Origin of the sequence: Luoshenia tenuis (assembly GCF_014384745.1) — a bacterium.
GTDB lineage: Bacteria > Bacillota > Clostridia > Christensenellales.
The window spans coordinates 57,672-173,014 of record NZ_JACRSO010000001.1 but is presented as its reverse complement, the minus strand read 5'-3'; the positions used below and the strand labels follow the sequence as shown (position 1 = coordinate 173,014).

Here is a 115,343-nt window from a genome sequence, read left to right as displayed (position 1 = left end):
TTCCGGTTCCCGGCTGACCATGGTCAACGTCTGGGCAACCTATTGCGGCCCCTGCCTGCGCGAGATGCCAGATCTGGGCGAATTGGCAGGCAGCTATCAGGCGGCGGATTTTCAGGTGGTGGGCGTGGTGAGCGATACTGTAAAGGCGGACGGCACGTATGATGACGCGCAAGTAGCTGTAGCCGAACAGATCATCCAAAGGACGGGGGCGGATTACCGCCACATCCTTCCCTCGCAAAGCCTGCTGAGCCGGTTAGGCCAAATATCAGCCGTGCCCACGACGCTGTTCGTCGATGCGCAGGGCCGCCAGGTGGGACAGGCGTATCTTGGGGCGCGCACAAAGGCGCAGTGGCAAAGTATTGTAGAAGGTCTGCTGGCCCAGCTGCCCGGTCAGGATGCGCAAAGCGGCGCCGGGACGGAAACGGGGTCCGACGCGCCTGTGACCCAGGGCACGGAAAACATGGGCTTTACGCGGTTTGAAACGACCGATCTATTGGGCAGGCCGGTGGACCAAAGCGTGATGACGGAAAGCGCGCAAGAATTGATCCTGGCCCTGATATGGAACCCGGAATGGACTGGCAGTACCGAGGCGCTCGGGCAGTTGGCACAGCTAGCGGCGCAGGACAGCCGTATTCAGCCGCTGGGGTTGGTCGTAGGCGATCCCACCCAGGCGCAGGCATTGGCCCAAAAGGCGGGGGTGGATTTTACCAACATTATTCTGACGCCGGAATTGGAAACGCTTCTAGAGGCAAAGGCGCCGCAGGTGCTGGCCTTTTCGCCCTGGGGTACGGTAGCCTCCCAAGGGCTGGACGCTGACGCCCCGCCGGAAAAATGGACGCAGTTGATCGATGAAGCCGTGTATAACCTCTATGAAACCTGTTGCAGCTAATAAGGGGTGCAGATGATTTAAAAGATAGGCGTATATTGGCGTTAGACGCCTGCGCTGCCAGCGAGAAGAGTGGCTTTGTCAGGTTTGCCGGATGAATACTTGCATCCGGCATCTGTTTTCGCTATAATAACAGTTAAAGAGCTGAAAGCTTATCTTGAATTTGGAGGGACTCCTTATGACGGGGGAATTTGCCATCGCAGTGCATGCGCTGGTCTTTTTAAATCGCCGGGGGGAGACGGTAAACAGCGAAACGCTGGCTGATAATGTCTGCACCCACCCTGCAAGGCTGCGGGGCGTGATGGCAAAGCTTAAAAATGCGGGCCTGGTGGATACCAAAGAGGGGATGGAGGGCGGCTATGCCTTCCGCAAGGACCCGGCACAGGTGACCCTGCGACAGATCTGCGATGCGCTGAATGTAAAACTGGTTTCGGCTTCCTGGCGCTCGGGCAGTGTGGATAAGCCCTGCATGATCTCCTCGGGTATGGCGGACGTGATGGATGATCTCTATAGCCAGATGGACGCGCTGGGGCGCGAGTACCTTTCCCATATCACCATCGCAGATATCGACAGGCAGATTTTCAGCGGCAAAGAAAAGGGCGCTTCTGCCTAAGGAAAGACGCGAAAAAGGCGCACGGATTTACCGTGCGCCTTTATTTTATACCTCACTGCGGGCCATTTAGCAGCAGCGCAAAGATGGCGGCTTCATCTTGGCAGCGGTCATAATCGCCTGCGAGCGTGCCGGGATCGTGATAGACCACGCCCAGCGCCTCGTTGCGCGCCAGGCAGTCCATCAACTTTTCTACCCCGTACTGGCGCACAAATGCGGCAAAGGCGCGGGGTTTAAGCTTGGCGAGTATGGGATTATCCGCGCAGGGAAAGCTTGCGCACATCCAGCAGCCGTCATGGTCCTTTTCCCGGGAGCATTTGAGAGACTTGCACCACGCAGCGTCAGGGCAGCCATCATTTTTGCAGCCCGCGCAGCCCTCCCTGGCACACAGGCAGCAGGCCAATCCACAGCAACCGATTCCCAGTTCCCTTTTCATCTGAATTCCCCCTCTTTTGTTTTCTATTAAGCGCCCTCGGACAGGCGCATAAATACCCGTTCAATAAATAGGGAAGCCGCGCCCAAAGCGGCCGCATCGCTGCCTACCTGGGCGATGCGCAGCGGCAGCGCCCCGCCAAAAGCGCGCCGGGCCAGGCTGCGCTGCAGCGGTTCTACGTACAGATCGCCGTATTCGGCCAGCTCTCCGCCCAGCACCACCGCACCGGGATCGATCAGATTGGCGGCGTTGGCGATGGCCAGCCCCGCATAGCCCGCCGCGCGGGAAAAGATGCGCCTGACGTCGCGGTCGCCCTCTTGGGCGGCGCTGGCGGCCTCCTCCAGCGTCAGGGTTTCGTAATGGCCGCGCAGCCTGCGGACCAGCCCCTTGGCCCGCCCCTGTTGCAGGGCAAGGTGACATTGCTCCAAAATCGCCCGGGAGGAGGAGAGGGTTTCCAAGCAGCCCCGGTTGCCACAAAGGCATTTTTTGCCCTGTGGCACCAGAGTCATGTGCCCCAGCTCTCCGGTCACCCCGCGCTTGCCGCGGTAGATCTCTCCCTGGGCCATCATCCCCATGCTGATGCCCAGGGAGAGGCGCACGAAGATAAAATTGTCGATATCCTGCGCCGCGCCCAGCAGGTGCTCGGAATAGGCCATGCAGTCCGGATCGTGCTCTAAAATCACCTCCATCCCAAATGCATCCTGCAAATACTGGCGGATGTTGACGGAGGAAAAGGTGCCGAATTGATGCGTCCAGATGGAAATGCCCCGGGCCGCGTCCACCTGGCCGGGAAAGGCCACGGCGATGCCGCGTACCGAGCCGGCGGGCACCTGTGCTAAAAGCTGGCAGATCAGCGCCTTCATCTGCGCCAGCACTTCGCCGGAACGGTGGGAGACGATGGGCTGGCGCGTGCGGGTGACTACGCGGCTGCGCAGGTCGATCACCACCCCGGTCATGCCGATGAGGTTGACATCGATGCCGATGATGAGGTTATCCTCAACATTGATATCAAAACCGCTGGGGGTGCGCCCCGGCCCGGCGCTTTGCGCCTTTTGCTCGGTGATCACGCCGCGCTCAAGCAAAATGCCGCATAAATTGCTGACGCTGCCCCAGCTCAAAAGGGTCAGGTCCTGTATCTGCCGCTTGGTCACCGGCCCATGTGCGCGGATACAATTAAAGATGCTGCGCATGTTGGCGGCGCGCATGGCATCGTGGTTGACGGTCTCCAAAGGTAAGCTGCCCCCTTCTTTCAACTAAATATAGTATAACATAAAATAGGGGATTGACAATATATCATATCATGATAAAATTGAACTAACAAAGCAAGTTAGGGGTGGTGTCCATGGAAAACATCAATCAGTTGGCGGCGGGTTTGCTGCGGGACTATGCGGCCGACGTGGCCGCGCGGGTGGTACGCACCGATTTTGAGACGCTGGGGCAGATCGCGGCGGATCTGATCGCCGCTAAAGAGCGGGGGGCCACGGTTTTTACGGCCGGGAACGGCGGCAGCGGCGCTACGGCCTCGCACATGTGCAACGATCTGGTCAAGGGTTGCCGGGTGCACGGCCGCGAGGGGTTCAGGGCCCAGTGCTTGGTGGACTCTTCGCCCATTATGACCTGCCTGGCCAACGATTTTTCCTATGACGACGTATTTGCCATCCAGCTGCGCACCTTCGCGCGGCGGGGAGATATCTTTATCGGCTTTAGCGGCAGCGGCAATTCCGAAAACGTGCTGCGCGCGGCAAAGGCCGCCAAAGAGCTGGGGATGCTTGTGATCGGCTTCTCCGGCCGGGATGGGGGCAAACTGGCCCCGCTTTGCGACCGGGTGGTGATCGCCCCCACCGATTCCATGGAGCAGCTGGAAGACATGCATATGCTCTATGAGCACGCGCTGGTCTGCATCATGCACGGCATTTTGCAGGACTGCTGGGGCGTAGAATACATCAACTATCCGGACCCGGAGCGGCACTTTACCGCCGCGCTGTTCGATTTCGACGGGACAGTTAGCCTGATCCGCGAGGGATGGCGGGAGATCATGATCCCCTACTTTACCGAGGTGCTCTCCGCGCTCCATACCGGGGAGAGCCCGGAGGCGCTGCACGCGCTGGTGGCGGATTTTGTGGATAAGCTCACCGGCAAGCAAACCATCTTCCAGTGTATGCGGCTGGATGAAGAGGTACAAAAACGGGGCGGGGCGGCCTGTGACCCGCTGGTGTATAAACAGGAATACCTGCGCCGGTTGGGGATCCATATTGCCGATCGGGTCAAGGGGTTAGAAAACGGAAGCATTGCGCCCGAGGCGCTATTGGTGCCCGGTGCCAAGGACTTCCTCAAGGCCCTGCGGGCGGCAGGCATCCGCTGTTACCTGGCCAGTGGGACCGACGAGGTGGATGTGCTGCGCGAGGCGCGCTTGCTGGGGGTAGATCAGTACTTTGACGGCGGCGTGCACGGCGCGCGGGACGAGATACTGGAATGCTCCAAGGAGCTGGTGATCCGCGACCTGCTGGAAAACGGGGACATTAAACCGCATCAGCTGCTCAGCTTTGGGGATGGCTATGTGGAGATCGAACTGGTGAAGAACGTAGGCGGGTATTCCTTCGGCGTGGCCAGCGATGAGGCGCGCAAAAAGGGAATTAACGAGTGGAAGCGCCAGCGGCTGACCGCCGCCGGGGCGGACGCCATCATTCCGGATTTTACGGGTTATGCCCGCATCATACACGACGTGAAGGAGGGGATTTAAATGCCTTTTGCTCAGTTTGACCGGTCCAAACTCAATATCCTGCCGCTGAACGAGCGCATCCACGATATCGATATCAGCGTTATCAAATCGCTGGACGACCCGATCCCGGATTATGAGCACCCGGCCCTGGACCCCATCGCCCGCGATGTGGTGGCCGCCCGCAGGCAGCACGACGCTACGGTGCTGATGATGTACGGGGCGCACGTGATCCGCACCGGCAACGGCCTGCATATGATCGAGCTGATGAAAAAGGGCCTGGTCACCCATTTTGCCACCAACGGCGCGGGCTCCATCCACGACTTTGAGTTTTCCCTCATCGGCGCCACCTGCGAGAGCGTGGCCAAATACATCAGCGAGGGGCAATTCGGCCTTTGGACGGAATCCGGCCGGATCAACGACATTATCCGCGAGGGCGTGCAAGATGGCCTTGGCTGGGGCGAGGCGCTGGGCCGCTATATCTGGGAGCAGAAACTGCCCAACCGGGAAAAGAGCGTGCTGGGCATGGGCTACCACCTGGGCGTGCCCTGTACGGTGCATATCGGCGTGGGCAACGATATCATCCATGAGCATCCCAACTGCGACGGGGCGGCCATGGGGCAGGCCTCGTATACCGACTTTTTAATTTATACCCAGAGCGTAACGGGCTTAGAAAACGGCGTGTTCCTCAACTTTGGCTCCGCCGTTGCGGGACCGGAGGTGTACTTAAAGGCGCTGGCCATGGCGCGCAACGTGGCCCATCAGGAGGGCAAAAAGATCGCTCACTTTACCACGGCGGTATTCGACCTGCTGGCCATCGAGCAGGATGCGGACTTCTCCGCCGCGCCGCCCAAGACCGACCCGCGCTATTATTTCCGCCCCTGGAAGACCATCTTGGCCCGTACGGTGGCCGATGGCGGCAAGAGCTATTACATCCAGGGCGAGCATCAGAAGACCGTGCCGCACTTGGCGCGCAAGATTTTGGCGCTGGATAAGTAAAGGGGGCTTTATCAAGTGGATATGGACCGGATCATCGCGGCCCTTGGCCGCACGCAGGATGCCCGCATCATCGTCTTTGGGGATTATTGCCTGGATAAATATTTGTATATCGACCCCAAGCGGGATGAGCCCTCGGTAGAGACCGGCCTTACGGCCTATCAGGTACACCGCAAGCAAATGTACGCAGGCGTTGGCGGCACCATTACCAACAACCTGCGCGCGCTGGGCGCCCAGGTGCGCTGCATCGGCGCTATCGGCTGTGATGGCGAAGGGTTCGAACTCAAGCAGGCGCTGACAAAGGTGGGGGCGGATATCCGCTACATGGTAGAGATGCCCGACCGGTGCACCAACACCTATACCAAGCCCATGCGCAAGCAGCCCGACGGCAGCTATCAGGAGATGGAGCGGCTGGATTTTCGGGATTTTTCCCCCATGCCGCAAAAGTATAAAGATGCGCTGGTACAGGCCCTGCGCGAGGCCATCGATTGGGCGGACGGCGTGATCATTACCGATCAGTTCGTGCAGGAGGACAGCGGCGTGCTCACCCCATTTGTGCGCGAGGCGGTCTGCGCCCTGGCCAAGGAGCGGCCGCGGCAGTTCTTCTATGCCGATTCCCGCGCGTTTATCGATGCGTACCGTAATGTAATGGTCAAATGCAACAACCACGAGTTGCTCAAGGCCATGCGCCCGGGGCAGGCGCTGGAACCCACGCAGGCGGTTTTGGAGGCCTGCGGGCGGGAGCTTTGCGCGCGCAATGGCAAAACGGCCTTCGTTACCTTGGGCGATAAGGGTTCTATGATCTTTGATGAGGGACAGGTGACCGCCGTGCCGGCCTTCCGCGTTTCCGGGGCAATCGATATCGTGGGCGCGGGGGACGCGACCAACGCCGGGATCATGCTGGGGCTGTGCCTGGGCCTAAAGGTAGAGGAGGCGGCCCTGCTGGGCAACTGTGTTTCCTCCATCACCATCCAGCAGATCGGCACCACCGGTACAGCCAGCCCGCAGCAGGTGGCGAGGCGGCTAGAGGGAAACCTGTAAAACAGAGTTTAAAGCGAGCAGCAGGGGGCGCGGAATTTCCGCGCCCTTATTTGTTTGTGGTATAATGGCAGCAGATGAGGCAAAATAAATCGTCAGGCGCCGGGGCATCCCGGCGATGAGCGCGGCGGAAAGGGCGGTAGACAAACCGTATGCAACAGACGAAGGTCAATTACCAAAGGGAGATGGAGAAGATCATATCCGCGATCCCGCAGGGCGCGCGGCCGCGGTTGCTGCTGCACAGTTGCTGCGCCCCCTGTTCCAGCGCGGTTTTGGAGGCCCTGATCCCGCATTTTGATGTCACGGTTTTTTATGATAACCCCAATATCGCTCCGGAGGCGGAATACCAAAAGCGGCTGGAAGAACAGCGCCGCCTGCTAAGGCAGATGCCCATTGCCCGAGAGGTGCATCTGCTCTGTGGCGTTTACGCTCCGCAGCGTTTTGATGCGGCCGCCAAAGGGCTGGAGGGCGAGCCGGAGGGCGGCGCGCGCTGCACGGCCTGTTTCCGCCTGCGGCTGGAGGCCACGGCGAAAGCCGCCGCCCAGGGCGGATTTGACTATTTTACCACCACCCTATCGGTCAGCCCGCATAAGGATGCGCAGCGTATCAACCGTCTGGGTGGGGAGATCGCACAGGAATATGGGGTAGCCTATCTCTATGCGGATTTTAAAAAGAAAGAGGGCTATAAACGCTCCATCGCCCTTTCAAGGGAATACGACCTTTACCGGCAGGATTATTGCGGCTGCGTCTATTCTTTAGCAGCGGCAAAAAGCGGCGCGCAAGGCAGGGCCTAAATTTTTACGGAGCGCTAAAGCCTTTCTTAAGATTTGATGAAAGCCGCGTCAAAGCGTTGACAGGGCTTTCCAGTGGCGTGTATAGTATTTTTGTCCCATCTGGACAGAATTCGCGCATTCGGGCGCAGAGGATAGAGGCAGTAATGGATAAACCACAACAGGAAGAGTTCCGGCAGGACGCGCCGGAGGCTGTGGATGCAGCCTATATCAAAAAAAGAAAGATCGTTTCTATCGTATCGCTGGCTATTTTTATTGCGCTGTTTGCCTGGCTGACCTTTGCCGTAGGCGGGCCGCTGGTGCAGCTGGCGCAGGAGCCCGAGAAGTTCCGCGCCTGGATCGATGAAAAGGGCATGCTGGGGCAGCTGCTGTTTATCGGCATGCAGGTGCTGCAGGTGGTTATCGCCATGATACCCGGCGAGGTGCTGGAGGTGGGCGCGGGCTATGCCTTTGGCGCCTGGGAGGGCACGCTGCTTTGTATGGTGGGGGTAGCCATCGGGTCAACGCTGATCTTTTTGCTGACCAAGCGCTTTGGGCTTAAACTGGTGGAGGCCTTTGTGCCGCGCGAAAAGTTGCAGGAGCTGAAATTCTTTAAAAAGGAAAAGCGGCTGGAATTGCTGATCTTTCTGGTATTCTTCATCCCCGGCACGCCCAAGGATCTGTTGACCTATTTCGCGGGGCTGACCCCCATCAAGCTCTCGCGTTTTTTGATCCTGACGTCCATTGCGCGCATCCCCTCAATCGTTTCTTCTACCTTTGGCGGGCACGCGCTGGGGGAGCAAAACTATACCTTTGCCATTATCGTTTTTGCCGTAACGGGGCTGGTCAGCCTCTTGGGGCTGGGGGCCTATGGGCTTTTGATGAAGCACAAAAACAAACAGGCGCAGATCGAGGAAGCGCATGGCGCACAAGAAAATGAAGAGCAATAAAAAAAGCGGCCGTTAAAGGCCGCTTTTTTCGCGCGGATCGCCCACAATTCGCTTGTGTACAGGCGGATAAACGCCCTTTACGGCCTGTAAAATTCTGCTATAATGGAAGCATAACATCAATCGGCAATGCAACCACATCTAAAGCCGAGAAACGCGAAAGGAAAAGGGAATATGAAAAAGGTATTGGTCTTAGGCGATTATGAAAAGGCGATCTATCATCCCCTGCGCGGCGTAGACGAGCAATTAAAAAGCATCTTGAGCGATTGTGAAGTGACCGTGTGCGTCGCGTACACGGAACTTAAACTGGAAGATTTGAACCACTACGATATGGTCATCAACTATATCGATGCCTGGAAGGAGACCGGGTGCCCGGCGCTTTCGGCCCTGCTATTGGGCTTTGTTGCGGCGGGGGGCAAGCTTATGACCATCCACAACGGCATCATCACCCACCAAAGTCCCGATATCGAACAGATGCAGGGCGGGGCCTTTTTGCGTCATCCTGAGCGGTGCGACCTGACCTATAGCCCGGTAGGCGAGCATCCCATCGTAAAGGACTTTAAGCCCTTTACCGTCAACGAGGAGCCCTATCAGTTCGTGATCGACGAGGGCGCCAAGGCGGAGCTGATCTTAAACTATGCCTATCAGGGCGGCGTTTACCCTGCGGCCTGGGTGCGTCCCTTTGGTCTGGGGCAGGTGGTCTACCTCTCTCCAGGGCATGAAGCCGCCTCGTTTATGTGCGAAGGGTTTAGAGAGCTGATCCGCCGCAGCGCAGCCTGGCTGATGCAATAAGGCGGTGAGGAAAATGAAAACCGCTGTCATTTCCGGGGCCGACCGGGGACTGGGGCTGTCCATGGCCACCGCACTGCTGGCGCAGGGCTGGCGGGTATTTGCCGGCCGCTTTTTAGAGGAATATGCGCTGCTGGATGAATTGCAGGCGCAGTACCCCGAGCTGTACCCTGTGCAGATGGATGTATCCTCACGCGAATCCATCTTGGAAGCGTATGCTGAAGTTTGCCGGCATACGGATCATGTCGATATGGTCATCAGCAACGCGGCGTACATGGGTGGGCCCAATTCCAGCACTTTTAAAGGCGAACTGCCCATCGATTTTGCGCTTTTGGAATATTCCTTCAGAGTCAATGCTTTGGGCGCGCTGCAACTGGTGGAGATCTTTTTACCGCTGTTGGAAAAGGGGGATATGAAGCGGATCTGTTTTATATCCTCGGAGGTTTCCAGCGTGACCATGATGCACCGGGACGCAGGGTTCCGGTATACCATGACCAAGACGGCGGTAAATGTAGCCTGCCGCATCTTATATAACGACCTGTTTCCCCAGGGGTATACCTTCCGCCTGTTTCAGCCGGGATGGATGCGCCGCGTCCTGCCCGACGGCAGCCGGGCCGCCACCGGCACGGTGGATAGCGATGAATCCGCCGCGGTTGCCGTGGCGCAGTTTGTGGCCGACCGGGAGGATGAACAACGCCTGGTACTGACCGATTACCTGGGCAACGAGTGGGCGTATTAAGGGGGCAGGAGAGATGAAAATATTGTTGACCGGCATACGCCGGGATTTTGACCGGGAACTGGCATGCTTTTTCGTAGAGAAGGGGCATACGGTTTATGCGCTTGGCGGAACGGATGGCACATTGCCGGCGGTGATCTTCCTGCCGTACCAGCCTTTTCAGGAGGGCAGCGCCCGGCAGATGGCGCGGGTGCTGGCCGAAAAAGCGGGCTGGATCGATGTGTTTATCGATACCAGCGCGGCACATTTTGAAGCGGAGGGGCAGACCATCCGCCAGGGGATCGATCCCGAGGCGGTGATGCGCAGCTTCCGCTATAACGCGCTGGCGCCGCTGGAGGCTTTTGAGGCGGTGCTGCCGCTGATGGACAAGGGCGAATGCAAACGAGCCTGCTTTATCAGCGACCATCGGGCCAGCGTGAACTGGAACGATCAGAAGGCGGGCTTTGGCCCGGCCATGAGCAAGGCCGCCCTGCATAATATTTTGCAGATCGCCAAAAACCGGCTCTCACCCATGGGATATACCTTCCGGGTGTACGATCCGCTGACGCGGGAAGCAGACATATCGCCCCGGCAGGCCGCTGCCGGCGCCTATTCGTATATTTGCCGCCGCCGGGCTATCGACCCGGATACCCCGGGGCGGGATGACGAACGCCGTTTGGTCCTTCGGGATGCGCTGGGGCGGGAGTGGGCCTGGTAAGGGTCTATTAGATATTCTGTTTGCCAAAAGCAGGCGGCTACCGGCCGCCTGCTTTTTTGCATGGCACGATGGTTGACAGCGGCGGGAATGCTATGCTATATTTTGGTAGATGGGGTTAGCGATTGCTAACTATGGAGACGTTAGCAATCGCTGCTTTTTTACCAAAGAGTTAGTATAATCTAACCAATTGGCACTTGGAGAGGTTCTCGTTCCAAAGATTAAATGGGGGTCTGCACATGATGATCAACAAACGGCTGATCGGCACGGTCAGCCAGAGCAAAAAGTACATTGCAGGCAATGTGGCGCTGCAATGGTGCTCGCTTTGCGCGAACATCGCCATGATGGGGAGCATTACTTTTCTATTGGGGCGCCTGTTTGCCCGCACGATGGATGCCGCAGCCTTTTGGGCCGCGGCTGGAATCGCCCTTGGCGCTATCCTGGTTCGCTTTTTTTGCACGACGGGGGCCAGCCGCATGGGGTATCTTTCCTCAAAAACGGTAAAAAAGACGCTTCGGGAGCTGATCTATCAAAAGCTGCTGCGCCTGGGGGCCTCTTACAGCGAGCAGGTTAAGACCTCGGAAGTTGTGCAGGTGGCCGTAGAGGGTGTCGATCAGCTGGAAACTTATTTTGGCGCCTACCTGCCTCAGTTCTTTTACAGTATGCTGGCGCCTATAACGCTCTTTATCGTATTGAGTTTTATCAATTTCCCTTCGGCTATCGTACTGTTGATCTGCGTGCCGCTGATCCCCATTGCGATCGCGGCGGTGCAGACCTGGGCCAAAAAGCTGCTCTCCCGGTATTGGGGGCAGTATACAGCCCTGGGCGATACCTTTCTAGAAAATCTCCAGGGGCTGACTACCCTCAAGATTTATCAGGCGGATGGATATAAAAACGAGGAAATGAACCGGGAGTCCGAAAAGTTTCGCAAGATCACCATGAAGGTGCTGACCATGCAGCTGAATTCCATCACGATTATGGATCTGGTGGCCTATGGCGGCGCCGCGTTGGGCGCGATCATAGCGATCACCCAGTTCGGCGCAGGGCATATCACCCTTTCGGGATGCCTGCTTATCGTGCTGCTTTCGGCAGACTTTTTCATACCCATGCGCCAGTTGGGCAGCTTTTTTCATATCGCCATGAATGGTATGGCCGCCAGCGACAAGATATTCCGCCTGCTGGATCTGGAGGAACCGCCGCGGAGAGGCGAGGCCGTGCCGCAAGGTTATGATATCGCGTGCCAGGGGCTGCGCTTTGGCTATCAGGCCGGGCGGGAGATCCTGCACGGGATCGATCTTGACTTTCCGCAAAACAGCTTTACCGCCCTGGTAGGGGAGAGCGGATGCGGTAAATCCACCATTGCCGCCATCCTGATGGGGCGAAACAGGGGCTATACCGGCTCTGTCACGCTGGGCGGGGCGGCGCTTGAGCAGATCGCCGAACAGGAACTGATGCGCAAGATCACCTATGTCAGCCATAATAGCTATCTCTTTAAGGGGACCGTGCGGGAAAACCTGCGTATGGGAAACCCTGAGGCCACAGATGCCCAGATGTGGGCCGCGTTGGAGCAAACCCGCCTGGCCGGTTTCCTGCATGCTGAAGCGGGCCTGGATACGCCGCTGGCCGAGCGGGCCGCAAACCTTTCCGGCGGGCAATGCCAGCGCTTGGCCTTGGCGCGGGCGCTGCTGCACGACAGCCCCATATATATTTTTGACGAGGCCACCTCCAATATCGATGTGGAGAGCGAAAATGATATCATGGCACAGATCCATACCCTGGCCAGGCGTAAGACCGTGATCCTGATCTCTCATCGCTTGGCCAATGTGGTGGAGGCCGACCGTATCTATGCGTTAGAAGATGGCTGCGTTGCCCAGAGCGGCACCCATGAGGAGCTGCTGGCCCAGGGGGGATACTATGCCCGGCTATGGCGGGCTCAGCAGGAGCTGGAAAACTACGGGAAAGAAGGTGAACCGGCATGAAAAAGCGCGGCAACATAGCCGTGATGGCGCGGCTGGTAGGGCTGGTCAAGCCGCTGGCAGGTTTCATGGCGCTGGCGATCTTTATGGGGTTAGTTGGCCATCTGTGCGCCAGCTTTATTACGATTTTCGGCGGGTTTGCGCTGCTGGACATACTGGATTACTCCTTGCCGGTGACGATGATGGCTGCCTTTATCGGGATGGGCGCATGCGCCCTGCTGCGCGGCGTACTGCGCTATGCCGAACAGGCCTGCAACCACTTTATCGCTTTTAAACTGCTGGCGCTGATACGGGATAAAGTCTTTCAAGCGCTGCGCAGGCTATGCCCGGCCAAACTGGAGGGGCGGGATCGGGGCGACCTGATTGCCATCATCACCTCGGACATTGAACTTTTAGAGGTGTTTTACGCCCACACCATTTCGCCTGCGGCCATTGCGGTATTATATACGCTGGCGCTGTGCCTGTTCATCGGCAGTTTTCACTGGGCGTTGGGGCTGTTGGCGCTGGCCGCTTATCTGGCGGTGGGCCTGCTTGTCCCTACCGTGACTTCTAAGATGAGCGGTGAGGACGGGATGCGCTTTCGCGCCGCATCCGGCGCGCTGGCGGGCTTTGTGCTCGATAGCCTGCGCGGCCTTTCCGAAACGCTGCAGTATGGCGCCGGGGCTGAGCGGCTAAAGCAGATGAACCAAAGGACGGAAGCGCTAGCGCAAGACGAAGAGCGGATGAAAAAGACAGCGGGACGCAATATGGCGCTTACCCATACCGTGATTTTGATCTTTGACCTAAGCATGCTGCTGGCGGCAGCGCTGCTATACCAAAAGGGCATCGTAGGGTTTGACGGGGTCGTGCTCCCTTTCATCGCGTTGATGAGCTCTTTTGGGCCGGTGACCGCCCTGGCCAACCTGGGCAGCACCCTGCAAAACACCTTTGCCGCCGGCAACCGCGTACTGGATATTCTGGACGAACAGCCGGCCGTGCAGGAGATCTGTGACCAGGAGGAGATCGCCTTCACCGGGGCCAGCGCGCGGGAGGTGAGCTTTTCTTACGGGGAGGAGTCCATTCTTTCCGATATTTCACTGCAGGTGCCCGAACATGCGGTGGTGGGTATTACCGGCAAGAGCGGCAGCGGGAAATCCACGCTGCTCAAGCTGATGATGCGGTTTTGGAAGGTGCAAAAGGGCAGCGTGCAGCTTTCCGGCCGTTCTGTCGAACGGATCAATACGGCTAACCTACGGAATATGGAGAGCTTTGTCACCCAGCAGACCCATCTGTTTCACGATAGCATTGCCAATAACCTGCGCGTAGCCAAGTTGGACGCGACGCAGGCGGAACTGGAGGCGGCCTGCAAAAAAGCGGCGGTGCACGATTTTATCATGACGCTGCCCGAGGGCTACGATACGCCCGTGGGGGAGCTGGGCGACAGCCTCTCGGGCGGCGAACGCCAGCGCATCGGCCTTGCGCGCGCTTTTTTGCATCAAGCCCCCTTTCTTTTGCTGGATGAGCCCACCAGTAACCTGGACAGCCTGAACGAAGCGGTGATTCTTAAATCCCTGCGGGAGCAACGCCAGGGGAGGACGGTGGTGCTGGTCTCTCACCGGCACTCTACCCTGCGCATTGCGGATGCCGTTTACTCGGTAGAAAATGGGAGGGTGAGTTGATGCGGGATGTTGCAGACAAACGGGAAAGGGAAAAACGCCTAGTCTCGCAGATGATTACCTTGTACTGCCGGAAGGTGCATGGGGGCAGGGATGGGCTTTGCCCGGACTGCGCGCAGCTCAAAGCCTATGCCATCGCGCGCAGCGACCGGTGCCCGTTTATGGAAAGCAAGACCTTTTGCTCAAACTGCAAGGTGCACTGCTATAAGCCGGATATGCGCGAAAAAATACGGACGGTGATGCGCTTTGCCGGCCCGAGAATGGTTTTTCACCACCCGGTGGCCGCGCTGCGGCATGTGGCCGAAAGCAAAAAAGAGCAAAGAAGACTGGAGGCGAAACATGAAAATTCGTAAAGTGATCTATGTAGCATTGGGCTGTATCGGCCTCGGGCTGGGCGCTGTGGGCGCGGTGCTGCCGCTGCTGCCAGCCTTCCCCTTTTTGCTGCTGGCCGCCTTTTGCTTTGCAAAAAGCTCACAGCGCCTGCACGATTGGTTCCTCGCCACAAAACTGTATAAAAATAACCTGGAAAGCTATGTTAAAGGCCGGGGTATGACCTGGAAGACAAAACTGCGCATCATGGCCATCGTAACGGCAACGATGGCGGTAGGCTTTATCATGATGGAGCGGGTCCCCGTGGGACGCATCATCCTGGCGGGGGTATGGGTGTTCCACATCCTCTACTTTATCTTTGGCGTCAAGACCCTTTCGCCCCAGGGCATGCAGGGCGCCTGCCGGGTCATCAAGGTAGGGGGGATGCACTGTGAAGATTGCGCTAAAAAACTGGAGTGCGCTTTTAACGAAACCGGGCATATGACCGCTCAGGCCGACTGGACGCGGGAAACCATAACCGTACACCTGCGCGAGCCGCTGCCCAATACTTCGCTGATCCAAATCGTAAACCGTGCGGGTTATCGGGCCGAAGCGGTGTGGGAAATGGAGAGTTGAAAACCCTCGGCTAGATGGCCGCCTTTTAACTCCTTTCTTTACGAAAGGAGGCTTTGGGGTTATACTAAATATAGCGGTATGACCGAAAACCCAAGAGTATAGAAGGGCGGAAAAACGATTATGGCGGAGGTAATCCTCTTTGGCGAACCATTGACCCTGTTCGCCTCGGAACATGTGAGCGACCTGCAGCATGCGGACCTGTTCCGCAAGTTTTTGGCCGGGGCCGAGGTGAATGTTTCCATTGGCCTTACGCGTTTAGGGCATCCGGTATCCTACGTGACAAAGCTGGGGAATGATCCCTTTGGGCATTTTATTGCGGATAAGTTGGCCAAAGAGGGGATCGGGACCCAAAACGCCACCTTTGACGATGCGCATTTGACCGGCTTCCAGATCAAAAGCCGGGTAGAAAACGGCGACCCGGATATCTTTTATTTCCGCAAAAACAGCGCCGCATCTACCCTGTCGCCAGAGGATATCGACCAGGTAGACTTTGCCGGCGTGCGGCATGTACATTTAACGGGCATCGCCCCGGCGCTTTCGGATAGTTGCCGTGCGGCGGCGCAGCGGCTGATTGTCCGCGCTCGGGAAAACGGCGCCACGGTATCCTTTGATCCAAATCTTCGTCCCTCGCTGTGGAAGGATGAGGCGACCATGGTGCGCACCCTCAATGCCTTTGCCGCCCAGAGCGATATCGTGCTGCCCGGCATTGGCGAGGGAAAGATTTTGACCGGGTTTGAGGACCCGGCGCAGATCGCGGCGTTTTACCGGTCCGCCGGCGCCAAGTGCGTCATCATCAAAATGGGTGGCCAGGGTGCGTATGTGTCCGAAGGGACGCGTGCGTTTACCGTGCCGGGCTTTAAGGTGGAAAGGATCGTCGATACCGTTGGCGCGGGCGACGGTTTTTCTGTCGGGGTGATCAGCGCCCGGCTGGAAGGCAAAAGTTTTGAAGAGGCCGTTGGGCGGGGCAATGCGATCGGCGCTATGCAGATCGCCGTGCAGGGGGACAACGAGGGTCTACCGACCCCGGCGCAGCTGGAGGCGTTTTACGCGGCCCACCAGGGTCAATAGGTTATCGACAAAAGGAGTGGATCACAATGGACGATTGTATCTTTTGCAAAATCGCCTCGCACGAGGTGCCCAGCAATATCGTGTATGAGGACGAGTACGCCGTAGCTTTTAACGATTTGAACCCCCAAACCCCGGTGCATGTGCTGGTGGTGCCTAAAAAGCATATCGCCTCTATTGCCGCTGCGCAAGCGGAGGATGAACAGCTTTTAGGGCATTTGCTGCTTACGGTACAGCGGGTAGCAAAGGCGCTTGGGGTGGAGGAAAGCGGCTATCGTGTGATCACGAACTGCGGTAAAGATGCCTGCCAAAGCGTGCAGCATTTGCACCTGCACATCCTGGGCGGCAAGCCCATGCAAGAGCGGATGGGTTAAATTGCGACAAATTTGCTCAAGGTTTTCTCGCCGTGTGCATTGACATGGGAAAAATCAATAGAGTATAATATTCGTATGCCGTTTCCCATAGCGGCGACCGATGCAGGGTCGGCTAGCATACGCAGTGTGTGTGCGAAGGGAGGGTTAAGAGATTATGTCTGAAATTCGAGTAGGCGAAAACGAATCGTTGGAAAGTGCATTGAAGCGCTTCAAACGGAAATGCCAGCGCGCTGGAATCATGAGTGAAATTCGCAAACGCGAGCATTATGAGAAACCCAGCGTGAAACGTAAAAAGAAGGCAGAGGCAGCGCGCAAGCGCAAGTATTAATCGGTTTTCCCTGCACTTTTTAGGCGGGGAACGCATGATGGGGCAATAATGATTTTGCCCGTTTAAATGCAAAAGAGCAACAAGCCCGGGCGATGATTTCCGGGCGAGGTGAATCGGCAGGCTCATGGCCGGCTGGAAACATCCGTTTCCGGCCGGCTTTTGCTTTGCCCGTGAGGATGTCTATTCCCAAGGGGCCGCGCATAAGGTTAGTCTAGGGAAGTTTATGTAAAGGAGGCCTTTGCGCCCATGAAGGATAAACACTTGAGACGGGTCAAGGCAGAGCTGAGCGAATGGTTCGAACTGCCTGAAGAGATCATGCTGGACCTGCCCCATATCGAGATTTTGGGCAATGACCGCATCCATATCGAAAACCATCGGGGGATCATCGAGTATACGCAAACCTGTGTGCGAGTCAATACCAATGCCGGGGTGATCCGCATCACGGGCAGCGAACTTAACGTGCGCAATATCGGCAGCGAGGAGATCATCGTGCTGGGCAGTATCGAGGCGATCGAGTATCAAAAGTAACGCTGCCTTTGCGCGCTGGAATAAACTGATGGATAAGGAGCGGCCCGCATGCTGATCGCGAGAATTTGGTATTTTTTGACGGGGTATGTCTATATTCGGGTAGAGGGCCTGTCCCTGGAAAAACTGCTTAACCTGTGCGCCCGTCAGGGGGTGCGCTTTTGGGGCGTAGAGCGGCCCACCTATACGCTGATGTATGCCCGGGTGGGGATGCGCGGCTATCTAAAGATGCGCAGGCTGCTAGAGCAGGTGCGCTGTACGGTCAGCGTGGTACGCAAGTGCGGCCTGCCCGCGCAGCTTTTAAGGCTCAAAGGGCGGGTCGGCTTTGCGCTGGGCACGCTTTGCTGCCTGGCGGCGCTGTTTTTTTTAACGTCTTTTGTCTGGAGCATCGATATTACCGGCCTTGAAAAGGTGCCTGTAGAGCAGGTCACACAGCTGTTGGACGAGTATGGGGTCAAGGTTGGCGTGCCCTCCAGCAGTATCGATCTGCACGCCTGCCAGGCGCGGCTGCAGCTGGATTGTCCAGGCATCTCCTTTGTTTCGATGCGGCTAAAAGGGGTGCGGCTGCATATCGAGGTGGTGGAGGCGGTGGACCCGCCCGGCATGCTGGCCAAAGACCAGCCCTGCGACCTGGTAGCCGATAAGGCGGGAGTGGTGGCGGAGATCACGCCGCTGGATGGGGTGGCCAAAGTGCAGGTGGGCCAGCGGGTAAATGCGGGAGATGTGCTGATCTCGGGCTGGATCCCCCATGATGAAGCGCTGGGCACCGGGCGTAGTGTGCATGCCAACGGCAGCGTCAAGGCCTATATCTGGTATGATAAGACCGTGATGATGGACCGGGAGGCGGCCTCCATCAAGCCCACCGGCCAAATGCATGAGCGGCGCTTTTTGCGCCTGGGCAACTGGCAGATCCAGCTATCCGGGGGCGAGGTGCCCTATACGCTGGTGGATACCCGCTGGCGGCGCCTGCCGCTGCTGGGCGCGGGGCGGCTTTTCCCAGCGGAGGTGCTGGTGGCCGCGGATTATGAGCTGGCCGCACAGAGCGGCGCAGTGGATGAGGAGGCGCTTAAAGCTGCGGCGGAGGCGCTGGCCTGGCAGCAGCTGGAGGGAGAGATTCCGCTGGATGCGGAGGTGCTGGACCGTACTATAGAACTAAAAGATAGGGGCGACGGCACGGTAGAGGTGCGCTTGCAGGTCAAGACCATCGAGGAGATTTCCCAGACCGCCCCAATCGTCTGATGGTAAGGGAAACAAAAAAGTTCACCAAAAGGGTGTTGACAAAACGGAAGGGATTTGCTATATTTTTCTCAATCAAACGCGATGATAGGGCAAAAAGATCATCGGTCCGTTCAAGAGAGCTGTTGGTTGGTGCGAAACAGTGCGGATGGTGGTTCACACTCCCCCTGGAGCGGCTGCACTGAAAGGGATTCAATTAGGTGCGGACGGGGTTGCGCCCGTTAACCATGCAGGGCATTGATAGTGATGCCGCAAAGAGGGTATAGCATGCTATGCCAATAAGAGTGGTACCGCGGAAGTTTACGCTTTCGTCTCTTGCCTGGAGCAGGAGGCGAAAGCGTTTTTTATTTAGCCTCCTGCCCTAAAAAGTAAGGAGGAAGAAAATATGAAACTGGCATTTTCAACGTTGGGCTGTCCGGATTTTGATTGGTCGGACATCTACTCCATGGCAAAGGACTTTGGCTTTGCAGGCATCGAGCTGCGCGGCCTGGGGGATGATATCTTCTCCGTGCACGCGCGCCCTTTCCGGGAAAAGCACCTGCCCCATACGATCGAGCGGCTTAAAAAGATGCGCCTGGAGATCCCCTGTCTGTCTTCCGCCTGCTGTATGAACCAAAGCGGGGAAGACGCGTGTGAAACCCAAAAAGAACTGAAAGAGTATATCGACCTGGCGGCCAAGCTGGGTTCCAAATACATCCGCATCCTGTGCGAGGAGCATGTGCAGCCTACCGAAGAGGTGGACGATCTGGTCGTGGTACAGAACCTGCGCGCCGTGTTGCCCTATGCCGAGCAAAACGATGTGGTGCTGCTGCTGGAGACCAACGGCGCGTATGTAGACACCGCACGGCTGCGGGAGGTGCTGCAGGCCGCTGCCAGCGATTATGTGGCGGCGCTTTGGGATGTGCACCACCCCTACCGCTTTGCGGGCGAAACGCCGGAGCAGACCGTACAGAACCTGGGTGCCTATATCAAGTATGTGCATGTAAAGGATTCCGTAGTGGAGGATGGCAAGGTGGTCTATAAAATGATGGGGGAGGGCGATCTGCCCATTGACTCCATCATGCGCGCGCTGCGCTCTATCAACTACGAGGGCTTTATTTCTCTGGAGTGGGTAAAGGCTTATGCGCCGGATTTGAGCGACCCGGGTGTGGTATTCCCGCACTACGCCAATTTTATGAGCCGGTATATGGATACGCCCGCCGAATCCCGCAGGCTGTATGATAACCACGCGGGAACAGGCAAGTATATCTGGCCCAAGGAGCATTTGATCGATCTGACCTTCCCCCAGGTGTTGGACCGGGTGGTGGAGGAATTCCCGGATCAGTATGCTTTCCGCTACACGACGCTGGACTACACCCGCACCTATTCCGAGTTCCGGGACGATGTGGACGCCTTCGCCCGCTCGCTCATCGCCATGGGCGTGCGCGCCGGGGATCACGTAGCCATCTGGGCCACCAATGTGCCGGCCTGGTATATCACCTTCTGGGCCACCACCAAGATCGGCGCGGTACTGGTCACGGTCAACACGGCCTACAAGATCCACGAGGCCGAGTACCTGCTGCGCCAGAGCGATACCCATACCCTGGTGATGGTGGATGGCTATAAGGACAGCGACTATGTAGGCATCATCAAAGAGCTTTGCCCCGAGCTGGCCACGGCCCCCAAAGGCAAGCCCCTGCACTTGGAGCGGCTGCCCTTCCTGCGCAACATCGTCACGGTGGATTCCCAGCAGGATGGCTGCTATACCTGGGATGAGGCCATGGCTTTGGGCGAGCGGGTTCCGGTAGAGGAGGTCTACCGCCGCGCCGCCGCCATCAATAAGCACGATGTTTGCAATATGCAGTACACCTCCGGCACCACGGGCTTCCCCAAAGGCGTAATGCTGACCCATTACAACGTGGTGAATAACGGCAAGGCCATAGGCGATTGCATGGACTTGTCCACGGCAGACCGGATGATGATCCAGGTGCCGATGTTCCACTGCTTTGGCATGGTACTGGCGATGACGGCGTCCATGACCCATGGCACCACCATGAGCCCGATCCCGGCCTTCTCGCCCAAAAAGGGTCTGGCTTGCATCAACCAGGAAAAGATCACGGCTTTCCACGGCGTGCCCACCATGTTTATCGCCATGTTAGGGCATGAGGACTTTGATAAGACCGACTTTAGCCACATGCGCACCGGCATCATGGCCGGCAGCCCCTGCCCGATCAAGGTCATGCAGGAGGTCATTGAAAAGATGCATATGCCCGAGATCTGCATCACCTACGGGCAGACCGAGGCCTCCCCAGGCTGCACGATGAGCAAGACCACCGATTCCATCGATGTGCGCGTCAACACCGTTGGCGGCGCCATGTATGGGGTGGAGTGCAAGATCGTGGACCCGGAGACCGGGGAAGACCTGCCCGATAATGTGGACGGCGAGTTCGTCGCCCGCGGCTATAACATTATGAAGGGCTACTACAAGATGCCTGAAGCCACCGCCGCAGCCATTGATGAAGAAGGCTGGCTGCACTCTGGTGACCTGGCCCGCCGGGATGAGAACGGCAACTACAAGATCACCGGCCGTATCAAGGATATGATCATCCGCGGCGGCGAGAACATCTATCCAAAGGAGATCGAGGACTTTATCTATACCCATCCCAAGGTATCGGATGTGCAGGTGATTGGCGTACCCGATAAACAGTACGGCGAGGAGATCATGGCCTGCGTGATCTTAAAGCCGGGCGAGACCTCCAGCGAGGCGGAGATCAAGGAGTTCGTCTCTTCTCACATGGCCAAGCACAAAACGCCGCGCTATGTGACCTTTGTGGACGCCTTCCCCATGAATGCGGCGGGTAAGATTTTGAAGTACAAAATGCGGGAGGACGCGGTGAAGCTGTTGCAGCTGCAGGCGGATAACGCCATCGAGACCGCTTAACGTTTACCGTATTTCTAAGCGAAATAATGAGCCGGGGCTTTCCGGCGGTGTCCATAAAACAGTTAATGGAGCGTATCGCATCGATACGCTCCATTCTATATATACTGGGTTTGGGGCAAGCACTCCCCAACAAGATAATAGTGACAAATTTGGCACCATGGTAGAATCTTGCTTTTGCTTCTGCTTCGCTGATAATTCGTATGTTCATATGGTGTACGGGCATTTTTATCAATTAATTGGTATCCTAAATTGTGATTTCTATCTGATTCTCCTCAATTCCAACGATGCAACTTTCGTAGTAGCCATCACCCGTCGTTCTTGGTCCCGATAACACTTCATATCCATCTTTCTCCAATCTTTGTGTGAGTTCATCAACTTTTTCTTTTGAGCCAATGCTAAATGCTAAATGAATCATGCCAGTTCGTCTTATACCTTTTTCACCATCTTGCATGTTTGGATGATTCATAATTTCAAGTCTCGCACCATCTCCGAATTCTAAAAAGTAAGAACGGAAATTCGTATTTGGATTATGATATTCATCATTAGCAATTGCATCAAAGTATTTCACAAAAAAATCTCTTGCTCCTGCCAAATCATTTACATACATTGCAATATGTTCAATTTTCACGATCTATTTCCTCCGTAAACTTCAATTATTTTCTTGCTCTCATTATACAGCATCTGATTTTATAGTGCTAGTAAGCATTATTACTTGCTGCCCGAGAATGATTGCTCCTGCATTCGTTCCTGTGTAGCAAGTCCACAAAGAGGCAGCCGGTAAAGCCAGCGCAGGGGAAAGTGTAGCTTTCTCTGGATGATTGGAGCGAAAAAGCAGACACGCTTCCCTTACTGATGGAAAGCGTACCTATGATTATAACTGTTTTACGACCACCGAGCTTTTGCCCCGGCTTTTTTCTGCCCATAAATATAGAAGCATGTCAATCTCGGTAGATCACATCTGCAAGAAATAACCCCTTAGCCGGGGCTAGCGGCCCGGCCTGCGCGCGCTGTTTGGCCTCCAGGGCAGAGCATACCTGTTCGGGCGAAAAGCGCCCGTACCCCGCCTCCACCAGCGTGCCGGTCAGGATGCGGGCCATGTGCCATAAAAATCCGTCGCCGGTAAAAGAGAGGGTGATAAGCCCATCATCGCATCGGACGATCTCTACCGCGCTTAAAGTGCGCACGGTGGATTTTTTACCGGGCTTTGCGCGGGTAAAACTTTGAAAGTCGTGCCGCCCTAAAAGCGGCTGCGCGCTTAGACGCATACTTTCCACATCCAGAGGATCCGGCAGGTGCCAGCTATAGCGCCGGGCAAACACATCGTGACGGGGCCGGTTGTCGATGCGGTACAGATAGGTTTTGGCGCGGACGTGGAAGCGGGCATGGAAGTCCTGGGGGACCTCCTCGACTGCCTGTACCACGATATCTTCGGGGAGATAATGGTAGCAGTAATTCAGCATATCCGCTACAGGCAAATCGCTATGGGTATTAAAGTTGGCCACATAGCGCAGCGCGTGCACGCCCGCATCCGTACGCCCGCAGCCGGTTAGGGCGATCTTCTCGCCCGTCATGCGGCCAAGCACCGCCTCTAGCCGGCCCTGGATGGTATTGGCGTCATCCCCCAGGCGCTGCCAGCCACGGTAACGGCTCCCGTCAAAGGCCAGTGTCAGTTTAATATTGCGCATTACGCCACCTCGTTATGATCTATTTCCAAATCATAGCACATTTTTTCTGTTGGGGAAAGGGCGCCTAGCACCCTACTGAGGGCGAACAGAAAACCTGCCGGCGGCATAAATTGGGAATATCAATATGATGGTTATTGGGAGCGATAGATGTGCGTGATTCAAATATATTATTAGATCAGTTTAAAAGGACGCCGCGGTTTTATGAATACCATTATGACCGGACCTGCCCCAGCCTGTCGGCGCGGCCGGACAGCTGGCAGGTGCGCGCCGTACACGCCAACAACCGCATTGCCGACCAGCCCCAGATCGACGTGCTGCGCTACAAGCGCCTGCGCCAGATATGGACGTTCACCTGTTGCGGCGGGGTCGGGGTCAAGCCCATCGTCAATGGCGAGCGGGTATACTTTTTGTCGGGCGGCGGATATGCCTATTGCGTCAATAAACGCAGCGGCCGTTTGCTGTGGAAGCGGATGATCGCCCTTGGCAGGGAGGCTGAGCTGAAGGACTTTGCCGGCCCGGGCATCACCCTGGGGGATTGCTGGTATGTAGCCCGGCGCGGCTTGGGTGGCGGGGGGCTGCTGGCCTGCCTGAACCTGCATACGGGCTGCCTGCACTGGCAGATTACCCTGCCCGATGGCGTGGACCCGGTGGGCGTGCAGGCAGATGGCGAAAACGTATATCTGTTAGCCAACGGCCTGGATAGCGCCCAGCAGACCGGCATTTACGCCTATACCCAGGCGCAGGGGCAGGCCCTGTGGTCCCTGGCGGTGGCGGGCAGCGGCAATCTGCACGAGGCCACGCTGGGCGCTACGGCCGCCCTGCTGTTGAAGGAGCGCAGGCTTTACGTGTCCGTACACAAGCGCCGGGGTTGGCGGCGCAGTGAGGAGGTCGTCGCGGCGGACCTGAGCAGCGGAAGCCTGTTATGGAAATACGGCACCCGCGTTTGCGAGAGCGAACCGGTGTTGGCGGGGGGCGTGCCGGCACTATTTAAGATCAGCGGCAAGGTTATGGTGGGCGCGCCATTGCAGGATGGGTTTTACTATTGCTTTGAGGCGGATACCGGCAAGATCCGCTGGCACACGCGGCTGGAGCTGGGCCCGTTCCCGGCGGGCAACGGCTGGCAGGCCGATGCGGCCAGCATCGGCGGGGGCAAGATCATTATAACGGCCCGCCAGCTCAGCGGACGGGAGGTGATCCAGCAGAAAATGCTGGCGCTGGAGATCCACAGCGGCCGCCAACTGTGGCGCACGCGCTCGCCCTTTGCGGGCTACTCCAGCGGCGTGCTGTGTAACGATCTTTTCGTCTGGGCAGATCAAAAGGGCATGCTGCGGGGCTGCGACAGTCAAAATGGCGGAGCGCTCAAGCGCAGCTTTGTGAACGGCGGCGAGGTAGCGGCGGATATTACCGCCCAGGGGGATTGCCTGTACGTGGGCGCGTTGGACCCCGCAGCCTCGGGAACGCCGGGGCTGACGGCCTGGCAGGTGGAATAGAAAGGCGGATGATCGCTATGGAAAATGGACGCAGGGATGGCGGTATGCGCATTTTAGCATTGGCGGCCGCCGTTTGGGTGGTGCTGGCCGCGGCCGCGGGGTATATGACGGGCAGCCTGGGGCTGGTGGGGCTGGCCCTTGTGGGCGTTCAGGGCGTGCTCGCGCCGCTTGCCTGCGTCTATTGGCAGGCAAGAGCGGAGAAAGAGGCCCGCAGGCGTACGGAATACGGCGCGCTGGGGGCCCTGGTCATCGGTGCGCTGGGGGTGCTGTTTTGTACGCTGCTCATGATCGCGGCGATCCGGCGGCTGGGCGCGGCGCACACGCCAGTCCCTTTGGCGTTCAGCGTCCCGCTGGCTTTGCTGATGCTGGCGGGGATAGAATGCGGATACCGCTGCCTGCGCTGCGCGGCAAGGCGAAGGCAAAGCGCGGTGCTGCGGGGCGAGGCGCTGGATAGAAGGGCCCGTCTGCCGCTGGCGGTATTTGCGTTGGCGGGGACGATAGGCGGGCAGTATGGCCTGGCATGGGCGGATTTGATTGCCGGCCTGGCTTTAAGCCTTTACGCCGCCGGGCGGCTGCTGTTGGCGATGCGGGCGATCCTGAAACGGGAGAGTACCGGATGGATAAAAGAGGTGGTTCAGCTGGCGCGCGCTTGCGATATATCCCAGCCCCCGCGCGGGATATGCATCCGCTGGGATGGGCGATATGCCGATATAGATCTTTCAGGCCTGGCAGGCCCGTCCGGTTCACACATGGTAAAAGCAAATTTTATGGGAAGATGCGCGCTCTTTTCGCTCCGGAGGAGAGGTTAAAAAGAAATATTTGAGTGAATTGAAGCGGTGCGCTTAAATGCGCGCCGCTTTTGATATCTATCGTGTATAATAAAGAAAAAAGAACGGGGGAAAACAGGATGCAAGCAGCCCTTGAACGGTTTTTAAAGTACGTAACCTATGATACGGCCTCTGCCTATGAAGCGCAGGATTATCCCAGCACCCCAAACCAGAAGTCCTTCGCCCAAATGCTGGCGCAGGAGTGCCGGCAGCTGGGGCTGAGGGATGTAAAAGTGGATGACTACGGATATCTAACCGCTACGCTGCACGCAACACCGGGGTACGAGGGTGCGCCTGCCATCGGTTTTCTGGCGCATATGGATACCAGCCCCGATCTTTCCGGGGCCAATGTGCGGCCCCGGGTGGTGGCAAATTACGATGGCGGGGATATCACGCTTGACCCGGAGCAGGGGATCGTGCTCTCGCCGGGGCGCTACCCCTCGCTTACGGCATATGTAGGGCAAACCTTGGTGGTAACCGATGGCAAAACCCTGCTGGGCGCGGATGATAAAGCGGGCATCGCCGCGATTATGGAGGCGATGGCGCATCTGCTGGCCCATCCGGAGATCGCACACGGCAAGATCCGCATCGGCTTTACGCCGGATGAGGAGGTGGGCAACGGCGTAAAGTATTTTGACGCCCAGGGCTTTGGCGTGGATTTTGGGTACACGTTAGATGGCGGCGCGCTGGGCGAGTTTGAGTACGAGAATTTTAACGCGGCGCAGGCGAGGGTTTCGGTCAAAGGGGTGAGCAGCCACCCGGGCTCCGCCAAGGATGTGATGGTGAATGCGGCCCTGATCGCGGCGGAATATGCCATGGCCCTGCCGCAGGGGGAGACGCCCGCCAATACCCAGGGGTATGAGGGATTTTATCACCTCCGGGCGCAAAGCGGCACAGTGGAGCGGGCGCAGCTGACCTATATTCTGCGCGATTTTGAACAGGACGGCCTGCAGCGGCGCAAGGCGATGATGCTGGAGGTGGCCAAGCGGCTTAACGCGCGCTATGGCGAAGGCACCGTAGCGGTAGAATTGCAGGACCAATATGCCAACATGGCCCAGCGCCTGGAAGAGCATCCGCAGGTTAAACATCTGGCGCTGGAGGCCATGGCGCAACTGGGCGTTACGCCGGTGGTCATGCCCATACGCGGCGGCACGGATGGCGCCATGCTTTCCACCCGGCCGGATGGCTTCCCCTGCCCCAACCTCTTTACCGGCGGGCACAACGCCCATGGAAGGTATGAATACCTGGTGGCAGAGTCCCTGGAGATGGCTGCCAAAGTCATTTGCCGCATCGTTCATTTGGCGGCGCAGGCGGATTGAGTGTTTAAAAGCATGCGGGTACGGGCGGGCGCATTTTTGCGTCCGTCCGTTTTCTTTACCCGCCACGCAGGCATACCGTCACAGGCTTTTACGTAGAGTAGATAAGAGCTTGTATGATGGGAGAAAAAGTAGAATGTGGTGGATCATCTTACTCTTTGCGGTGGGGCTGTTTTTAATCATCAAAGGTGGGGACCTGTTCGTGGATGCGGCGGTATGGATCGCAGAGGTCACGGGCATCCCCAAATTCATTATTGGGGCGACCATCGTAAGCCTGGCCACCACGCTGCCGGAGCTTTGCGTATCGCTCATCTCGGTGGCCTCGGGCTCGGTAGGGATGGGGATCGGCAATGCGGTAGGGTCGGTGATCTGCAATATCGGGCTAATCATGGCCCTGTCGCTGCTGTTTATGCCGGGGGCGATCAGCCGCCGGGAACTGCTGGAAAAGGGGTTTATGATGATCAGCTCCGGCGCGGTACTGCTTTTTACCGCCGCCAATGGGCTGCTCACCAATCCGGAGGCCATCATCCTGCTGGCGCTGGTCGTGCTTTATATCATTTTAAACGTCAACTCTGTTGCGCGCAATAACCGCGCTGCCCACATCCCGCGGCGCAGGTTCGTAGCCCGGGAGGCGGGCGGCAATGCCGTTAAGTTCGCCCTGGGGTTAGGAGGGATCCTGTGGGGCGCGCAGCTTTTGGTGGATAACGGCGCGCTTTTGGCGCGCATGGCCGGCATTTCGGAAGATATCATCGGCCTTACGCTGATCGCGCTGGGGACGTCCTTGCCGGAGCTGGTAACGACCCTGACCGCCCTGGCGAAAAAGGAACACAACCTGTCGGTAGGCAATATCATCGGCGCCAATATTATCGACCTGACACTGATCCTGAGCGCGTGTACCTTTATTTCCCCGGAGGGGCTGATGGTCAGCCATCAGACCCTGGTGATGGATATCCCGGTCATGATGATTCTAATGGGGATCGCGACCGTGCCGGCGCTGCTGTATGGGCGGTTTCGTCGCTGGCAGGGCGTCGCGCTGGTGGCGGTATATGGGGGATATATTGCCAAGCTGATGATTGGTTAGTCCGCTAACCGTTAAAGAGCGGCCATAAGGCCGCTTTTTAATTTTAACAAATATGAAATAATTTGGCGGTTTATTTTACGTTTCTGTCATATCTATTTTTCTGCGCCGCAATATGGAAAGGGTAATCTACAAAGGTGCTTTTGACTATTGCATTGCAGAAAGGGACGTTGTACGATATGCGAACCACCGAGGCCGTAAGCAGAGATACCCTGGAAGAGTATGAGGCATTCGTTTCCGCCAGCCCGTTTGGGCACTTTATGCAGTCATCACATTGGGCGGATGTAAAGGATAACTGGCGCTGGGATGCGCTTATCTGCCGTGACGGGGACGGCCGCATACGGGGGAGCATGGCGCTGCTTTGCAAAAAGGTGCCGCTGGACGGGGGCTGCTTTATCTATTCCCCCCGGGGGCCGGTGTGTGATATGATGGATGAAGATACGGTGCTGGCGCTGTTGGGCGGGGCGCGTGCATATGCCCGCAGGCACCGGGCCGTGGCATTGAAGGTGGACCCGGATGTGGAGGACAGCAGCGGTTATGTGGCCGCGCTTTTTCAAAAGGCGGGGCTCAGGCACGGCAAACCGCTGAGCCATTCGGGCTGCATCCAGCCCCGAGGCGTTTTCCGGGTGGACTTATACGGTCAAACGCAGGAAAGGCTGCTGGCACAGTGCCGGCCCAAAACGCGGTACAATATCCGCCTGGCGGGCCGCCGCGGCGTGACGGTGCGCCAGGGTACGGTGGAGGATCTGGGCGAATTCACCCGTTTGATGCGCCAAACCGGCCTGCGGGACGGTTTTCCGACCCGGAACGAGCGCTATTTTGAAAAGATCATGCTCTCCTTTGGCGAAAAGGTGCATCTGTATATGGCGGATTATGAGGGCGTACCCATTGCCGGTACGTTGGCTTTGACGTATGGGGATAAATCGTGGTATCTTTATGGTGCGTCCGGTAACGAGCACCGGGAGGTCATGCCCAACTACCGCCTGCAGTGGGAGATGATGCAGGCTGCCCTGCAAGATGGGTGCGTTTGCTATGATATGCGCGGCGTGCCGGGGGACAAGCCCAGCGCCCCCGGCCAGAGCACATATGGCTTATACCGCTACAAAAAGGGCTTTGGCGGGCGATGGATGACCTTTTGCGGAGAGTGGGATGACGTGCTGCGTCCAGCCGCTTACGGCTTGATGGCGCTGGGGCTGCGGCTGCGCCAGGGGCGTGCGCAGGCGGCGCTGCGGGTTAAACGCGTGCGCATCCGGTTGCACCGCTCGGGCGGCGGGGGCGCAAAAAAGGAAAAAGGATTTGGGAAAAATTATGGCGAGGAATTTGTATAGATGGTGTGCTGCGGCGCTTTGCGCCAGCCTGCTGGTTACGGCGGCCTGCGCCCCGCAGGAAGAAGAACTGCTGCCGGAGGACGAGTATCAGGTAAACGAGGTCATCCCCGGTGCGCAGCAGGATGAGCCGGAGCCTGTGGTAGTCCCGGAGCAGGAGGACAAGCTGACCCCGGCCGGGTACGATATGTACAAGTTGGGCTATTTTGCCAAAGAACACATTGGCCCGGATGAAGCGCTGTATAAAGCCGTGTTTGACGCGGTGCAAGAGCAAAAGACCGAGCTGGACATTTCGGCGTTTGGCGCTGATCGTGAGGCAGTGGAAAAGGTAGCCCAGGCGCTGGAGGACTGCTATGAATTCGGCTACTTTGCAGGGCTGGAGTTGGGCGAGGATGGCAAGACGCTTTCTATCCTTTATGAGGGAGATCTGGAGCAAGGGAAGCAGGACCGGGATGCCTTCCGGGCAAGGGTCAGCGAGATTCTTCAGGTAGTAGCGGGGCAGGAGCGCCCGGCCGCCAGCGCCGTGATGGAGCTGTACCAGTACCTTTGCGCCAATATTACGCTGGATACCGAGAGCGGGGAAACCTACAGCGGCGCGCTGCACGGTCTGCTGGATGGGCGTACCGATGCGTTGGGGTTTGCGCAGCTGATGCGCTACCTGCTCGACCAGATGGGGGTCGAGGTGCATATCACCTTTGGCGAGGATATAAAGGATGTGTGGAATACCGTAAAGATCGATGGGGAGTACTTCCACCTGGATGCCGCGCGGGAGGCGGAGGCGGACGCCGGGCAGGCGTATAAGTATTTTGGCCTGTCGGATAAAGAGTTTTTAAAGCGCGCGGCCGCGGCCAGCTGGAGCAGCGGCAAAGCCGAGGGGGTCACTTACGAAACCCCTGCGGCAACGGGTAACCGCTTTACCCCCTTGCAGGGCTATAATATCATCGCGGTGGATTTTGCCGGGGAACGGTATTACACCATCGATACCAGCGGCGAGGGCACGCCTATTGCGGCGTATGACCTGCGCACCCATGAAAAGGGCACGGTCTATACGGCGCAGGCAGCTAACCTGGCCTTTTATAAGGGGCTGCTTTACTTTTCCGATACGGCGGACGGGTTAAAGCTCAAATCACTGGAGCCGGAAAGCGAAACAGTCGCCGCGGTGGCCGACTTGGAAGTGACGCGGTTATTGTGTAAGGCGGACGGCGTTTATGCCTATGACGATGTGAGGGGCGAAGAAACGATCATCAAACCGGAATAAGCGGAGCGTGTGAACGGTAATTGTGTAATAAAGCACAATTTGCGCGCCTGTATTTTGGTAAAATTGCGCATTTTATTTAGTCCTACAGCTGTGCTACAATGAAGCTGATCTTCATTGGTATCAGAAGTATGGACATGTGTTGGACGCATAACCGTACTTTTTACTTCTCTCTGCTTGATAACCGGATGTATAATCGCGCGCCCTATTGGCGCGCGATTATGCTTTATTACGGAATTTTTATTGGCTAAGTTTCTTAAAATCGTAAGAAACTGGCAGTGAAATTGAGATAAGTTTGTAACAACTATCTGTTACAATTCATCTCATACCATATGCGGGAGGGGTGCACAGATGGAAAGTAAGCGGATTTTGATTGTGGAAGATGAGGTGCCGATCGCCGAGCTGCTGGCGTACGGCTTAAATAAAGAGGGGTTTGAGGTGGCCGTCGCCCATGATGGCGCGCAGGCCCTGCAAAAGATCAAGGATTTTTCACCCGCGCTGATGCTGCTGGACTGGATGCTGCCGGATATGAGCGGGCTGCAGATCTGCCGCACGGTGACCGAGGACCAGAATATCCCGATCATCATGCTGACGGCGCGCTCTTACGTAGAGGATAAGGTGTTAGGGCTGGAGGCCGGCGCGGACGATTATATCACCAAGCCCTTCGACCTGCGCGAGGTCATCGCCCGGATCAAGACCATCCTGCGCCGGCAGGATCGGGATAAGGGGGAGGGCGGCCAGGAGGAAGTGATCCATATCGCCGATCTCACGCTTTACCCGCTTGAGATGCTGGTGATGCGCGGGGAGGAAAAGGTGAACCTGACGCCCAAGGAGTATGAGCTGCTGCTCTGCCTGATCAAAAACCGGGGCAGGGTGCTCACCCGGCCCATGCTGCTGGATGTTGTCTGGGGCTACGAATACTCCGGCGATACGCGCACGGTGGATATCCACATCCAGCGGCTGCGCAAAAAGCTGGGCCTGGGGGACTATATCGAAACCGTCTTTGGCGTGGGCTATAAATTTATCAAGTAATAAAGGGGACAGGCTATGCGCGTGCGCGGAACCATCCGGGTCAAACTGGTCGCGGGGATCTTTGCCATCTTCGTGTGCGCATTTTTAGTAATCAACTATTACAGTTACCGGCAGATTTCCCTCAATAATGAGAATATTATCACCGAGGAGCTTTCCAGCCTCCGCGGGACCAGCACGCTGTATGTGCGCCAGGCCTTTGTCATCAATAACCGCAACAATAGCCCCGAGGATTTCCGCCAGTCTGCCGAGGAGATCGTGGCCGAGCTCAAAGGGGTAAGCGGTATTCCGGTGGAAGCTTATACCCCCGAGGGGGCGGCGATCCACAGCCAGCGCCGCCAGATCGATCTGCAATCTCCCGAAATGCGGGATCTGCTTTATGCCGTGCAGGATAAACAGGCCATGACCATTACGCCGACGGAGAACGACGGGGTCATGGTCTATTATTCGTTTCCGGTGGTGATCGAGGGGAACAAGGTGGGCATCCTGCGCTTTTCCAAGGATTACACCACCCTTTATGAGCAGGGATACCAGATCAGCGAGGCGATTTTGCTGGTGACGGTGTGCGTGTTCCTGGCTGCGCTGGTGCTGGCCAGCCTGCTTGCCAGCAACCTGGCCAAGCCCATCGTCCGGCTGACCCGGGCGACCAATAAGGTCACCTCCTGGCTGACGCAGGACCACGAGTTTGACCGGGCGGAGCTGGAAAAATCCATCAACACCCGCCGGCGCGATGAGGTGGGCGAGCTTTCGCGCAACTTTTATACCATGGTCACCCGTATCGACCAGCAAATCGAGATCATCCGGCAGGACCGGGACAGCATCCAGGAGCTGTACGAGCATAAAAAAATCTTTATGGACAACGTCACCCACGAGCTGAAAACGCCGCTCACGGCGATACTGGGTTACGCTGAGCTGATTCGGGATAACGGTTATTCCGACCCGGTATTCTTTGATAAGGCAGTGCAGCACATCATCCATGAAAGCCAGCGGCTGCACAATATGGTGGTGCGCCTGCTGGAAATGTCGCGCAGCGCCTCCACCGCGCAGGAGCTGCAGGGCCGTGTGGATATCGGCAAACTGCTGGCGGATGTGTGCGAGACCATGCGCTTTAAGGCGCAGCGTTATGAGGGGAAGATCGAGTGCCGCACGGAGAGCGGCCTGATCGTCCGCGGCAGCGCGGAACGGTTGAAAGAAGTGATGATCAACATCCTCGACAATGCCATCAAGTATGGCCAGCCCGGCACGGAGATACAGGCCGCCGCGTTTTACCTGGAGGCGGAGGATGCGGTGGTGTTTGCCACCCGTAACTGGGGCAAGGGGATGACGGAAAAGGAGATCGAGCGCATATTTGATCCCTTTTATCGTGCGGATAAAGAGCACTCCCGGGAGATGGGCAGCTCTGGCTTGGGGATGAGCATCTCCAAGCAGATCGTCGACGAGCACGGCGGGCGTATTGCCGTACAAAGTTCGCCGGGGGAGACTACAGTGGTTTCGGTCATGCTGCCCCGCCTTCATCAAAGTGGAAAGGAGGCAGGGGAAAAATGAGAAAGAAAACGGCCCGTTTGCGTAGCGGGATGCGGTGTATAGCGGCGCTGTGCGGGTTTATGCTCCTGCTGTCCGGCTGTACGGAGCGCACGCAGCTTAAAACGGTGATTATTCCGGAGAGCGAAGAAGTCGCCCAGGCGGAAGCTTCCGGGGCGGGCGGGGATTATGGCGAGATCAAAAAGATCTACCGCAACGCTATTGGCGGGCTGCTGAACCTGGATAAAAAAAGCCTGGGCAGCCAGTCTTTCAACGATGCGATCCGCATTCTGGGCTGGAATGACGAAAACAGCATCCAGGTTGCGTCCTGGTCGTTTGACGGGAACAACGATGTGACGGTCTATGAGGTGGATTACCGCTATAATTTCTACAGCAAATTGGTGGAACTTAAGGGCGTGCAGAGCCGGGACCGGATCGCCACCTCGCCCGATGGTGAGTATATCGCCTACACGGAGATACAGGACGAGAGCCAGACCCAGATTCTGCACCTGGTCAACACCCGCAGCGGGTTGGACCGGGAGCTGCTGGTCGGCCCAGTGTGGTGGCAGGACCCGATACTGACCTGGTCGGGCAATGGGCGCTATCTGGCGCTGGTGTATGATGGGGTCTCGCAAACCTATGGGACCTTTCAAATGCTCATGGTCTATGATACGCAGACCCAGCAGTTCCGCGGTTATCCCATGGAAGGGTGGTACAGTAAGTCCGGAAAGCACCAGGATCTGGTGGCGACGCCCTGCAACGAGGGGGATTATGTGGCGCTGTGGGTGTACGGCAACCAATCGGCGTTTATCAACCTGGAGAATTACGTGGCGCTCACCTTTGAGAGCGGAAAGCTGACAGGCGATATGATCTATGAGCGTTATATCCAGTCGGCCACCGCTGCGCTCACCGATGAACAGATGCTAAAAGAGTATGCTGAGATGTACGGACTTGAAGCGGGCGAGGTGACGGATGCGAATGGCGCGCAAACGGATAAGGTGCTCGATAAGATAGCGGAAGAGATGCTTAAAGGCCAAATGGTGATCAATTTCAACGATTACCAGAAAGGCTTCCGGGCTGAGAGCGTAGCCTGGGCTTCCGGCCACCGCGCCTTGGTCACCTTTGGAGAGGAATTGTACTGTTGGACTCCGGGGCAGGATATCCTGGGCGAATTTACCCAATGGGCAAGCGCGGGCAGTTCTATACTTAGCGATATCGTCGCGGGCTGCCTCTCTCAGGATGGGGACGTGCTGTTTTATGCTAAGAGCAACGGCAACCTGTATGTGCTGCCGTTGGAGGAGGGGGCGCAGGAGCCCAGCCAGCAGCCTGTGCTGGTCTACAGTGGGTTTGATTGCGACAATAGCGCCACCAGCTGGAACCCCGGGGCGAATAAGCTGCTTACCTGCGGATACGACCGGGTTAAAAGCTATGGGGATGTCGAACAGAAGTATCTGATCATCGAGTTTGGGGACGCGCAGGCCGCCACGCAGGAAGATGACCTGCTCGAAGGCGTGCAGCCCTCCGCCAGCACGGCGCCCTAAGAGCGGGCTGCCGGCGGCAGGATTTGAGGTTGAAAAAGAGGCTATGCATAAAAGCATAGCCTCTTTTTATTTTAAGCCTATTTTAAAAATTTGCTCCAGGTGAAATATTCGGCGATCAGCGAAACGCCGCCGGCTACCAATAGCAGGCTGATGGCGCTGGTCAGGATATAAGTAGCCCCGCCGGGGGAGAGCACCAAAAACAGGCCCACCGCTACAAAGGCTGCGCCGGATATCAGCCGGCCCCAGGATTTATGGGCATATACCTTGCGGGAAAAGATCCAGTTGATTACCGTGATGGCGCCATAGACCAATAGGCAGATGCCCAAGAAAACGGAAAAAGCCATCAACGTAACCCGGGGGTTGAAAAGGAAAATCAGCCCGATCACCAAACAGATCAACCCCTGCGCCAGCAGCATGCCCTTTCCGCCCAGATCGGTTTTCGTGGAGGCGTAGTACAACAGGCCGTAAACCACCGCCGTGATCACCAGCGCGATGCCGATGGGCACAGTAAGCAGCGCCGCCGCGCCTGTGGACCAGAAAAGCGTGACGATCCCCAGAATGATGATGAGAAATCCGCTTAAAAGCGTGGCCCATTTTGTAAAAGAAAAATGATCGAACATAAAACCGCCTCCATTTAAAACGGAGATGTTACCGCTTTGCCGCATCGCCGTCCATGTACTTATGGTACGCTATCCACTATCGTTACGCAAGGGTGTTTTGCGTATTCTTTCGTTAAAATGATATGAAGATCAACCTGCCGTTAACATTGCCAGGCAGGGGAAAACCCCTGTAAAAATAGCGCACTCTATGAAAAATCGAAAGTTTGATAAAAATTTAACAAAAGGCATTGACAGGTCCGCCGCAATATTATACAATAAGCGCGTGGGAAAGATTGATAAAAAAATCACAAATACATGTGAAGGCAAGAAAGAGGAGGTTTCATTCATGGCAGAGAAGAAACAGGCGGCGGCTCCCGCGGTCAACGTTCAGGCTGAAGTGGACGCGTTGGTGGCCAAAGCGCAGGTGGCTCTTGAAAAGTTCGTCTTCTATACCCAAGAGCAGGTGGATGCGATCGTCAAAGCCATGGCCATGGCGGGGTTGGATAACCACATGAAGCTGGCCAAATTGGCGGTTGAGGAGACCGGCCGCGGTGTGTATGAGGACAAGATCACCAAGAACATGTTCGCGACCGAGTACATCTATCACTCCATTAAATATAACAAGACCGTTGGCGTGGTCGATGAGAACGAGTATGAGGATTATGAGGAGATCGCCGAGCCCGTAGGTATCGTAGCGGGCGTTACCCCGGTGACCAACCCTACCTCTACCACGATGTTCAAAGCGATCATCTGCATGAAGACCCGTAACCCCATCATCTTTGGGTTCCATCCTTCCGCGCAGGGCTGCTCGGCTGAGGCTGCCCGCATCGTGCGGGACGCGGCCATCAAGGCCGGCGCGCCGGAAGACTGCATCCAGTGGATCGAGCACCCCGCCATCGAGGCGACCAATGCCCTGATGAATCATCCTGGCGTATCCATGGTGCTGGCCACGGGCGGCGCGGGCATGGTCAAGGCGGCGTATTCCACCGGTAAGCCGGCGCTGGGCGTAGGCCCCGGTAACGTGCCCTGCTACATCCACAAATCCGCCAACCTCAAGCGCGCGGCGACGGACCTGATGCTCTCCAAGACCTTTGATAACGGCATGATCTGCGCTTCTGAGCAGGCCGTCATCGTGGATAAAGAGATCGCCGCCGATTTTGAAGCCTTTATGAAGGAGAATAAGTGCTACTTCGTGAACGACGAGGAGCGCCCCAAACTCGAAAAATACGTGATCAACCTGGAAAAAGGCGCGGTCAACGCGGCCATCGTAGGTAAATCCGCCTATGAGATCGCCAAGGGCGCGGGCCTGAAGGTGGATCCGGATACCAAGATCCTGCTGGCCCGCTTAGAGGGCGTAGGCCCCGAGTATCCGCTCAGCCGCGAGAAGCTCAGCCCCGTACTGGCCTACTTTGTAGTGAACAGCGAGGAAGAGGGCATCACCCGTGCCGAGCAGATGGTGGAATTCGGGGGCTTAGGCCACTCGGCCGTGCTGCACTGCGATGAGGAGCGTAAGGACCTGATCGAGGCCTATGCCCGGCGCATCCATGTGGGCCGCCTCATCATCAACTCGCCTTCTAGCCAGGGCGCCATCGGCGATATCTACAACACCAACCTGCCTTCTCTGACGCTGGGTTGCGGCAGCTACGGCCACAACTCCACGACCTCGAACGTCTCGGCCGTGAACCTGATCAACAAGAAGCGGGTAGCGAAAAGGAGAGTCAACATGCAGTGGTTTAAAGTACCGGAGCGCATTTACTTTGAGCCGGGTGCGACGCAGTATCTGAGCAAGATGCCCGACATTTCCAGGGCCTTTATCGTGACCGACCCCGGCATGGTGCAGCTCGGGTTCGTGGATCGGGTGCTCTACTTCCTGCGCAAACGCGAGCAGTACGTGCACTGCGAGATCTTCTCGGATGTTGAGCCCAACCCCTCGGTGGATACGGTATACCGCGGCGCGGAGGCTATGCGCCTGTTCAAGCCCGATGTGATCATCGCCCTGGGCGGCGGCAGCGCCATGGACGCGGCTAAAGGTATGTGGCTGTACTATGAGAACCCGGACATCGACTTTAACGCCTTGAAGCTGAAATTCATGGATATCCGCAAGCGCGTCTACAAGTTCCCGAAACTGGGCAAGACCGCCAAGATGGTGGCGATCCCCACCACCAGCGGTACCGGTTCCGAGGTGACCAGCTTCGCAGTTATCACCGATAAGGAGAAGGATATTAAGTATCCTCTGGCCGACTATGAGCTCACGCCGGATGTGGCGATCATTGATCCTGAGTTCGTGATGAGCCTGCCGCCCACGATCACGGCGGATACCGGCCTTGACGTACTGACCCACGCCATTGAGGCTTATGTATCGGTTCTGGCTTCCGACTATACCGATGCGCTGGCCATCAAGGCTATCCAGATGGTATTTGAATACCTGCCCCGCGCCTATAAGAACGGCAACGATGCGGTGGCGCGCGAAAAGATGCATAACGCCAGCTGCATGGCGGGCATGGCTTTCACCAACGCGTTCCTGGGCATCAACCACTCTCTGGCCCACAAGCTGGGCGGCGAGTATCCCATCAGCCACGGCCGCGCCAATGCGATCCTGCTGCCGTTCGTCATCGAGTACAACGCGCAGAAGCCCAATAAGTTCTCCACCTGGCCTAAGTATGAGACCTTTGTGGCGGACCAGAAATATGCTGAGATCGCTAAAGCACTGAACCTGCCCTGCAAGACGGTGGAAGAGGGCGTCAAGAGCTTGATCGCCGCCATCCGCGATTTGATGAAGACGGTAAACATCCCCTCGTCCATCGCGGAGACCGGCAAGGTCGACAAGGCCAGCTTTATGGCCAACGTGCCCAGCCTGGCCGACCACGCCTACGAAGACCAGTGCACCACGGCGAACCCGAAACAGCCCCGCGTGTCTGAGCTGGAGACCATCTTAAAGCGCGCGTACGAAGGAAAATAATAGCGCTTGCGCGCAAAGTGCATATGGCGTTATGATTAACTTGCCTAAAGACGTGTAAATGGGCTAACATTTTAGGAGGGAGACAGTCTTAAAAAGGCCGTCTCCCTCTTTTTTACGGAGGGTAACATGGATATCGTAATCTGTATTGGGAGTTCCTGCTTTTTGAAGGGGTCAAAGGACATTATCGCGATCCTGGAGCGGCTTATCGCCATGCATAACCTGAAAGATAAGGTGAATCTGGTGGGGTCGTTCTGCATGGGCCGCTGCACGGAGGGTGTGTGCGTGAAGATCGGCGAGGAGTTTTTCTCGCTTAGCCCTGCGACCACCGAGAGCTTTTTTAACGAACAGGTTTTGGGGAGGATTGAGGCATGAACCCGATCGAATCGATGAAGGCGGATTGCAAAAATTGTTATAAATGTTTAAGGGTCTGTCCGGTCAAATCCATCCGGTTCAACCATGAACAGGCCGAGCTTTTAAAGGACGAGTGTATTTGGTGTGGCGCCTGCGTTAAGGCCTGCCCGCAGCATGCCAAGGCTGTGCGCAGCGAAGTGGATAAAGTACGGGATATGCTGGAGCATAACCATCCCGTGGCGGTATCGCTGGCACCTTCGTTCATCGGCTCGTTTGGCGCCGATGACCCGATGAAGGTGGTAGCTGCGTTCAAACGCCTGGGCTTTGCGCAGGTGCGGGAGACGGCCGAAGGCGCGGCGATGGTCTCTGACGAGCTGGTCAAGATCGCCAAAACCGGCAAGATGGATAATATCATTACCACTTGCTGCCCCTCGGTCAACGAGTTGGTGGAAAAGCACTATCCGGAGCTGGTGGACACCATGGCGCCGCTGGTATCGCCCATGATCGCCCACGCCCGGCTGATCAAACACGAGTCCCCCGATACCAAGGTGGTATTTGTGGGCCCGTGCATCGCTAAAATGGCCGAGGCTGAGGATGTGCGCCACGAGGATGTGGACGCGGTGCTGACCTTTGAGGACATGGAAAAGTGGTTTTGGCAAGAGGGGATCGACTTAAACGCGCTGGATGCCGCGCCCTTTGACGGGCCGGATGCAGGCTTGGCCCGGATGTATCCTACCTGCGCGGGCGTTATCCAAAACGCGCTGGCCCGTGGCCTGACAGGATATGAGACCCTGCACGTGGAAGGGGCGGAGGAGTGCAAAGAACTGTTCCGCGCCATTCAGGCGGGCGAGCTGCACGGGTGCCTGATCGAGATGAATATCTGCCAGGGCAGCTGCATGGGCGGACCCAAAGCCGGCCAAGAAAAGCGCAACCGCTTTACCGGCGCGCTGGCGGTAGAACAGTACGCCAAAAAGTCTGCCCAGCCTCTGGGGACGATCCCGGAGCAGGAGGCCATCTCGCTTGGCAAGGTGTTCGTCAACCGCCGCAAGGAACTGGCCCAGCCGGATGAAGAGACCATCCGTTCGATCCTGCGCTCCATCGGCAAGGAGAGCAAGATGGATGAACTCAACTGCGGCTCGTGCGGGTATCCCTCCTGCAGGGAAAAGGCCATCGCGGTATTCCAGGGCAAGGCGGAGCTGTCCATGTGCCTGCCGCACATGTGCCAGGCGGCCCAGTCCATGAGCAATGTGGTGCTGGATTCTACGCCCAACGCTATCGTGATCGTCGATGAGGAAATGAAGATCAAAGAGGTCAATAGCGCCGCGCAAAAGATGTTCAGGGTCTCCCGTCAGGAGGCGCTGGAGCGCTCCCTCTACGAGTTTATGGACGCGACGGATTTTGAATACGTGTTGCAGAACTTTGATGCGGTCACCGATAAAAAACGCGAGCTGGACGAATTTGGCGTGGTGGTGCGCGAAACGCTGGTCTACCTGCCCAAACAGCATGGCGTCATGGGCATCTTAAACGATGTGACCCAGGATGAGGAGCAGGAAAAAGCGCTGTACCAGCTGCGGGTGGATACCATGGATATGGCGCAGAAGGTCATCGACAAGCAGATGATCGCCGCCCAGGAGATCGCAAGCCTGCTGGGTGAGACCACGGCGGAGACCAAAGCCACGCTGACCAAGCTGAAGACCATGATTATTCATAATGGAGAATCGCAATTATGATGATGCATATGGATATCGGCTATAAGAGCCTGAACAAGTTTGGCGAGGAGTTGTGCGGCGATAAAGTGGAGATCGTTCGCACGGAAGATTCGGATATCCTTGTGCTTTCGGACGGGTTGGGCAGCGGGGTCAAGGCCAACATCCTTTCCTCGCTGACCAGTAAGATCATCATCACCATGCTCAAAGAGGGCGCTAAGGTGGACGAGGCGGTGGAGACCATCGCCCAGACGCTGCCGATCTGCAAGGTGCGCCACGTGGCCTACTCCACCTTCAGCATCCTGCAGCTGTATCACGATGGGCGCGCTTATCTCGTGGAGTTCGATAACCCCGCCTGCGTCATGATCCGGGGAGGCGAGATCATCGAGCCGCCCTTTGAGATCCGCGAGATCGCAGGGAAGACTGTGCGGGAGAGCCGGTTTGATATCGCCATCGGCGATATGTTCACGCTGATCAGCGATGGGGTGATCCATGCAGGCGTGGGCGCGATTCTGAACCTGGGCTGGGGCTGGGAAAACGTTTCCAATTATTGCCTGGATCTGGCGCGGCGCGACCTGTCCGTACCTAGGGCGGTTTCCTCGCTGATCCAGGTGATCGATAACTTTTACATGTCCAAGCCCGGCGACGATTCGACCGTGCTGATGGCCAAGGTGGTCCCTCAGCAGGTGGTCAACCTGTTCTCCGGCCCGCCCAAGGATAAAGCCAAGGATGAAGAGCTGGTGCGGGACTGGATGCGCGGCAACGCCAAACGGGTGGTATGCGGCGGCACCAGCGCCAATATCGCCGGGCGCGTGCTGCACCGGGAGGTGCGCACCTCTTTGGACTTTACCGATCCGCTGATCCCGCCGATCGCTTACATGCAGGGCGTGGACCTGGTGACCGAGGGCGTTTTGACCATTAACCGCACGCTGGAGATCCTGCGCCAGATCAAGGGCAGCGAGGTAGACCCGCTCAGCCTGAGCGCGCTGGATGCGGATAACGGCGCGGCCAAACTGGCCAGAATGCTGCTGGAGGAATGTACGGATCTGCATCTGTTTATCGGCAAGGCTATCAACCCCGCCCACCAAAACCCCAACCTGCCGATGGACCTGAGCATTAAAATGCGCCTGCTAAACGAGCTGGCGGACCTGATGCGGGCGATGGGGAAAAACGTCAAGATTTCGGTCTACTAAGGGGAGAAAGTGGAGAGCAGCATGGTTAAAGTAGAAAACGATGCCAAAAAGAATAAGTACCAGACCTTGCGGCGTGTGGCTGAGTTGGCGTTTACCGATCAGGTAAATGAGGAGCATCTGGAGGCCATTCCGGGGGAGTTGATCCAGGGCTCTCAGCCCCATTTCCGCTGCTGCGTGTATAAAGAGCGGGAGATCATCCGCCAGCGGGTGCGTCTGGCCACCGGCAAGCTGCCCAGCGGGATGAAGGAGCCGGAAGGCCGCCAGAATGTCATCACCGTGATCCCTGCGGCCTGCGAGGGCTGCCCTATCAACCGCTACCGCGTCACCGAGAACTGCCAGAAGTGTCTGGCCAAAAAGTGCATGAACGCCTGCCCCTTTGGCGCCATCACCATGACGGGGCGGGGCGCGTATATCGACCCGGATAAATGCCGTGAGTGCGGCCGCTGCGCCCAGGTGTGCCCCTATAACGCCATTGCGGACTTGGTACGGCCCTGCAAGCGCTCCTGCCCGGTAGGCGCCATCTCCATCAACGAGGATAAGCTGGCGGAGATTCAGGAGGAAAAGTGCATATCCTGCGGCGCCTGCATGCGAGATTGCCCCTTTGGTGCGATCTCGGACCGCTCGTATATGCTAAAGGCGATTGAATGGATCCGCAGTCCCTATCCTACCTATGCTATCATCGCGCCGGCGTTGGAAGGCCAGTTTGGCCCGAACGCCAGCATGGGCAAGCTCAAGACCGCGGTCAAGCTGCTGGGCTTTACGGATGTGATCGAAGTAGGCCTGGGCGCGGACGCGGTGGCCCAGCACGAAGCCAAAGAGCTGCTGGAGCGGGTGGAGGCCGGCGGAAAGATGACCACTTCCTGCTGCCCGGCGTTTGTGGAGCTGATCCGCAAGCATTATCACGCCCTGATCCCCAACATGAGCCATACGGTTTCGCCCATGGTGGCCACGGCGCGCTGGATCAAGGAAAAGGAGCGGGATGCCCGCGTGGTCTTCATCGGCCCCTGCGTGGCGAAAAAGACTGAGTGCCAGGATGAAACGGTGGAGGGCGGCGCCGATTGCGTGCTGACTGCCGAGGAATTGCTGGCGATGTTTGACGCCAAGCGCATCGATCCTGAAAAGTGCGAGGACAGCCAGCAGGATGCCTCCCGCTATGGCAAGGGCTTTGCCCAGTCCGGTGGGGTGACCGGGGCGGTGCTCCAGGCGCTGACCGAACAGCTGGGGACGACGCCTTCCATCGTGGCGCACCGCTGCGACGGCGCTGCGGAATGCAAAAAGGCGCTGGCGATGCTGGCCAGCGGCAAATTCCCGGCGGACTTTATCGAGGGTATGGCCTGCATCGGCGGCTGCGGAAGCGGCCCGGCCATGGTGCAAAACGAGCGGCTGTATCAGCAGACCCGCAAAAAGCTGCTGGCCGAGGCGGATGGCCGCACGATTGGCGAGAATCTCGCCCAGCATGGAATGGAAAAAATTTCGATGGAACGATAGTTTTTTGTATAGGTGCAATATAAAAGCCGCAGGGTATTTACCCTGCGGCTTTTTGCATCATCGAAACGATTTGCTTTATTATTGACCGATCGGTCTATTTATGATATCCTCTATTATAGACTGATTGGTCTATAATATAACTAAAGGAGCCTAAAGCCGTGAAGAAGGCGGAAAAAACGGAGTTGACCCGGGAAAAGATCATCGCTGCGGCGCTGGAAGAGTTTGGCGAGCGGGGATACGAGGGCGCCACGTTGAACACCATTTGCCAAAATCATGATATCTCCAAGGGTCTTATTTACCATAACTTTAAAAATAAGGATGATATTTACCTGCATTGCGTCAGCGCCGTGCTTAAAACTTTTATGGCGTATGTCAAACAGCATAGCACGGGCGGTGCGCTGGCGGAGTACATGGGCTTGCGCTATCGCTTTTTTTCGGAGAATCCCGGCCTTTCTCAAGTGTTTTTTGAGGCGGTGCTGCAGCCGCCCAAGCACCTTGCCCAGGCGATCCGCGAACGAAAGGCGGAATTTGACGCCTTTAACCAGGAGATCTACTGCCGTGCGCTGGAGAAGTTGACGCTGCGCCAGGGCGTGACGCAGCAGGAAGCGCTGGAGTACTACACCATCGTACAGGAGATGTTCAACGGCTATTTTGCCAGCCCCGCCTATGAGGGGGCCAGCCTCTCGGATAAGGTGCAGGATCATGAGGCGAAGCTGGCCCGTATTCTGGATTTCATGCTCTACGGCATTGCAAGGGGTGAATCGTGATGTTTTTAATGCTTTTACGTTTGGCGCTAACGATCTTTGCGGCTTTTATCCTGGGTAAGTTGGTCTCTAAACTCCGTCTGCCCGCTATCCTGGGCTGGCTGCTGGCCGGCATGCTGCTGGGGCCCCACGCTTTTGCGCTGCTGGACGAGGCTATGATGCAAGAGAACTGGTACACTGTAGCGGTACATTGCCTGGAGTGCGCCGTAGGGCTTCTGATCGGTACAGAACTGGTGTGGAGCAAGATCAAAAAGACGGGGCGGCAGATTCTGATCACCACCCTGACCCAATCCATGGGCGCTTTTTTGGTCGTTACCCTGGTGTTTGGCGCGGTATTTTACTTCGCCGGCGTTCCTCTCTATCTGGCGGTGATCTTCGGCGGCATCGCGCTGGCTACGGCGCCGGCGCCGGCGCTTTCCATCGTGCGGGAATACCATACGGACGGGCCGGTGACCCGCACCCTGATCCCCATGGCGGCGCTGGACGATATGGTGGCGGTGGTGGTATTTTTTTCCACCATCTCCATCGTTTCCGCCGGCCTTTCGGAGCAGCAGATGCCGGCCTATATCATCGTGCTCACGGTACTGCTACCGTTGGTGATCGGCGTTTTAACCGGTCTTTTGGCCGGCTGGGTGCTGAAGAAAGAGCGGGGGCGGGCGGCCACGCTGGCGCTGCTCATCGCTATGCTGCTGCTCTCCTGTGCCATCGGGCTTATGGTCAATACCTATTGGCTGGGGGATGCCGGGCTCAATTTTATGCTGATCGGCATGGCTTTTTCGGCTACTTTTGCCAATATCGTTCCCCAGAAGAGATTGGAGCAGATCATGCACGCCTTCAATCCAATTTTGGGGTTTGCCATGATCGTGGTCATTTTAAACCTGGGCGCGCCGCTGGATTATCATCTGATTTTGGGCGCGGGGCTGTATACGGCGGTTTACATTCTGGCTAGGGCCTGTGGCAAATACTTTGGCGCCTATTTTGGGGCGCATATCACCCGGGCGCCCTTGACGGTCAAACGGTATTTGGGGCTAACGCTCCTGCCGCATTCGGGCGTATCGCTGGTGTTTACCGGCATTGCGGTTTCCACGCTCAGCGGCCCCGCGCCGGCATGCGCCAAGATCATTCAGGGGACGATCGCCGCGGCGGCGGTGATAAACGAGGTGATCGCGGTCATTATCGCCAAAAAGGGCTTTGAATGGGCGGGCGAGCTGAACAAAAGCAAAGATGATGCAGATGGAGAAGCTCAACTACAGCCGAAAGCAGAATGAGGCTGCGACATGCGTGCATCGTATAAAGAGAAAACGCTACACACTGGAAAGCTGGGCTGATCCAGATGAGGATTCCGGCAGCGGTACTTTGCATCCAATAGAGAAGGCAAAGCACCGCTGCTTTGTTATTATGAACAAACTGTAAATTCAACGAATAATGAACACTTGTTTGATTTATCGGTTGAATCGTACTTTTTCTCCATGATAAAATATCTAAAAATAAACAGGAGTTTACTAGTGCAATATTTAAAAGAGGAAACGCGCCATAAGATCTTGTCCGTGGCCCTGCGGGAATTTGCCGCCAGGGGTTATAAGGACGCGTCGATGCGGCAGATCGCTGCCAAGGCCGAGATGACGGTGGGAAATATCTACCGCTATTACGATAATAAGGCGGCCCTGTTCGATGCGCTGGTACGCCCTGCGTGGGAGCAGCTTAAATCGGTCATCGTCATCGATAAGCGCATCGGCAGCGCTGGGGGGATGACGCCGCACAACCTGCCGGTGGCCCAGATCGCCCAGGAGATCATCCGGCTGGCGCGGGATTATGGACAAAAGTTTTATATCCTGCTTTTTAAAAGCGAGGGCTCGCCCTATCAAAGCGCGTACGACCGGCTGATCCAGCGCATTGTCGAACGCTTTGAGCAGGAGCTTTTTCCCCTTGTACCGGTTGAGGCGCGGGACCGGTTTTTGCCCGAGCTGTTGGCCAAGACCATCGTGGATGGATTTTTTACGATTATGGATACCTGTGGGGATGATCCCACGCGCATGGAAAAGCTGTTTGGGCAGCTGCTGGCCATTATGCTAAAAGATGTTGACCAGAGAATGAAAGGATAGGGGACAAGAGGATGGAGGAACGATGAAGCACCAGTATTTTAAAAGGCGGTGGAGCGTCCTGATCGGGTTTGGGACGCTGTGCCTGATCTGCCTGATGCTCTGGCCGCTGGTCAGCGTAAACTATAACCTGAGCGCTTATCTGCCTGAAAGCAGCCAAACGCGCCAGGCGATGGCGGTCATTGACGAAGAATTCGGCCTTAGCGGCGCGGCCCAGGTTATGGTGGAGGATGTATCATTTCAGGAGGCAGTGGCGTTAAAGGAGCAGATCGCCAAGGTCAAAGGGGTAAAAAGCGTGATCTTTGCCGACGATATGATTGACGCCTATCAGCCCCTGGAGCAGGCCGATCCGGCGCTGCTGGAGCAATACTATAAAGAGGGCGCGGCCCTTTTTCAGGTGGAATTTCTGCAAGACGACTATTCGCTGGAAACAGAGGCGGCGCTGGACGGCATACGCGCGATCGTTGGGGAAGGGGCCAGCTTTTCGGGGTCATCGGTCAACGCCGTAGCCATGCGGGATGCTACCGTCAATGAGCTGGCCACCATCTCGCTGTTTTTGATGCCGATTTTTATCGGCATCCTGATCCTGTCCTCGTCGTCCTGGCTGGAGCCGCTGCTCTACCTGGCGGTGATCGGCGTATCGGTGCTGATCAACATGGGCACCAATCTGGCGCTTGGGGACATCTCCTTTATCACTCAAATGACGGCGGCGCTGCTGCAGCTGGCCATTTCCATGGACTATTCGCTGTTCCTGCTGCACCGCTTCCGGGAGTGCCGCGGGCAGGGGCTGGAACCGGCAAAGGCGATGCACATAGCCCTGCGGGAATCGCGCTCTTCGCTGTTTGCCAGCTGTTTGACGACGGTGGCCGGCTTTGTAGCGCTGATGTTCATGCAATATGGCATTGGCGCAGATATGGGCCTGGTGCTGGGCAAGGGGATCGTCATCAGCCTGCTTTGCGTCCTGTTTTTGTTACCACCCCTGGCGCTGGTCTGCGTCAAAGGGTTGGATCGGACGGCGCACCGGCCTTTCCTGCCGCGGTTTGAGAAACTGGGGCGCGGGATCCTTAAGGCGCGCTGGCCTATTTTAGCATTGGCGTTGCTGGTTGCCATCCCTGCATTTTTAGGGCAGGGCGCTAACCGCTTTGTTTATGGGGAAACTTCGCTGCTGGTTAGCGAGGGTACGCAGATCGCGCAGGAGCAGGAAAAGATCGCGGAGCGTTTCGGCACCTATAATCCGCTGGTGGTACTGGTGGAAAAGGGCGACCGGGGGAAGGAAAACCAGCTGGCACAGGCGCTTACAGCCCGTGAGGATGTGCGCCAGGTGCAGTCCCTTGCCACCTCTGTGGGGGTCGGGATCCCCGATGAGATGCTGCCCGCCGGCGTACTGGAGCAGTTTGAAGGGCCCCATTACGCGCGCATGGTCGTGATGCTGGATCTCCCGCAGGAGAGCGAGGAGACTTATGCGGCAGTAGAACAGATCAAGGGCACCCTGCAATCCTATTATCCCGATGGCTATGTGGTGCTGGGGCAGCCCACCAGCATAACGGAGATCAAGGCGCTGGTGGAGAGCGATTACACCATCGTCAACGCGGTGGCCATCGGCATCGTAGCGCTGATTATCCTGTTTACCTTCCGCTCACTGCTGCTGCCGGTGCTGTTGGTGTTCGTCATTCAGCTTTCGATTTGGATCAATATGTGTATCCCCTACTTCCAGGGCGCGGCGATCTCCTTTATCGGCTATATGATCGTATCGGCCATCCAACTGGGCGCGACCATTGATTATGCGATACTGCTGACCAACCGCTACCTGGACTTCCGCAGGATACAGGATAAACGGGCCGCTGCGGTCAGCGCGGTGGCGGCATCGGCAGGCACGATTTTAACTTCCGCGGGTATCTTATGCGCTGTTGGGCTTACGGAGGGCTTTGTCTCCTCCATCCCCGGCGTCAGCGATTTGGGGATGCTGATCGGCCGCGGCGCGGCGCTCAGCGGGATACTGGTGGTGGCGCTGCTGCCCCAGCTGCTGGTACTGTTTGATAAAGCGATCGGCAAGACGACCTGGCATTGGCGTAGAAAAAAGCAACAATCCCTGGAGAAAGGAAAGGCATGATGAAGAAAAATACATTTAAGCGCGCTACACAGCTGACGCTGGCGGGCATCCTGTGCGCCGCCTGTGCCTGGAATAGCAATTTACAGGCGGCCGCACAGATGGAAAAAGCCCAAAACGCCCAACCGGTTGTAAAGGATGAAACGGTTTACGTGACGCTGGACAGCCAGGGGAACCAGCAGGGCATCCAGGTAGTCAATCATCTTTTGGTGCCCGAGGAAGGAAGCTATACGGATTACGGGCGCTATACGGCAATTAAAAATATGACCGATGATACCCTCCCCGCCCAGAGCGGCGAGCAGATCGTCTGGAACCTGCCGGCCATGCCTGAGGGCTTTTACTATCAGGGCACGCTGGAAAGCGGCGAGATCCCCTGGAATTTCCAGATCAACTACTGGCTGGATGGCAAAAAAGTAGAGCCGCAGCAGCTGGCGGGCGCCACCGGCAAGGTGGAGATCGAGATCGCCGCCCAGGCGAATGAACGCGCTGATGCGATCTATCAAGAGCGATACATGCTGCAGGTCACCGTACCGGTGGATATGGGCAAGGCCGAGGTGGTGGCGGCCCAGGGGGCTACGCAGGTAGTCACCGGTCAGAGCAAACAATTGGCTTTTACGCTGCTGCCGGGGCGCTCGGGCACCTTCCGCATCGAGCTTTCAGCGCGGGATTTTGCGTTTGACGGGATCAGCGCGGCGATGATGCCGGCGGACCTGTCCGGCTATTTTGATACGGATGAGGTGAAAGAGGGCTTCTCGCAGCTGGAGGATGGCGCCAAGGAGCTGGCGGACGGCACGCAGGCTTTTGCCCAGGGCATGGACCAGCTGGCTGAAGGGACGAGTGGGCTGGCCAGCGGTACTGGGGAGCTGGATGCCGGCGCAAAAGCCCTGCAAAGCGGGATGAAAGATTATGCCGATGGCCTTTCTACCTATATTGAGGAGCTGGAAAAGCTGGCCCAGGGCGCACAGCAGCTAAAAGATGGCATGGCCCAGGCGGGCGACTTCTCCCAATTGACCGAGGGGTTTGAAGGGGCCGTACAGGCGATGGGGCAACTGGCCCTGACCCATGAAGAAAAAGCGCAGTTCCAGCAGTTGATCATGGCCGCGCAGCAGCCCGGGGCTAGCCAGGAAACGCTGCAGGCCGCCCAGGCCGCTATGGCAGCGTTGAAGCTGGATGGCGCCATCACGCAGATTTCCGGCCAGCTGGGCGGTGCGGCCCAGGGCGTCGGCGAGGCGCAAGCGGGCCTGCAGACGCTGATCGAAAAGTACGGCGAATTAAGCGACGGCCTCGCCGCGCTTCCGGACGGCGCGAGGGAGTTGCTGGGCGGATTTAATGAACTTAAAGGCGGGCAGGCGCAGATCACCTCGGGCGTGAGCGAACTCAAAGATGGTGCAAAAACGCTAAACGAGGCGGTCTCTCAGTTGCCTGATCAGGCGGAAACGCTCAGCGACGGGCAGGGGCAGCTGTATGAGGGCATCAAGGAGGCTGGGGAGCAGATTGAGGAGATGCTGCCCCAGAGCGATGGAGAGATCGCTTATACCAGCTTTGCCTCTGCGCAGGGCGTCGCGCCGCAGTCGGTTCAGTTTGTGGTGCAGAGCGCGGCCATCCGCGTCGAGGCACAGTCCGCACAGGAAACGGATGAACCGGAAGCGGAAGAGAATTGGTTCGACCGGTTACTGGGCCTGTTCCGCTGGAATTAGCAAACCGTAGTTTGGTAACTTACCCTCCGGGCAATCATTTGCCTGGAGGGTTTTGCTATAGATAGCCTTAAAAAGCCCGCGCTGTTTGGTAGAGCCGGGTCGCATTTCTTTTAAATGTTTGAATGAAGTTACTCTTCGCCGTTATAAGAGAGTGCAACAAGAAGATATTCGAAGAGACGTACGATAAAGAGCCGTTTGCTGACGGGGATTTTTAAAAAGTGGTTGATCTCGCTGGTCAAAAAGCAGATCAGCGCCTGCTTGTCCTCCGGCATCTCGCCCAACCCGGAAAACAGCAGCGCTTCCGGCGTTACTTCCAATCCCTTGGCGATTCTGTCCAGCGTGTCTAACGTCGGGTTGCCGCGCGCATGTTCGATCTCGCGCAGATGGGAGGGACTCAGGCCAATCGTATTGGCAAATTCCTCTTGGGACAGATCGCAACGCTGCCGGTATTTTTTGACGTTAGCGGCCAGGGTTTCGTTCGTTTCCATAATAATCCGCCTTTCGTTTTAAACTAGTAAGATCATACGAAATTCGACAGATTTTGACAAGATGAGAACACGTCTGCCACCCGCCAACGTATAGTTGGTTGTAAATATAAGATAAATGGCGTTTAGCACTGGTTTTCGGGCAATAACGCCTGGAATAACGCCTGTAGATCGTCGGTTCAAGTCGCAAAAAAATATTTTAAATTGCATAATTTAGTTTTTTTGAATAATATTTATACGCTTATTCGTAGTACGAAAAAATGACTATACGCATGTAAAAAACAACTGTACGTATGATCGGCGCGATCCGGAAGGGCTTTTTTAATTTGCCTGTTGGGCTGTATATTGTGCATGAGTCGTTTTGCAGAAATTTATAGTTTAACAGAAAATAATAAATGAAATTTAATAATAATTTATTGACAAACAATAAATCGCGTGCTATTTTAAAACTGCCGGTCACAAAAGGGCGGCAGTAAGGAGATGATGCGCGGTGGATAACCAGCAAACCTTAAAGATAGAAGACGGAATGACGGCGCCTGGTATGGAGGGAAAATGGGCCAAACGGGATGGCGCGTTCGTGATAGCTTTTCTGGCTTGCGCCTATCTAATCGTGGACTTTTTTCTCTGGAGCGGTTTTGCCCTGGGGGCGACGGTAGCATATGGCGTGCTGTTTCTGGTGACGTCCGCTTACCTAGCAGATAGGAAGATAAGGCCCCAGCCCTTTCCGGCATTTTGCGGGGCGGCTTCGTTGGCTGCGGCGGCGGTATTTACCGTCAACCACGATGTTGGGATGAATGTTCTGCTGCTTTTGATGATTGACCTGCTTTACGCTATTTTTATCTGCGGCGCCGCCGGCCGCCTGAGCTATTGGACGGGGAGCTATTTTTTAGGCGTTGACCTGTGCAAGAACTTGATTGCAGCGCCGCTGGCGCATCTGTCGGAACCCTTTAAGGCGGTGCTAGGACTTTGGCGCAGAGATGGCGGCAAGGGGCGTGAGGTTAAGGTTTTGCTGGGACTGGTGTTGGCCCTGCCGGTGGTTGCGATTACCGTGCCGCTATTAATCCAGTCGGACGCGGCATTTCAGGGATTGATGGAGGGACTGGCCGAAAACTTGGGGGAGCTGATGGTCAAGGTCGTTTTAGCCGTTTTGCTGGGCGTCTATATCGCCGCTGTGCTTTGCATGCTGCACCGGCGCGCAGGGGAGCGCAGCCAGCCTGGGGTTACCGTGCGGGAGGGACGCTTCCGCGTAATGGATGGGACGGTGGCCTCGGTATTCCTGGGGGCGATCTCGGTATTCTACCTGGTCTACCTGCTTTCGCAGCTGGCCTATTTTTTCAGTGCCTTTGCCGGCATCCTGCCCGAAGGGTACGCGTTTACGCCTTCGGAATATGCGCGCCGCGGTTTTTTTGAGATGGTGATGATCGCGCTGATCAACGGCGGCGTGCTCTCGCTCAGCTGCATTCTGGTCAAGCGCAACGCAAAAGATGAGATTCCCGCGCCGGTCAAGGGGTTAAGCCTTTTTATCGCGCTATTTACCTTGCTGCTGACAGCAACGGCATTTTCCAAGATGGTGCTGTACATCCAGCTGATGGGGATGACGCGGCTGCGCGTATTGACCTCCATTTTTATGGTCATGCTGGCCATCGCTATCTTGGCGCTGATCGTGCGGCTGTTTTTCCGCCGCTTTCCTTACATGCGGGTGATCATAGCGGGCTGCAGCTTGGCGCTGCTGTGCTGCGCCTATGCGGATGTGGATACCGTAATCGCCAAAAACAATATCGCGGCCTACCGCGCCGGTACGCTTGAGCAGCTGGATGTGCTCTATCTGGGGCGATTGTCGGCCGCGACCGTACCCCAGCTGGAAGCGCTGCTGGAGGACGAGAATGCCACCGTGCGCGACGATACGGCGCGGGTCATGGATGTTTGGGCCAGCCAGCGCATCGTAAAGGACGAGGCTGGTAACCTCGTCCCGGCGCCCTACTACCTTGAGTTTAAGAATTATACCCTGATGGATCAAAAGATCAACCAAGTGCTGATTAGCCGCTATGCCGACTATGCAGGCGCCAGCCGCAGCCAGCACTATCTGGATTCACTGTATGGCGAGGAAGGTTATGCGTTTGATTAACGCGATTCGCCCGCTTGGGGCAGGGTGGCCTCGCCAGCAAAATTTGTGGCAAAGATCTTGCGCACCGCCTCCAGATCGGCTTCTTGGCCCAAAGCCCACATCAGCTTGGTTACCGCGGCCTCGGTGGTCATATCATAACCGGGGATCGCGCCCTTTTCCAATGCCAGTTGGCCGGGCTTGTAAAGGTTCAGGTCGCTATGCTCGTAAAGGCACTGGCTGCATACCACTGCGGGGATGCCTTGGCGCGTCAACCGCTCCAGGCTGTCGGTCAAATCCCGGCGGATCACATGCATGCCGCCGGCGCCAAAGGCTTCAATGACCACGCCCTTGTATCCCAAACTGGCCAACAGGTCCACCACATCCGGGTTGAAGCCGGGGATCAGTTTGATCAAAAATACCCGCTTGCATAGCCTAAGCTCCGGTGAAAACAGCTGAGAGGGGCGTTTGGGCAAGTGCGCGTTTAATACAAGCCCGCGGGCGTTCACTTCGCCAACGTAGGGGTAATTCACGCTTTTAAAGGCGTCAAATCCCGTGGTGCGCACTTTAACCGCGCGGGTACCCAGGATCACCTTTCGGTCAAAGGCCACAAACACCCCGGGCTTCTGGCTCTGCGCCATGGCAAGGGCACAGCGCAGGTTTTCGCTTCCATCGCTTAAAGGGCGGCTAAGCGGTGCCTGCGCCCCGGTGAAAACCACGGGGATCGGGCAGGCGCGCAGCATGTAGGAGAGCATGGCCGCCGTATAGGCCAGGGTATCCGTGCCGTGGGTGATGACGATACCGTCATAATCCGGGCAGGCCTCGATCACGGCCCTGGCAAATGCCTGCCATTCTTCAGGCTGCACATCAGAGCCATCCAGCTGAGCAATGGGCTGGATATCAACCTCACAGGCAGGCTTTAGGGCGTCTACCGCGGCGCGGACCATCGTAGCCCCGGCTTCAGGCTCCAGACCTTTGCCCGCAGGGCGGGATGCGATGGTGCCGCCGGTAGTTAAAATTAAGATCTTACGCATAATTTACCTCACAAATATTGGCGCTTCGGCAACTTGCCCTGGGCAGCTGCATAGATTTTAGCTAAGAGGGGAGGACAAGATATGGCCAGAAGCAAAAATGATCTTCAGCAGGTGGCGGTACTGAACCTGACGGGACGGGAGGCCCGGTACGCCTTGATCGGGCTGGCATTCGCCGGCGGAATGCTGGCCGCGGCCTACAGCCTTTATCCCCGGCACTTTGCCCTCCCGGGTGCACTTTTGCTGCGGGAGGCGCTGGTGCTGGCGGCGTTAGCCGGTGGAATGGGGCTCATCAAACACCTGCTGGCAAAGCTGACCGGTGCAAAGCATAAGGGCGGCAACCCGCCCCTGTATACCCGGGGCGGCCTTGCCGCCGCTGAACTCATCCCCACATTGGGTACGGGGCTGGCCGTACTGCTTGCCAACCTCCTGGCGCCGCCCACGCTTTTCTGGACGTTTTATATGCTCCAGGTGGCCAATCTGTCCAGCGCGGTGGGCAACATCCATACCGCGTACCGGGTGATGCGCCTGCCCGGACAGGTGCGCATAGGCCGCACTCGACAGGGGCTTGTCTTGTACCAGCCCGCATCCGAAGTAAACTTACAGGAACTTTAGCATCTCGTTAAAATTTGCCTTTTCAGTCTCCAGCAGTTTGTTAGCAATATCGCGCACGCGCTCGTCCTGTCCGTCGTAGGCTTTTAGGTGCTGCGTGGCCTTGATGATGCCCATGGCGTTGCCCTGCGCCATCATTTCGGCCATTTTTTCCGGGGAGCGGTCCACCATCGTCTTGGCGGAGGCCATCACGTGGGAGGAGGCCTTGGCCATGGCGCTGACGGGCTGGATCTGCACGTTGCGTTCATCCAGCATATCCTCGCAGGCGTGCAACAGGCTATGGTATTCTTTTTGCTGCGCGTGCAGCGCGCCGTTAAAGCCATGCGCTTCCGGCTCCAGCCGCTCGACCAGGTGGGAGATGCCTTCCAGGCCCATTTCAGTGTTTTGGTAGACGAAATTTAGCATTTCTTCATCGTTATACATCATGTTCACCTCGCCATTAGGATGCCGCAGCGCGCCAGGATTATGCTATCGCTACCCGTTAAGTTGGTATTTGTAAATTATGGATGAACTTTTACGTAAAAGGGCATGATAGCATTGCAATTGTGCAGCAGGGCGCGGTACAATAAAGCTAAAGATTGTTAATTTTTAAACAAATGGAGGGATGTACATATGGCTAAGATCATTGCCAGCCCCAGCCGCTATATTCAGGGTAAGGGCGAACTGAAAAATATCCGTACGCATGTAGAAAAACTGGGGACCAAATGGTTTATCCTGACCAGCCCGTCTGGCAAAAAACGGGTGGAGCCGGCCATTGGCCAGAGCCTGTCCGGCTCTGAATGTACGGCGGTCTATGAGGATTTTAACGGCGAGTGCTGCGACAGCGAGATCGGCCGGATCACCGAGGTCTACCAGCGTTCCGGATGTGACGTGGTGATCGGCATCGGCGGGGGAAAGATCCACGATACTGCAAAGGCGGTAGCCCACGGCGTAGGCGCGCCGGTGGTGATCGTGCCCACCATCGCCTCCACAGATGCGCCTTGCAGCGCGCTTTCCGTGATCTATACGGACGATGGCGTCTTTGACCGGTATTTGTTCCTGCCGGCCAGCCCGAATATCGTGCTGGTGGATACCGATATTGTGGCGGCCGCGCCGGCCAGGCTGCTGATCTCCGGCATGGGAGATGCGTTGGCCACCTATTTTGAGGCGCGCGCCTGCCGGGATTCGGATGCGGGCAACTGCGTGGGCGGCAAAACGACTTTGGCCGCGATGCAGCTGGCGCGCCTTTGCTATGATACGCTGCTGGCCGATGGGTTCCAGGCCGCGCTGGCGGTGGAGAACCACGTGTGCACCAAGGCGGTCGAAAAGGTGATCGAGGCCAATACCTACCTGAGCGGCATCGGCTTTGAGAGCGGCGGCCTGGCCGGCGCCCATGCCATCCACAATGGATTGACGGCTATCGAGCAGACGCATAAGCTCTACCACGGTGAGAAAGTGGCCTTCGGCACGCTGGTGCAGCTGGTGCTGGAGGATGCCGCCATCGAGGAACTGGAAGAGGTGCTGGACTTCTGCATGTCCGTGGGGCTGCCCACCACGCTGGCGGATCTGGGCATCGAGCAGGTGGAGCCCGAAAAGATCATGGAGGTGGCCCGCCTGGCCTGTGCGGATACCGATACCCTGCACAACATGCCCTTTGAAGTCAACGCCGATATGGTGTACGCTGCCATTATGGGCGCGGACGCGCTGGGCAAGGCCTATAAGGATGAATAATAGATAATGCTATAGAGATAATGTTATAGGGCAGTTTTGAACTGCCCTTTTCTTTTTTAAAAAATTCCCAATAGTATTGATTCTTTTTGCGGATGTGGTATATTTCAATTAATTAAAAGTATTAAAATACAAAATATATTCACATTTCTGAGCGCGTATATTTGTAATTGTCGCACAATAAAAACGTTTAAACTTAAAAGAGAATAAATAAGTGGAAGAAGGTGAAAATGTTCTAATTTCTGTTTAATAGCAGTTTTTTAAAGAAAGGAGGAGTTTGAAATACATAAACCTAATAAAATCGGAGGTCGGTAGGATGCGACATTATATCAATTCATTGCTAGTTGCGGTTTATTTTATTGCCATCAATTTCTTTTATGCAGATGCTTTCAGAGACTATTCCTCCAAAAGTTTTATGATATCGGGTATTAATATGATGCTAACAGCCATAGTGGTTTCGTTTATTGGATCATTGCTTTTTAATTTTACGGAATGGCTCACAGTTTTCAAATCTAAACCTGTTAGGATTAGGTTCCCGTACCTGATCACCAGCTCCTTGTTTTTTATTCTCGCGTTTCTACGATTCTGGAATCAAACTTTTTTAGCAGCAATTCAAACACCACTAGCATTTGCGCTTCCTGTAATATTGGAAATATTTTTCCCATTTATATCAGGCTGCCTTTTGATCAAGGCGTTCCAGAAAGGGTAGGTTTATGAAATAACTGAAGACTTAGCCAGGAGCGAGCAAAATCGGGATAACATGGGTACATGCACGGCATCGCTTAAAGTTACTTATTCTAAACCTTCAGGGCGCTTACATTTGTGCAAGGCTACAGGGAGCGCCACTAAGTCTACTTCTGAAGGCGTTAGAGCGCAATCATCAAACTTGAGCGATAATGCGGCAGGAGACCGGTACATTAATGGCGTTTGGTCTGATAAGCAAGATTCAGGATTCTCCAGGAATTATAGTACGCCTGGATTTAGCAATGTACAGTTGATGGCTGAGAGTGTATCGTATGATGTTCATACTGCAGGTGTAAGCTATACTGTTTATTGTACAAGGGGTGTTACGGTAACGGTATACATGCCATTTTACTGAGAGCTGAACTCATGATATACGAAAGCGCGGCCCGACAGGGCCGCGCTTTTTGCGCATAAATGACTATCAATACTTTATTTTTCGCCGTATATCTAGTAAAATAAAGAAAAATGCGCTGGATTTGCACAAGATGAGGGAGAGGATCACCATGCGTAAACTGGGACGGGAATTTAAGGAGTTTATCTCGCGGGGCAATGTAATGGACCTAGCCATCGGCGTTATCATGGGCAGTGCGTTTACGGCGATCGTTAACTCGCTGGTAAAGGATATTTTTACGCCGCTGCTCGGTTTGCTCACGGGCGGGTTCGATTTTGAAGCCTTAGCCATCACCCTTGGTGAGGGAGAGAACGCGGCGCAGATCGCCTACGGCGCCTTTATCTCGGCGGTGATCAACTTTTTGCTGATCTCTATCGTGGTCTTTATGCTGATTAAAACCATCAACCGCTTCCGCCGCAAAAAGGAGGAAGAGGCCCCCGCGCCGGAGCGGCTGTGCCCTTACTGCTGCCAGCCCATTGCACAGCAGGCCACCCGCTGCCCGCACTGCACCTCGGTTTTGGAGGGGGAAAGCGTTGTGGCGCAGGACAACTAGTGCTTTAAATACAAAATAAATTCGGGCCGCGTTTCATCGGGGAGATGCGGCTCGTTTGTTTCTCGATAGATAGATTATAATCCTTTGGCGCCGCAACCAATTCCCCATTACAAAAAGGATTGTGGCAGTGTAACGCGAATTTATATTTCTATAGGTTACGGATGGAGGCAGAAAGATGGATGCTGCGAGGCTTGCGCTGGCGCGGGAGAACGCCGCGGACATGGCCAGGCTTTTGACAAAAGAGGATATTGCGTTTCTCATCCAGTGCCTTTACGAGCGGGCGGATGCGGTGCGCTATCCGGCGTTTTTGCTGCTTAAAGCGCGCAGCGTCATCGCTGAGGACGTATGCCCTTACTGGGAAGAGGTGGCGGCGCTTCTGGAGGACAAGAACAGCTACAGGAGAAACATCGCCCTTTGGCTGATTGCGGAAAACGTGCGCTGGGCTGGAACGACGGCATTTAAGGCAGTTTATCCAACCTATATGGCCCGATTTCAGGATGAAAAGTTTATTACCGTGCGCCAGGCGATCCAGGCCATCCCGGCATGGGTTCCCTATGCGCCCGCGCTGGCGGAACAGACCGCGCAGCAGCTTTTGGATATGCCGCTTACGCCCTATAGGGACAGTCAGCGCCCGCTCATTTTAGCAGACAGGGTGGCGGCGCTGATGGCTATCGATAGGTTGGCGCCTTCTGAGCGGATCCGGACCTTTATACTTGACGCGATAACGGGCGGGATGCTGACGCTCTAAAAGAGCGCGTGCGTTTAAGGCGGAATTGGATGGGGAGCTGGGGCGCAAGCCTTAAGCAATAGATCGATAGAATGAAGGGGGATTGACAGATGGCACTTTGGCATTGGCGCAATACGGGCAGGCTAGCGGATACGGACGGAAAGTTTTTACACTCCCATGGCGGGCATATCCTGCTGGCGGAGGACGGCTATTACTATCTGTATGGTGAATATGGCGAGTTTTCCATGACGCGGCAGGTGGGGCGCAAAGTATCGTGTTACCGTTCCAGAAACCTGATGCATTGGGAAAACTGCGGCGTGGTGCTCTCGGTGGATACGCCGCGGGCCGCGTATCATTTGACCAAGCACACCAATCCTACCCTGCAGCGCAACCCCGGCCCTGCGCAGGAGGCGCGTTGGGCGGGCTGGAACGACCGGGTGCAGGTGGGCGCGACCATCCAGCGGCCCAAGGTGCTGTACAACCCCAAGACCAAGCGGTATGTGATGTGGATGCACTGGGAGGATGGAAAGGGGTTTTATTATGCCCACGCCGCCGTGGCCTCGGCCAAAAGGCCGGAGGGGCCCTTTACCTATCACGGCAGCTTTCGCCCGGCGGGGGAGATGGCGCGGGATTGCACCCTGTTTCAGGACGATGACGGTACGGCCTACTTTATTGCGGCGGGCCGGGACAATGCGGATCTGTATATCCACCGGCTGACCGAGGATTATATGGCGGTGGATGAGTGCGTCAAATGCCTGTTTCCCGATCAGTTCCGGGAGGCGCCCACGCTGTTTAAACGCAATGGGGTGTACTTCATGCTCTCCAGCGAGTGCATGGGCGCCGAGCCCAACCAGGGCATGTACAGCTTCAGCCGGGAGCTGACGGGCCGGTGGTCTGCACAGCGGCCGTTGGGCAGCCCCACCACCTATGATACGCAACCGGCGTTTGTGTTCTCCATTGATACGCCCCAGGGCGCGCAGTACTTTTACGTGGGAGACCGGTGGAATCCCTCGGAATTCTACAGGGATGCGCGCTATATGGTGCTGCCGCTTTATTTTCCGGATGATACCAGCATTGATATGCGCTGGTGCGATGGCTTTACCTTTGACCCGGCCAACGGCACGCTGCAAGAGGAGGTGCGGGAGACTGGATTATCCCGCATCAAAAGCCGGGTGGTCGAAAGCAAGGGCGGTTATCTCTATCCTGCGGGGGACAAGGTGGGCTGCCGCAAGCTGGACTATCGGGAGGAAGCGCTGCTCTGGCGGCTGGAACCTGCAAATGAGGGACGATACTATATCCGCCACGAGAAAAGCGGCCTGCGCCTGACCTATGGGCTGGATGGGAAGAGCTGTTTTTTGGCCGCGGCAGATACGGGCTATAACCAGCAATTCAATATTGAGGCGCTATTTGACGGCGCCTGCCGCATCTTGACGCAGGATGGCCTGGCGTTGACGGTGGACCAGGAGCTGCCGCAGGCGGAGATGGCCCTGGGGCTTGCCCCGCGCCGGGAGATCTACGACCCCGCCTGGGGTTGTGACCCGCAGGCGTTTAACATCACCACAGTCTATCCCAACGATTAGAGAGATAGCGATCAAAAAGACGATGGCTTGCCATCGTCTTTTTTTATGTAAAAATTGGGCCGGTTTTGGCGGCTATATGCGGCATAGCCGCATGGCAAGGGTCATAGGAATAAAGAGGAGAGGGGGGATGCTTATGCCGTTGTCGGATCGGGAACTGTTGGCACGGCTGATTCGGTGCGAGGCCGGCGGCGAAGGCGAAAACGGCATGAAGGCCGTAGCCAGTGTGGTCATGAACCGGGTCAACACCCCGTATGGCGAATATGCGCGCATCGGGCAGGGATCGATACGCAACATCATCTTTCAGGAGCGGCAGTTCGTCTGCGCATCCGAGGTGGAAAACGGGCAGTATAACCCGCAGAATATCTTCAATATCCCGGCCGAGCAGATTCATTACGATATTGCGGACTGGGCTATCGCGGGCAACCGGCTGCTGAACCTGGGGTCGGCCCTATGGTTTTACAATCCCTATTCGCCCAATTGCAGGCCCAATTTTCCTAGCGAGGTCGGCTACTTTGTGGTGCGGATAGGAGACCATTGCTTTTATAACCCTACCAGCGCGTATTTTGACACATAAAACAGTTGAAAGGATGGGATCATATGGCTTTACAACCAAACCAAAACATTGGGGGCAATCAGGCCGGGGCGCCGGGCAACCTGGGCGATATCATGCAAAACCAGACGGGCAATACGGATTTCCCCGAGAATGCGAATCAGTTCTTCTACGAGTCCTTCTCCGAGGTGCTATCAAAAGCGATCGGTTATTTCGTCGTGTGTGAGTTTTTGATCGGCAATGCCATTGTAGAGAAATCGGGCATCCTGTACGCGGCGGGCGTAAACTTTGTTACGCTGGAAAATCCCGCCAACGGCAGCTTTACGGTTTGCGATATTTACTCGCTCAAGTTTGCCACTTTTTTTGATACCACCGAGGTACCCGAAGAGTTTGCCAGTACCACGGGCGCCGTTACCGTAGCCAATACCAACACAGCGCCCGCCAACAACGGCTTCCCACAGCGCAACAGCTATCAAAACCCCTATTTGCCGCGCCGGGGAAATAACGGCTACCGCTGAGCTTTTAAACAAACAAATGCCCGCAGAATGATCTGCGGGCATTTGTTATACCTCTTATCGGCTGATCCGCCTTTGGCGACTGAGCAGTAAACCGATAGAGAAGATGGCGGCGGCAAATGCCAGCTGGATACCCAGTGCCTGGAAGATCAGCTGCAACGAGGCGAAGTCGATCCGAGTCAGTCCGGCGATGTTTTCCAACGCGTCTACATACCAGTAGGCCGGAAGAAATTTTGATACCGCCAGCACGGAGCTGCTCATCACGCTGCGGGGGACGAAAACGCCGCACAGAAAGCTCATGCCCAGGGTCAGTACGTTGGAGATAGCGGACTGAACGGTGGCGTTGCGCACAAAAATCCCTATCAGGAAGCCGATGGCTGCGCAGACTACGGAAAACACCAGCGCGTTGAGGCTGAGCAGCCCCAAAAGCCCCGATTGGAGCAAGGCGCCTTTATACAAGATAAGGCCGGTCAGGGTCAAGAGCAGCCAGCAGGCCAGGGTAAAGATGCCGTTGCCCATAGCCAGTTGCAGGTTGATGCTGCGCAGGGTCAGGGGGGAGCATAGGTTGCGCCGCCGCAGGTTGGGTTCATTAAAGTGCATCATAATGGTGCCCAACCCCAGGATCACCATGCCCAAAAGCACATAAGCCAGAAACTTAAAATAGAAGATGTAGCCGGCTGTTTCCTCACCGGCCAGGCTGGTGTTTTGCAGGCTGACCGGGGTTTGCGCCTGTAAGTCCTCTAACGTAGCCTGCACGGCCCGGCCGGGGTCATGAAGCGCCTTTTGATAGAGCTGCGCCGTGGCGAGGTACTGGTTGATCAGGGTATCGGCATACATGCCCTCGGTGGTATCGGGTATGGAGATCTTATCCAGCGTCACGTTTTCGCCCTGGGCAAAACCTTGGCTGAACCCATCGGGCACGATCAGGATATAGGAAACGTTGCGGTAATAAATTGCGTCCTGCAGGGTCTCGGTATCGTCCGGCAGCTCGACCAGCGTATTGCTCCTTCCCAAATGCTCGGCCAGCCCGTCGGCAACGGTGGAGGGGCCGTCACGATTGATGATGGTCAGCTTGATCCCCTCCTGCGAAAAGGCGGCTTGTTCGCTGTCGCTACCCAGGAAGGTAAAGCCGATGGCTAACACCAGGAATACGCCCAGATAGATCGCCAGGGAAGGAAATACCTTGCGGATGAGCTTAAAGTACAGCCTAAATACTTGCATAGCGATTCCTCCTTACGGCCAGATAACTGCCGATGCCGAAAAGTACGCCATAGCCCAGCAGCAAAGCGATATTGACGATAAACCGGGGACCGGCGCCGAACATATACAGGCTGTAGAACCCGTCTGAAAGCAGTGCCGCAGGGTTGATATATTGGAGCGCAGGCGCATATTGGGCCACGATATTTTTCATATCCGCAAACATCAGCCCGGCTAAAAAGCACAGGAACAGCGTGATAGCGATCAACAGCCCTGTTTTTATACTTTCCCTTATTTTCAATACGGAGCCGACAAAGGTGCCAAAGGCCACCCCCATAAAGCAACCCACCAGGCAAAGGGAGAGCAGGGGCCAAAGGTGCGTGCCCAGGGATATTTTTAAGACGAAGGCCAGGTAGGCCAGGGTGATCAGGATGATCGTATAATGGATGAGCAGCGCCGCCGCCTCGTCGGTCAGCATCCCTTTGAGCTTATGGGTGGGGGCCAGATTGCGCCGCGCGCCGATGGGCGATAAGTCCGCCTGAATATCGGTGGCGTTGCGCAGCCCCCAAAAGCTGCCGTTGAGGCAGACCATGGCAAGCAGCGCGTAAAAATAGTTGAGAATGGTATCCGGCGAAGCATCGCTAAAGGAGGTCTCGCGCAGATGATTGCGGCCAAAGTCCGCATCGGCCAGCGCATGCTGGGCCGCGGCGGGGTCCAGCGTCGCCAGGTGTGTAACGGTGGCCTTGATCCCCACATACTGGTCGAGAAAAGCTTTGAGCACGCTTTGCGTAAGGCCGGATTGACGCACGGCCAAAGTAGGCGTATCCCCTGGGGTGATCACCCCGGAAACAGTCCCCTCCTCCAACAGGGTATGGGCCTGCTGGGCGCTGGCTAGGCGCATTTCCAGCAAAGCGTTATCCTGGGGCAAAGATACGGCGGACAGCGTTTCCTGGAGCAGCGTATCCCCGGCATAGGCCTCGTTGTCGACCACGGCAACGGGTATGGGGTCAAAAACAATGTCCTGGTCGCTATGCAGATGGCCAAAGGCCACGAAGAACAGCGTGGATAACAGCAGCGGGAACAGCAGAGTCCAAAACAGTGTGGACCTGTCCCGCAGCAGGCACTTCATGCGTGCGATAAATAAGTTTTTCATGATAAGCGCGCCCCCTTAATCCCGCAGTTCCTTGCCGGTGATCTCCAGAAACACATCGTTAAGGGTGGGCAGCTCGGAAAAGACCCGCCCAAAGGCCACGTCCCACTGGCGCAGCGCATCCAGTATCGCTACCAGATTGTGCTGGCCGCCGGCCTTGCAGCGCACCACCAGCCGGTGATCCTCAAGCTTTGCGGAGGCGACGGCAGGCAGCTCGCGCAGTTTGGCGACGATCTCTCCGGGCTGCCCCTCCAGGTCGATGCGCACGGTCTCGCCCCGGTTGATCATGGCTTTGAGTTCCTCTTTGGTGCCGGTAGCCAGCGTGCGGCCCTTATCCATGATGGCGATACGGGTACAGAGCTGCTCCACCTCCTCCATATAGTGGGAGGTGTAAACGATAGTGGCCCCCTCGCGGTTCAGCTGGGCGATGCCCTCCAGAATGTTGTTGCGGCTTTGGGGGTCCACCGCCACAGTGGGCTCATCCAAAAAGATCAGCCGCGGCTTGTGGGCGATGCCGCAGGCGATATTTAACCGCCGCAGCAACCCGCCGGAGAGCTTGCGGGGGTAGAATTTGCAAAAATCCTGCAGACCTACAAAATCGATGGCCTCCTGTACCAGCTGGCGGCGCTTGTCGCGCTCGGGCACATACAGGGCGCAAAAATAGTCCACGTTTTCGTAAACGGTCAGCTCCTCAAATACCGCTACATTCTGCATGACCACGCCGATATTCCGCTTGATGTCGTACGCATTAGGGGCCATGGGCTTGCCGAACAGGCGGATATCCCCCTTATCAAATTTGAGCAGAGCCAGGATGCAGTTGATAGCGGTGGTCTTGCCCGAACCGTTGGGCCCCAGCAGCCCGAATATCTCGCCCTCCTGAATGTTAAGATTGAAGTGATCCAGCGCCAGCAGTTCTCCATAGCGCTTGACCAGGTTTTGAACTTCTACCAAAGCCATGGCGTGTGCCTCCTTTATTGCCTTTATGCCCTTATTATAGCCTGCGCGCCGGCGGGGCAGGTAGTGCCGGCGGTCAATTCCACGGGGTGATGAATGTCACATTTTCCGCCGGGGCGATTGTGCGCGCGGCCCGAAGGGGATACAATAAAGAAAGCGGATAAAAGGGAAGGGGGAGCGTGCGTGCTGATCGATAAGGCGATGCTGTTGGTCTGCTGTATGACGGTGATGGCGCAGCGGCCGGGCGCGCTGGCCCCGCTGCCCCTGCTCGTGGGCATATGCGTCAGCGCCTTGGCGGGATATTTTGACGACCGGCGCTTTACCGGCGCCGTAGCGCTGGGCTATGGGATGATCTGTATTTTCGCGCCGGAGTTCTGCGTTTTTTTGCCGCTGGTGTTTTACGATGTGGCGATTGTATGCCCCTGGCCGGTGGGGGTGGCCCTGGGGATACTATCGCTTGCCGGGCCGCTGTTTTCGGCCGACCTTTTGGGGATCATGACGGTGCTGTTCATGGGCCTTGGGTGGGTGCTGCGCCAGCGCACACTGGCCTTAGAGCGCGCAGGGGCAAAATTTAACCGCATGCGGGACGACAGCCGCGAATTGGCGCTGCTGCTGGAGCAGCGCAATAAGGAGCTGCTGGAAAAGCAGGATTATGAGATACGCCTGGCGACGCTGAACGAGCGCAACCGCATCGCCAGGGAAATACACGATCACGTAGGGCATATGCTCTCCCGCTCGATATTGCAGGTGGGGGCGCTGATGGCCCTGCACCGGGAGCAGCCGCTCAACGGGGAGCTTAACGGCGTGCGAGATACCCTCTCGCAGGCCATGGATAATATCCGCGCCAGCGTGCACGACCTTCACGATGAATCCATCGATCTGCAGATCCAGCTGGGACAGCTGCTGCGGGATTTCAGCTTTTGCCCGGTCAGCTTTGTGTGCGATGTGCAGGGGCGCATGGCCAAGGAGGTACAGTATTGTTTTATCATGATCGTAAAAGAAGCGCTGAGCAATGTGATGCGTCACTCGGACGCCACGCAGGTGCGCATCGAGGTGATCGAGCATCCCGCGCTGTATCAGCTCATCGTACAGGATAACGGCAGCCCGCAGGTGCGCCCATCAAAGGATGGGCTAGGGCTTAAAAATATGGCCGAGCGGGTGGCCGCGCTGGAGGGCAACCTGCTGATCAGCCGGGAGAATGGATATAGAATCTTCGTATCCGTACCCAGGCAAAGGGTTGAGGAGGGATAGGCATGCGCGTTTTAGTGGTGGATGACGACCGGCTGGTCTGCGCCTCGTTAAAGACCATATTGGAGGCGGAAGGGGATATTGAGGTCGTGGCCATGGGGTATGACGGCAGCGAGGCCGTGGCGCTTTACAGCCAGAAGCAACCGGATATTTTGCTGATGGATATCCGGATGGAGAAGATGACCGGCCTGCAGGCGGGCGAGCAGATCTTGCAGGCGGAACCCCAGGCCAAGATCCTTTACCTGACCACATTTTTAGATGACGAGTACATCGTGCGCGCCATCGGCCTGGGGGCTAAGGGATATATTCTCAAGCAGAAATTTGAGAGCATCGTACCTGCGCTGCGCGCCGTGCAGATGGGGCAGAATGTGTTCGGCGATGAGATTGTGACCAAATTGCCCGAGCTGATGGCCCAGGGCGGGCAAAAAGAGTTTAGCCAATATGGGCTTAGCGCCCGGGAAGAAGAGCTGATGGCGCTGGTGGCCAAGGGACTGAGCAACCGGGAGATCGCCGCCCGGCTGTATTTGAGCGAGGGCACGGTGCGCAATTACCTCAGCGCGATACTGGATAAGCTGCAACTGCGGGATCGGACGCAACTGGCCATCTTTTACTACGAATCGGGCCGGGTTTTGCGGCGGTGAATTGTAAATGGGATCATTTAGAGGCATCCTCTCCAGTTTTGGAGAGGATGCCTTTATTGCGTATAAAGATAAAGGGCTGCTTCTCTTTGGCGATGAAAAATGAACGTCAGATCCAGCCGAACCGTTTGCAGGCGTTCCAAATCCCATCCCGGTCGCAGCGGTCGGTCACATAGTCGGCCAGGGCCTTAAGCTCCGGGCAGGCATTGCCCATGGCGATGGAAAACCACTGGTCGCCAAACATCTGGATATCGTTCATGCCATCTCCAAAGACCACCACGTCGCTGTAGGGAGCATCCAGTGCATCCATCATCTTTTTGATGCCATCGGCCTTGCTGGTGGGCTCGATCATCAGCCGGTCCGGCGTATAACGTACGTGGGGAAGGGTACCAAAATCGATGCTGCTCTCCCACTCGGGGCTGCAGGCCACCATCAGCTTATAAAATGCCGGCTGGGCCGTATAGTCAAAGGCCGGATCCTCAACGATGCCGAAATAATCCCTGGCGATAGCCCGGCGGTAGCGGCCATCCGGCGTGACCTGCTCCAGCTCGTTATGGATCACCGCAGCCCAGGGGATGCCCTTTTGTTCCAGTTGGCGGATAAAGCGCACGCAGGCCGGTACAGGCAGGCTCTCCATGGAGAGCAGGCGCCCGTTTAGGGTGACGCTGTTGCCCCCATCGGCCACCAGGGTGGAAATGCCGATGCGCTGGGCGATGGCCAGGGCGTCTTTTTGCAGACGGCCCGTAGCGATGGATACAAAGTGCCCGGCGGCGCGCAGCTGTGCAAGGCAGGCCTGTGTGCTGGCAGGCACCGTGCGGCTTAGGCCATAGCACAGGGTACCGTCGATATCAAAAAAGAAGTATTTCTTATCCATATATTCCTCCTGCCCAATTTAAGGCCTACGCTTGCCAGTTTAGAACCTGCGCGGCGGCCTGTCAATGTTCTTAAGTCATTTTGCCGCAACGGCAGCTGTAATGTGGGGAGATTTGGGTTATAATAAAAATGTAAAACGGCTTCAATAAAGGAGCATCCTAAAAAAGGGGGAGTTGGGCCGATGAAGACGGTGCTGATCGTGGTGGATTACCAAAACGATTTTGTGGATGGCGCTTTGGGTTTCCCAGGCGCGGAAAAGCTGGAGGGAGCGATCTGCCAGAAAATCGAGGCGGCCGCACAGGCGGGGGGAGATGTGATCTTCACCTTTGATACCCACCGGGACGATTACCTGGAAACCAAGGAGGGGCGCGACCTGCCGATACCCCATTGCCTGGAAGGGACCCCGGGCTGGGAACTGTATGGACGAGTGAAGGACTGCCATACGCCGCAAACCAAGGCTTTTTACAAAGAGACCTTTGGTTCTCTGGCGCTGGCGGAGTATTTAAGCGGCATGCCCTATGAACAGGTGGAGCTGGTGGGGCTGGTCAGCAACATCTGCGTGCTCTCCAACGCCGTACTGGCGCGGGCCGCCCTGCCGCAGGCGCGCATCCGTATCGACGCGGCCTGTACCCTGGGGCCGGACCCGGCGCTGCACCAAAAGGCGCTGGATGTGATGCAGGGGTTGGGGATCGAAGTTTACAACCGGTAAATTTGTGTGGCGTGTTGCGGCAAAAATGTATAAGTTGAATAATTAATCAAAATGGGCGGATAATCGGTTGAATTATCCGCCCTTGAATGTTAAACTTATTTTTGCGTAGCCCGTTTTAACGTGGCAGATGAACGACGGGGAAGGGATCAGCATATGACCGAGCGGCTGGGGGAAGAGTTGACGCTGGCAAAGGGCGTAAAAGATGGTTTGCCCATCGCATTTGGTTATGTTTCAGTAGCCTTTGCCTTTGGGATGCTGGCCATCGAAAAAGGGCTGCCGCTATGGGCGCCCATCGTGATTTCGTTGACCAATTTTACCGGCACGGGCCAGTTTGTGGGCATGGGTATGATCTTTACCACTGCTACGCTGCTGGAAGTTGCCTTTACCATGCTGATCGTCAATCTGCGGTACCTACTCATGTCGCTTTCGCTGTCGCAGCGCATTGAACCAGGGATGCCGCTTTGGAAACGGGTCATCATCGCCTTTGGCAATACGGATGAGATTTTTGCGGTATCGATGCAGCAAAACCGGGCGCTCAACTTCCGGTACATGCTGGGGTTGATCTTATGCGCTTACTCCGGCTGGATATTGGGCACCTGCATTGGCGCTATGGCCAGCTCGCTTTTGCCGTTTGCGATACGCAGCGCGCTGGGTATTGCGATCTACGCCATGTTTATCGCTATCATCATCCCGCCGGCGCGGGAGATGCGGCCGGTAGCTATCGTGGTAGCGCTGGCGGTGGGCTTAAGCTGTCTGTTCAAATGGGTACCGTTTTTAAATGCCATGGGCAGTGGTTGGGCTATTATCATCTGTGGCGTGGCGGCATCGGCCGCGGGCGCGCTGCTGTTCCCCATCAAAGTCAAAAAAGAGGGGGACAAGCATGGACTATAATCGCATTTTATGGGTGATCGCCGTAATGGCGGTAGTGACCTATATCCCCCGCGTTATTCCGCTGGCGGTTTTTAAAAGAAGGATCGAAAACGTCTACGTCCAGTCGTTTTTGACATATATGCCCTATGGCGTACTGGCCGCCATGGTATTCCCCGAGGTGCTTTATTCGACGGCGAACCTGACTTCTGCGCTTTGCGGAGTGGCCGCGGCGCTGGTGTTGGCCTACCGCAAGCTGGGGCTGCTGCCCGTTGCGCTGGGGGCCACAGCGGTGGTCTTTGTCGTAGAGCAGGTGATGGCGCTTTTAGCTTGATACGTACGGGATAAACGGAGTTAAAATGGACCAGACTAAATATAAAAGAGAGGGAGACAAAATGGAGAAACGAAGTAAGTTTTCCGGTAAGCTGGGCTTTGTGCTGGCGGCGGCTGGCTCGGCCGTTGGGTTAGGGAATATCTGGCGCTTTCCCTATCTGGCGGCAAAATACGGCGGGGGCGTCTTTTTGCTGATCTACATCATCCTGGTGGTGACCTTCGGCTTTGCCATCATGGTGGCCGAAGTGGGCATCGGCCGCAAAACGGGGCTAAGCCCCATCGGCGCGTTTAGCAAGCTGAATAAAAAGTACACCTTTATCGGCGTACTGGCCTCTTGTGTGGCGGCCATCATCCTGCCGTATTACAGCGTGATCGGCGGCTGGGTCATGAAGTACTTTACCCTGTATGCCACCGGTAATCACGCGCTTATGGCGGGGGAGAACTTTTTTAACAGCTTTATCGGTGAATCCTGGCAGCCGCTGATCTGGTTGGTTATCTTTATCGGCATCACCACGGCTGTGGTGTTGGGCGGTGTGAAAAACGGCATCGAAAAGGCCAGCAAGATTCTGATGCCTGTGCTGATCGTGCTTTCCATCGGCGTAGCGGTTTATTCGATTACCCTGCCGGGGGCGATGGAGGGCGTAAAATACTTTTTGCTGCCGGATTTCTCGCGCTTTTCCGGGCAAACCATCCTGGCGGCGATGGGGCAGATGTTCTATTCCATGTCTCTGGCCATGGGTATCATGATCACATACGGCTCATACCTGCGTAAGGAGGATGACCTGGAAAAATCTGTTTCTCACATCGAGTGGTTCGATACGGGCATCGCAATCCTGGCAGGCTTCATGGTCATCCCTGCGGTATTCGCATTCTCTGGCGGAGACCAGGCGGCCATCAACGCCGGGCCTGGATTGATGTTCGTGACCCTGCCCAAGGTCTTTGAGCAGATGGGGCTGGGAACGGTTATCGGCATGGCGTTTTTCCTGCTGGTGTTCTTCGCGGCGCTCACCTCGGCTATTTCGCTGATGGAAGCGGTGGTGGCAACCCTTCAGGATAAATTCAAATGGTCCCGTGTGCGGGCCACGCTGTCGGTGGCGGTATTCGCCATCCTGCTGGGCATCCCTTCTTCGCTGGGTAACGGGGTCTGGAGCAATTTTAAGATCTTGAATATGGATTTCCTCTCCTTCATGGATTTTATGAGCAACTCGGTCATCATGCCGATCGTGGCGCTGCTGACCTGTGTGTTCGTAGGCTGGGTCATCGGCACCAAGGTGATCAGCGACGAGGTGAAGATCTCCTCCCGCTTTGCGCGTGAAAAGGTGTTTAATGTCATCATCAAATACATCGCGCCGATCTTTATCGTGCTGATCCTCATCAGTTCAGTTCTGGACGGTCTAGGCATCTGGAAGATTTAAGGCGAAAAGCTTGATCCCCGCACAGTAGCTGTGCGGGGATTTTTATGTGTATTACCTGAAAGGAATATTAATGTGAGGAACAATATTCGGAAGATATCACAAGGTTACCTTATGCCGTTGTGAGGATACTGCTAAGACTTGCTAGATAAATAGTCTTATGAAATAATATATTGTATATGAGAGAAAGATTATAGAAAGGAACAGTATTGTTATGAAGCCAAAGGCAATTGAAACAAATTTTGATTTAGCAGCTTATATGTACTATCATGCTAATAAATTTGCTAAAAAAAACAAATATTCTAATGGAGCGAATTTTTTTCTGGTTGCTTATATAATTATTGTAAACAAGTTTCTTAGCATTCCCAAAAACTATTGCTTAGAACTTGTAGATATACTTCTAAAAACACATTTTCAATGTAAAGGCGAAATGGAATATAATGAACATTTTAACAACTTTTGGCTTTCTGACCCAATCTATTCTTTGACGCGCAAGATTCAAATTGGATTAAATCTGTATCCTGATATTAAATCACATTTGAAAATACAAACCAACTTAATGGAGTTTATGGAAAAGATTAAATCGCTGCCACGCAGTTGAAAAAAGACCGTATACCTTTAGTATACGATCTTTCCTTGTGGGTTTGCGCTACAAAAAAGATACCCCAAAAAGGAAAGTTTCTAATTTAAATATAGATAGCTTTCCTTTTGGTATTAAGATTTTTGGGTGGTAGAGATATATGTATTGTTCTCTTAAAGAAGATATAAACATTACTCTGCTTTATTACGAAGGAATAAAGCCTTTGTGAGCATTACCTTCGTGGTTGAATTCTACATAGTTATATTGATAGCCATATTTGATATCTTTATTCTCAAATATAATGACTTGATGCAGGCAATCTTCTTCCAAAATATCTTCAACCATTTTCTTTTCCATATAGTCATCAATCCATTCACCACTTTCATCCTTCTTGCGCTCCTTTAAAGAGACAAGCGGTGAATCTAGTATAACAAATCCGGGATGTAGGCGATTGTTCTTAAAGCAATAGCGCATTAAGCCGATGACCATGGCAGATAGAATGAATGCTCGATAGCCTTTTCCCCAGTCAGAGCGAGCTTTTCCATCAATCGATAGATCCAGCGTTTCAGCATCAAAAGTCACATCTACATTTTCCGGAAATCCCCACTTCTTTAAAACGCTTTCAATTTCACTGCAATAATCGTCATAAAGAGGTGAAACAGACTTGTTCTTGGATTCCTTTGATTTCCTGACTTTTTCGCTATACGCAATAATATCAAGTTCAACGGAAGATAAATCTTGCTGATAAATTTCAAGGGATTTTTTCATTGCATCGAGTTGTCTAATTGTTGCAATATTCCTGTTAAGCTTGGACAATGATGCTTGTTTTTCAGCAATCGTCTCCGATAATTGCTTGTTTTCTTCTAGTAAGCGTCTGATTGACTCTTTGTTGCTTTCAAGTCGCTCTTTGATGTCATTTATGGAGTATGTTAGATCTTGAATTTTACTTTTTAGTTGAACAGCATGATCTTTAAAATATTCAAATAGAGCTTTACTACTATCTGAGTCTATTACACCTGCTGTAATTAGCTGGTGACAAACTGGACAGTCCAAGTGCGGAAGCTGCTCAAGGAAATCAGTATATGTTGAAACCATACCGTTTCGTTTCAGTTCTTCCGCATAATGTTGTTTTAGTATTTCAAATTCGGCAATTTTGGCATCATCTTCGAAGCACAGCTTTTTTAATTCATCAACTTTAGTTTGATTTTGAGTTATCTGTGCACTTAAAAAAGACATACTATTTCTCAGTTGACTTATCTCCTCAACCATCAACTGCGTTGTTTCAGCTTTAGTATATAGTTGATAGTTCGAGTCTTCTTTAATTGCTGTAATTTTTCTTTTTAATATATCTTTTTTCTTTACAAGGAACTGTACAACACCTGCTCGCTGAATGTTTTCGTTTTCTACATCATCAATTTCCTCAATGTTTTGATCATCTGAGCCGGTTATTATATATTTGAGAACAGATTTTCTGGCGGTTTTTTCTGTGTATTGAATCGACTGAAACGATGACCCCTCTGCAATAATATCTGTTTCATCAACTGTTATTAAATGAACTATATCGCGAAACGAAAGTGTACGCTTTTGGTTCTGCTTATTCTTTTTCAAGTAAGCATTCTCAGAATGACCTTGTAACAATTGCAGTAGATACCTAGAAAGGTTCTTAGTGTTTGCGGGGTCATGCTTATAAGGCATTATTAGGTGTTCGCCATTGTGCACAATGCAAACTTTACTTGAACCAATCGTTCTTTCAATTCTGTATAATTCATCATTGATAGTGAACTCCAAGGTAATCGCATTATAATCTTTGGCTTCAGTAATATTCTTGGGGGGATTTTCACCACCTAGTATATAATTGATACATTGAAAGGCAAATGTTTTACCTGTGTCGGAATCACCAGTAATTACATTTAGACCTCTTTCGAAGGTCAAGACTGCATCTTTTTTTCCAACTCCTGAGAGAGTTAGTTTTGTAAGTATCATTCTTCTCATAGCAAATACCCTCGTACTTTCTCACACAGTTCTCGTGCATATATATTTGTCTGACAAACTGTGTTAAAAAAGTATCGTCCGAATTTTGTGATCTCGTAACACACATTTTGTTTGTCATCAATATGAGCAGAAATAATACCATGAGACACTAGGTCTGCAGTTGCGACAAGTGGTGACAACTTTGAAATTTTCTCTTGCTTACAAATTTGCTCAATAGTATCGAGGGTCAATGTATTTGGGTGCGTGAAAAAAATCATTCCAACAACCATGTGTTCAAAAATCAGGTCGGAAATATGCTCTAGTTTGTATTCGCCCATACGATATCACTTCTTTCATTAGCTAACTGATGACATATTCCCTGCCTGTCTTGCGGGTGGACTAAATCATTCTTTGACAAAAGATTATGTTTTAAATCTATCCGGACTACTTGTGCCATAACATCATTTAGACGCTCGTATCCATCAACATAGAGTTTCCCAAGCAAATCATATATTCCGTAATAAATATCGTCAGCCAAGTCCTTGAAATAGTCATTAGTTAATAAATGCTTAGATGCAAATGTTTTTAAGTTTTCAGCTGAATAAAAGCGCTCTCGCTGAACTTTTAAATTCGCCATGTATTTTGGGAATTTTTGTGCTAACTCTGACACAGTATCAATAGAAACCTTTTCTCTTTCGGAAACTGCGGAAAGATATTTTTGGATATATATTGTTTCGTATTTTTCTATTACATCGGGTACGGTGATATGTCTATCTCGTGTTACTGTTAATCCTCCGCCAAAACGAAATGCATAAACGAAATGCATAAAATGCGGTAGATCTATGTTCTTCAATTACTTCCAGCATGGATTTTGTTTTTATAATACTAAAGTCGAAACTTTCGATATACGACTTCAATTCTGGGCTGAGATCTATTGGCTCTTTGGTAATCTTAGTACGACAATTGCTATCCCATTTTTTAATGAGCATTATGTTTATGCTAGATGGGGTATCAATTAAGTCATTAAGCTTAGCCCCAATATCCATTGGAGCTAAAATATAGTATTCGTGCGGGAGAGGAATCTCTCCGGAGTATGTGTAATAAACCAGCTTGCCGAACTCTGGCAACATATCACTGGGAGTTAAAGGATGATCATAGTGCTTACATTGATAATATGAGTAGTGATTGTCTTCGTCTTTGGCTACAACATCACGACCTTTATCACCTGCACCCCCGAAACCTCGAACTTGATATCTACTTTTTAACGATACAACCCATTCCCGTATAAACAATTCAAATTCCTTATCATCATAACTTTTTACTCGTTCGTAAGGAACTCGTGTGTCGCCATCTACATCTTTAATGATAACCTTTTCTGGTGCAGGGAACGGAGTTAAACATTCAAAACTCATATTTTTACCCCCTATATTTCGAGGAGCACGAATTTAATTTAAAAGCATCTTTTACAACTTGTTTATTTTTAAAATTATATCACAAATTAATCAATTTCTCAACGAAAAAAGCAGGTACAGAGAAACACCGACAGCACATGGTCTGCCAGCATTTCTCTACACCTGCTTCTTAGCGAAGTGGCTGTGTGATCTCAAATCCCTGCACTCCTTGTGTTACCATGTCCCTATAAAACACACGAGGAGGTAACCCCATGAAATTCACCAAAGAAGAGAAGATAGCCTTCGTCAAACGCTACCAGGACGGAGAAACAGTAATTTCAATTTGCAATGAGAGTAAAATTCCCCGCAGCACTTTCTATCACTGGATACAAGAATACCAACAAACTGTGACCGATACGGGCACAGTAGTTACTCCACAGGAGTTCCTATACTTAAAAAGAAGAATCAGCAAATTAGAGGATATGATTCAGGTCTTGAAGACGGTCAGTTGTACTGTTTCCTCGCCTTTGCAGGAAAAGCTCAAGGCTATGGAGTCGCTTTACGGGCAATTCAGCGTTCATACCCTGTGTGACGCACTGGAGGTCTCACGTGGCACTTTCTACAACCATATTTTCCGCAATAAGAAAGGCGACACACTTGCGGCTAAGCGGCGGGCGGAGTTAAAAACGCAGATTCAAAGCATTTATGACGATAGCGGACAAATCTATGGGGCGGGCAAGATCACCGCTATCCTCCAAAATCAAGGGGTCAAAACCAGTAAAAAATATGTTTCTCAGCTTATGAAGGAGTTGGGAATCAGCAGTGTCAGCACTACGGCAAAGAAAGAATACAAAAAATGGGAGAAAGGACAGAATAGAAATTTCCTGCAGCAGCAGTTCCAAACCGAACGGCCGAATCAAGTCTGGGTCAGTGATATCACCGTTTTTAAATTCCATGATAAGTATTATTATCTCTGCGTCATCATAGACCTGTTTTCACGGAAGGTAATTTCCTATCGAATCTCGCACAAAAGCAGCACCCAACTGCTTACAAAAACTTTTAGACAGGCCTACGCAGATAGGCAACCAAAGGCAGAGCTCATGTTCCATAGTGATCGTGGAACGCAGTATATGTCCCATACGTTCGTTCACCTATTGGAGGATTTTGGGGTAGAACAGTCTTTTTCCCGGACAGCGTGCCCCCATGACAATGCAGTCTCCGAAGCGTTCTTCTCCATTTTCAAAAAAGAAGAACTATACCGCAGGCATTATACGTCGGAGACAGATATGATAAAGGGAATCGCCCGTTTTATTGCCTTCTATAATACCGAACGTCCTCATTCTACCCTGCAATATAAAACTCCGGAACAGGCAGAGCAGGATTACTGGATAAAAGAAAAGGAATCCTCAAGCATATGAGAATTCCGGGTTCGGATTTGATCTTTTTTCATTTTTACATTGCGGTTTTTCGATTTTTGCTTTTGGATGTCCCATTTCTACAAAAGAGGGCAATCACGAAAACGTGGCTTGAATCCTCGGTTTTCGGCATAGAAAAAGAGGCCGAAATCTGGATGTCTCATTTTTGAGTTCCAAATTTCGACCTCTGTCCAGTTGGTGCCGAAGGCGGGACTTGAACCCGCACGGTGTTTCCACCTCGGGATTTTAAGTCCCGTGCGTCTGCCGATTTCGCCACTTCGGCGCAATATTTGCGCTAAAAATGCCACAAAAGAACGGATATAATTATACCTTGCCATCCGCTACTTGTCAATATTGGATGGATATACCGCGGGCGAGGCGCGCGCCGCGCAACCTGTCGACTTTTGTTCGCCGGCGTGGTATAGTCTGACTAGATATGTGTTGAAAGGAGTAGAGTGGTATGCCGTTTTCCCGCGAAACGTTGGACTTTTTGGTGGAAAACCGCTTACGCGATAGCCGGGCATGGTTTGGAGAGCATAAGGCCGAGTATCAAAAATGGGTGATCCAGCCGCTAAAAGAGATGGTGGAGGCCCTTACCCCGCATATGCTGACCATAGATGATCAATTCGTCACCCAGCCGCGGGTAGATAAAACCATCAGCCGTATTTGGCGGGATACCCGCTATACCCACGATCCCTCCCTGTACCGGGATTCCATGTGGATCATCTTTAAACGCGGCCGGATGCACGCCACGGAAGTGCCGGGGATTTATTTTGATCTTGGCCCTTACGGTTTCAGCTATGGATGCGGTTTTTATCATGCCTCTACCGGTTATATGAATACGCTGCGCCAGATGATCTTGCGGGATGATCCTACATATAAAAAAGCCCAGGCCGCCTATGCGCGCCAGCGCATTTTCGCCATGGAAGGGGAGTGCTACAAGCGCCCTCATTTTGCGGATCAGCCGGGTGAAAAGGCCCAGTGGCTGGAGCGGCGCAATATCGGCTTTTCAAAGGAAAGCCGGGATTTTGACCTGCTGTATTCCAACCGATTGGCCCAGGCGGTGGCCAAGGATTTGGCGGTGCTGGAACCGGTCTACCGTTTTTTGCTGGCCGCAGCGCAGGAGGAAAACATGCGGGATGCAGCTCATGCCGCACTGGAGGGTGGGAAGTAAGGCGGTAACCCGCAGCGGGAGCAACTGCATATTGCCTTAAATCGTTTTGAACCGGGCGCCTGTTACCATAGAGGCGCCTGGTCTTTTTAAGTCAAAGCGAATATGCGCAAGGCAGTGCTTAAATAAATTGACATACTTTGTCACATTTGCGATTGACAATTATCTAATGGCTAGGTACACTAATTATAATCTCATAGGATATATCCCCAAATCTTTGTGTAGCAATTCGAAGCGCTGTTATTGTCTATAGGGACGGAGATGTCTTTAAAATGCAAGAGAGAACTTATCTGGCACATGTAGCGCAGGATGGCCGGCGGCAGACGGTGCGCCAGCACCTTCTGGGCACGGCGGCGTTATGCCGTGCGTTTTCCTCGCCCTGGGGTGCGGGCGACCAGGGCGAATGGCTGGGGCTGCTGCACGACATTGGCAAATACTCGCGGGCCTTTCAAAAACGGCTGTTGAACGACGGCCCGCGGGTAGATCATGCGACTGCCGGGGCTTACGAGAGTGCCATGCGCAAGCAGATGGCCGCGGCCTTTTGCATTGCCGGCCACCACACGGGCCTGCCCGACGGCGGAAGCCGTATCGACCGGGAGGGAGCGACCCTTATGGCACGCTTGAACAGGGCCAAGGGCGGCGAACTGGAGCCATACGGCTTTTGGCAAGAGGAGATTGCCCTCCCGCAAGCGAATCTGCCTGCATTCATCCTGCAGGACCGGCTGGCTGCCGCCTTTTATATCCGCATGATGTATTCTGCTTTGGTGGATGCGGACTTTTTGGATACCGAGGCCTTTATGGCCGAAGGAGAGGTGCACAGGGGCGGTGGAGAGGATATGCCGGCGCTGGAGCAAAAGCTGGAACGTTATATTGCGCCCTGGTTTCCACCCAGAGGTGAGTTGAACCGCCAGCGATGCGCGATCCTCCGCGCGTGTATGGAAGGCGGCGAGGGAAGCCAGCCGGGGCTGTTTTCCCTCACCGTGCCCACGGGCGGCGGCAAGACTGTGGCCTCCTTGGCTTTTGCGCTCAGACACGCCAGGGCCAATGGATTTAAGCGGATCGTCTATGTGATCCCCTACACCTCCATAATCGAGCAGACGGCAGAAGTGTTCCGCGATATCCTGGGGGATGAGAACGTGCTGGAACATCATTCTGGCGTGCTCTACGACGTAGGGGAGGAGGCGCGGCCGGAGACCATGCGCATGGCCCGCGCCACGGAAAACTGGGATATGCCCGTGGTGGTGACCACGGCCGTACAATTCTTTGAATCGCTTTACGCCAGCCGTTCTTCTAAATGCAGAAAACTGCACAATCTTGCGCAGAGCGTCATCATTTTTGACGAAGCACAGATGCTGCCTATCCCTTATCTGCGCCCCTGCATACAAGCTATCGCCCAGTTGATCGCGCATTACGGCGCATCTGCCGTGCTTTGCACGGCGACGCAGCCCGCCCTCGCGCCAATCTTTGCGGAATTTCTGCCGGGCCGGGCTGCACGGGAACTCTGCCCCGATGACGTGTTTACCGATCCAGTGTTCAGGCGGGTGACCTTTCGCAACGCGGGCCTGCTGGATGGGGAAGCGCTAACCGCGCAATTAGAGGCGCATGACCAGGTATTGTGCATCGTCAACACCCGGAAAAGTGCGCGCAGGATCTACGAGAGCCTGGAAGGGGACGGCGTCTTTCATTTATCCACCCTGATGCGGCCCGTGGACCGCAAAAAGACGCTGGAGGAGATACGCCGCCGCCTGAAAAATGGGGAAACCTGCAAAGTAGTAGCGACCTCGCTGATCGAAGCGGGGGTGGATATGGATTTCCCCGCGGTATTTCGGGAGCAGGCGGGTTTGGATTCGATCCTGCAGGCAGCAGGCCGGTGTAACCGGGAGGGGAAGCGCCGCCCTGACGATAGCATTGTGACGATCTTTAAAACGGGAGAGAAGATACCGCCGCTGTTTTCGGCCAACATTGCGGCAGGAGAGGTGGCGATGGCGGCCTATCGGGATCTATCCGGTAAAGATGCCGTGCGCTGCTACTTTGAAGAGCTGCTGGACTTAAAGGGCGCGCAGGCGCTGGATGGACAAGCGATCCTCTCTTTGCTGGAAAGGGAAAATTTCCCTTTCCGCACCGTTGCCCAGCGTTTCCACCTGATCGATAACGAAACGCGCACGGTTTATGTCCCCGATGCGGAAAGCGCACGGCTATTTGCCCGCCTGGAATATGGCGAGCGCAGCCGTAACCTGTTCCGGGAACTGGGGCAATTTAGCGTCTCGATTTATGATAACCACTTTACCGCGCTGGAGAGCGCCGGAGCCCTGCAGGTCTTAGAGGATGGTAGCGCGGTCCTGACCGACCCGGCCCTATATGATGAACGGACCGGGCTTGCGCTGCAGGCAGATAGCGGACAGGCTCTATTTGGATAAATGGTTGGGATAGTTAAAACGACGATAGAAAGGGGAGGAGAGCCATGCCGGTCCAACTGGAGGTATGGGGAGATTATGCGCTGTTCACCCGCCCGGAGATGAAGACGGAAAGGGTGAGCTACGATGTGATGACGCCGTCGGCCGCGCGGGGGCTGCTGGAGGCGATCTACTGGCACCCGGGGATGCGCTGGATCGTGGACCGCATTTTTGTTTGCGCGCCGGTACGCTTTAAAAACCTGCGGCGCAACGAGGTGAAATCCAAGATCAGCGCCCGCTCAGCGCGTACGGTGATGGAGCGGGGACAGGGAGAATTATATTTGGCCACGCCGGAGGATATCCAGCAGCGGGCAGCCATGCTGCTGGCGGATGTGCGATACGTGATCGAGGCGCACTTTGAGATGACGCCGAAGGCCTCGATTGCGGATAACCCAGGCAAATTTCAGGATATCATCACCCGACGCATGCGCAAGGGGCAGTTTTATCACCAGCCCTACTTTGGCTGCCGGGAGTTTCCGGCCCACTTTGCGCCCTGTGCAGCGCCGCCGGAATGCCCGCCGGAGCTGCGCGGCGAGCGGGACCTGGGCTTTATGCTTTACGACCTGGATTATTCGGACCCGGAGAACATCCATCCACTGTTTTTTCGCGCGGTCCTGCGGGATGGCGTATTGAACATACCCCCGCGCGACAGTGAGGAGGTGAGGGGATGATCCTTCAGGCGTTGGTACAGCACTATGAGGATCTGGCGGCTAGAGGCTGTGTCGGCCGGCCGGGTTGGGGCCCGGTCAAGGTCTCTTTTGCCCTGTATATCGATGAACAAGGTAATTTGGTGAGAGTTTCCATTGTACAGGAAACGCAGACGCGCGGCAAAAAGACTGTCATGATTCCCCAAACCATGCAGTTGCCCGCACCGGTCAAACGCTCCTCGGGAATCGCCGCCAACTTTCTTTGCGATAATTCCGGCTATATCCTGGGCGTGGACGCCAAGGGAAAGCCCGAACGGGCGTTGGATTGTTTTGCGGCCTGCAAGGCCCTGCATGAGGAGATTCTATCGGATGTTGACGGTGCTATGGCCCGTGCGGTACTAAACTTTTTTGAACAGTGGAAACCGCACAAAGCGCAGGAGCATCCAGCCTTACAGCCCTATTGGGAGGAGATTCTAAAGGGAGGCAACCTGGTATTTCGCTATGACGGCAAGTATGCCCAGGAGGATGAGGCGCTGCGCAGGGCCTGGCAAAAGCACTATGACGCTGCGGACGAAGGGCATCAGGGCATCTGCCTGGTCACCGGCGCTGAGGGGCCTATCGCCCAGCTGCATCCATCGATTAAGGGGGTGCGGGATGCCCAGTCCAGCGGCGCTTCGCTGGTATCCTTTAACGCGCCCGCGTTTTGTTCTTATGGATGGGAGCAGGGAGAAAACGCCCCGACGGGGGAATATGCCGCCTTTGCCTATGGAACGGCGCTGAACCACTTGCTGGCGGACCGCGAGCATGTCTACCAGATGGGCAGTACCACTGTTTTGTATTGGGCTGAAGGGGCGGAACCGGCCTATCCGGATGTATTCGGCGAGCTGGCGATGGATGCAGAATCGCATTATTCGGATAAAGATTTGCAGGGAATGCTGCATGCCCTGGCCAATGGGGAATCCGTGTTATATGACGAGCAGATGCTGGACCCCAACCGCACCTTCTATGTCCTGGGCCTGGCGCCTAACGCCGCGCGGCTGTCGGTCCGCTTCTTTTTGCGCAATTCCTTCGGGGCGTTCCTTAAAAATATCGAAGTCCACCACCAAAGGCTGGAGATTCAGCGGCCAAACTTCGATAAAACGGTGCGCTTGCCGCTCTGGAGATTGATGAGCGAGACGGTCAACCAAAACGCGCGGGATAAATCTCCCTCGCCGCTGATGGCGGGAGAGGTGCTGCGGGCGATTTTGGAGGATACATATTACCCCGCCACGCTGCTTAACGGCGTCGTGCTGCGCATCCGCGCCGAGCATGCGGTCACCCGAGGACGGGCGGCGATACTGAAAGCCTATTATTTAAAAAATACCCATAAGGACGTACCGAAGGAGGTTTTAACAGTGGCATTGAACCCGGAGAGCAAAAATGTACCCTATACGCTGGGACGGCTGTTTTCGATCCTGGAGGCGATACAGGATGCGGCCAACCCGAACCTGAACGCGACCATTGCGGATAAGTATTTTAACGCGGCTTCAGCCACGCCGGCGGTGATTTTTCCCTCGCTGATCAACCTGGCGAAAAAGCACCTGCGCAAGCTGGAACGCGGCCAGCAGATCTATTTGGAAAAGCAGCTGACAGAAGTTTTGTCCATCTTGGGAGAAACCTATCCGGTACGGCTGAATTTGCCGCAGCAGGGTTCCTTCCAGCTGGGGTATTACCATCAGACACAAATGCGCTATACGCGCAAGGATAAAGAATAGGGAGGACATGAGCAATGAGCGAAGTGATTAAAAATCGGTATGAGTTTGTGATCCTGTTTGACGTGGAAAACGGCAACCCCAACGGCGACCCGGATGCGGGCAATATGCCCCGCGTGGACCCCGAGACCGGCCTGGGCCTGGTCACCGACGTATGCCTAAAGCGCAAGATCCGCAATTATGTGGAGATGGCCAAAGAAGACGCGACGGGATACCGTATCTACATCAAAGACGGGGTACCGCTTAACCGCAGCGATGCGCAGGCCTATGCGGAATTGGATGTGACGGAGAAAAATATCAAGGAAAAGAAAAAGGCAGACCCGGAGCTGGACAGCAAAATTCGGGACTGGATGTGCAAAAACTTTTTTGATATCCGCACCTTTGGCGCGGTGATGACCACCTTTGTTAAGGCTTCCCTGAACTGCGGCCAGGTGCGCGGCCCCGTGCAGCTGGGCTTTGCCCGCAGCGTTGAGCCAGTCGTGCCCCAGGAGGTGACCATTACCCGCGTGGCGATCACAACCGAAGCGGATGCTGAGAAGAAAGGCACGGAGATGGGGCGCAAGTACATCGTCCCCTACGGCTTGTACCGCTGCGAAGGGTATATCTCCGCAAATTTGGCCCGCAAGGCCACCGGTTTTACCGAGGACGACCTGGCGCTTTTATGGGAGGCGATCCTCAATATGTTTGAGCACGACCATTCCGCGGCTCGGGGGAAGATGGCGGTGCGGGAGCTGATCGTATTCAAGCATGATTCCGAGCTGGGTTGCGCCCCTGCGCATAAGCTCTTTGAGCAGGTGAAGGTCACCCGCGTAACGGATGAAAATGCACCGGCGCGCGCCTATACCGATTATGAGGTGACGGTAGATGAAGCCGCCCTGCCGCAGGGCGTCACGTGTGTGCGTATGGGGTGACCTATAACGAACAGGAGTTTTTGCAGCTTTCCGGCCTGCAACACTTTTCCTTTTGCCGCCGGCAATGGGCGCTGATCCACATTGAGCAGCAGTGGCAGGAGAATCTGCGCACTGTAGAGGGGCGGCTGTTGCATGGCCGGGCGCACGATGAACAGCAGCGCGAGCGCGGGGGCGACGTGCTGATCCTGCGAGGGCTATCGGTGTTTTCCGGGCAGTTGGGCTTGAGCGGCAAATGCGACGTTGTCGAATTCCATCTCTCGCAAGAGGGGATACCGCTGCAGGGGGAGGAAGGGTTATGGCTGCCCTTTCCGGTAGAGTACAAGCGTGGCGAACCCAAGAAGGACGATGCGGACCGGCTGCAGCTTTGCGCCCAGGCGATCTGCCTGGAAGAGATGCTTTGTTGCAAGATCGCGCAGGGGGCGCTCTTTTATGGAGAGATCAAGCGCAGGGTACCGGTGGCATTTGATGCGGCACTGCGAGACGAGGTCGTTCGCCTAAGCGATGAGATGTACGCGCTCTACCGCCGCGGCCACACGCCCAAGGCCAGGCCCACAAAGGGCTGCAACGCCTGCTCCTTAAAAGAACTGTGCTTGCCCGGCCTGGCAAAACATCGCTCGGCGGCGACCTATCTGACCCGATATATCCAGGAGGATGAACCGTGAGAAAGCTGCTCAACACCCTGTTCGTACTCAGCGACGATAGCTACCTGGCGCTGGATGGCGAAAATGTGGTCATCCGGCGGGAGGGGAGCATTGCCGCCCGCTATCCGCTCCACACCTTAGAGAGTATCTATACCTTCAGCTACCAGGGCGCAAGTCCGGCCCTAATGGGCGCATGCGTCCAGCGGAATGTGGGGCTATCCTTCCTGACGCCAAGGGGCAGGTTCCTGGCAAAAGTCAGCGGAGAGGCCAACGGCAATGTATTGCTGCGCCGCGCACAGTACCGCTTGGCCGACGATCCGCAATCCAGCTGCCGGATCGCGGCGTACTTTATCTGTGGTAAACTCTATAACAGCCGTTGGATATTGGAGCGCGCTACCCGGGATCACGCGATGCGGGTGGATGTGGAGGCCTTGAAGGCCAGCTGTCAACAGCTTAAAGAGCTGCTGGCCCAGGCCAGCACATGCCAGACGATGGAGGCGTTAAGGGGTCTGGAGGGGAAAAGCGCGATGCTGTATTTTGACGCGCTGGATCAGCTTATATTGCAACACAAAGAGACCTTTTATATGGCCCAACGTTCTCGCCGGCCGCCGCGCGATCCGTTTAATGCGCTGCTCTCGTTTCTGTACACCCTATTGGGGCACGATTGTGCCTCTGCACTGGAGGCTGTGGGGTTGGACAGCTACGTAGGCTTTTTGCACCGGGATAGGCCGGGGCGTACCTCTTTGGCACAGGACCTGATGGAGGAAATGCGGCCGGTCATGGCGGACCGGCTGGCGTTGACGCTGATCAACCGCCAGAAAGTAACGCAGAAGGATTTTCGCAAGGAGGCATCCGGCGGCGTATTTTTGAACGACGAAGGGCGAAAAACGGTACTATCGGCCTGGCAGGAACGCAAAAGAGAGATCATCACCCACCCGTATTTGGAAGAAAAACTGCCCTGGGGGCTGGTGCCTTATGTACAGGCCCTATTGCTGGCCCGCCTGATCCGCGGCGATTTGGATGTTTATCCGCCATTTTTCTGGAAATGAGGACGTTGGTCTATGCTATTGCTGATAACCTATGACGTAGATACCACCACTGCAGCCGGGCGGAAAAGGTTGCGCAGCGTGGCCAAAGTATGTGTCAACTATGGCCAACGGGTACAGAATTCTGTTTTTGAATGCGCTGCTGACGCTGCGCAGGCTAAGATGATCAAGGCCAAATTATTAGCTTTGATCGACGAGGAGCAGGACAGCTTGCGGTTTTACAACCTGGGGGACCGCTACCAAAACCGCATTGAACACTATGGCGCTAAAGGCAGCTATGACCCAGAGGGACTGCTGATGATTTAAGTGCGAAAGTCAAGAGCACAGGTTTTCCCTGGGGGATTCGCACCAATTTAAACGCCAATATCTGCTCTTTGATTGGAATTTAAGCAGATGTAGGGTACTGTTTGTATTCCGATTCGCGAGAATTTGTGCAGGATGACGAACTTTTGAATGATGCATTTGTGCACTTTTGCTGTCGCACCCCGCAAGGGGTGCGTGGATTGAAATTCGGTGGCCATGACTACCCGGTCGGCTAAAAGCTGGTCGCACCCCGCAAGGGGTGCGTGGATTGAAATAACTGCTGGGCCTTGGCGCCGGATGTATCCGCGATTTCGCACCCCGCAAGGGGTGCGTGGATTGAAATCAAACCGTCCCTTGTCCAGATACATTTGCCATATTGTCGCACCCCGCAAGGGGTGCGTGGATTGAAATGAGATCTTGTCTACGCTGTTTAATAGAATCAATCGGTCGCACCCCGCAAGGGGTGCGTGGATTGAAATCGTCTGTATTTGCGCAAGCTGCGCTTTCAGTTCAGTCGCACCCCGCAAGGGGTGCGTGGATTGAAATTCCATGCAAATCTTTGAGCGGCCTATAATACTTGGTCGCACCCCGCAAGGGGTGCGTGGATTGAAATGGCAAAACTGGCGCGGACATCCTCCGGCAAAGCATGTCGCACCCCGCAAGGGGTGCGTGGATTGAAATACATCCCTAATATCAAACACTATCCCGGTGCAGTATAGGTCGCACCCCGCAAGGGGTGCGTGGATTGAAATACCTATGCATCAACCGGCGTTTCCTCTGCGCTAGGTCGCACCCCGCAAGGGGTGCGTGGATTGAAATAAGGACAATGGGAATACGCACCTGTCAAACTTTGTCGCACCCCGCAAGGGGTGCGTGGATTGAAATGCGGCGTCACGGAAATGACCATTTTGCCGACGCTGGGTCGCACCCCGCAAGGGGTGCGTGGATGGGTTATGCTACATTCATTTCCTGAGATCTGACAGAACGGCGGCGATGTCCCGCTGGATGCAGATGGCGCGCTGCCCGAGCTGCGGCGGGGCATAGGCCTCGTGTGCATTGATGCAGGCGTAGACCGCGCTGGGATGCTCCGCCGTAGCAACCCAAAAGGGGTACTTGATGATACCGGGCGTATTTGTGCCCACGCCCAACTCCAAATAAAGTACGCGCAGCCCTTCGTGGCGCTGAATGAACTCGGCATATCGCCGGGCAGCCCGATGCCAGCCGGCATCTTCCACAAACTTATCGTCGCTGCGCAGGTTTACGGTCATCGGCCGCCCGCAGACCGGGCAGTGGGGAATGAGCGCTGTGGGGATCTTCATGTCCTTTTGCGCCGCCAGCATCTGACGAACGGTCTCTTCGTTATCATACGTTTTTAGGTGGCAGGGTTGGCTGCACTGGAAAAGACCGTAGTCGCCCTGCGTATAGAATAGACGCTGCTGATCAAACCCCGCCTTTTGAAAACAATGGTCCACATTCGTAGTCAGCACAAAATAGTCTTTATCCCGCACCAGTTCCAGCAGTTCGCTATAGACGGGCTTTGGAATATCCACATAGCGGTTGTAGTAGATATGTCGGCTCCACCAGGCCCAATATACCTCCGGAGTGGGAAAAGGATAAAACCCGCCGGAATACATATCCTCAATGCCGTATTTATCTTTAAAATCGGCAAAGTGCCGCTCAAACCGCGGGCCGGAATAGGTGAAGCCCGCCGCGGCGGACAGGCCGGAGCCTGCGCCGATCAAAACAGCGTCCGCCCGGTTCAGTTCCTCTTGCAGGCGTCTAACGGATGCCGAGTAACCTTTGGTAGATCGCAAGATCGATGGACTTGTAAACATTGAATATCACCTTTTCCAGCCTCTGGTCTTTGGCTAAAAATTCTCGCACAGTATCTATGGCGATCTGCGCCGCCCGCTCGTTGGGGAAGCGAAACACGCCGGTAGAGATGCAGCAAAAAGCCAGGCTTTTCAGCCCCTGCTCGGCCGCCAGCTCCAGACAGGCGCGGTAGCAGGCAGCCAGCTGCGCACAGTGCTCCGGGGTAAGGCGCGACTGCACGATGGGGCCTACCGTGTGTAACACGTACTGGCAGGGCAGGTTATAGCCCGGCGTGATCTTCGCCGAGCCGGTAGGTTCCGCATGCCCCTGCGCGCGCATCAGCTCCGCGCATTTAAGGCGCAGGGCAACGCCGCTTTTGGTGTGGATGATGTTGTCGATACAGCTGTGCAGAGGGACAAAACAGCCCAGCAAGCCGCTGTTTGCCGCGTTGACGATGCCGTCCACCTTCAGTTGGGTAATATCTCCCTGCCAAAGGACGATGCGCGTATCGCAGGGCGCAGGGGGCAGCTGCGCTGCATCCACAATCCCCTGGGAGACGATTTCCTCTTGGAGATAAGCGTCCTGCAAGGCCATAAACTCCGGGGAGGCGGGGCGGGGTGGACGCAGGTTCATCAGCGCCCGGAAGAGCTGCTTTTTTTCAGCGATGCCCTCCAGCACTGGTGGAAGCTGCCCCTCATACTCGGCCGATAAATACGTCAGTAATTCGTCCAGCCGCTGTTCCTGCGTCATTTCACCGCCTCCTTTTCTTTGATAACAGCCCCGGCAGGGCAGGAAGTATAGCAATTTCCGCAGCGCAGGCAATGCGCCTGCAGGATCGTGGCCCTGCCGGTGGATAAATCGATGCAGTCCTGCGGACAGGCTGCCAGGCATTTGCCGCAGCCGGTGCACCGGCCGGACATGCGATAGCCCTGCGCCGGAAGCGGCGCGCCGCCAAAGGTAAAAGAACGGCGCACAACCGGCCGTACAGACAGGTCGAACCACTCGCCGCAGCCCCGATAGATCTGAAAGGCTGCGAGCGCACGCCGGGCAGCTGCGGTAGGATAGATCTGCGCCATGTAGGGGTTCTTCTCCAGCAGACGCTGCAAGCGCCCTTCATCCGCCGGGCGGACTTCCCCCTGCAGGGAGAGGGCCGCGCTGCGCAGCGTATCGGCCCCCTTGACCCCGGTCAGCGCGACTTGATTGCAGCGCATCAAACGGGAATATAAGTGCTTACCCCTGGCGGTCAGAAAGTACGCGCCTGCCTTATCCCAGTCCATCATATCAACCGCGCAGGTACAAGGCAAGCCCCGCTCATCCAGGGTCGCCAGGACGGTGGTGTGGATCTGCTCGACCAGATAGGCAAAGTAATCGTTAACCGTCATGCTGTTTCCGCTCCCTTAAGCAAAGAAGAACCCGGCCGTCATCTCCAAATAATTATCGCCGCTATACTGGGGATAGGCTGCGCGGACGGACTGCTTAAAGGCGGACGCGTCCTGGCTTTGCGCGGCGATGGCTTTTACTTGCTCCAGATAGTCGATCTTAGTTTGCGCATCCTTTAAGTCCTCGGGCGTGTAATGGGAGGTAAGGATCAGACTGTACCCTTTTTGCATAAACATCTTCAGCTGTGCGATGGTCGCATCCGCGTGACCCGGACCGGCCACGATCGAGTGGCAGTCGTGTCCCAGCATATGGGTATAAACGGCGTTGATCTCGGGGATCTCGATATCGAAAGCATCCGGCGTGGTGGTGATGATAAAATCGATTCCGCCGATGATGACCGGGCCCTCCGCCAAATGGCAGGTGACCAAATGGATGCCGCTGTCAAAACAGTCGCCAAAGGCGGTTTGAAATTGATCGATCAGCGCCCGCCCGCCGCCGCGGTGGCCGTATTCCTCCGCATTTGGCGTGGCGTATTTTTTTGCCTCCGGTAAAAAGGCCGCCCCAGCCATGTGATAGGCCAGCAGCATGCCATCGACCAGCAGGTTTTGGCGCTGCAGATAATCGGTCAGCTCGCGCTCGTTATCCGTAAAGCAAGGGGCCTCGATCAGCACGGCGCGGCCCGCTTTTTCCAGAATGAAGACTTCATCCTCCAATGGATCGTGGGTCTGATAGGCGTGCAGGCGGATGGCGCCAAAATCGTAAATGTGCATCTCGCCCTTTTGCAGCGCAACTTTTTGGTAGGTGTTTTTGTTCATCATACGTTCCTCCCGAATATGGTATGAGAGCGTTGGGGGATAGCCGCTTGACTTCCCGCAACCTCTAGCCCTATAATAAAGCCGTAAGGAACGAATGTAAAGTAAGCACTTTATTGTGCTGTAGTTACTAAAAAGATACTATTGTGCGATTTAGCCATGTGAGAGTGGAGGAGAAAGTGTAATGGAACAGGTGTTACCGGCCTGCCCGGTGGAAACGACGTTGATGCTGATCGGGGACAAGTGGAAAGTTTTGATCCTGCGGGAGCTGGTCGGCGGTACCAAGCGCTTTGGACAGCTGAAAAACGCCATTGGCGGGGTCAGCCAAAAGGTGCTGACCGCCCAGCTGCGGGATATGGAGCAAAAGGGGCTTTTGAGCCGCAAAGTCTATGCCGAGGTGCCGCCGCGGGTGGAGTATACCCTGACGGAAACCGGCTATAGCCTGCGCCCGATTTTAGATGCGATGTCTGCCTGGGGCAGCGCCTATAAAGTGAAGAATGCGCAGGCGGCCGGGCAAATGGAAGGCTAGGCGCAAAGCATAGTAAAAACAGCCCTGCGATAAAATTGCCGCAGGGCTGTTTTGTTATACTTACTTGTGGCTTTGCGGCACTTTGATCCAACCTTTCTCCAACCAGTATCGGTTATCGGCGGAAAGCGGCCGCTCTTTTTTTGCGATCGTCTGGTGCATCAAACGCGTAATGGCGAATTTGCATCGGACAACCAGCCCCATGCGCGCGGGACGAAATGAGCGATAACCGGCGGCCAGCCTTTGTGCCCGGCGGACGATCTTTTCTCGCCGGCGGGTAGAAAGCTCCTGCCAAATCACGCCCTCCATCAGCCCGACGCCCAGCTTTTTGATGTGCGATACGCCCAGCCAGGAAAGGCTGGTGGCCATATCCTTTTGCGCGCCGCCGTTGAATACGCCAATGGCGTTGGTCAGGATCACGGCGCGCTTGGTAAACATCTGCTCCTGGGGCCGGTGCACCATCCAGTGTACGCATAGGTGATCCAGCAATGCCTTCATCTGGCCCGAGGTTCTCAGGGCGTAGACGGGGCTTGTTAAGACCAGCAGATCGGCTTCCAGCATCGCCTCCCAAATAGGCTGTACGTATTGGGCGTGCGGGCAACGTGTTTCGCTTTGGAAAAAGCAGGTTTTGCAGCCCGTGCAAAAGTGGGGCATATCCCGGGGCAGGGTAAACTCCCGCAAGGTATTGCCCTCGCGCAGTACATCTAAAAACGCCTCTTTAATGTGGTAGGTGCACCCCTTGACCTGGGTGCCGTTGATCACCGTGATCTTCAAAATGACGCCCCCTTTTTTAGCCGCAGATCAACACTACTCCTCCGCGACGATGATGGTGTGCCCATTTTCGCCAAAGCAATTGACGATGCTCTGGGGCGGCTGCGCATCCGTGACCAGCGTGCCGATGGCCTGCAGCGGCGCATAGGTCATCAGCGACGCAGTATCGAATTTGGTGTGATCCACCAAAAGGATGCTGTTGGGGCATGTGGACATGACGTGCTGCTTGATATCGAACTCCGCGGGGGAGGAGTGGGTCACTCCGCTGGGCACCGAGATGCCGGCAGAGGCCATAAAGGCCTTGTTTACGTTATAACGCGATAGAATCTGTAGGGCGCTGGTGCCGGTAAAGGAGAGGGTCTCCCGGTTGAGGGTGCCCGATAGCGAGATCACATTCAGGTTTTCGCAGGGGATCGCCTCGACGATCGCCTGCAGGTTGTTGGTCAAAACGGTTACGTTCCGCACATCTTTAAGGCACTCGACCATATAGACCGTCGTGGTGCCGGAATCCAGAAAGATCACATCCCCATCGGCAACCAGGCGGGAGGCGCGCCGGGCAATGCGCTTTTTTAGGCGCAGGTTCTCGATATTGCGCTGGGAAAAGGAGACCAGCGTGCGCTTGGGCTGCACCATGACTCCGCCATAGGTCTTTTTAAAGCGGCCGGTTCCGGTCAGCTCTTCCACGTCCCGGCGGATGGTATTTTTCGATACGCCGAATTTTTCGCAAAGTTGATCAAGGGATACGGTATTGTGCTCGTAAATATAGTTTTGAATCGCCTCGATCCGCTTGGTACGCATAGCGGCAATCCCCCCTTGCTATTGTTAGATGTTGATCATGTTCCGGTTGGGTTGATAGGCATATTATAAGTAAAATTAGGGACAAAATCAAACTTTATTTAATAAAACGCCCAGGATATTGAAAAACTAAGGGCCTGTTGCTATGATATAGAACGGAGTTTACCAGAATGTGATCAAAATGGATGGGGAAAGGAAGTCAATGAAGAATGTCTCACGTGTTTTTGACGCCGCATAAGATCGTCAGCGGACGGGATGCTTTGAACGATGCCGCCGGTGCGCTGGCTAAAATGGGCCGCAAGGCTTTAGTTGTAACGGATGGGATGATGGAAAAGCTGGGCAACGTGGATAAGGTGTGCCAGGTGCTGGAGGGCGCAGGGGTGGCCTACAGCGTATTTGCCCAGGTAAACTGCGAACCCACCGATCAGGTGGTGGACGCGGGCCTTGCCCAATACCGTGAGGCGGAGTGCGATTTTCTGGTGGCTATCGGCGGGGGAAGCCCCATCGACACCATGAAGGCGATCGCCATGCTGGCCGTATGCGGGGGCAGGGCGGCGGATTATATGGGCAAGGTGGTGGAGGAAAAGCTGCCCGCCATGGCCGCGATCCCTACCACTGCGGGAACGGGCTCGGAAGCGACGCAGTTTACCATTATTACCGATACGGCCACGGAGGTCAAAATGCTGCTCAAGGGGCCCAGCCTGCTGCCGGAGCTGGCGATTATCGACCCGCAGTTTACCCTCACCGCGCCGCCGGCCATCACGGCTGCCACGGGCGTGGATGCCTTTACCCACGCTATTGAGGCCTACACCTCCCGCAAGGCGCAGCCCATAAGCGATACTTTCGCCCTCTCGGCGGTCAAGCGTATTTTCGCAAACCTCAAACAGGCTTATGACCATGGGGACGACGTGGAGGCGCGCATCCAAATGTCCGTAGCCTCGCTGGAGGCCGGCATCGCCTTTAATAATTCGTCGGTGACCATCGTCCACGGGATGAGCCGCCCCATCGGCGCGCTGTTCCATGTGCCCCATGGGCTCTCCAACGCCATGCTGCTGGAAGAGTGCCTGCGGGATGTGGCCTGCGGCGCGGTGGAGCGCTTTGCGGACCTGGCACGCCAGTGCCGCCTGGCGGGCAGCAAGACGCCGGACGAGGAAGCCAAGGATGCGTTTATCGCAGGCGTTGCCCAGCTGCTTCAATCCATCGATATTCCTACGCTGGCGCAGTATGGCATAGACCAGGACGCTTACTTTGCCAGCATCGACAAGATGGCGCAGGATGCCTTTGACAGCGGCAGCCCGTCCAATACCCGCAAGGAGATGGACGTGCCCGCGATCAAGGCGCTTTACGAGCGGATGTGGAAATAAGGAAGCCTGAATATTTGGTAACAAAAGCCCCGCTGCCGGTTTTCCGGCGGCGGGGTTTTGTCTATACGCGCCTTTACTGGGCGGGGTAGTGCGCCAAAAAGAAATCTTTGAACAATTCCGGGATGTATTCATAATGGTTGGAACCCGCGTAGATCTTACTGGTCGCGGACGAAACGCCGTATCCATCCAACCGGCTCATCAAATGCGCAATGCCCTCCAGCGTAGAATCGTTCTCTCCATAAAATTCAGCGTAATCGGCATCCTCGTGTTCGCCGCCGCAGATATAGAGGGTTTTCTCAAAAGAATCATTTCGCTCAAAATAGCCGTATTCCCTCAGGTATGCGGGCGGGTCGCTTTCGCTGGGCAAAAAGTAGGGCGACCAGAAGGCGGGGCTGCCGATGATGTAGTGCTGGAAGGGCTGATTGCCGAAACGGTCTGCATTGAAGGCGGCATAGTGGGTAAATACGCCGCCCAGCGAATGTCCATACAGCCCGGAACGGGCAAAATCAATGGCGTAATGCTCATCCAAATAGGGCGCCAGGTTATCGGTGATAAAAGCGAGAAACAGCGCCTTATCCTGGCAGTAAAAACGTCCCCGCACGGCGTTGTCCGTCCCATCCAGCGCATAATCATAGCCGATACTCACGAGGATGACGTCCTCTACCCTGCCGGATTGCATCATCTCCCAAAGCGCAGGATGATCGCCAAAGCGCCAGACGCCGTCGGTCATCACAAACATCGGATAGGCGTTCGCCGCGTCATAATCGGGCGGCAGGGTGACGTGAATGATAAAATCGCTGTCCAGTTCCTCGTCGTACAGGCACAGCTCCTGCACGCTGTCCTTGATTTTTTCCACCTGCGCCGCATCAAATTCCCAACCCCAGATAAAAATGTCCTCGCTGCTGGCATTATCCCGCTCCAGCAGGGTGAGCGATCCGGAGGAAGTACGGCTTTTTTCGGCCGTTGTCATATGGTTTTCCAGCTGACCGGCGCGCTGCGCAGAGGATGAAGCGGGTGTTGGTTGCACAGAATCCAAATCGGAATCAGGCGGAGCAGTCCCTTGGCAGGCGAAAAGGCTGACGAATAAGAATAGGGACATGATTAATGCGATCGATTTTTTGACTATTTGCATATTTAACACCTCTTATTTATTGAAATGTGTGTATAATATGTATAATGGTCACTAAAATGTGTTGATGCAAATTTATTTTATCATAAACGACCTGAATGTAAAGAGAAATAGCCGATAGTATGCATTGATGGTGCGCGGGAACGGAGAGAGCCGCGCACGCGAAATGTGCTCGTGCACGCGAAACATTAAAAATAATCCAAGTTCTAATGGGGGGAAAAGAGCGAAAGGCGAAAATTTCGCTAAATTCCGTAAATTATGATTGAATATGGGTCAAAACGATGCTAATATATACTCAACAGTTAACCATACTATTTTGTTAGGGGGCATTTGAGATGGTCAAAGTTGGCATCATCGGCGCGGGGCGCATCGGCAAAGTTCACTTGCAGAGCATCTGCAACTACGTGCGTAACGCCACCGTCAAAACCGTGGCCGACCCGTACATGAACGAGGAAACGGAAGGGTTCATCCGCTCTTTCGGGGTGGAGAACGTGACAAAGGATTACCATGAGATATTGAACGACCCGGAGATCGACGCGGTGCTGGTTTGCTCTTCTACCGATACGCACGCGCCCATTTCTATCGAGGCGATTGCCGCCGGCAAGCACGTATTTTGCGAAAAGCCGGTGGATCACGACATCGAGAAGATCAAGCAGGTCATGAAGGCGCTGGAAGGCAAAAAAATCAAATTCCAGGTGGGCTTTAACCGCCGGTTTGACCACAACTTTGAAGCCATCCGCGCTGCGGTAAAGGAGGGACGGATCGGCCAACCGCACATCATCAAGATCACTTCGCGCGATCCGGAACCCCCCTCGGCTGATTATGTGGCCCATTCCGGCGGCATGTTTTTGGATATGACCATTCACGATTTTGATATGGCCCGTTACCTGGTGGGCAGCGATGTAGAGGAGGTCTACGTGCAATCCGCCGTGCTGGTGGACCCGGCCATCGGCGAGGCGGGGGATGTGGATACCGCCATCATCACCCTTAAGATGGCAAACGGCGCGCTGTGCGTGATCGATAACTCCCGCCGCGCGGCCTATGGGTATGACCAGCGGGCCGAAGTTTTCGGCAGCGAGGGGATGATCGCCACCGCTAACGACGCCAATTCTACCGCGGTGCTCTCCAACGCACAGGGGGTAACAGGGGAAAAGCCGCTCTACTTCTTCCTGGAGCGCTATATGCAGTCCTTTGCTAAGGAGATGGCCTGCTTTATCGACGCGGTGGAGCAGGACGCAGAGACGCCCGTGGACGTGATAGACGGCCTGCAGGCCGTGCGCATTGGCGTTGCAGCCAAAAAGTCGGTGGATGAAAAGCGGCCGGTGGCCTTGAGCGAGATCGACTAAGGAAGGAGCTGGGGGCGAAATGAACTATCTCCAATTTGACAGAGAGCGGCCGCTGGATCTGATCCTGCTGGGTCGGGTGGCCATCGACTTTAATCCGCTGGACTATTTTAAAACGCTGGCCCAGAGCGAGACCTTCAAAAAATACGTGGGTGGCTCGCCGGCTAATATTGCCGTGGGCCTTTCCCGGTTGGGTAAAAAGTGCGGCTTTTTTGCCCGGGTATCCGACGACCGCTTTGGCGATTACGTGACGGAGTATTTTGACAACGAGGGCATCGATACCAGCCGCATCCGCCGCTGCGAAAACGGAGAAAAGCTGGGCTTGACCTTTACCGAAATCTTGAGCGAAAATGAAAGCAGCATCTTAATGTACCGCAACGATATTGCCGACCTGCAGCTGGATGTGCAGGATATCGACGAGGCGTACATCAAACAGGGCAAGGCACTGCTCATCAGCGGCACCGCGCTGGCGGCCAGCCCCTCCCGCGAGGCGGCGCTAAAGGCTGTGGCTATCGCCAAGCGGACGCACACGCCGGTGTTTTTTGATATCGATTACCGGCCCTATAACTGGAAGAACAGCGATGAGATCGCCATTTACTATTCCATGGTGGCCGCGCAGAGCGATGTGATCCTGGGCTCGCGGGAGGAGTACGACCTGACCGAGGCCTTGATCGAACCTGGCCGTACCGACGCGCAGACTGCCGTCTACTGGCAGGGGCGAGGGGCCAAGATCGTGGTGATCAAACACGGCAAGCAGGGCTCCACCGCCTATACCTGCGATGGAAACAGTTATTCGATCAAGCCCTTCCCGGTCAAAGCGCTGAAATCCTTCGGCGGCGGGGACGGGTACGCCTCGGCCTTCCTGTACGGCCTGTTCGAGGGCTGGGAGATGATGGACTGCCTGGAGCTGGGCAGCGCCTCGGCCTCACTGCTGGTGGCCAGCCACGGCTGCAGCGCGGATATGCCCAGCGTGGAGAAGGTGCGGGCGTTTATCGCGCAATGTAAAAAAGAGTACGGCGAAATGGTCGCCAGAAGCTAGAAAAAGTAAGGGGGAAACGCGATGGAAACCACAAGGATGACGATGGCGCAGGCGCTGGTCAAATTTTTGGATAACCAGTACGTATCCATGGACGGGGTGGAGACCAAATTCGTCCATGGGATTTTCACGGTCTTTGGCCACGGCATCGTCTGCGGCCTGGGCCAGGCGCTGGATGAGGACAGCGGGGCCTTAAAGGTCTACCAGGGCCGCAACGAGCAGGGCATGGCCCACGTGGCCACGGCCTTTGCCAAGCAAAAAGACAGGCTGCAGATCATCCCCTGCGCCTCGTCCATCGGCCCGGGCGCGGCCAATATGATCACCGCCGCGGCCACGGCCAGCGTCAACAACATTCCGCTGCTGCTGCTGCCGGGGGACGCCTTTGCCTGCCGCCAGCCCGACCCGGTGCTCCAGCAGGTGGAGCAGGAGAGCAGCCTGACCATCACCACCAACGATGCATTTAAACCCGTATGCAAGTATTGGGACCGGGTGGTGCGCCCCGAGCAGCTGATGACGGCCATGATCAACGCCATGCGCGTGCTGACCGACCCGGCCCAGACCGGCGCGGTATGCATCGCCCTGCCCCAGGACGTGGAAGGCGAGAGCTTTGATTACCCCGATTACTTCTTCCAAAAGCGGGTGCATCGCATCACCCGGCCCGTGCCCGTGCCCGAGGAGATGGAGGACATAGCGGAGGCGATTGTAAAGGCCAAAAAACCGCTGGTGATCTGTGGGGGCGGCGTGCGCTATTCCAAGGCGGGCGCGGCGCTGGAGGCTTTTTGCCAGGCGTTCAATATCCCCTTTGCCGAGACCCAGGCGGGCAAGAGCGCCTGCCGTTCCAGCTCGCCCTACAACCTGGGCGGCTTGGGCGCTACCGGGAACCTGGCGGCCAACTCCATCGCCGAGCAGGCGGACCTGGTCATTGCCGTGGGCAGCCGCTTGAGTGATTTTACCACCGCTTCCAAGTCATTGTTTAAAAATCCGGATGTGAAATTCGTGTCCATCAATATTTCCCGCTTCCACGCCTACAAGGCGGACGCCGTTAAAGCCGTGGGGGACGCGAAGGCCACGCTGGAAGCGCTGACGGAAAAACTCTCCGCAGCGGGCTACCGTTCGGGCTATGGGGAAGAGATCGCCCAGGCCAAGGCTGCCTGGGAGAAGGAGATGGCGTTTTTAGCGGGCTACCGCTATGACGAGAAATTTGAGCCCTTGATCGCCGCGCGCAACCCCGCCACCATCGAGGAGTTTGTGGCGCTGACCGGCGGCGAGGTCACCCAGGTCTCCGCGCTGGCGCTGATACGGGAAATGCTTTGCGACAGCGACATCGTAGTGGGGGCCTCGGGCAGCCTGCCGGGGGACTTGCAGCGCATGTGGACCACCGATACGCGGGACGCTTACCACATGGAATACGGCTACTCCTGCATGGGCTATGAGATCGCCGGCGCCCTGGGCGCAAAGCTGGCCCAGCCGGAAAGGGAGGTCTATGCCATGGTGGGGGACGGCAGCTACATGATGCTGCACAGCGAGCTGTTTACCGCCCTGCAGGAGCGCAAGAAGATCAACATCCTGCTCTTTGATAACTGTGGCTTTGGCTGCATCAACAATCTGCAGATGTCAAACGGCATCGGCAACCTGGCTACCGAGTTCCGTTACCGGGATAACGGTGACAGCCTGCGCCACGATGGAGCGCTGATCCCCGTGGACTTTGCCAAGGCGGGGGAGGGCTACGGCCTTAAAACTTACACGGCCCGCAACCTGAAGGAACTGAAAGACGCGCTGGAGGATGCGAGAAAGCAGGAGGTCTCCACGCTGATCGATATCAAGACCCTGCCCAAGACCATGACGGACGGGTATCGCTCCTGGTGGCACGTGGGCATTGCCAGCACCTCCCAAAAAGAGGGCGTGCAAAGGGCCTATGCGGAGAAGGAAGCTGCCCGCAGGCAGGCGCGGATGTATTAAGAGGGGGAAAAGAGATGTTTGATCCGAATAAAGTGAAACTGGGCATCGCGCCCATCGCCTGGACCAACGACGATATGCCGGACCTGGGCAACGAGAATACCTTCCAGCAGTGCGTCAGCGAGATGGCGCTGGCCGGATTTACGGGCTCGGAGATCGGCAACAAATACCCCAAGGATGAGGCAGAGCTCAAAAAGGCGCTGGCGCTGCGGAATGTTCAGATCTGCAACGCCTGGTTCTCGGCCTTTTTGACCACGCAGCCCTACGAGGAGACGGAGCAGGCCTTTATGGAGCACATCCGCTTTTTAAAGGCCATGGGCGCGCAGGTGGTGGGGGTGTCCGAGCAGGGGCACAGCATCCAGGGACAGATGGAAACGCCGATTTTTGAGCAAAAGTACGTGTTAAACGATGCGCGGTGGGATACGCTGTGCCAAGGGCTCAATCAGCTGGGCGCCAAAGCCAAAGAGATCGGCATGACGTTGACCTTCCACCACCACATGGGCACCGTGGTGCAAACGGCCGAGGAGATCGACCGGATGATGGAAAATACCGACCCGGAACTGGTCAACCTGTTGTTTGATACGGGGCATCTGGCCTACTGCGGGGTGGATCCGCTTGCCATCGCCCGCAAATATGGCAAGCGCATCAAACACGTGCATTTGAAGGATATCCGCCCCGAAGTGGTGCGGGAGGTCAAGGAGAATCACCTAAGTTTCCTGCAGGGCGTGCGCAAGGGCGCCTTTACCGTGCCGGGAGATGGGTGCATCGACTTTGAACCGATTTTTGAGGCGCTGAAAGATTGCGATTATCAGGGCTGGATGGTGGTGGAGGCCGAGCAGGATCCGGCCATTGCCAACCCACTGGAATACGCCATCAAGGCCCGGGGCTATATTCGAGAAAAGACCGGCCTGTAAGGGAGGAAAGAAAAATGAACGGCAACGAAGTTTTTGGCTATCCGCAGTATGACGCAAACGGCGTGCGGGTGATCACCCGTACCACCGGCGCGTACAGCCACGCGATGATGAACATCACATCCTACTGGATGAAGGCGGGGGATACCCGCAGCTTTTGCTTCCCGGATGAGGAGATGGCCGTGCTGCTGGTGAGCGGCAGCGTGGAGATCGCCTGGGAGGGCAAAAAGGAGACCGCCAGCCGCAAAAGCTGGCATGAGGAGGACTTAAGCTGCCTGCACGTGTGCAAGGATACGGCGGTACTGGTCAAGGCGCTTAGCGACAGCGAAGTGCTGGTGCAGACCACGGAAAACGACCGCGCGTTTGACAGCAAGTTTTACCGCATTGAGGATTGCATGGTCAACATGTCCGGCGTAGGCCTGTGCGGAGAGACCAATATCCGCAGGGTGGTCACGGTGTTCGACTATCATACCGCGCCCTACTCCAACATGGTGCTGGGCGAGGTGATGAGCAACCAGGGCAACTGGTCGGCCTACATCCCGCACCATCATCCCCAGCCCGAGGTTTACTATTACCACTTTGACCATCCCCAGGGTTTTGGCGCCTGCTTTATCGGCGACGACGTATTTAAGATCAAGGACGGCAGCTTTTCCGCTATTCCCGGGGGCAAGACCCATCCGCAGGTCACCGCGCCCGGGTATAAGATGTACACCTGCTGGATGATCCGCCACTTTGACGGCAACCCCTGGACGGACCGGATCGACGACGAGGCCCATACCTGGCTATACGATGCGAAATTCTGATCCACAGCCGTCAAAAAAGACCGCGCTTTTCAGGCGCGGTCTTTTTTGCTTTCCGGGGTGGCCATAGCAGCCTTTTGCCGCTTTGGCCAGGTGAGCAGCACGGCCATCAGCAGAATCAGACCAAACCCCAGCCAGTCCAACGGAGCGATGGGGGTCTTGAGCCACAGCGTCATCGTCAGCGCGGCGCTGACCGGTTCGATACAGGCTAAGAGACTGGCACGCACGGCGCCGATATCGCTGACGCCCTGCAGGTAAAGGGTAAAAGAACCCGCCGTGCCCAGCAGCACGATGGCGGCGATGCCTAAAAGCGCCCCGCCGTCCAGCTGGACCGAATAGGTCCACACCTGCGTCAGCACGGCTAGCACGCTGCCGCCTATCAGCATGGCAAAACCGGTCATGGGGATGCTGCCATAGCGCACCACCAGGTCGCCGGGCAGCAGGGTGTAAAGCATCAGCGCCACGGCCGCAGCCAGCCCCCAAAAGAGCGCCTGCGGGGAGAGCACCAATTGATGGAGGCTGCCATGGGTGGCCAGCAAAAAGATGCCGATGATCGCCAGCACCAGGGCGATGTTTTCTTTATACGTCGGTAACCGCCGGAGCCGCACGCAGCTGACCAGCAGGATCAGCGCCAGCCCCAGGTATTGCAGCGCCGTTGCGGTGGCCGAATTGGCGTGGGCGATCGCCGTCAGATACGTGTATTGGCAGGTCATCAGCCCTAAAATGGCAAACACCGCTAAACGCGCCACATCCTTGGGTACGCGCCAGACCGCTTTTAAAGCGGAAGGGTTTTGGATGGCGGCAAAGGCTATCAGCAGCACGCCTGCCGATAGCATGCGCACCGAAGAGAGCCATTGACTGTCGATGGCTTTATAGGTGAATAAATACTGCCCTACGGTCCCCGAGAAGCCCCAGAGTATGCCGCCCAGCAGCGCGCAGAGCATCCCGCGCAGGGTTTTGTTGTGAAGAGCACTTTTCATGCTTTTGAATATAGCATATATGTCGACGGCCCTCAAGGTTATAATACATAAAAAAACAGATATTGCGGTTAACAGGGCAATTTAGGTATTATAAATGCCTTCACAGCCCTATCCCATAACAAGAGGTTTACTTCTTTACCGTTGGCTCTGATTTCCGCTTTTCCACCGGGAAAGCCACCTCCTAAAACAAAAAATAGGTGGTCATGATGGCCACCTATTTTCGTCTAAAAGCATTGACTTTCCAATACACAAAGAACCCGAAAACCCGCATCGCTACGGGAGTCTTTCACTCCCACTCAATCGTGCCCGGGGGTTTTGAGGTGATGTCGTACACCACGCGGTTGACGTGGGAGACCTCGTTGATGATGCGGTTGGAGATCCTGCGCATCACGGGGTAGGGAATTTCGGCAAACTCCACGGTCATGGCATCCGACGAGGTCACGGCGCGCACGCCGATGATATAATCGTAGGTGCGTCCATCGCCCATTACGCCCACGGTACGCATGCCGGTAAATACGGTAAAGTACTGCCAGATCTCTCGGTCCAGCCCTGCCAGGGCGATCTCTTCGCGCAAAATCGCATCGCTGTGGCGCAGGATATCCAGCTTTTCCTGCGTGATATCGCCAAGGATGCGGATCGCAAGCCCTGGCCCTGGGAAGGGCTGACGCCAGACCGCTTTTTCATCGATCCCCAGCTCCAACCCCAGCGCGCGCACCTCGTCTTTAAACAGGCTGCGCAGCGGCTCGATAACGGTGCGGAACTTGATGTCCTTGGGCAGCCCACCTACATTGTGGTGGGACTTGATGACCTGGGCGTTGCCTACGCCGCTTTCCACCACATCCGGATAGATCGTGCCCTGGACCAAAAAATCAGAGTCGCCGATCTTGGCGGCTTCCTCTTCAAATACGCGGATGAACTCCTCGCCGATGATCTTACGCTTGCGCTCCGGCTCGGTGACGCCGGCCAATTTGCTCAAAAACCGGTCTTTAGCATCCACATAGACCACGTTCAGTCCCATCTCATCCCGAAAGACGCGCAGCACCTCTTCGGCCTCATTCAGCCGCAGCAGGCCATGGTCCACAAATACGCAGGTGAGCTGATCGCCCACGGCGCGGTGCACCAGGGTAGAGGCCACGGCGGAATCCACGCCGCCGGAAAGGCCGCTGATTACCCGGCCCTTGCCTACGGTTTTGCGGATGTCGGCGATCATGCTTTCCACGAGGCCGGAGACCACCCAATCGCCGGAGCAGCCGCAGATATCGTACAGATAATTTTTGAGCATATCCTGCCCAAAGGGTGTGTGCCGCACCTCGGGGTGGAACTGTACGGCAAAGAGCTTCTTTTCCGGACAGGCCATGGCGCCCACGGGACAGTGCGCCGTATGGGCGGTAGCGTGGAACCCCTCCGGCAGCTGACCGATGCGGTCGTTATGGCTCATCCAACAGGTGGCCTGGGCTTCCAAACCGTTAAAGAGCGGGTCGCCGGCTTCCAGTGTAATGGCGACCCCGCCGTACTCGCCGCTTTCCGCATGGGCGACCTGACCGCCCAATAGTTGGGCCATAAGCTGGGCGCCATAGCAGATGCCCAGCACCGGTTTGCCCAAGGCCAGCACGCCAGCGTCACAGCGGGGTGCGCCCGCCTCGTACACGCTGGCCGGGCCGCCGGCCAGAATATAGCCTTTGACATCCGCCCCCTCCAGCTGGGCCAGAGGCGTGCTATAGGGCAGGATCTCACAATAGACCTGTGCCTCGCGCACACGGCGGGCGATCAGCTGGGTATACTGGCCGCCAAAGTCGATTAAAATAATGCGTTCCATATACAGCCCCCTTTATTGGTCTTCCCGGTTGAGCGATGCGCCTACAAAATCCCGAAAGAGGGGATGGGGGCGGTTGGGTCGGGATAAAAATTCGGGATGGAATTGCGCCGCTACAAACCAGGGGTGAGATGGCAGCTCCACGATCTCCACCAGGTTCCGGCCGGGATTGACGCCCGAGATGCGCATGCCGCCCGCCTCGAACTGCTCCCGATAATCGTTGTTAAATTCATAGCGGTGGCGGTGGCGCTCGCGGATATCATCCTGTCCGTAGGCGGCGCGGGCCTTGGTACCCGCGATAAGGTGACAATCGTACCCGCCCAGGCGCATGGTACCGCCCAGTTGGGTCACATCCGCCTGCTCGGGCATCAGGTCGATCACCGGGTAGGGTGTTTCCGGATCGGCCTCAGAGCTGTGGGCGCCCGTCAGCCCCAGCACGTTGCGGGCAAACTCGATCACCGCCATCTGCATCCCCAGGCAGATGCCAAGGAAGGGGACGCCTCTCTCGCGGGCATACTGTATGGCCAAGATCTTGCCCTCCAGCCCGCGGTTGCCAAACCCGCCGGGTACCAGGATGCCATCGGCGTCCTTCAAGGTTTCGGCCACGTTCTCGGGGGTGATATTTTCGGATTGGATCCACTGGATCTCCAGCTTGGCCTGATGGTAGGCGCTGGCGTGGGTCAGGGATTCTTTAATAGAAAGGTACGCGTCGTGCAGCTCTACATACTTGCCCACCAGCGCGATGGTCACCGTGCGCTTGGGGTTTTTGATGTGCGCGACGATCTCCCGCCAGGCGGCAAGGTCGGGCGGCGGGGTCTGCAGGCCGAAGTGCTGGCAAACCAACCCATCCAGATTCTGCTCGGCCAGCAGCAGGGGCACCTCATAGATCGTGGAAGCGTCCAGGCTGTCCACCACATGATCCACCGGCACATTACAAAAAAGCGAGATCTTGCGCCGCTGATCGTCCGGAATCGGGAAACTGGAGCGGCAGACCAAGATCTCGGGCTGGATGCCCATGCTCATGAGCTGGCGCACGCTGTGCTGGGTGGGTTTGGTCTTGAGCTCATCGGACATGGGGAGATAGGGTAAAAGCGTTAAATGGATGTAGAGACAGTTCTCCCGGCCTACATCCCACTGGAACTGGCGGATGGCCTCCTGATAGGGGACGGATTCGATATCGCCGATGGTACCGCCGATCTCCACCAGCTGCACATCAGCCTGACTTTTGCGGCTGGCGTCCAGCACGCTGTTTTTGATCTCGTCTGTCACATGCGGCAGCACCTGGATGGTCTGCCCCATAAATTCGCCCTTGCGCTCGTGCTCAAAGAGGGCTTGGTAAATGCGCCCGGTGGTCACGCTGTGTGCGCGGGTGAGGGGGACATCGGCAAAGCGCTCGTAGTGACCCAGGTCCAAGTCGGTTTCGGCGCCGTCGTCGGTAACGTAGACCTCGCCATGTTGGTAGGGATTCATGGTTCCAGGGTCGGTATTCAGGTAAGGGTCCAGTTTCATGATCGATACCTTGAGCCCCCGGCAGCGCAAAAGCCGCGCTAACGAGGCAGCCAATAGCCCCTTTCCCAGCGATGAGGTCACACCGCCTGTAACAAAGATAAATTTAGTTGCCATCCATCCACCCGCTTTCTTCTCATCTAGCAATCCATTCTCAAGTACACTTTTTTGACATTCGCATGCAAAATAACAAACTTTATATTAGCGAAATCGGGGATTTCCTGTCAAGGGAATATGGCCCGCATAGCGTAAAAAAATTGTGCCGGTCTACATTTTTTTGTATTTGCCGGCGGGAGCGGTTGTAACTGCGATGGCGGATTGCTATAATTAATAATGTAACCATTTCATTTTTAAACATTCTTTACGAAGAAACGTTTGGAGCAAAACCGAATAGGGGGAAGATTATGGAGATCATTGCAATCAAGGGCAGCCCGCGCAAAAACGGCGATAGCAATAAGCTGATCGATGAGATCATCCGCGGCGCAAAGGAAGCCGGGCATACTTGCACGACTTATTTTTTGCAGGATATGAATTTGAAGGGCTGCCAGGCCTGCTATGCCTGTAAGAAGGAGGGCCCGGGACGGGACTGTATTATCCGCGACGATCTGCAGCCCTACTGGGCGCAGTTGCACAAGGCGGATGCGCTGATCCTGGGGGCGCCGATCTATGCCAGCGGCATTTGCGGGCCGATGGTCAGCTACATGAACCGGCACTATTGCCTGTTGGATAAGGATTGGAACGTCCGGGTAAAGCCGGGCATCAAGGTGATCGGCGTATTTTCCCAGGGCCGTACGGAGGCGGAGGAGTATCAAGAGGTAATAAACTGGTTCCTGAGCGATTTTGAGCGCCGCAACATGGTGCTCAAGGACGTTATCGTCAAGACCGGGCGCGAGCCGGTGGAAAACGACGCGGAACTGATGCAGCGCGCCTATGAAGACGGAAGGCATTTGGCGGACTAAAAAGCATTGCACCAAAGCGCCGGAGGAAACTCCGGCGCTTTGGCTTTAACGATTAGCTTATGCAGAAAAGTGGTATTTTATACCGCTGCTTTGCTACTTAGACAGTTTTCGCAAAGGAGGAATGGTAAGCTCAGGGCAGGTTATTGACTTTGGGGGGAGAGGTTACAAATATGGGAATGCAGGCGCGGGCAAAGAAAATGCGGATCCGCTCGTTTGTGATGAGCAGAAATCTGGAGATGATAGGCTGGGGCGCAGCAGGGCTGCTGATGGCCCGGGTGCAGATGTTTGGCGCTTATGCGCCGCTGGGCGTTGCGGGCGTTGGGGCCTCCCTGCTATCCGGGGGAAACGCGCTCAGCCTTCTGATCGGCGCGATCGTCGGCCGGCTGACCATAGGCGTTGCGGACGGCAGGGCCTTGCAGGATATCGCGGCCATGGCGCTGGTCTACCTGGGATGGGCGCTGATCCAAAAGACCAAGATCAAGCAAACGCCCTGGCTGATGGTGGGGATCTGCGTGGTGGCCAGCGCGGGCGCCCAGGCGGCGCGGGGTTCAAATGTGCTGTACGATTGGCTGATGTGGGTGGCCAGCGCCGGGGTCACAGCGGTGATGGTGCCGGTATTCGCCGTAGCCCTGGAGCGGATACGCGAGGCGGGCAGCCGCAGGCTGCTGACGGGGGAGGAATGGACCTGCATGGCCCTGTTGGCTGCCGCGGTGGTCATGGGCGGCATGGGGCTTGCCATCGGTCCCTTTCGGCCGGCGCAGATACTGGCCTTTTTGTTGGTCATGGGTACGGGCTATATCGCCGGTTCCGGCGCGGGCGGGGCTACCGGCATCGTCATCGGGCTCGCCATGGCGCTGGTACGGGGGGATAACATCCAGCCATTTATCATGGGCAACTTAGGCCTATGCGGCATGATCTGCGGTGCGCTGCGGCGCCTGGGCCGCCCGGGGGTGGCGCTGGGCTTTATTCTGGCCAACGCCATCGCTACGCTGGTGGTGAATGGATCGGTTACCGTCATCCTGCCACTGGTAGATAGCCTGACGGCCGGCGTGATCTTCATGCTCGTCCCCAAAAAAGTCTTTGGCAAGATCATGGAACTTTCCAAGGCGACCACCCCTGAGACCGACGCCTACTTGGAGCGGGTGCGGGGCTATGCTGTAGAGCAGCTGGACCAGAACGCGCTGATGCTCGCCCACATGGCGGACGCCTTTTTGGGCCTGCCCGACAGCGGGAACCCAGCCGAAGGCGAGGTGACCGCGCTGATGCAGCAGGTCGCCCGCAGGACCTGTAACGACTGCGCGCTGCGCGCAGCCTGCTGGAAGCGGGATTATAATAAGACCTACGCCATGTTTTACGACCTGATGGTGCGCAACAAGGCGGAACGGCTGAAAAAGAGCGACCTGCCCGAGATGACGGCCCGGCGCTGCATGCGCTTGGATGCGCTGCTACGCGCCATGACCCAGGCGCTTCAGGGTTATCAGGAGCGCAAGAGCTGGCAAAGCCGGGTGGACGATAGCCGCCGCGTGCTGGGGGAGCAGTTGGAAGGCGTTTCCCAACGGCTTGCGGAGCTGACAGAGGAGCTGCAGGTGCCCATCACCTATGACGCGGCTACCGAGCAGGCGATATTGGAGGAGATGGACCGGTGCGGCATCGAGGTGAAACAGGTCTCCGCCTGCCAGATAGACGAGCGATGGGAGGTCAATATCGCCTTTGCCGCCTGCGGCGGCAAGGGCAGTTGTATCGGCAAGGTGGCCCGGGGCCTTAGCAATGTGCTACAAAGCCCCATGCGCTGCGCCACCCAGGGCTGCAACGGACACGAGCAGGGGATCTGCCGCAAGCGCTTTATCGAGGCGGAAGGGATGGCGGTGCAGACCGGGGCGGCCAGCCTGCCCCAGTCCGGTCAGGAGGTCTGCGGAGACAGCTACGCCTTTCAACAGCTGGCGGACGGCAACTACCTGATGACCCTGTCTGACGGCATGGGCAGCGGGGAGCGCGCCGCCCAGGAGAGCAGCGCGGCGGTGACGCTGGTTAAAGAGATGCAGCGGGCCGGGATGTCGCAAGAGCTGATCCTGCGTACGGTCAACCGGCTGCTTTTGATGCGCTCGGGCGGGGACCGGTTCGCTACGGTGGACTGGTGCACCATAGACCTTGCGGCCGGCGAGGCGGAGATGATCAAGGTCAGCGCGGCCCCCACCTTTATTTTGCGGGGCGATACGGTGGAAAAGATCTCCTGCGGGGCGCTGCCCTTAGGGATGTTGGAGGAGGTGCAGCCGGGATATATCCGCAAAAAGCTGGAGCCGGGCGACATGGTCATCATGATGAGCGACGGGGTGGTAGACGGCATCGGCGAGGAGAATATGAAGCGGCTGTTGGCGGCGCTGCTATATAATCTGGAAGGGACGCCTAAACAGATGGCAGAGATGGTGATCCACGAGGTGCTGCGCCAATCCGGCGGGCAGGCGGCCGACGATATGACGGTGCTGATCGGCAGGGTATACGAGCCGATGGCATCATAACCCGGGAAAAGGAGCAGTACAGGCACAAACGGGCGGTAAATTACCGCCCGTTTGTGTATTTTTTGTTAATTCATGCGTTTCAAAGCTGGGGATGCTTGAAAGACGGGATTAAAACCGATACAATAGGAATATCACTCCAGATGGGGAAACCAAAGATGTCTAGCGTATTATCTGCCGCCCGCAAGGCCCTGGTGTCTGCGGGGGTATCGCGATTATCCGCTGTGGTGTGCGGCGTATCCGGCGGGCCGGATTCGATGGCGCTTTTAGATGCCCTGTTGCAGTTGAAAGAGGAACAGGGCTTTTCTTTGTGCGCGGCGCACTTTGAGCACGGGCTGCGCGGCGAGGCCAGCCGGGCAGACGCCGCCTTTGTCGCCGCTTTTTGCGCGGCGCGGGGCATCCCCTGCCAGATGGCCTCGGGCGATGTGGCGGCCTTTGCCAGGGAAAAGGGCTGCTCTACCGAGGCAGCGGCCCGCCAGATGCGGTATGCTTTTTTTGAGGACTGCATGCGGGCGCGCGGCGCCGGTTTTCTGGCTTTGGGGCACCATGCCGGCGACCAGGCTGAAACGATGCTGATGCGGCTGCTGCGGGGCGGCGGCACAGGGGCGCTGGGCGGCATGGCGCCGGTGCGGCGCAGCGGCCCGGGGCTTCCCGAAGGGAAAGGCTGCGCGCTGGTGCGGCCGCTGCTGGAATGTACGCGCCAGGATATTCTGGATTATTGCGGCCAGCGCAGTTTGGCCTATCGCAGGGATGAGAGCAACGCCAGCGACGATGTGTTGCGTAACCGCATACGCAACCAGCTGGTGCCCGTGCTGCAGACCTATAACCCGCAGCTGGAACGGGCGCTGGGCAGGCAGGCCAGCATATTGCAGGCGGAATCGGACTATCTTGAGCGGGCGGTAGGGGCTTTACTGCAAAAGGCCTACGCCCCGCGATACAACGCCTGGCGGGCACGGCCCCTGGCCGGCGCGCATCCGGCGCTATGCCGCAGGGCAATCTACCGCCTGGGGCAGCAGGCCGGCGCGCAAATGGATTTTGAGCATGTGGAAAGGCTGATGCAGGCGCTAAAGGGCGAAGGCGGAACGTTTACCCTACCGGGGAATGTGGCGGCCCAGGTTTCCTGTGGATATCTGCTCTTTGCGGCGGCGGGACATGAAAAGGCTGTATTGCGCGCGCCTATCGGCCGAACGGGCGAGGGAAGCGTCCTGTTGGAGGGTGGCGGCGCACTGCGCTGGCGATACCTGGATCAATTGCCCGGAGATTGGCGTACGCAGGCCCCGGGCAGGCTCTATCTGGATGCCCAGGCTCTTTCGGGGGAGGCGTACATACGCACGCGCAGGCCGGGCGACCGGTTCCACATGTTGGGCGGGCCGGGCCCGCAGCGGCTAAAGGATGTGCTGATCCACTGGAAGGTGCCGCAGCTGCGGCGGGATGCGCTGCCGCTTTTGATCTGCGATAGGGGCATTGCCGCGGTAGCGGGGCACATGCCGGCCCATTGGGCCAGGATTACTCCGGGCAGCTACAGTTACCTATGCTTGGAAATAACGGATGAATGATAAAAAATTACGATAAACGGTCAATAATAGGGCGGAGGATTAAACAATGGTTAAGGGCAAGGTAGAGCAGATTCTCATCACCAAAGACGAGATCGCCACGCGCGTGGCGGAGCTGGGACGCAAAATTACCGAAGATTACCGCGGACGCGATCTGTTGATCGTGGGCATCCTAAAAGGTGCCATCGTGTTTTATTCGGACCTGTGCCGGAGCATCGACCTGCCGGTGAAAATGGACTTTATGTCGGTCTCCAGTTACGGAGCGGGTACGGTCTCCTCGGGGATCGTCAAGATCAATAAGGACCTGGACCACTCCTGTGAAGGGGTGGACGTTTTGATCGTAGAGGACATTATCGACAGCGGACTGACCCTGCAGTACCTGAAGGAATACCTGATCAGCCGGCAGGTTCGCTCGCTGAAGGTCTGCTGCCTGCTGGACAAGCCCGAGCGGCGCAAGTGCGACCTGGTGCCGGACTACTGCGGATTCCAAATTCCGGATGCCTTTGTGGTGGGATATGGGCTGGATTATGCGGAGTACTTTAGAAACCTTCCCGATATCGGGATATTAAACCCGGATGCATAGGCGGAATGCTTGCGCGAATCCCTAGATTATGCTAAAATTCTTTGGATAAAGCCTAGCGAATGCGTATAAGGTTAAATAGATTGTTAAAGTAGGGCTTCGGCCCTGGTGAGGAGGCAAGGGATTGAAAAAAATTATCCGTGGACCAGGATTTTTTGTCCTGCTGATTTTGGTCATCGTACTGATGTCTACGCTGTTTGGTAGCTTCAGTTTCAATACGCAGACGGATGAGCTCAACTACAATACCGAATTTCTAGAGCTGGTCAAGGAGGATAAGATCGCCAAGGTAGCCATCGTGGATAACACGCTGGTGGGCCTTTATAAAGAATCGAAGATTCGTGAGGCCGATTTCCCCAATAGCTATGACTTTAAGACCATGATTCCCAATCGGGATCTGTTCTTCGAGCATGTATCCGCTATTAAGGGCGGGGACGCCAACGATCCTTCCGCAGTAGGGTTCACCATCGATATTTTACCCACGCCGGAGCCTTCGATCTGGTCCATGCTGCTGCCGTATATCGTGATGGCGGCGCTGTTTGGGCTGCTGTGGTTCTTTATCATGCGCCAGCAAAATGCGGGCGGCAACAGTGCCATGAGCTTTGGCAAAAGCCGGGCCAGGCTGCAAACGCCCGAGGATAAAAAACGGGTCACCTTCCAAGATGTTGCGGGGGAGGAAGAGGAGAAAGAGGAACTGGTAGAGATCGTTGAATTCCTCAAGAACCCCAAGATCTTCATGGAACTGGGGGCGCGTATCCCCAAGGGCGTGTTGCTGGTGGGCCCTCCGGGCACGGGTAAAACGCTGTTGGCCAAGGCCGTTGCCGGGGAGGCGGGCGTGCCGTTTTTCTCCATCAGCGGTTCCGACTTTGTGGAGATGTTTGTGGGCGTGGGCGCCTCGCGCGTGCGCGACCTCTTTAACGAGGCTAAGAAGAATCTGCCCTGTATCGTATTTATCGATGAGATCGACGCGGTGGGCCGCCAGCGCGGCGCCGGACTGGGCGGCGGACATGATGAACGCGAGCAGACGCTCAACCAGCTGCTCGTTGAGATGGATGGCTTTGCGGTGAACGAGGGCATTATTATCCTGGCGGCCACCAACCGCGCGGATATTTTGGATCCGGCGCTGTTGCGCCCCGGCCGTTTCGACCGGCAGATCTATGTGAACTATCCGGACGTCAAGGGGCGTGAGGAGATCCTCAAAGTGCATATGCGCGGCAAGCCCCTGGCCAGCGATGTGGACCTGCCCACCCTGGCGCGGCTGACCCCTTATTTTACCGGCGCGGATCTGGAGAACGTGCTCAACGAGGCGGCCATCCTGGCGGCGCGGCGGCATAAAAAAGAGATCGGCATGGATGAAGTGAAAGAGGCGATCAGCCGGGTATCCATGGGGCCGGAAAAACGCAGCCGCGTGGTCATCCCCAAGGACAAAAAGCTGGTGGCTTATCATGAGGCGGGCCACGCCGTAGTGGCCCGGGCCCTGCCCAACTGCGACCCGGTGCACGAGGTTTCCATCATCCCCCGCGGCATGGCGGGCGGCTATACCCAGACCTTGCCGGATGAGGATACCAGCTATATCAGCAAGGGTAAGCTGCTGGACCTGATCGCCATGGCGATGGGCGGCAACGCGGCAGAGAAGCTGATCTTCGACGATGTATCCACCGGCGCCACCAGCGACCTGCAGCACGCTACCGATATTGCCCGCAAGATGGTGACTGAATACGGCATGAGCGATGCCATCGGCCCGGTGTATTTAAGCGACAATGGGCACGAGGTTTTCCTGGGCCGCGACTTTTCGCCCCAGCATAAGTACAGCGAGGCGGTGGCGGCCAAGATCGACAAGGAGATGCGCGATATCCTGGAAAAGGGATATGCCAAGGCTGAGGAGGTCATCAACGCCAACCGTGACCGTTTGGAGCGCATCGTAAGCGCGCTGATCGAGCACGAAAAGCTGGACCGGGCTATGTTTGAGGCGCTGTGGGTGGGCGAACTGTTGCCCAGCGGCGATCAGTCCGGCGAAAAAGAACTGGTGGATCAAGCGCCTGAAGCGGGCGAACTGCCCAGCGCTGAGGAGGGCAAGGCGCCGGATGTGAACGGCGGCATGCCCGAGGCGGGCGAATAAGTAACAGAAAATAAAAAAGCGTGGAACGAAAAGTTCCACGCTTTTTTATTTCTCATCGTGTTAAAAGGAAAAGGGGTTGCAGGATTTTGCGCCCTTATCAGTCCTCCAGTAACGGACGCAGGTAGTCGACCCCATCTTTCAAAGACTGGAAAGGGTCGTAATCAAAATATTCCTGCTCGACGATATACCAATCCACGCCCTGGGCTTTAGCCAGCTGCAAAATAGGCGCAAAGTCCATGGCCCCCTGCCCGATGGTGCAGTCGTCCTCCTCGCCAAAGGCGTGCATATCTTTGATGTGCAGCAGGGGCACGCGCCCGGCGTATTTGCGCATGAAGTTGAGCGTGCCGTACTTGGCGTAATCGCACCAGGCGGTATCCAGCTCTACCTGGCAGAACTCGGGAAGGGTATTCTCCAGTAGAATATCCATCCCCGTTACACCGCCAAGATCGGTAAATTCCCACTGGTGGTTGTGAAAGGCAAATTGCAGTCCGTTATCACGGCATTTTTGCCCCACCTGGGTAAAGAAACGGGCTGCGTTTTTATAGTCCTCCACCGTGGCGGTATCCCGCTGGGGCAGCGCCGGGCAGGCAATGTACTGCCCGCCCAATGCCTTAGCTGCGGCGATCTGGGCGTCCAGATCCTCCTGTAGGGCCTTAAGACCTACATGAAAGCTCATGGTGCCTAGGTTGAGCTCATCCATATAGGCGCGCAGGGCGGCTGGGTCTTCGCCAAATAGCCCTGCGAATTCTACGGCGTCATAGCCCATCTGTGCGGTTTTCTTCAACACGCCGCGCAGGTCGTCCGGCGTGTATTCCCGCAGGGAATAAAGTTGCAAGGCCAATTTATTCATCGACACAACCTCCTATTTGCGGCAGGCCCAAAGCCTGCCGATATTGTATGCCGCCTGGCGCATCAGTTCCTGTGCGTCCTCCATAGCGGCCTTTAAAGGCATGGGGCCGCTTACGGTGGAAAAAACGGCGGTGATGCCTTCGTCATACAGATTTTCATACCCCGGCGCCAGCCCGCCGGATAGTACCACGACCGGCACCCCATAGGGGCGCGCGCACTGGGCAACGGCGTAGGGCACTTTGCCAAAAAGGGTCTGGGCATCGGTACGCCCCTCGCCGGTGATGACCAGATCGGCCTTGGCGATGGACTGGGCCATATGGGTCGCCTCAATGATCAGCTCGGCACCCGGCGCGAGAGTGGCGCCGCAAAAGGCGATCAACCCGGCGCCAAGGCCGCCCGCCGCGCCGGAACCGGGGATCTCGCGTACGTCGATGCCAAGCTCGCACTTCAGCACGCCGGCATAATGCGCCAAGGCCCGATCCAGCTGGGCGATCATACGCTCATCCGCACCCTTTTGCGGCCCGTAGACGGCGGATGCGCCAGAGGGGCCGCACAGAGGATTGGTCACGTCGCAGGCAACGGAGATCGTAGCCTGGCGCAGCTGCGGGATCAGCCCCGAACAATCAATTCGCGCTAGATCACTTAGCGCCGCACCCCCGGGCGGGAGCGGACGCCCCTTTTCATCCAGCAGTTTGGCACCCAACGCCTGCGCCATGCCCGCGCCGCCGTCGTTAGTGGCCGAACCGCCAATGCCGATGATTAAATGTTTGGCGCCGCGCTCCAGCGCGTGGCGCATCAATTCCCCCGTCCCCAGGGTGGTGGCGCGCAGCGGGTCGCGCTGGTGATGGGCCACAAGCGGCAGCCCGGAGGCCGCGGCCATCTCGATCACCGCGGTTTCCCCGTCGGGCAGCATGCCGTAAAAGGCGTTTACCCGCGCGCCCAAAGGCCCGGTCGCCTCCACGGAGATCAGCTCTCCGCCGGCTGCGGTCAGCAGCGCCTCTACAAAGCCTTCGCCGCCGTCGGCCATGGGGATCTTTTGCACCTGGCAACCGGGTATCGCCTCGGTCAGCCCAGCCTCAATGGCTCTGGCGGCCTCCAGGGCGGATAAGCTCCCCTTAAACGAATCGGGAGCGGCAACAATACGCATAATCATCCCCCTTTAATGAATTAACGAATATGAGTGCATTATACCATGCGGGGACTGGAATGGACAGACTGTTGAATAGACAAGTTGCCCCAAGCATATTCTTAAACGAGGATGGGAGGGGATGATCCGTGAAGGGGAAGGACTGGTTTTCAATCGCGATACCGTTTGCGGCAGGCCTGCTATTAGCCGCTGCCGGATGGCTGATAATGGACGTCAAAAGTGCATGGTACCTGGGGCTAAAGCAACCCCCGTTTGCGCTGGCGATAGGCCCGCAGATTGCCTGGGCTGGCATATACTGCTTTTTGGCAGCGGCGGGCGCCTTGCTTTGGGAACGGGGATACGAGCGATATCTGCTATGGCTGGGGCTGGACGGGCTGATCGGTTTGGCCCATAACCTGGTGCTTTTTCAGCTGCACGACCTGGTGATCGGCTTGCTGCTGCTGGCACTGGCAGCGGGGCTGGCGGCCTTTCTGATCCGTAAACTGTGGACGCGCACGGTAGGCCCGGCGCTACTGCTCACCCTGCCCTTTATCTATATGGTCTATGGCCTGGCGGTTCAGTACTGCGTCATTATGATCAATTAACCGCGTCGTTTGACCGGGAAAAGACCCGGTGCTATACTGAGGGCAAACGTAAAGGAGCGCCTGTTTTATGGGAGATCACCCGACCTTTGAAGGAAAGGCTGCGTGTTACGCGGCGGGCCGCAAGGGCTATGCCCAAGAGGTGTACGACTTTATCGCCAGCCAGGCCCCGGCGGGGGAGTATCCCGTTGCGGCGGATATGGGCAGCGGCACCGGGCTTTTCGCACAAGGGCTGCTGGAGCGGGGCTACGCGGTTTTGGGCGTGGAACCTTTAGCGCAGATGCGCGAGATGGCACAAGACCGCCTGGGCAGTATGGTTAGGTATCGCGCAATACCGCAAAGCGCGGAGCAAACCGGCCTTGACAGCGGGAGCATAGACCTTATTACCGCGGCTTCGGCCTTCCATTGGTTCGATTGGGACCGGGTCCGCCGGGAATGGGCCAGAATACTGCGGCCCGGCGGCAAGGTCTTTGTGATCCAAAACTACCGCGTTTACGAGGATGAATTGACGAAGGCGCAGCACGCGGTTTGCGCGCGCTATGGCAAGCATTTTACCAGCCTGAACCATGGCTATGAAAAGGTCGCCTCAGGGTGTGAGATGTTTTTTGCGGATAAACCCACGCGGGTGGATATTGCCTTTGACCAGATCTATACCGCCGAACAGTTTATTGCGCGGGGTTTGTCCTCTTCTTATGCGCCGGCGCCGGGAGAGGACGGGTATGAGGGCTACCGGGAGGGCTTGCAGAGGAGTTTCGAGCGGTTTGAAGAGGGCGGGCGGGTGACGATGCGTAACCGCACCGCCATTTGGTGCGGCACGCTTTGATGGCGCCGCCGCTGGGAAATTTGTTTTAAGCCGCCTTGCTATTAAGAAAAACCCCCGTTCCACAAAAAAGTGGAACGGGGGTTTTGATGTCGGTACACTGCGGCTTAAAGATCCTCAAACAGCTCCAGGGTCTCGCCGGCGGCGCCGGTGAAGAAGATCAGCTTGGCGTTTAAGGGCTCGTTGTTTACCGGCTCTTCAGTGCGGAAAGCCACGCCCTTGGCCTTGAGCTTTTCGACGATCCCGTCGATCCCCTTAACGGCGATGGCCACGTGCTGCACCATGCCGGTCTCCTTTTCCACCTGGGTTAGGTCGGCAGGCTGGATCAGCTCCAGCGTCAGCGTGCCCAGGCGCACAAAGGCGATCTCCGTGGCGGTGCCGTTAGGCTGGGGGAGAGAAACGCGCTTGAACATCTCAAACCCCAATACGTCGGTATAAAATGCTTGTGTTTTGGCTAGGTCCGTCGTGCGTACGCCGATGTGATGCAGGCCGATCATCTGGCCCTGGCAGCAAGTGCAGCTCATGAAAGTGACCTCCTAAAATAATCTTGCTCACGCGCAGTAAAAACGCATAGGGATATTTTAACACATTAAAGTGATGAGGGGAAGGGTAAGCGGCGCGGTTTTTGCCTTGAAATGTAGCTGCAATAGTGATAAGATGATACAAAATATGCTGGTATCGCAATGAACCGGACATACGAAGCTGCAACGCACAAAAGGACAGTCAGGTATCCGCAAGCGGAACTTGAACGGAGGAATGAAAAGTGAAAAATCGTAATCCTGCTACACCGTCGCGAACGAAGGTGCGCAGCCTGGTCATCGTAGGGATGATGGCTGCGCTGACCATGGTGATGGCGCTGACGCCGCTGGGCTTCTTGCGCCTGCCGCTGATCTCGATCACGCTGCTGCACCTGCCGACTATTATCATCACGATTTTGGAAGGACCGTGGATGGGGATGGCGACAG

General features: G+C 56.0%; 105 protein-coding genes, 1 tRNA gene, 1 pseudogene, 1 CRISPR repeat array and 1 other annotated feature (2 of these 109 cut by a window edge). Of the genes and pseudogenes, 78 read left to right on the top strand and 29 right to left on the bottom strand.

The window, feature by feature from the left end; translation table 11 throughout:
* Together H8699_RS00815 and H8699_RS00810 are read left to right on the top strand one after the other, a co-directional pair.
* Positions 1-889: the 3' portion of a TlpA family protein disulfide reductase gene (locus H8699_RS00815; protein ID WP_249284048.1), read on the top strand. The gene continues 185 nt to the left of window position 1, outside the view; 889 of the gene's 1,074 nt are visible here — the last part of the coding sequence; its start codon lies beyond the left edge, outside the window; it ends in the stop codon at positions 887-889.
* A 175-nt stretch (positions 890-1,064) separates the two neighbouring features.
* Entirely contained in the window at positions 1,065-1,499 is a 435-nt protein-coding gene (locus H8699_RS00810; RefSeq protein WP_249284047.1) for an RrF2 family transcriptional regulator, read from the top strand.
* 52 nt (positions 1,500-1,551) lie between these two features.
* Here the strand turns inward: H8699_RS00810 and H8699_RS00805 are convergent, their stop codons facing one another.
* Together H8699_RS00805 and H8699_RS00800 are read right to left on the bottom strand one after the other, a co-directional pair.
* Complete coding sequence (locus H8699_RS00805) at positions 1,552-1,932, bottom strand: DUF3795 domain-containing protein (RefSeq protein WP_249284046.1); 381 nt, start codon at positions 1,930-1,932, stop codon at positions 1,552-1,554.
* Between the two features lie 26 nt (positions 1,933-1,958).
* Positions 1,959-3,158 carry an ROK family protein gene (locus H8699_RS00800; protein WP_249284045.1) on the bottom strand — a complete coding sequence of 400 codons (1,200 nt, stop codon included), beginning with the start codon at positions 3,156-3,158 and terminating at the stop codon, positions 1,959-1,961.
* Between the two features lie 113 nt (positions 3,159-3,271).
* Here H8699_RS00800 and H8699_RS00795 point away from each other — a divergent pair, with 113 nt between their 5' ends.
* From H8699_RS00795 to H8699_RS00710, 18 genes and pseudogenes are all read left to right on the top strand, one after another.
* Entirely contained in the window at positions 3,272-4,669 is a 1,398-nt protein-coding gene (locus H8699_RS00795) for an SIS domain-containing protein (RefSeq protein ID WP_249284044.1), read from the top strand.
* Positions 4,670-5,644 (top strand): hypothetical protein, encoded by a 975-nt coding sequence (locus H8699_RS00790; RefSeq protein ID WP_249284043.1) that lies wholly within the window; start codon positions 4,670-4,672, stop codon positions 5,642-5,644.
* Positions 5,645-5,665: 21 nt separating this feature from the next.
* Positions 5,666-6,682, top strand: coding sequence for a PfkB family carbohydrate kinase (locus H8699_RS00785; RefSeq protein ID WP_249284708.1), 1,017 nt, complete (start codon positions 5,666-5,668; stop codon positions 6,680-6,682).
* Between the two features lie 149 nt (positions 6,683-6,831).
* Positions 6,832-7,473 (top strand): epoxyqueuosine reductase QueH, encoded by a 642-nt coding sequence (locus tag H8699_RS00780; RefSeq protein ID WP_249284042.1) that lies wholly within the window; start codon positions 6,832-6,834, stop codon positions 7,471-7,473.
* Between the two features lie 143 nt (positions 7,474-7,616).
* Positions 7,617-8,399 carry a TVP38/TMEM64 family protein gene (locus tag H8699_RS00775; protein ID WP_249284041.1) on the top strand — a complete coding sequence of 261 codons (783 nt, stop codon included), beginning with the start codon at positions 7,617-7,619 and terminating at the stop codon, positions 8,397-8,399.
* A 171-nt stretch (positions 8,400-8,570) separates the two neighbouring features.
* The gene (locus H8699_RS00770; RefSeq protein ID WP_249284040.1) at positions 8,571-9,188 is read left to right on the top strand and encodes a ThuA domain-containing protein; all 618 of its coding nucleotides are present in this window, start codon (positions 8,571-8,573) and stop codon (positions 9,186-9,188) included.
* 13 nt (positions 9,189-9,201) lie between these two features.
* Positions 9,202-9,924 (top strand): SDR family NAD(P)-dependent oxidoreductase, encoded by a 723-nt coding sequence (locus H8699_RS00765; RefSeq protein ID WP_249284039.1) that lies wholly within the window; start codon positions 9,202-9,204, stop codon positions 9,922-9,924.
* Positions 9,925-9,937: 13 nt separating this feature from the next.
* On the top strand, positions 9,938-10,618 hold the full coding sequence (locus tag H8699_RS00760; RefSeq protein WP_249284038.1) for a Rossmann-fold NAD(P)-binding domain-containing protein: 681 nt from the start codon (positions 9,938-9,940) through the stop codon (positions 10,616-10,618).
* A 236-nt stretch (positions 10,619-10,854) separates the two neighbouring features.
* A complete protein-coding gene (locus H8699_RS00755) occupies positions 10,855-12,594 on the top strand; it encodes an ABC transporter ATP-binding protein/permease (protein WP_249284037.1) in 1,740 nt (579 codons plus the stop codon).
* Complete coding sequence (cydC, locus tag H8699_RS00750) at positions 12,591-14,249, top strand: thiol reductant ABC exporter subunit CydC (protein WP_249284036.1); 1,659 nt, start codon at positions 12,591-12,593, stop codon at positions 14,247-14,249. The genes H8699_RS00755 and cydC overlap by 4 nt, the downstream gene beginning before the upstream one ends.
* Positions 14,249-14,599, top strand: a complete 351-nt coding sequence (locus H8699_RS00745; protein ID WP_249284035.1) for a nitrous oxide-stimulated promoter family protein — start codon at positions 14,249-14,251, stop codon at positions 14,597-14,599. The genes cydC and H8699_RS00745 overlap by 1 nt, the downstream gene beginning before the upstream one ends.
* A pseudogene (locus tag H8699_RS12555) lies at positions 14,586-14,957 on the top strand (YbaN family protein); the annotation flags it as partial. The gene H8699_RS00745 and the pseudogene H8699_RS12555, both read left to right, overlap by 14 nt.
* Positions 14,958-15,311: 354 nt before the next feature.
* Positions 15,312-16,259, top strand: a complete 948-nt coding sequence (locus H8699_RS00735; protein ID WP_249284034.1) for a sugar kinase — start codon at positions 15,312-15,314, stop codon at positions 16,257-16,259.
* 26 nt (positions 16,260-16,285) lie between these two features.
* Positions 16,286-16,630, top strand: a complete 345-nt coding sequence (locus H8699_RS00730; protein ID WP_249284033.1) for a histidine triad nucleotide-binding protein — start codon at positions 16,286-16,288, stop codon at positions 16,628-16,630.
* A 154-nt stretch (positions 16,631-16,784) separates the two neighbouring features.
* Positions 16,785-16,958, top strand: a complete 174-nt coding sequence (rpsU, locus tag H8699_RS00725; protein ID WP_138295495.1) for a 30S ribosomal protein S21 — start codon at positions 16,785-16,787, stop codon at positions 16,956-16,958.
* A gap of 246 nt (positions 16,959-17,204) precedes the next feature.
* Positions 17,205-17,486, top strand: coding sequence for a sporulation protein YqfC (gene yqfC / locus H8699_RS00720; protein WP_249284032.1), 282 nt, complete (start codon positions 17,205-17,207; stop codon positions 17,484-17,486).
* Positions 17,487-17,534: 48 nt separating this feature from the next.
* Positions 17,535-18,722 (top strand): sporulation protein YqfD, encoded by a 1,188-nt coding sequence (gene yqfD / locus H8699_RS00715; RefSeq protein WP_249284031.1) that lies wholly within the window; start codon positions 17,535-17,537, stop codon positions 18,720-18,722.
* Positions 18,723-18,794: 72 nt separating this feature from the next.
* Positions 18,795-19,038 (top strand) — a binding site (T-box leader).
* A 66-nt stretch (positions 19,039-19,104) separates the two neighbouring features.
* On the top strand, positions 19,105-21,639 hold the full coding sequence (locus H8699_RS00710; RefSeq protein WP_249284030.1) for an AMP-binding protein: 2,535 nt from the start codon (positions 19,105-19,107) through the stop codon (positions 21,637-21,639).
* Positions 21,640-21,883: 244 nt separating this feature from the next.
* Here the strand turns inward: H8699_RS00710 and H8699_RS00705 are convergent, their stop codons facing one another.
* Together H8699_RS00705 and truA are read right to left on the bottom strand one after the other, a co-directional pair.
* Positions 21,884-22,267 carry a VOC family protein gene (locus tag H8699_RS00705; protein ID WP_249284029.1) on the bottom strand — a complete coding sequence of 128 codons (384 nt, stop codon included), beginning with the start codon at positions 22,265-22,267 and terminating at the stop codon, positions 21,884-21,886.
* A 310-nt stretch (positions 22,268-22,577) separates the two neighbouring features.
* The gene (truA, locus tag H8699_RS00700) at positions 22,578-23,324 is read right to left on the bottom strand and encodes a tRNA pseudouridine(38-40) synthase TruA (RefSeq protein WP_249284028.1); all 747 of its coding nucleotides are present in this window, start codon (positions 23,322-23,324) and stop codon (positions 22,578-22,580) included.
* 149 nt (positions 23,325-23,473) lie between these two features.
* Here truA and H8699_RS00695 point away from each other — a divergent pair, with 149 nt between their 5' ends.
* From H8699_RS00695 to H8699_RS00655, 9 genes are all read left to right on the top strand, one after another.
* Entirely contained in the window at positions 23,474-24,814 is a 1,341-nt protein-coding gene (locus H8699_RS00695; protein WP_249284027.1) for an outer membrane protein assembly factor BamB family protein, read from the top strand.
* Positions 24,815-24,831: 17 nt separating this feature from the next.
* Entirely contained in the window at positions 24,832-25,623 is a 792-nt protein-coding gene (locus H8699_RS00690; protein WP_249284026.1) for a cation transporter, read from the top strand.
* 98 nt (positions 25,624-25,721) lie between these two features.
* A complete protein-coding gene (gene pepT, locus H8699_RS00685; protein WP_249284025.1) occupies positions 25,722-26,960 on the top strand; it encodes a peptidase T in 1,239 nt (412 codons plus the stop codon).
* A 133-nt stretch (positions 26,961-27,093) separates the two neighbouring features.
* Positions 27,094-28,038 (top strand): calcium/sodium antiporter, encoded by a 945-nt coding sequence (locus tag H8699_RS00680; protein WP_249284024.1) that lies wholly within the window; start codon positions 27,094-27,096, stop codon positions 28,036-28,038.
* A gap of 176 nt (positions 28,039-28,214) precedes the next feature.
* Entirely contained in the window at positions 28,215-29,363 is a 1,149-nt protein-coding gene (locus tag H8699_RS00675) for a lipid II:glycine glycyltransferase FemX (RefSeq protein ID WP_249284023.1), read from the top strand.
* A complete protein-coding gene (locus H8699_RS00670; RefSeq protein WP_249284022.1) occupies positions 29,344-30,618 on the top strand; it encodes a hypothetical protein in 1,275 nt (424 codons plus the stop codon). The genes H8699_RS00675 and H8699_RS00670 overlap by 20 nt, the downstream gene beginning before the upstream one ends.
* A gap of 348 nt (positions 30,619-30,966) precedes the next feature.
* A complete protein-coding gene (locus H8699_RS00665; RefSeq protein ID WP_138295506.1) occupies positions 30,967-31,647 on the top strand; it encodes a response regulator transcription factor in 681 nt (226 codons plus the stop codon).
* 15 nt (positions 31,648-31,662) lie between these two features.
* Entirely contained in the window at positions 31,663-33,189 is a 1,527-nt protein-coding gene (locus H8699_RS00660; protein ID WP_249284021.1) for a sensor histidine kinase, read from the top strand.
* Positions 33,186-34,706 (top strand): hypothetical protein, encoded by a 1,521-nt coding sequence (locus H8699_RS00655; RefSeq protein ID WP_249284020.1) that lies wholly within the window; start codon positions 33,186-33,188, stop codon positions 34,704-34,706. The genes H8699_RS00660 and H8699_RS00655 overlap by 4 nt, the downstream gene beginning before the upstream one ends.
* Positions 34,707-34,783: 77 nt before the next feature.
* Here the strand turns inward: H8699_RS00655 and H8699_RS00650 are convergent, their stop codons facing one another.
* Positions 34,784-35,326, bottom strand: a complete 543-nt coding sequence (locus tag H8699_RS00650) for an HdeD family acid-resistance protein (RefSeq protein ID WP_249284019.1) — start codon at positions 35,324-35,326, stop codon at positions 34,784-34,786.
* Positions 35,327-35,651: 325 nt separating this feature from the next.
* Here H8699_RS00650 and adhE point away from each other — a divergent pair, with 325 nt between their 5' ends.
* The 10 genes from adhE to H8699_RS00600 all read left to right on the top strand — a co-directional run bounded on the left by adhE (position 35,652) and on the right by H8699_RS00600 (position 49,669).
* Positions 35,652-38,264 carry a bifunctional acetaldehyde-CoA/alcohol dehydrogenase gene (gene adhE, locus H8699_RS00645; protein WP_249284018.1) on the top strand — a complete coding sequence of 871 codons (2,613 nt, stop codon included), beginning with the start codon at positions 35,652-35,654 and terminating at the stop codon, positions 38,262-38,264.
* 126 nt (positions 38,265-38,390) lie between these two features.
* Entirely contained in the window at positions 38,391-38,636 is a 246-nt protein-coding gene (locus tag H8699_RS00640) for a (2Fe-2S) ferredoxin domain-containing protein (protein ID WP_138295511.1), read from the top strand.
* Positions 38,633-40,345 (top strand): [Fe-Fe] hydrogenase large subunit C-terminal domain-containing protein, encoded by a 1,713-nt coding sequence (locus tag H8699_RS00635; protein WP_249284017.1) that lies wholly within the window; start codon positions 38,633-38,635, stop codon positions 40,343-40,345. Before H8699_RS00640 ends, H8699_RS00635 begins: the two co-directional genes overlap by 4 nt.
* A complete protein-coding gene (locus H8699_RS00630) occupies positions 40,342-41,514 on the top strand; it encodes a SpoIIE family protein phosphatase (RefSeq protein WP_249284016.1) in 1,173 nt (390 codons plus the stop codon). The genes H8699_RS00635 and H8699_RS00630 overlap by 4 nt, the downstream gene beginning before the upstream one ends.
* 21 nt (positions 41,515-41,535) lie before the next feature.
* Positions 41,536-43,002, top strand: a complete 1,467-nt coding sequence (locus H8699_RS00625) for a 4Fe-4S dicluster domain-containing protein (protein WP_249284015.1) — start codon at positions 41,536-41,538, stop codon at positions 43,000-43,002.
* A 158-nt stretch (positions 43,003-43,160) separates the two neighbouring features.
* Positions 43,161-43,769 (top strand): TetR/AcrR family transcriptional regulator, encoded by a 609-nt coding sequence (locus tag H8699_RS00620; RefSeq protein ID WP_249284014.1) that lies wholly within the window; start codon positions 43,161-43,163, stop codon positions 43,767-43,769.
* Positions 43,769-45,034, top strand: a complete 1,266-nt coding sequence (locus tag H8699_RS00615) for a cation:proton antiporter (protein WP_249284013.1) — start codon at positions 43,769-43,771, stop codon at positions 45,032-45,034. Before H8699_RS00620 ends, H8699_RS00615 begins: the two co-directional genes overlap by 1 nt.
* Positions 45,035-45,271: 237 nt before the next feature.
* A complete protein-coding gene (locus H8699_RS00610) occupies positions 45,272-45,868 on the top strand; it encodes a TetR/AcrR family transcriptional regulator (protein ID WP_249284012.1) in 597 nt (198 codons plus the stop codon).
* Positions 45,869-45,890: 22 nt separating this feature from the next.
* Positions 45,891-47,975, top strand: coding sequence for an efflux RND transporter permease subunit (locus H8699_RS00605; RefSeq protein ID WP_249284011.1), 2,085 nt, complete (start codon positions 45,891-45,893; stop codon positions 47,973-47,975).
* A complete protein-coding gene (locus tag H8699_RS00600; protein ID WP_249284010.1) occupies positions 47,972-49,669 on the top strand; it encodes a hypothetical protein in 1,698 nt (565 codons plus the stop codon). Before H8699_RS00605 ends, H8699_RS00600 begins: the two co-directional genes overlap by 4 nt.
* A 128-nt stretch (positions 49,670-49,797) precedes the next feature.
* Here H8699_RS00600 and H8699_RS00595 read toward each other — a convergent pair whose 3' ends face one another.
* Positions 49,798-50,157: a helix-turn-helix domain-containing protein gene (locus H8699_RS00595; protein WP_138295519.1), complete on the bottom strand. Its 360-nt coding sequence runs from the start codon at positions 50,155-50,157 to the stop codon at positions 49,798-49,800.
* A gap of 487 nt (positions 50,158-50,644) precedes the next feature.
* Here H8699_RS00595 and H8699_RS12500 point away from each other — a divergent pair, with 487 nt between their 5' ends.
* Complete coding sequence (locus tag H8699_RS12500) at positions 50,645-52,279, top strand: DUF4153 domain-containing protein (protein ID WP_249284009.1); 1,635 nt, start codon at positions 50,645-50,647, stop codon at positions 52,277-52,279.
* Here the strand turns inward: H8699_RS12500 and H8699_RS00585 are convergent.
* Complete coding sequence (locus H8699_RS00585) at positions 52,276-53,289, bottom strand: asparaginase (protein WP_249284008.1); 1,014 nt, start codon at positions 53,287-53,289, stop codon at positions 52,276-52,278. The genes H8699_RS12500 and H8699_RS00585 overlap by 4 nt on opposite strands.
* An 81-nt stretch (positions 53,290-53,370) precedes the next feature.
* Between H8699_RS00585 and H8699_RS00580 the strand changes: the two genes are divergently transcribed.
* The gene (locus H8699_RS00580) at positions 53,371-53,901 is read left to right on the top strand and encodes a hypothetical protein (protein WP_249284007.1); all 531 of its coding nucleotides are present in this window, start codon (positions 53,371-53,373) and stop codon (positions 53,899-53,901) included.
* On the opposite strand, the gene H8699_RS00575 is transcribed toward H8699_RS00580, so the two are convergent.
* Positions 53,887-54,324, bottom strand: a complete 438-nt coding sequence (locus H8699_RS00575) for a hypothetical protein (protein ID WP_249284006.1) — start codon at positions 54,322-54,324, stop codon at positions 53,887-53,889. The genes H8699_RS00580 and H8699_RS00575 overlap by 15 nt on opposite strands.
* 186 nt (positions 54,325-54,510) lie before the next feature.
* Between H8699_RS00575 and H8699_RS00570 the strand changes: the two genes are divergently transcribed.
* The 6 genes from H8699_RS00570 to H8699_RS00545 all read left to right on the top strand — a co-directional run bounded on the left by H8699_RS00570 (position 54,511) and on the right by H8699_RS00545 (position 60,668).
* Complete coding sequence (locus H8699_RS00570) at positions 54,511-55,608, top strand: glycerol dehydrogenase (protein WP_249284005.1); 1,098 nt, start codon at positions 54,511-54,513, stop codon at positions 55,606-55,608.
* Between the two features lie 1,244 nt (positions 55,609-56,852).
* The gene (mscL, locus tag H8699_RS00565) at positions 56,853-57,293 is read left to right on the top strand and encodes a large conductance mechanosensitive channel protein MscL (protein ID WP_138295526.1); all 441 of its coding nucleotides are present in this window, start codon (positions 56,853-56,855) and stop codon (positions 57,291-57,293) included.
* A gap of 175 nt (positions 57,294-57,468) precedes the next feature.
* Positions 57,469-58,041, top strand: coding sequence for a hypothetical protein (locus tag H8699_RS00560; RefSeq protein WP_249284004.1), 573 nt, complete (start codon positions 57,469-57,471; stop codon positions 58,039-58,041).
* 89 nt (positions 58,042-58,130) lie between these two features.
* The gene (locus H8699_RS00555) at positions 58,131-59,600 is read left to right on the top strand and encodes a family 43 glycosylhydrolase (RefSeq protein ID WP_249284003.1); all 1,470 of its coding nucleotides are present in this window, start codon (positions 58,131-58,133) and stop codon (positions 59,598-59,600) included.
* Between the two features lie 133 nt (positions 59,601-59,733).
* Positions 59,734-60,174 (top strand): cell wall hydrolase, encoded by a 441-nt coding sequence (locus H8699_RS00550; RefSeq protein ID WP_249284002.1) that lies wholly within the window; start codon positions 59,734-59,736, stop codon positions 60,172-60,174.
* Between the two features lie 23 nt (positions 60,175-60,197).
* A complete protein-coding gene (locus H8699_RS00545) occupies positions 60,198-60,668 on the top strand; it encodes a hypothetical protein (protein ID WP_249284001.1) in 471 nt (156 codons plus the stop codon).
* A 54-nt stretch (positions 60,669-60,722) separates the two neighbouring features.
* Here H8699_RS00545 and H8699_RS00540 read toward each other — a convergent pair whose 3' ends face one another.
* The 3 genes from H8699_RS00540 to H8699_RS00530 are packed head-to-tail and all read right to left on the bottom strand — an operon-like array spanning position 60,723 to position 63,969.
* Positions 60,723-61,886 carry an ABC transporter permease gene (locus tag H8699_RS00540; RefSeq protein ID WP_249284000.1) on the bottom strand — a complete coding sequence of 388 codons (1,164 nt, stop codon included), beginning with the start codon at positions 61,884-61,886 and terminating at the stop codon, positions 60,723-60,725.
* Positions 61,873-63,015: an ABC transporter permease gene (locus H8699_RS00535; protein ID WP_249283999.1), complete on the bottom strand. Its 1,143-nt coding sequence runs from the start codon at positions 63,013-63,015 to the stop codon at positions 61,873-61,875. Before H8699_RS00535 ends, H8699_RS00540 begins: the two co-directional genes overlap by 14 nt.
* 15 nt (positions 63,016-63,030) lie before the next feature.
* Positions 63,031-63,969, bottom strand: a complete 939-nt coding sequence (locus tag H8699_RS00530; RefSeq protein ID WP_147518156.1) for an ABC transporter ATP-binding protein — start codon at positions 63,967-63,969, stop codon at positions 63,031-63,033.
* Between the two features lie 180 nt (positions 63,970-64,149).
* Here H8699_RS00530 and H8699_RS00525 point away from each other — a divergent pair, with 180 nt between their 5' ends.
* Positions 64,150-65,217, top strand: a complete 1,068-nt coding sequence (locus H8699_RS00525; protein WP_249283998.1) for a sensor histidine kinase — start codon at positions 64,150-64,152, stop codon at positions 65,215-65,217.
* Positions 65,218-65,219: 2 nt separating this feature from the next.
* The gene (locus tag H8699_RS00520) at positions 65,220-65,855 is read left to right on the top strand and encodes a response regulator transcription factor (RefSeq protein WP_138295534.1); all 636 of its coding nucleotides are present in this window, start codon (positions 65,220-65,222) and stop codon (positions 65,853-65,855) included.
* A 106-nt stretch (positions 65,856-65,961) separates the two neighbouring features.
* Here the strand turns inward: H8699_RS00520 and H8699_RS00515 are convergent, their stop codons facing one another.
* Positions 65,962-66,726, bottom strand: a complete 765-nt coding sequence (locus tag H8699_RS00515; RefSeq protein ID WP_249283997.1) for an HAD-IIB family hydrolase — start codon at positions 66,724-66,726, stop codon at positions 65,962-65,964.
* 180 nt (positions 66,727-66,906) lie between these two features.
* Between H8699_RS00515 and H8699_RS00510 the strand changes: the two genes are divergently transcribed.
* The 5 genes from H8699_RS00510 (at position 66,907) to H8699_RS00490 (ending at position 70,647) form a co-directional block, all read left to right on the top strand.
* Positions 66,907-67,434 (top strand): cysteine hydrolase family protein, encoded by a 528-nt coding sequence (locus H8699_RS00510; RefSeq protein WP_249283996.1) that lies wholly within the window; start codon positions 66,907-66,909, stop codon positions 67,432-67,434.
* A 153-nt stretch (positions 67,435-67,587) separates the two neighbouring features.
* On the top strand, positions 67,588-68,325 hold the full coding sequence (locus tag H8699_RS00505) for an AzlC family ABC transporter permease (protein WP_138295537.1): 738 nt from the start codon (positions 67,588-67,590) through the stop codon (positions 68,323-68,325).
* Positions 68,315-68,635 carry an AzlD domain-containing protein gene (locus H8699_RS00500; RefSeq protein WP_138295538.1) on the top strand — a complete coding sequence of 107 codons (321 nt, stop codon included), beginning with the start codon at positions 68,315-68,317 and terminating at the stop codon, positions 68,633-68,635. The genes H8699_RS00505 and H8699_RS00500 overlap by 11 nt, the downstream gene beginning before the upstream one ends.
* Before the next feature lie 61 nt (positions 68,636-68,696).
* Complete coding sequence (locus H8699_RS00495) at positions 68,697-70,049, top strand: sodium-dependent transporter (RefSeq protein WP_138295539.1); 1,353 nt, start codon at positions 68,697-68,699, stop codon at positions 70,047-70,049.
* 211 nt (positions 70,050-70,260) lie between these two features.
* Positions 70,261-70,647, top strand: coding sequence for a hypothetical protein (locus H8699_RS00490; RefSeq protein WP_249283995.1), 387 nt, complete (start codon positions 70,261-70,263; stop codon positions 70,645-70,647).
* 183 nt (positions 70,648-70,830) lie between these two features.
* Here H8699_RS00490 and H8699_RS00485 read toward each other — a convergent pair whose 3' ends face one another.
* The 3 genes from H8699_RS00485 to H8699_RS00475 all read right to left on the bottom strand — a co-directional run bounded on the left by H8699_RS00485 (position 70,831) and on the right by H8699_RS00475 (position 74,009).
* Positions 70,831-72,618 carry a hypothetical protein gene (locus tag H8699_RS00485; RefSeq protein WP_249283994.1) on the bottom strand — a complete coding sequence of 596 codons (1,788 nt, stop codon included), beginning with the start codon at positions 72,616-72,618 and terminating at the stop codon, positions 70,831-70,833.
* 298 nt (positions 72,619-72,916) lie between these two features.
* Positions 72,917-73,423: an ABC-three component system protein gene (locus tag H8699_RS00480; RefSeq protein WP_249283993.1), complete on the bottom strand. Its 507-nt coding sequence runs from the start codon at positions 73,421-73,423 to the stop codon at positions 72,917-72,919.
* Entirely contained in the window at positions 73,368-74,009 is a 642-nt protein-coding gene (locus tag H8699_RS00475) for a restriction endonuclease (RefSeq protein WP_249283992.1), read from the bottom strand. Before H8699_RS00475 ends, H8699_RS00480 begins: the two co-directional genes overlap by 56 nt.
* 251 nt (positions 74,010-74,260) lie before the next feature.
* Between H8699_RS00475 and H8699_RS00470 the strand changes: the two genes are divergently transcribed.
* Positions 74,261-75,406 (top strand): IS3 family transposase, encoded by a 1,146-nt coding sequence (locus H8699_RS00470; RefSeq protein WP_249283991.1) that lies wholly within the window; start codon positions 74,261-74,263, stop codon positions 75,404-75,406.
* 193 nt (positions 75,407-75,599) lie between these two features.
* Here H8699_RS00470 and H8699_RS00465 read toward each other — a convergent pair.
* Positions 75,600-75,686: transfer RNA gene (locus tag H8699_RS00465), tRNA-Leu, on the bottom strand.
* A 177-nt stretch (positions 75,687-75,863) separates the two neighbouring features.
* Here H8699_RS00465 and H8699_RS00460 point away from each other — a divergent pair.
* From H8699_RS00460 to cas2, 8 genes are all read left to right on the top strand, one after another.
* The gene (locus tag H8699_RS00460) at positions 75,864-76,577 is read left to right on the top strand and encodes a DUF2461 domain-containing protein (protein WP_249283990.1); all 714 of its coding nucleotides are present in this window, start codon (positions 75,864-75,866) and stop codon (positions 76,575-76,577) included.
* A 269-nt stretch (positions 76,578-76,846) separates the two neighbouring features.
* Positions 76,847-78,991 (top strand): CRISPR-associated helicase Cas3', encoded by a 2,145-nt coding sequence (gene cas3 / locus H8699_RS00455; protein ID WP_249283989.1) that lies wholly within the window; start codon positions 76,847-76,849, stop codon positions 78,989-78,991.
* 44 nt (positions 78,992-79,035) lie between these two features.
* Positions 79,036-79,698 (top strand): type I-C CRISPR-associated protein Cas5c, encoded by a 663-nt coding sequence (gene cas5c, locus H8699_RS00450; RefSeq protein WP_249283988.1) that lies wholly within the window; start codon positions 79,036-79,038, stop codon positions 79,696-79,698.
* Positions 79,695-81,428 carry a type I-C CRISPR-associated protein Cas8c/Csd1 gene (gene cas8c, locus H8699_RS00445; protein ID WP_249283987.1) on the top strand — a complete coding sequence of 578 codons (1,734 nt, stop codon included), beginning with the start codon at positions 79,695-79,697 and terminating at the stop codon, positions 81,426-81,428. The genes cas5c and cas8c overlap by 4 nt, the downstream gene beginning before the upstream one ends.
* Before the next feature lie 14 nt (positions 81,429-81,442).
* Entirely contained in the window at positions 81,443-82,336 is an 894-nt protein-coding gene (cas7c, locus tag H8699_RS00440; protein WP_249283986.1) for a type I-C CRISPR-associated protein Cas7/Csd2, read from the top strand.
* On the top strand, positions 82,333-82,998 hold the full coding sequence (gene cas4 / locus H8699_RS00435) for a CRISPR-associated protein Cas4 (RefSeq protein WP_249284707.1): 666 nt from the start codon (positions 82,333-82,335) through the stop codon (positions 82,996-82,998). The genes cas7c and cas4 overlap by 4 nt, the downstream gene beginning before the upstream one ends.
* A complete protein-coding gene (gene cas1c, locus H8699_RS00430; RefSeq protein WP_249283985.1) occupies positions 82,995-84,026 on the top strand; it encodes a type I-C CRISPR-associated endonuclease Cas1c in 1,032 nt (343 codons plus the stop codon). The genes cas4 and cas1c overlap by 4 nt, the downstream gene beginning before the upstream one ends.
* A gap of 12 nt (positions 84,027-84,038) precedes the next feature.
* Positions 84,039-84,329: a CRISPR-associated endonuclease Cas2 gene (gene cas2 / locus H8699_RS00425; RefSeq protein WP_249283984.1), complete on the top strand. Its 291-nt coding sequence runs from the start codon at positions 84,039-84,041 to the stop codon at positions 84,327-84,329.
* Positions 84,330-84,500: 171 nt separating this feature from the next.
* Positions 84,501-85,280: direct repeats of the CRISPR family, unit length 33 nt; unit sequence GTCGCACCCCGCAAGGGGTGCGTGGATTGAAAT.
* Positions 85,281-85,288: 8 nt separating this feature from the next.
* On the opposite strand, the gene H8699_RS00420 is transcribed toward cas2, so the two are convergent.
* Genes H8699_RS00420 through H8699_RS00405 form a run of 4 tightly spaced genes read right to left on the bottom strand, consistent with a single transcriptional unit; the run spans position 85,289 to position 88,336 of the window.
* Entirely contained in the window at positions 85,289-86,161 is an 873-nt protein-coding gene (locus H8699_RS00420) for an SIR2 family NAD-dependent protein deacylase (RefSeq protein ID WP_249283983.1), read from the bottom strand.
* The gene (locus tag H8699_RS00415; protein WP_249283982.1) at positions 86,106-86,888 is read right to left on the bottom strand and encodes a protein-ADP-ribose hydrolase; all 783 of its coding nucleotides are present in this window, start codon (positions 86,886-86,888) and stop codon (positions 86,106-86,108) included. The genes H8699_RS00420 and H8699_RS00415 overlap by 56 nt, the downstream gene beginning before the upstream one ends.
* Entirely contained in the window at positions 86,885-87,520 is a 636-nt protein-coding gene (locus H8699_RS00410; RefSeq protein ID WP_249283981.1) for a 4Fe-4S binding protein, read from the bottom strand. The genes H8699_RS00415 and H8699_RS00410 overlap by 4 nt, the downstream gene beginning before the upstream one ends.
* Positions 87,521-87,535: 15 nt before the next feature.
* A complete protein-coding gene (locus H8699_RS00405) occupies positions 87,536-88,336 on the bottom strand; it encodes a hypothetical protein (protein ID WP_249283980.1) in 801 nt (266 codons plus the stop codon).
* A gap of 178 nt (positions 88,337-88,514) precedes the next feature.
* Between H8699_RS00405 and H8699_RS00400 the strand changes: the two genes are divergently transcribed.
* Entirely contained in the window at positions 88,515-88,859 is a 345-nt protein-coding gene (locus tag H8699_RS00400; RefSeq protein ID WP_249283979.1) for a winged helix-turn-helix transcriptional regulator, read from the top strand.
* 60 nt (positions 88,860-88,919) lie between these two features.
* Here H8699_RS00400 and H8699_RS00395 read toward each other — a convergent pair whose 3' ends face one another.
* Together H8699_RS00395 and H8699_RS00390 are read right to left on the bottom strand one after the other, a co-directional pair.
* Positions 88,920-89,630 (bottom strand): flavodoxin family protein, encoded by a 711-nt coding sequence (locus tag H8699_RS00395; RefSeq protein ID WP_249283978.1) that lies wholly within the window; start codon positions 89,628-89,630, stop codon positions 88,920-88,922.
* Positions 89,631-89,663: 33 nt separating this feature from the next.
* Positions 89,664-90,425, bottom strand: a complete 762-nt coding sequence (locus H8699_RS00390) for a DeoR/GlpR family DNA-binding transcription regulator (protein ID WP_249283977.1) — start codon at positions 90,423-90,425, stop codon at positions 89,664-89,666.
* A gap of 206 nt (positions 90,426-90,631) precedes the next feature.
* Between H8699_RS00390 and H8699_RS00385 the strand changes: the two genes are divergently transcribed.
* A complete protein-coding gene (locus H8699_RS00385; RefSeq protein WP_249283976.1) occupies positions 90,632-91,786 on the top strand; it encodes an iron-containing alcohol dehydrogenase in 1,155 nt (384 codons plus the stop codon).
* A 73-nt stretch (positions 91,787-91,859) separates the two neighbouring features.
* On the opposite strand, the gene H8699_RS00380 is transcribed toward H8699_RS00385, so the two are convergent.
* Entirely contained in the window at positions 91,860-92,756 is an 897-nt protein-coding gene (locus H8699_RS00380; RefSeq protein WP_249283975.1) for an alpha/beta hydrolase, read from the bottom strand.
* A gap of 494 nt (positions 92,757-93,250) precedes the next feature.
* Here H8699_RS00380 and iolG point away from each other — a divergent pair, with 494 nt between their 5' ends.
* From iolG to H8699_RS00355, 5 genes are read left to right on the top strand one after another with little or no spacing between them, the layout of a single operon-like run.
* Positions 93,251-94,261: an inositol 2-dehydrogenase gene (iolG, locus tag H8699_RS00375; RefSeq protein WP_249283974.1), complete on the top strand. Its 1,011-nt coding sequence runs from the start codon at positions 93,251-93,253 to the stop codon at positions 94,259-94,261.
* A gap of 19 nt (positions 94,262-94,280) precedes the next feature.
* Positions 94,281-95,297 carry a 5-dehydro-2-deoxygluconokinase gene (gene iolC / locus H8699_RS00370; protein ID WP_249283973.1) on the top strand — a complete coding sequence of 339 codons (1,017 nt, stop codon included), beginning with the start codon at positions 94,281-94,283 and terminating at the stop codon, positions 95,295-95,297.
* A 21-nt stretch (positions 95,298-95,318) separates the two neighbouring features.
* Positions 95,319-97,253 (top strand): 3D-(3,5/4)-trihydroxycyclohexane-1,2-dione acylhydrolase (decyclizing), encoded by a 1,935-nt coding sequence (gene iolD, locus H8699_RS00365; protein ID WP_249283972.1) that lies wholly within the window; start codon positions 95,319-95,321, stop codon positions 97,251-97,253.
* A gap of 14 nt (positions 97,254-97,267) precedes the next feature.
* The gene (gene iolE, locus H8699_RS00360) at positions 97,268-98,164 is read left to right on the top strand and encodes a myo-inosose-2 dehydratase (protein ID WP_249283971.1); all 897 of its coding nucleotides are present in this window, start codon (positions 97,268-97,270) and stop codon (positions 98,162-98,164) included.
* 14 nt (positions 98,165-98,178) lie between these two features.
* Positions 98,179-98,964, top strand: a complete 786-nt coding sequence (locus H8699_RS00355) for a 5-deoxy-glucuronate isomerase (RefSeq protein ID WP_249283970.1) — start codon at positions 98,179-98,181, stop codon at positions 98,962-98,964.
* 29 nt (positions 98,965-98,993) lie between these two features.
* Here H8699_RS00355 and H8699_RS00350 read toward each other — a convergent pair whose 3' ends face one another.
* From H8699_RS00350 to H8699_RS00340, 3 genes are all read right to left on the bottom strand, one after another.
* Positions 98,994-99,941, bottom strand: coding sequence for a DMT family transporter (locus H8699_RS00350; protein ID WP_249283969.1), 948 nt, complete (start codon positions 99,939-99,941; stop codon positions 98,994-98,996).
* Between the two features lie 286 nt (positions 99,942-100,227).
* Positions 100,228-101,763 carry a glutamine-hydrolyzing GMP synthase gene (guaA, locus tag H8699_RS00345; RefSeq protein WP_283244120.1) on the bottom strand — a complete coding sequence of 512 codons (1,536 nt, stop codon included), beginning with the start codon at positions 101,761-101,763 and terminating at the stop codon, positions 100,228-100,230.
* 6 nt (positions 101,764-101,769) lie between these two features.
* Positions 101,770-103,377, bottom strand: coding sequence for a CTP synthase (locus tag H8699_RS00340; protein WP_249283967.1), 1,608 nt, complete (start codon positions 103,375-103,377; stop codon positions 101,770-101,772).
* A gap of 287 nt (positions 103,378-103,664) precedes the next feature.
* On the opposite strand from H8699_RS00340, the gene H8699_RS00335 reads away from it, so the two are divergent.
* The 5 genes from H8699_RS00335 (at position 103,665) to ftsH (ending at position 110,981) form a co-directional block, all read left to right on the top strand.
* Positions 103,665-104,219, top strand: coding sequence for a flavodoxin family protein (locus H8699_RS00335; RefSeq protein ID WP_249283966.1), 555 nt, complete (start codon positions 103,665-103,667; stop codon positions 104,217-104,219).
* A gap of 170 nt (positions 104,220-104,389) precedes the next feature.
* Positions 104,390-106,735, top strand: coding sequence for a stage II sporulation protein E (gene spoIIE / locus H8699_RS00330; protein ID WP_249283965.1), 2,346 nt, complete (start codon positions 104,390-104,392; stop codon positions 106,733-106,735).
* Between the two features lie 155 nt (positions 106,736-106,890).
* Positions 106,891-108,288 (top strand): tRNA lysidine(34) synthetase TilS, encoded by a 1,398-nt coding sequence (tilS, locus tag H8699_RS00325; protein WP_249283964.1) that lies wholly within the window; start codon positions 106,891-106,893, stop codon positions 108,286-108,288.
* Positions 108,289-108,334: 46 nt separating this feature from the next.
* Positions 108,335-108,868 (top strand): hypoxanthine phosphoribosyltransferase, encoded by a 534-nt coding sequence (gene hpt / locus H8699_RS00320; RefSeq protein WP_249283963.1) that lies wholly within the window; start codon positions 108,335-108,337, stop codon positions 108,866-108,868.
* Between the two features lie 121 nt (positions 108,869-108,989).
* Complete coding sequence (gene ftsH / locus H8699_RS00315; RefSeq protein ID WP_283244106.1) at positions 108,990-110,981, top strand: ATP-dependent zinc metalloprotease FtsH; 1,992 nt, start codon at positions 108,990-108,992, stop codon at positions 110,979-110,981.
* A 97-nt stretch (positions 110,982-111,078) separates the two neighbouring features.
* On the opposite strand, the gene H8699_RS00310 is transcribed toward ftsH, so the two are convergent.
* Positions 111,079-111,831, bottom strand: coding sequence for a sugar phosphate isomerase/epimerase family protein (locus H8699_RS00310; RefSeq protein WP_249283962.1), 753 nt, complete (start codon positions 111,829-111,831; stop codon positions 111,079-111,081).
* A gap of 12 nt (positions 111,832-111,843) precedes the next feature.
* Entirely contained in the window at positions 111,844-112,977 is a 1,134-nt protein-coding gene (locus H8699_RS00305; RefSeq protein WP_249283961.1) for a glycerate kinase, read from the bottom strand.
* A 128-nt stretch (positions 112,978-113,105) separates the two neighbouring features.
* Between H8699_RS00305 and H8699_RS00300 the strand changes: the two genes are divergently transcribed.
* A complete protein-coding gene (locus H8699_RS00300) occupies positions 113,106-113,561 on the top strand; it encodes a tryptophan-rich sensory protein (RefSeq protein WP_330605071.1) in 456 nt (151 codons plus the stop codon).
* A gap of 67 nt (positions 113,562-113,628) precedes the next feature.
* Complete coding sequence (locus H8699_RS00295) at positions 113,629-114,381, top strand: class I SAM-dependent methyltransferase (RefSeq protein ID WP_249283959.1); 753 nt, start codon at positions 113,629-113,631, stop codon at positions 114,379-114,381.
* Positions 114,382-114,485: 104 nt separating this feature from the next.
* On the opposite strand, the gene H8699_RS00290 is transcribed toward H8699_RS00295, so the two are convergent.
* Positions 114,486-114,902: a VOC family protein gene (locus H8699_RS00290; protein ID WP_138295572.1), complete on the bottom strand. Its 417-nt coding sequence runs from the start codon at positions 114,900-114,902 to the stop codon at positions 114,486-114,488.
* Positions 114,903-115,141: 239 nt separating this feature from the next.
* Here H8699_RS00290 and H8699_RS00285 point away from each other — a divergent pair, with 239 nt between their 5' ends.
* A protein-coding gene (locus H8699_RS00285) for an ECF transporter S component (RefSeq protein ID WP_138295573.1) crosses the window boundary here: on the top strand, positions 115,142-115,343 show its 5' end (the start). It continues 494 nt past the right edge of the window; the window shows 202 of its 696 coding nt (coding positions 1-202); the start codon lies at positions 115,142-115,144; the stop codon falls past the right edge of the window.

What these genes read in the sequence shown, in the direction of transcription:
- H8699_RS00810 (WP_249284047.1), top strand. Translation starts at nt 1,065, where the DNA reads ATGACGGGGGAATTTGCCATCGCAGTGCATGCGCTGGTCTTTTTAAAT.
- H8699_RS00805 (WP_249284046.1), bottom strand. Translation starts at nt 1,932, where the DNA reads ATGAAAAGGGAACTGGGAATCGGTTGCTGTGGATTGGCCTGCTGCCTG.
- H8699_RS00795 (WP_249284044.1), top strand. Translation starts at nt 3,272, where the DNA reads ATGGAAAACATCAATCAGTTGGCGGCGGGTTTGCTGCGGGACTATGCG.
- H8699_RS00790 (WP_249284043.1), top strand. Translation starts at nt 4,670, where the DNA reads ATGCCTTTTGCTCAGTTTGACCGGTCCAAACTCAATATCCTGCCGCTG.
- H8699_RS00785 (WP_249284708.1), top strand. Translation starts at nt 5,666, where the DNA reads ATGGACCGGATCATCGCGGCCCTTGGCCGCACGCAGGATGCCCGCATC.
- H8699_RS00780 (WP_249284042.1), top strand. Translation starts at nt 6,832, where the DNA reads ATGCAACAGACGAAGGTCAATTACCAAAGGGAGATGGAGAAGATCATA.
- H8699_RS00775 (WP_249284041.1), top strand. Translation starts at nt 7,617, where the DNA reads ATGGATAAACCACAACAGGAAGAGTTCCGGCAGGACGCGCCGGAGGCT.
- H8699_RS00770 (WP_249284040.1), top strand. Translation starts at nt 8,571, where the DNA reads ATGAAAAAGGTATTGGTCTTAGGCGATTATGAAAAGGCGATCTATCAT.
- H8699_RS00765 (WP_249284039.1), top strand. Translation starts at nt 9,202, where the DNA reads ATGAAAACCGCTGTCATTTCCGGGGCCGACCGGGGACTGGGGCTGTCC.
- H8699_RS00760 (WP_249284038.1), top strand. Translation starts at nt 9,938, where the DNA reads ATGAAAATATTGTTGACCGGCATACGCCGGGATTTTGACCGGGAACTG.
- H8699_RS00755 (WP_249284037.1), top strand. Translation starts at nt 10,855, where the DNA reads ATGATGATCAACAAACGGCTGATCGGCACGGTCAGCCAGAGCAAAAAG.
- cydC (WP_249284036.1), top strand. Translation starts at nt 12,591, where the DNA reads ATGAAAAAGCGCGGCAACATAGCCGTGATGGCGCGGCTGGTAGGGCTG.
- H8699_RS00745 (WP_249284035.1), top strand. Translation starts at nt 14,249, where the DNA reads ATGCGGGATGTTGCAGACAAACGGGAAAGGGAAAAACGCCTAGTCTCG.
- H8699_RS00735 (WP_249284034.1), top strand. Translation starts at nt 15,312, where the DNA reads ATGGCGGAGGTAATCCTCTTTGGCGAACCATTGACCCTGTTCGCCTCG.
- H8699_RS00730 (WP_249284033.1), top strand. Translation starts at nt 16,286, where the DNA reads ATGGACGATTGTATCTTTTGCAAAATCGCCTCGCACGAGGTGCCCAGC.
- rpsU (WP_138295495.1), top strand. Translation starts at nt 16,785, where the DNA reads ATGTCTGAAATTCGAGTAGGCGAAAACGAATCGTTGGAAAGTGCATTG.
- yqfC (WP_249284032.1), top strand. Translation starts at nt 17,205, where the DNA reads ATGAAGGATAAACACTTGAGACGGGTCAAGGCAGAGCTGAGCGAATGG.
- yqfD (WP_249284031.1), top strand. Translation starts at nt 17,535, where the DNA reads ATGCTGATCGCGAGAATTTGGTATTTTTTGACGGGGTATGTCTATATT.
- H8699_RS00710 (WP_249284030.1), top strand. Translation starts at nt 19,105, where the DNA reads ATGAAACTGGCATTTTCAACGTTGGGCTGTCCGGATTTTGATTGGTCG.
- truA (WP_249284028.1), bottom strand. Translation starts at nt 23,324, where the DNA reads ATGCGCAATATTAAACTGACACTGGCCTTTGACGGGAGCCGTTACCGT.
- H8699_RS00690 (WP_249284026.1), top strand. Translation starts at nt 24,832, where the DNA reads ATGGAAAATGGACGCAGGGATGGCGGTATGCGCATTTTAGCATTGGCG.
- pepT (WP_249284025.1), top strand. Translation starts at nt 25,722, where the DNA reads ATGCAAGCAGCCCTTGAACGGTTTTTAAAGTACGTAACCTATGATACG.
- H8699_RS00680 (WP_249284024.1), top strand. Translation starts at nt 27,094, where the DNA reads ATGTGGTGGATCATCTTACTCTTTGCGGTGGGGCTGTTTTTAATCATC.
- H8699_RS00675 (WP_249284023.1), top strand. Translation starts at nt 28,215, where the DNA reads ATGCGAACCACCGAGGCCGTAAGCAGAGATACCCTGGAAGAGTATGAG.
- H8699_RS00670 (WP_249284022.1), top strand. Translation starts at nt 29,344, where the DNA reads ATGGCGAGGAATTTGTATAGATGGTGTGCTGCGGCGCTTTGCGCCAGC.
- H8699_RS00665 (WP_138295506.1), top strand. Translation starts at nt 30,967, where the DNA reads ATGGAAAGTAAGCGGATTTTGATTGTGGAAGATGAGGTGCCGATCGCC.
- H8699_RS00660 (WP_249284021.1), top strand. Translation starts at nt 31,663, where the DNA reads ATGCGCGTGCGCGGAACCATCCGGGTCAAACTGGTCGCGGGGATCTTT.
- H8699_RS00655 (WP_249284020.1), top strand. Translation starts at nt 33,186, where the DNA reads ATGAGAAAGAAAACGGCCCGTTTGCGTAGCGGGATGCGGTGTATAGCG.
- H8699_RS00650 (WP_249284019.1), bottom strand. Translation starts at nt 35,326, where the DNA reads ATGTTCGATCATTTTTCTTTTACAAAATGGGCCACGCTTTTAAGCGGA.
- adhE (WP_249284018.1), top strand. Translation starts at nt 35,652, where the DNA reads ATGGCAGAGAAGAAACAGGCGGCGGCTCCCGCGGTCAACGTTCAGGCT.
- H8699_RS00640 (WP_138295511.1), top strand. Translation starts at nt 38,391, where the DNA reads ATGGATATCGTAATCTGTATTGGGAGTTCCTGCTTTTTGAAGGGGTCA.
- H8699_RS00635 (WP_249284017.1), top strand. Translation starts at nt 38,633, where the DNA reads ATGAACCCGATCGAATCGATGAAGGCGGATTGCAAAAATTGTTATAAA.
- H8699_RS00630 (WP_249284016.1), top strand. Translation starts at nt 40,342, where the DNA reads ATGATGATGCATATGGATATCGGCTATAAGAGCCTGAACAAGTTTGGC.
- H8699_RS00625 (WP_249284015.1), top strand. Translation starts at nt 41,536, where the DNA reads ATGGTTAAAGTAGAAAACGATGCCAAAAAGAATAAGTACCAGACCTTG.
- H8699_RS00615 (WP_249284013.1), top strand. Translation starts at nt 43,769, where the DNA reads ATGTTTTTAATGCTTTTACGTTTGGCGCTAACGATCTTTGCGGCTTTT.
- H8699_RS00605 (WP_249284011.1), top strand. Translation starts at nt 45,891, where the DNA reads ATGAAGCACCAGTATTTTAAAAGGCGGTGGAGCGTCCTGATCGGGTTT.
- H8699_RS00600 (WP_249284010.1), top strand. Translation starts at nt 47,972, where the DNA reads ATGATGAAGAAAAATACATTTAAGCGCGCTACACAGCTGACGCTGGCG.
- H8699_RS00595 (WP_138295519.1), bottom strand. Translation starts at nt 50,157, where the DNA reads ATGGAAACGAACGAAACCCTGGCCGCTAACGTCAAAAAATACCGGCAG.
- H8699_RS00585 (WP_249284008.1), bottom strand. Translation starts at nt 53,289, where the DNA reads ATGCGTAAGATCTTAATTTTAACTACCGGCGGCACCATCGCATCCCGC.
- H8699_RS00580 (WP_249284007.1), top strand. Translation starts at nt 53,371, where the DNA reads ATGGCCAGAAGCAAAAATGATCTTCAGCAGGTGGCGGTACTGAACCTG.
- H8699_RS00575 (WP_249284006.1), bottom strand. Translation starts at nt 54,324, where the DNA reads ATGATGTATAACGATGAAGAAATGCTAAATTTCGTCTACCAAAACACT.
- H8699_RS00570 (WP_249284005.1), top strand. Translation starts at nt 54,511, where the DNA reads ATGGCTAAGATCATTGCCAGCCCCAGCCGCTATATTCAGGGTAAGGGC.
- mscL (WP_138295526.1), top strand. Translation starts at nt 56,853, where the DNA reads ATGCGTAAACTGGGACGGGAATTTAAGGAGTTTATCTCGCGGGGCAAT.
- H8699_RS00560 (WP_249284004.1), top strand. Translation starts at nt 57,469, where the DNA reads ATGGATGCTGCGAGGCTTGCGCTGGCGCGGGAGAACGCCGCGGACATG.
- H8699_RS00555 (WP_249284003.1), top strand. Translation starts at nt 58,131, where the DNA reads ATGGCACTTTGGCATTGGCGCAATACGGGCAGGCTAGCGGATACGGAC.
- H8699_RS00550 (WP_249284002.1), top strand. Translation starts at nt 59,734, where the DNA reads ATGCCGTTGTCGGATCGGGAACTGTTGGCACGGCTGATTCGGTGCGAG.
- H8699_RS00545 (WP_249284001.1), top strand. Translation starts at nt 60,198, where the DNA reads ATGGCTTTACAACCAAACCAAAACATTGGGGGCAATCAGGCCGGGGCG.
- H8699_RS00540 (WP_249284000.1), bottom strand. Translation starts at nt 61,886, where the DNA reads ATGCAAGTATTTAGGCTGTACTTTAAGCTCATCCGCAAGGTATTTCCT.
- H8699_RS00535 (WP_249283999.1), bottom strand. Translation starts at nt 63,015, where the DNA reads ATGAAAAACTTATTTATCGCACGCATGAAGTGCCTGCTGCGGGACAGG.
- H8699_RS00530 (WP_147518156.1), bottom strand. Translation starts at nt 63,969, where the DNA reads ATGGCTTTGGTAGAAGTTCAAAACCTGGTCAAGCGCTATGGAGAACTG.
- H8699_RS00520 (WP_138295534.1), top strand. Translation starts at nt 65,220, where the DNA reads ATGCGCGTTTTAGTGGTGGATGACGACCGGCTGGTCTGCGCCTCGTTA.
- H8699_RS00515 (WP_249283997.1), bottom strand. Translation starts at nt 66,726, where the DNA reads ATGGATAAGAAATACTTCTTTTTTGATATCGACGGTACCCTGTGCTAT.
- H8699_RS00510 (WP_249283996.1), top strand. Translation starts at nt 66,907, where the DNA reads ATGAAGACGGTGCTGATCGTGGTGGATTACCAAAACGATTTTGTGGAT.
- H8699_RS00505 (WP_138295537.1), top strand. Translation starts at nt 67,588, where the DNA reads ATGACCGAGCGGCTGGGGGAAGAGTTGACGCTGGCAAAGGGCGTAAAA.
- H8699_RS00500 (WP_138295538.1), top strand. Translation starts at nt 68,315, where the DNA reads ATGGACTATAATCGCATTTTATGGGTGATCGCCGTAATGGCGGTAGTG.
- H8699_RS00495 (WP_138295539.1), top strand. Translation starts at nt 68,697, where the DNA reads ATGGAGAAACGAAGTAAGTTTTCCGGTAAGCTGGGCTTTGTGCTGGCG.
- H8699_RS00490 (WP_249283995.1), top strand. Translation starts at nt 70,261, where the DNA reads ATGAAGCCAAAGGCAATTGAAACAAATTTTGATTTAGCAGCTTATATG.
- H8699_RS00485 (WP_249283994.1), bottom strand. Translation starts at nt 72,618, where the DNA reads ATGAGAAGAATGATACTTACAAAACTAACTCTCTCAGGAGTTGGAAAA.
- H8699_RS00480 (WP_249283993.1), bottom strand. Translation starts at nt 73,423, where the DNA reads ATGCATTTCGTTTATGCATTTCGTTTTGGCGGAGGATTAACAGTAACA.
- H8699_RS00475 (WP_249283992.1), bottom strand. Translation starts at nt 74,009, where the DNA reads ATGAGTTTTGAATGTTTAACTCCGTTCCCTGCACCAGAAAAGGTTATC.
- H8699_RS00470 (WP_249283991.1), top strand. Translation starts at nt 74,261, where the DNA reads ATGAAATTCACCAAAGAAGAGAAGATAGCCTTCGTCAAACGCTACCAG.
- H8699_RS00460 (WP_249283990.1), top strand. Translation starts at nt 75,864, where the DNA reads ATGCCGTTTTCCCGCGAAACGTTGGACTTTTTGGTGGAAAACCGCTTA.
- cas3 (WP_249283989.1), top strand. Translation starts at nt 76,847, where the DNA reads ATGCAAGAGAGAACTTATCTGGCACATGTAGCGCAGGATGGCCGGCGG.
- cas5c (WP_249283988.1), top strand. Translation starts at nt 79,036, where the DNA reads ATGCCGGTCCAACTGGAGGTATGGGGAGATTATGCGCTGTTCACCCGC.
- cas8c (WP_249283987.1), top strand. Translation starts at nt 79,695, where the DNA reads ATGATCCTTCAGGCGTTGGTACAGCACTATGAGGATCTGGCGGCTAGA.
- cas7c (WP_249283986.1), top strand. Translation starts at nt 81,443, where the DNA reads ATGAGCGAAGTGATTAAAAATCGGTATGAGTTTGTGATCCTGTTTGAC.
- cas2 (WP_249283984.1), top strand. Translation starts at nt 84,039, where the DNA reads ATGCTATTGCTGATAACCTATGACGTAGATACCACCACTGCAGCCGGG.
- H8699_RS00420 (WP_249283983.1), bottom strand. Translation starts at nt 86,161, where the DNA reads ATGTTTACAAGTCCATCGATCTTGCGATCTACCAAAGGTTACTCGGCA.
- H8699_RS00415 (WP_249283982.1), bottom strand. Translation starts at nt 86,888, where the DNA reads ATGACGCAGGAACAGCGGCTGGACGAATTACTGACGTATTTATCGGCC.
- H8699_RS00410 (WP_249283981.1), bottom strand. Translation starts at nt 87,520, where the DNA reads ATGACGGTTAACGATTACTTTGCCTATCTGGTCGAGCAGATCCACACC.
- H8699_RS00405 (WP_249283980.1), bottom strand. Translation starts at nt 88,336, where the DNA reads ATGATGAACAAAAACACCTACCAAAAAGTTGCGCTGCAAAAGGGCGAG.
- H8699_RS00400 (WP_249283979.1), top strand. Translation starts at nt 88,515, where the DNA reads ATGGAACAGGTGTTACCGGCCTGCCCGGTGGAAACGACGTTGATGCTG.
- H8699_RS00390 (WP_249283977.1), bottom strand. Translation starts at nt 90,425, where the DNA reads ATGCGTACCAAGCGGATCGAGGCGATTCAAAACTATATTTACGAGCAC.
- H8699_RS00385 (WP_249283976.1), top strand. Translation starts at nt 90,632, where the DNA reads ATGTCTCACGTGTTTTTGACGCCGCATAAGATCGTCAGCGGACGGGAT.
- H8699_RS00380 (WP_249283975.1), bottom strand. Translation starts at nt 92,756, where the DNA reads ATGACAACGGCCGAAAAAAGCCGTACTTCCTCCGGATCGCTCACCCTG.
- iolG (WP_249283974.1), top strand. Translation starts at nt 93,251, where the DNA reads ATGGTCAAAGTTGGCATCATCGGCGCGGGGCGCATCGGCAAAGTTCAC.
- iolC (WP_249283973.1), top strand. Translation starts at nt 94,281, where the DNA reads ATGAACTATCTCCAATTTGACAGAGAGCGGCCGCTGGATCTGATCCTG.
- iolD (WP_249283972.1), top strand. Translation starts at nt 95,319, where the DNA reads ATGGAAACCACAAGGATGACGATGGCGCAGGCGCTGGTCAAATTTTTG.
- iolE (WP_249283971.1), top strand. Translation starts at nt 97,268, where the DNA reads ATGTTTGATCCGAATAAAGTGAAACTGGGCATCGCGCCCATCGCCTGG.
- H8699_RS00355 (WP_249283970.1), top strand. Translation starts at nt 98,179, where the DNA reads ATGAACGGCAACGAAGTTTTTGGCTATCCGCAGTATGACGCAAACGGC.
- H8699_RS00350 (WP_249283969.1), bottom strand. Translation starts at nt 99,941, where the DNA reads ATGAAAAGTGCTCTTCACAACAAAACCCTGCGCGGGATGCTCTGCGCG.
- H8699_RS00340 (WP_249283967.1), bottom strand. Translation starts at nt 103,377, where the DNA reads ATGGCAACTAAATTTATCTTTGTTACAGGCGGTGTGACCTCATCGCTG.
- H8699_RS00335 (WP_249283966.1), top strand. Translation starts at nt 103,665, where the DNA reads ATGGAGATCATTGCAATCAAGGGCAGCCCGCGCAAAAACGGCGATAGC.
- spoIIE (WP_249283965.1), top strand. Translation starts at nt 104,390, where the DNA reads ATGGGAATGCAGGCGCGGGCAAAGAAAATGCGGATCCGCTCGTTTGTG.
- tilS (WP_249283964.1), top strand. Translation starts at nt 106,891, where the DNA reads ATGTCTAGCGTATTATCTGCCGCCCGCAAGGCCCTGGTGTCTGCGGGG.
- hpt (WP_249283963.1), top strand. Translation starts at nt 108,335, where the DNA reads ATGGTTAAGGGCAAGGTAGAGCAGATTCTCATCACCAAAGACGAGATC.
- H8699_RS00310 (WP_249283962.1), bottom strand. Translation starts at nt 111,831, where the DNA reads ATGAATAAATTGGCCTTGCAACTTTATTCCCTGCGGGAATACACGCCG.
- H8699_RS00305 (WP_249283961.1), bottom strand. Translation starts at nt 112,977, where the DNA reads ATGCGTATTGTTGCCGCTCCCGATTCGTTTAAGGGGAGCTTATCCGCC.
- H8699_RS00295 (WP_249283959.1), top strand. Translation starts at nt 113,629, where the DNA reads ATGGGAGATCACCCGACCTTTGAAGGAAAGGCTGCGTGTTACGCGGCG.
- H8699_RS00290 (WP_138295572.1), bottom strand. Translation starts at nt 114,902, where the DNA reads ATGAGCTGCACTTGCTGCCAGGGCCAGATGATCGGCCTGCATCACATC.